The organism is Mycolicibacterium aurum (genome assembly GCF_900637195.1).
Lineage (GTDB): Bacteria > Actinomycetota > Actinomycetes > Mycobacteriales > Mycobacteriaceae > Mycobacterium > Mycobacterium aurum.
Genome location: NZ_LR134356.1, coordinates 229,180 through 344,522, shown reverse-complemented (window position 1 = coordinate 344,522; position 115,343 = coordinate 229,180). Strand labels below are relative to the sequence as shown.

The window sequence follows — 115,343 nt, the reverse complement described above, 5'->3', positions numbered from 1 at the left end:
GCAGCCCCGTCATCGCGACTTCCTGAGCAGGAACGCATCCATGACCCAGCCGTCATGCTCGTGGGCGGCGATCCGCGCCTCGGCGATGTCGGGAAGCACGTCTCGCAGCCGACCGGTGACCAGCCGCTCGCCGTCGGCGCCGAGGTTGGCACCCCACCAGATCGACCAGTCATCGAGACCGGTGAAGTCGAGGCGGTCCGGCGGGGGATTGAGCATCGCGACGATGTTGTCCAACCCGGCGGCGACCGCCTCCTGCAACCGGCGGCCGGTGGTGATGTGCACCGGCCGTCCGACCTCGTGCAGGACGATGCGGTGCCGGGCGGCGAGCAGTTGCGGCGCGCTGATCCCCGCCAGCACGTCGAACTCGAGGTCGACACCCAGACCGCGCACCTTCTCGACGATGCGGATGGTCGAGTCGTACAGGGACGGGTCACCCCAGACCAGGAACGCGGCCGTCCCGCCCCGCGTGCGGAGCACTTCGGCGTACTGGGCCGCTCGGGCGTCGTGCCAATCGGTCACCGCCCCCTCGTATCCTCCCGTGGTCAACGTGGTCGAGCGGTCACGCTGCGGGTCGGGCAGTGCGACCAGTTCGGCCGGACCGCGCGGGCCGGGGTGAGCCTCGACGATGGCGCGACGCACCGCGAGCAGACGGTCGTCGGCGGACTTCTCCGCCGCCATGACGTAGTCGACCGTGCCCAGCGCGGTAGCGACCTCGCCGGTGACGTGCTGCGGGCCCATGCCGACGCCGAGGATCCTGATCCGTACCGGCTCGCCCATGTCAGCGATTGTCCCTGGCGGCGATCAACGGCGGCGGAGCAGCCCCGCGGCGGCCGTCTGGACGACGTCGGTGACCCGCCCGACGATCGTGCTGTCGAGCTTCCAGCACTGCCAGTACAGCGGCACGTCCAGGTGCTGATCGCTGATCGGGACGAAGGACTCGTCGATCAGCTGCGTCGGGTACATGCCCCACCCCAGCCCGGCGTGCACCCCGGCACCGAACCCGGCGGCGGTCGGGATGTAGTGGGTGGGCCGCCGTACCGATCGGCGGAACACCTTGCGCACCAGTTGATCCTGGAGCGCGTCATCGCGGTTCCACGCCAGCGACGGTGCGCGCGCCACGGCGTCGAGGGTGAAGCCGTCGGGCAGATGGCGCTGCACGTAGGCCTCGGTGGCCACCGGCAGGTACCGCATGACCCCGAGCGGCTGCACGCGGCACCCGCTCACCGGCGTCCGTTCGGTGGTCACGGCGCCCATCACCACGCCCTCGCGCAACAGTCGGGCTGAATGGTCCTGATCCTCGATCCGCACGTCGAACAGCACGTCCGGGAGCCGCGCGAAGACGTCGGTGAACCACGTCGCCATCGAGTCGGCGTTGACCGCGAGCGCGATCCGCGGGGCGTCGGCGCTGCCGCCGCGCAGTTCGGCGAGGGCTTCGGACTCCAGCAGGGACGTCTGAGATGCCAGTCGCAGCAACGGCACGCCTGCCGCGGTGGCGACACACGGTTTCTCCCGCAGCACCAGGACCTGGCCCACCCGCTGCTCGAGCGCTTTGATCCGCTGGCTGATGGCCGACGGGGTGACGTGCAGGCGGTCGGCGGCGGCGTCGAAGCTGCCGCACTCGACGACCGCAGCCAGGGCCGCAAGTTGTCCGCCGTCGAGCTGGTCTGACACATCAGCGATGCTAATCCGTGCCGCACGTTCATCAGCGCTGCTGACGCGCCGTGGGCCGGGGCCACTGCGGGTTTTCTTCTAGGCTGAACCGGTGGTGGTCAACGCTCGCGCCGAGGTCAATCCCCTGGTGCGGCCGTTGGACGACCTGCTTCGGCGGCGGATGCTGCTCACCTACTTCGTAATCGTGCTGGTCATGTACGTGCTGGCACTCGTCCAGGCCCTGGCCATCGACACGCCAAGCTCGGACGCGCGCGGCGAGGTGATCGCCCTGGTCGTGACCGCGGTGGGCCTGCTGTTGGCGCTGCCGACGCCACTGGCCGGGTGGCGTTACGCGGTGGCGCTGCTGTGCGTGGGCGCGGCCCCCGTCACCGCCATGCTGTTCCACGAGCGACTGGTCGCCCAGGTCTGGTCTGTCGTGCCCCTGATGTTCGTGGCGATCTTCGTCCGGACCTGGCACACGGCGCAGGCGACCCGCGTCGCGGTGGGTGTGCTGGCGGGCGCGGCTGTGGCGGCGCTGCTGGTGGCCCCGGCCCCGGTGCCAGTGATGTGGCTGGCGCTCTACGTGCTCAGCATCGTCGGTGCCGCCGAGATCTTCGGGCTCAGCAACTCGGCACTGCTCGATGCAGCGTTCCGGGACCCCCTCACGCTGGTGTGGAATCGAGCAGGCACCCGACGGCAGGCGGGCCGGTTACTGGCCCGGGCGCGGCGCCGCCGGCACCAGGTGGCCGTCATCGTCTTCGACATCGACGACTTCAAGGGCGTCAACGACAGGGGCGGTCACGCGGTCGGCGACCGGGTGCTCACCGACGTCGCAAGACGGTGGCGTGAGCAGATCCCGTCATCGGGCGTGATCGGGCGGATCGGGGGCGACGAGTTCGTGGTGATCGTCGGCGATTGCGACGACGGTGCCGCGCGCGAGCTGGCCGACCGGATGTCGGGAAACCTGGCTGTCGACGTCACCTACGGCGCCGCCGCGGGCCGGGCCGACCGGCGGGCCGTCGAGACCCTGTTCGCGGCGGCCGACCGCGACCTCTACACCCGCAAGCGGGCGCGCCGGACCTGATCGTGACCAGAAGCGTTGTTGCGTAACGCTTATCAGATGTCGAGGCCACCGCGCTTGACGAGCTGCTTGACGATGACACCCTTCTGGATCTCGTTGGTCCCCTCACCGACGATCATCAGCGGCGCATCGCGGAAGTAGCGCTCGACGTCGTACTCGGTGGAGTAGCCGTAGCCGCCGTGCACCCGGACGGCGTCCAGTGCGATCTGCATCGCCGCCTCGGAGGCGAAGAGTTTCGCCATCCCTGCCTCCATGTCGCAACGCTCACCGGAATCGAATTTCCGGGCCGCGTCGAGCAGCAACGACCGCGCCGCGTAGAGCTTGGTACCCATGTCGGCGAGCAGGTTGCCGACGGACTGGTGTTCCCAGATGGGCTTCCCGAAGCTCTGACGGTCCTGTGCGTAGCTCAGCGCATCGTCGAACGCCGCACGAGCGACACCTGTTGCGCGGGCAGCGACCTGGAGCCGGCCCACCTCAAGGCCCTTCATCATCTGTGCGAAACCTTGGCCTTCGACACTGCCCAACAGCGCATCGGCGGGGACGCGGCAGTCCGCGAAGTTCAGCTCGCACGCCTCCACACCCTTATAACCCAGTTTGGGCAGGTCTTTGGAGATCGAGAAGCCAGGCACCTTCTCCACCAGCAGGATCGACACGCCGCGGTGCGCGGGCTGCGCCTGCGGATCGGTCTTGCACAGCAGCGCAACCAGATCCGACCGTCGAGCGTTGGAGATCCAGGTCTTGCTGCCGTTGATGACGTACTCGTGCGCGTCGCCGTCGCGGCGGGCCACCGTTCGCATGGCCTGCAGATCGGACCCGCCCCCGGGCTCGGTGAGCGCCATCGTCGCGCGGAGCTCCCCGGTGGCCATGCGTGGGAGGTACTTCTGCTTCTGCTCCTCGGTGCCGAACAGCAGGATGAGCTTCGAGACCACGGTGTGGCCGCCCATCGCGCCGGCCAGGCTCATCCAGCCGCGGGCCAGCTCTTCGGCCACCTGCACGTAGCACGGCATCGACACGGCGCCGAATCCGTACGGTTCGGGGATGGACAGCCCGAAGATGCCCATCTTCTTCATCGCTTCGATGAGCTCTTCGGGATAGGCGTTGGCGTGCTCAAGCTCGCGCACCACCGGCCTGACCTGCTTGTCCACGAACTCGCGAGCAGTCCGGACGATGGCCTCTTCTTCGGCCGCGAGCTTCATGCCTGGGACGATACGCGGGCGGCTGCAGCTAACAGGACAGCAGATTCCAGTAGGCCTGCTCACGTTCGCTGAGCTGGTTGGAGGTAACGGCGCCGAACTCCGCGGCCTCACGCGCGAACGTGTCGGCGGCGTCGGGTAGCGCGTCCGGGCCCTGCAGCCGGAAGCAGCTCGGTGCCAACGGGCCGAAAAGGAGTGCGCGGCGCAGATCCGGCCAGTCGGCCGGCGTCGGCTCGCAGCCGGCGGCTCGGGCGAATGCCAGGGCGACCAGGTTCATCCTGGTTTTCTGCGGCATGCCCCGCCGCGCCCGGTACGCCTGGATCGCCGCCTGCGCGGCGGTGCCGCTCGGCGTCGGCACAATTCCTGCCCACGTGTAGGCCACCCATCTGGCCTGCAACTCCAACGGGACGAAGTAGCCGCCGGACTGGTCCCACATGCCGACGAACGCAAGACCGGGGAGGTCGGGATGGAAGGTGTAGCGGTCGGCGTCGAGGTGCACCTCGTCGATGCCGACCGTCGCCCTGATGTCGTCGCTCAGGAAGGGGATGTCGAGTGCGAAACCGGTGCCGAACAGAATGCCGTCGAAATCCTCACTGCGGCCGTCACCGAACGTGACGGTCCGACCGGACACGGACGTCGGCCAGGAACGGACGGCGATCCTGCCTTCGGCCACCAGCGGGAGATAATGCTGGCTGAGTGTCACGCCCGCGGCGAACAGCGACGGATCGGGAGCCGGTGCGCCGTACTGCTCGGGGCTGCCGCCGGCCTCGACGACGATTTCCCGCAGCTGCCTGTCGACCTCGGCCGGCGCGAGCTCCTCGCTGGCCAGGGCCCCGTACCTGGTGAAGATCCGGTGGTCCGAGGGCACCCCCGCGGCGAATTTGGGCAGTACATAGCGTTGGCGGCGCTGCGTCATGACGACCCGTGCCGCGCCACGTTGGGCCAGCTCCGAGGCGATTTCCAGTGCGCTCACGGCACAGCCCGCGACGAGGACGCGGCTGTTGCGATACTGCTCGGCATCCCTGAAGTGGTAGGCGGCAACCGCTCCCGCCGCTCCGGTGAAGCTGTCGAGACCGGGCATCGCAGCGAGTACCGGTGTGCGGAATCGGCCGCTGGCCACCACCACTTTGTCGAAACGCTCGGCGATCCCGTCGTGTTCGACGACCCACGGTGCGGACGTGTCCGCGTCATCGCGCCACACCTGGGTGACCTTGCTGCGCAGCCGAATTCGGTTGTCCAAGCCGAAAGTCTCGGCATACCGGTTCAGGTACGCGAGGACATCGGAGTTGGCCAGGAAGGTCTCGCCGCCGTCATGTGCGAGGTCACTGAACGCGGTGAGGATCCGGCTGGTGTTCGTGTACATGCCCGGCCACACGCCGCTGGCGCCGGGAAGGCCCGTCCATTGCCCGCCCAGGGTCGCCGCCTGTTCGAACACTGTCGGCTCGAACCCGTGTGCCTGCAACCACCGCGCGGACACCAGGCCCCCCGGCCCCGCACCGATCACCGCCACGCTCTGCGCCACGTGGGCACTGTGCCACGCAATCACCGGCCAGGTGGCCGGTTCGGGATCAGCCGACGGTGGTCGACATGTCGGTGACCGACGCAGCCGGGCTGCCCGCGGGGATCTTCGCCGCGACGAAGTTTGCCGCCTGCTGGGTGAGGCCGGTCTGCACGTACTGGCTGTGCGCCGGGCGGTCATCGCCGGTGGAGCACACCGGGTCGGCACCGTTGCACAGATCGATCGTCTTGGCGCCGTAGAGCGGGCTGAACGCCGTCAGTGACCGGCCGATCTTGTTGGACGGGTTTCCGAAGACAGCGACCGCAACCACATGGTCGGCAACCGTGGACGGCATCGGGCGACCGAAACCGAAGGTGGCGGCGGGATCTGCGGTGATCAGGTCCACCGCCGCGGCGCCCTGTGAGTATCCGCCGATCACGATGCTGGTCGTGGGGCACGAGGCCGCGGTGGCCTGGATGTGTGCGCTGGCGTCATCGGCGCCGACCGGCGCGGACTGCAAAAAGTCGTAGGAGGCAGGGTAATTCACCGCATACGAGCTGACGGTGCGCCCCGGCAACTGGTTCTGCAGATCGTCGACGAACGCCTGACCGACCCGCCCGAGCCCGGCAGGTTCCGCCGTGCCGCGGGCGAACACCACCTCGACATCGGAACAGGACTCGGCGGCTTGCGCATTCGCAGCGCCGGGACCGATCAGGCCGGCGGCCAGAACTCCTCCGGCACCGGCCAACACCAATGCGCGGCGGACGGAATTGCGATCGGACATGGCGTTCTCCTCGGTCGTGGCCGCGCGGTCGGCGACACTTGATGGAATGCCGGGACGTCCGCAGAAATTCCACCCCGAGGTCCACGATCCGATTAATGGTGGCTAGCACCCACCCTCCGCCCGGTTGGCGGGTATGCCGTTTTGTGCGGAGACCGCCGTTGCACGTCGTTCTCGGCGCAGGGCGCCGACTCTGGACGCGACAGAATCCACCTTGCGCAGCGCTCTACTCGACCGTCCTCTGCAACAAAGTGGATGTCGAGACTGGGGTCGAGCTGTGCTATCGGACGCTCTGCCGCAACTCCGCCGCGGCGTCGGACTCGGTGTCATAGACCCGCACGATCGCCTGGTCGCCCTGTTTGAGGAACGTGGACTCGCCCAGCGGGGTGTAGCGCGTAGCGCCGATTCCGATCAGGACGTTCTCCGGGTGACCGCTGGCGACCATCAGGGCGCCCACGTCCTCCAGAGGCGTGTCGGGCGAACCTTTCTGGTTGGCCAGACGCTCGACGATCCAGTCCAGCAGCACCTCGCCGTAGTACGAGTAGCCGATCAGCGGGCTGTCGACGCCGTACTCGTGTTCCTCGCCATCGGAGCGCAGGAAGCAGACCAAGCGCAGTGTCGCGGTCGGGCCGTCGGGGGTGAGGTCACTGATGTCGAAGAACTGTGACGAGACGCCCTTGGACGCGGGGCCCCAATTCTTCTTGTGGCTGATCTTCGGTGCGCCCGGTCTGCGGATCGAGCAGTCGTTGAAGGCCCCGAGGGCGAACGGCTGCAGGGTGACCACGGTGTCGCCGTCCCACACGACCCGGCAGGCCAGCCCCACCTCGGGTTCGATCTGCAGGTTCAGCGGCCCGGAGAACTCCGGGCTCTCGCCCGGCAACACGATCTCGTCGTTCGACAGCGGAAACTCGCCGAGGAACGTGTCGGACCCGGGCGCATACCAGGGGAAGATCCCTTTGGGCGCAGCGCCCTCGCTGGCGACGTTGACGAAATCGACGGCTTCACCTGCCTGTTCGAGGTGTCCTGCGAAGTTGCCCGCGACGCCGAAGCCGAACCAGTTGCGCATCTCGCTCAGGGAGATCTCGATCACGTCCAGCAGCGTACGCGGGTGCCGAGGCACTGCAGACGCTGGACCCGGCGTCCACAAACGGAGTCTTACGGGCGCTCGTGCACGGGTACTCGTCCCGCACGCCGACGGAAGGAACAGTTATGGGCAAGACCAACGACGAGACAGAGCGCCCCGACCCGACGCCCGCAGGCCCGGTCGACCACGGCCGGGACGGGGGTATGGCCACGCGGGAGATAGCGCCCGAGCTGACCGAACCCGATCAGGACTGACAGCCACGCACGGACGCCGCCGGGTCACCAGACCCAGCGGCGCTCGGCACGAGGACAATGAGGATCAGGGGTAGTTGAGGCCACAGGACACCGTGACCATCACCGTGTTGACGGCCTCGCCCTCGGTCATGCTGTCGACGTCACAGTTCTGCAGCATTCCGTCGTCGTTGCCGACCACCTGCACACTCTTGCCTTCAGCCTGCAGCCGTGCCACCTCTTGCGCGGCGTTGGGTCCCGCGCCTGCGGTATCTCCCGGCTGCGGTGCGGGGTCCTCGGGCTCGGCCGCCGCGACGGCAGAGAAGGTCAGTGCTGCTGCGACAGCGGCCGTGCACGTGCCGGCCGTGAGCATGATGCGGTTCATGACACACCTCTCGTGATCTCGGGTTCCGGTGACAGGACGGGTTCACATCCAGGCCTTGCGAACTCGGCTTGTCGTGGCTTCGGAGTTCCCCGTGATCAGGTACTTCTAACCCCTAAGTTTGCGATCGTCGGTGAACACGACGTGAGCTCGGCCGCCTGAAAGGCGGCTGAGCACAGTCGGTTTGACGATCTTGAAAATTTCCCCGCGCTCGCCGGCGCATACGAGAACTGCCCGAGACGAGGACGAGGACCGGCCGCTGACAGCGGGCCGGCCCTCGTCGCACGAGTCTCGGGTCAGGGCTGCTTCTGCCCCGGGATCCCTTCGTAGGCGATATCGCCGGTTTCCAGATTCTTCTTCGTCAGCTCGGACAGGCCGTCGAGGAATTGCTGCCGTTCGGTCACCACATGCTGGATCGCGACGTCGACGTTGTCCTGGGTGATGGCGGGCATGACGTACACCGGCTTGGTGTTGACTTCCTCACCCTTCGCCAGCGCATTGGCCACGGCAAGGCCTGCGGACAGTTCCACAGTGCCGTTCTGCAGCGACGTGCCGATGAACTCGCCGCTCTTGACGGCATTGAGACCGTCCTCGATGCCGTCGATGCCGACGATCGGCACCCCACTGCGGCCCGACTCCTTGAGCGCCTGCAACGCTCCCAGTCCCATGTCGTCGTTCTCGGCGACGACGGCGTCGATCTGATTCCCGAAACCGGAGATCCAGTTCTTCATCTTGTTGACGGCCTCGTCGCGCTTCCAGTTGGCCGTGTCCTTGGCCAGCACCCGGATCTCCGGGTACTTGGCCAGGACCTGTTCGATGCCCTTCGTGCGGTCGATCTCGCCGGACTGACCGAGCGGGCCCTGCAGGATGACGATGTTGCCCCGGCCGCCGAGGCGATCGGCCATCATCTGCATCTCCTGGGCTCCGGCGGCGACGTCGTCGGGCTGTACGCTGCCCGCGACGTCGGGGTTGTTCAACGCCGCGTTCACCGCGATCAGCGGGATGCCCTTCGACTTGGCGGTGGCGACCTGCGGCCCCAGCGAATCCGCCTGGATCGGGACCACGATGATCGCGTCGACACCCTGGTTGACCATCGAGTCGACCTGGTTGGCCTGTGTCGACACATCCAGATTGGCCGAGTTCCAGACCAATTCGATGTTGTTGTCCGCTGCGTAGGCGTCCATGCCTTCTTTGCCCGCGGTGATGAACGAGCTCATGTCATACACCGAGACACCGATTCGGGTGGTGTCGCTGTTGGCGGTCGTGTCGCCCGCTCCGCATGCGGTCAGGCCGAGGCCGAGTGCGCCCACCGAGGCGATCGCCGCGATTCTGGTGGTCAGTCTCATGTGATTCTCTCTTTTCGATTGCAGTGTTTCGACGGTGAAATGCCCTGCGCCGTTGGGTGTTCGGGTGAGATCAGGTTCGCCTCCTGGATGACCACACGTCGACCGCGACCGCGGCGACGATCAACACGCCCTTGATGACGTCCTGCCAGTACGCCGGAACCACCAGGATGTCGAGGCCGTTGTTGAGCGTCATGATCATGAACAGCCCGAGCGTCGTCCCCCAGATACTGCCGCGCCCGCCCATCAGGCTGGCGCCGCCGATCACCACGGCGGCGATCGCGTCCAGTTCGTAACCCTGTCCCAGGTTCGGCGGGCCGGAGATGACGCGCGACGCCAGCATCACGCCGGACAGGCCTGCGAGCAGACCCGAGAACGCGTACACGCTGAACAACACATTCTTGGCGTTGATGCCGGCCAGTTCGGCGGCGTTTCGGTTACCGCCGACGGCGTAGACGCGCATCCCGTAGGAGGTGCGCTTCATGATGATGGCGAGCGCGATGATGCCGATGATCATCAGCAGCACCGGGATCTGGAGGCCCAGGATCTTCGTGTTGGCGATCGAGCCGAATTCGGCGGGCAGGCCGTTGATCGGCGCACCGCCGCCGATGACGTAGGCCACGCCCGAACCGGCGGTCAACGTGCCCAGCGTCGCGATGAACGGCGGGACGTTGATGCGGGACACCAGCACTCCGTTGATGCAGCCGAAGGCCAGTCCCACCGCCATCGCGACCGACACGGTCATCCAGACCTGCCCGGGGTTGGCCTTGGCCGTCGCCGCGCCGGCCATCGCCGACACCGCGATCACGCTGCCCACCGACAGGTCGATCCCGCCCGTGAGGATCACCAGTGTCTGCCCCAGTGCGATCAGCGCGAAGGGGGCGGCCGCCACCAGGATGGTGATGAGGTTGTCGGGTGTGGCGAACCGCGCGCTGCGGTAACTGAAGTAGGCGATCACCAGCAGCACGATGATCACCATCGAGTAGCGCAGCAGGATCCCGGAGAACCATTGCCGTGAGAAGAGTTTCACCGGCTCCCCGGTGATCGGCGATGCCACGGTGGGGGCCTTGGACGGCCCGGGGGGCTGCTGGCCTGCGTCGAGGTCGGTCGTCATGATGTCTCCTGCTTCGTGGTCTTCGGTCCGCCGTCCAGTGCGGTCGCCATGCGGAACACCGACTCCTGCACTTCGGGATGGTCGAGTGCATCGCGGTCCAGTTCGCCGACCAGGGTTCCGCCCCGCATGACGAAGGCCCGGTGTGAAAGGCCGACGATCTCAGGCATGTCCGACGACGCCATCAGTACCGCCATCCCCTGACCCGCGAATTCGGTGACGATGCGGTAGATCTCGCTACGCGCACCGACATCGACACCCCGGGTCGGCTCGTCGAGCAGCAGCACGTTGACGTCACCGGTGAGCCAGCGCGCAAGCACCACCTTCTGCTGGTTGCCGCCTGACAAGGTGCCGACTTCCTGCCCGAGACCGCGGCTGCGCAGCCGCACTGACGACATCACGTCGGATACCGCTTTGGTGCGGGCCTTGCCGCGCAACCAGCCCGCCAGCGAGAAGGACGGCAGCCGCGGCAGGGTCCCGTTGTCCAGCACACTCATCGACAGCACGAGTCCGGACAGTTTCCGGTCCTCGGGCACGATGGCCATGCCGGAGGTGATCGCCGCGCTGGGATGCTGCCGTTTGACGGCCTTGCCCCGCACCGTGATCTGTCCGGCGGTGCTGGCGCGGACGCCGAAGATCGCTTCGAGCAATTCCGTGCGTCCGGCACCGACAAGACCTGCCAGACCGACGATCTCGCCCGCCTTGACCGTGAACGACACCGGCCCGGTCGCACCCTCGACCTGCAGGTCCCTGACCTCGAGTACCGTCTCGTCGCGCGGCGTCGGGCGCTCGGGAAACAGCTGGTCGAGTTCGCGGCCGATCATCGCCGTGACGATCTCGTCGTCGGTGACGTCGGCAATGCCCTTGTCGAGTGTCAGTCCGCCGTCGCGCAGGACCACCACCCGGTCGGCGATGGCCCGGATTTCCGCCATCTTGTGGGTGGTGTACACCATAGCGACGCCGTGCTCGCGCAGGGTGCGTACCACCGTGTAGAGGCCCTCGACCTCCCGCTCGGAGATCGCCGACGTGGGCTCGTCGAGCATGACCACGCGTGCACCCGTACGGGCGGCCTTGACGATCTCGACGATCTGACGCAGTCCGACCGGCAGGCTGCCCATCCGCGCGGACGGGTTGATCTCGATACCGAAGACGGCCAGCGCCTTTCGCGCCTCTTCGACCATCGCCCGCCGGTTCAGGAACGGTCCGACCTTGATCTCCCGTCCGACGAAGAGGTTTTCGTAGACCGTCATGTCGTCGATAGAGGCGAGCTCCTGCGGCACGATGGCCACGCCATGGCGGACGGCGTCCTTGGTGTTGCCCGGCGCCAGCTTGGTGTCGCCGACCGCCACCAGACCGCGGTCGGCGGTGTACTGCCCGCTGATGATCTTCATCAGCGTCGACTTTCCCGCGCCGTTCTCACCCGCCAGCGCGGTGACGGTGCCGGGTTGCAGTTCGAGGTCGATGCCGGTGAGCACCGGGACGCCGCCGAAGCTCTTGTGAATGTCGTTGCACCGCAGCAGCGAAGTGGTGGCGGGAGCGGGGGCGGCGGTCATGTGGGCACCACGATCGACTTGAGGCTGGCCGGATCGGAGTCGCTGTCGAGAGCCTCGCCGATGTGCTCCAGGTCGTAGCGTCCGGTCACCATCCCGTCGAGGTCGACGGCACCGCTGGCGACGAGATGGATTGCCGCAGGCCAGGTGTCGGTGTAGCGGAACACACCGGTGACGGTGATCTCGCGGTTCGCGATGTGGCTTACCGGCAGCGCGTATTCGTCGGCTCCCATACCGACGAGCACGACACGTCCGGCGGGGCCCACGGCTTTGATTCCGCTGACGACGGCAGCGGGCACGCCGGTCGCATCGACGAAGGCGTCCACCGGTTCGATCGTCGCGATGTCGACGACGGCCGGGTCGAGCGCCTCGGTGGCACCGAACTGCAGCGCCTTCTCGCGGCGGTCGGCGACCAGGTCGGTGATGACGATGCGGGACGCGCCGAACGCCCGGGCGGTCTGTGCGCAGATCACGCCGATGGGTCCGGCACCGGCGATGAGGATCGACGTGCCCGGAACGACCTGCGCCTTGCGCATGGTGGCGATCGCCACCGACAGCGGCTCGAGGAGGGCTGCGGCCTCGTCGGAGATCGAGTCGGGTACGGGATGGGCCATGTCGTCGTCGATCAGCACGTACCGGCAGAAGGCGCCGTCGACCGGGGGCGTCGCATAGAACTCGATGTCCGGGCACAGGTTGTAGCGGCCCGCCTTGCACTGGGTGCAACGCCGGCACGGGTGCTGCGGTTCGACCGCGACGCGCTGACCGATCCGGCCCGGGTCCACACCCGCTCCGACCGCGGCGATGCGACCCGACAGTTCGTGCCCGAGAACCATGGGCTCGTGGACCACGAAGTCGCCGATGCGGCCGTGCAGGTAGTAATGCACGTCGGAGCCGCACACGCCGACGGCGGCCACCTCGACGAGGACCTGGCGCTCTCCGGGCGTGGGCACCGGCCGGTCCTCGATCTGCAGGGTCCGCACACCGGTCATGACGCTGGCCCGCATGGTGGTCGGCATGGGTTCGACCGCAGCGGTCATCTGTCTCCCCTTCGTCGGCGCCGCCCCAGCCGCGCTCATGTGCGGCGAATGCCGCTCATCTGATTCGTTGTGATGTGGATCATTCTCTGAGCTATGCTCATGTGTCAAGCGGCTCCGCTCATATGAGCAACTGCCCCGTTGCGTAGGAGGCGTCGTGGGACCAGACGAGTTGTTCCAGCGCGCAGTCATCGCGCGGCGCTACTACCTCGAAGGCCGTACCCGCGTCGAAATCGCCGAGGAGTTCGGGCTGTCCCGCTTCAAGGTGGCACGGATGCTCGAAGAAGCCCTCGAAACCGGGATGGTGAAGATCACGATCCACGATCCGGGGTCGCTCGACGTCGAGCTGTCGACGGCGCTCAAGCGCAAGTACTCACTGCAGCACGCCTATGCGGTTCACGCGGAGTCCACCAATATGGCCGACAAAGTGGAAGCTGTCGCCAAGGCCATGGCCGACCTGCTGCAGTCGATCCTGCGCGACGACGACGTCATCGGCGTCGATTCCGGCAGAACGATGACCCACATCGCGCCCTACCTGGTGTCACTGCCCAAATGCGATGTGGTGCAACTGACGGGTCTGGCCGGTGCGATCACCTACAACGGCGCGGACCTCACCCGGCGCATCAGCGAGATCACCGGCGGCTCCTCCTGGCCCCTGTATGCCCCGCTCGTGGTCTCCGACGCCCGCACTGCCGAAAGCCTGGCCGGCAGCCAACAGATTCAGGAAACCTGCGCACAGCATGCCCACGTCACCTGCGCGCTGGTCTCTGTGGGCGCCTGGGGGCCGGACACGTCCCAGGTCTACCCGTCGATGCCGCCGGCCGAGGCCGCTGCCTTTGACGCCGCCGGGGTCTGTGCCGAGACGTGCGCGCTGCTTCTCGACGCGGACGGCAACAGGGTCGGCGGACTCGACGAACGCCGCATGGGCATCCGCGAAGACACCCTCCGCGCCATTCCGACGGTGGTGGCACTGAGCACGGGCGCGGCGAAGATCGACGCCACCAGGGCGGTGCTGAAATCCGGCCTGATATCGGGTCTGGTGACCGACACCGAGGTGGCAGCCGCGATGCTCACCTGAGACGGCAACCACCCACCGGTGGCCATCCACCCGCCACCGATCATCCGACGAGTACCAGGACGGAGACCGAACATGACATCCAACGCCGAACCGGTTGTGGACCTGAACTTTCCGCTCACCGACAAGGTGGCAATGGTCACCGGAGGCGGATCGGGCATCGGCGCGGCGATCGTCGCGGCGTTCGCGGCCAAGGGCGCCCGGGTGGCCGTGGTCGACCTCGACGCCGAGGCCGCTTCGGCGCGGGCTGCCGAGGCAGGGGCCGACAACCGCGGATTCGCCTGCGACGTGGCAGATCCCGCATCCGTCACCGCGACGGTGGATTCCGTGGTCGCGGCATTCGGCCGCGTCGACATCCTGGTCAACAGCGCTGGTGTCGTGATGCTGGCGCCCGCCGAGGATCTGGAACTCGAGGCCTGGACCAAGACCATCGACATCAATCTCAAGGGCACGTTCCTGGTGTGCCAGGGCGTGGGCAGGCACATGCTCGCGGCCGGCCGCGGCGCGATCGTCAACATGGCCTCACAGGCCGCGTCGGTCGCCCTCGACCAACACGTCGCCTACTGCGCGTCGAAATTCGGCGTGGTGGGCGTGTCGAAGGTACTGGCGGCCGAATGGGGTCCCCGCGGCGTCCGGGTCAACACCATCTCGCCGACCGTGGTGCTCACCGAACTCGGCCGCAAGGCCTGGGACGGGCCGCAGGGCGACGCACTGAAGAAACTGATCCCGATGGGACGGTTCGCTTTTCCCGACGAAATCGCCGCGGCCGCGGTGTATCTCGCTTCCGATGCCGCGGGGATGATCACCGGTGCCGATCTACTGATCGACGGCGGCTACACCATCAAGTGACGCGGGCGGCTGTCAACTCTCACCCGCGGGCCATCACCGCGGACTGGAATCCGGCAACTGCCTCAGCAAAGGAAAGGGACGCACGAGATGCCAGACACGCCTGTCCCATTGGCGCCGTTCCACCTGGCCATCCCCGTTGACGACATCGCCGCAGCCCGGCGCTTCTACGGCAGCGCGCTGGGCCTGGCCGAAGGACGCTCGGACACCAAGTGGATCGACTGGAACCTCTACGGTCACCAACTCGTCACCCACGAAGTCGACACCGAACGCGACACCGCCCGCTCGATCGCCGGCACCAACCCCGTCGACGGCCACGAAGTTCCCGTCCCCCACTTCGGGGTGGTGTTGACCGTGCCCGACTTCCACCAGCTCGCCGGCAAGCTGCGCGAGGCCGACATCGACTTCGTCATCGAGCCCTACGTCCGGTTCGAGGGCGAACCCGGCGAGCAGTGGACGATGTTCTTCACGGACCCGGCAGGCAACGCGTTGGAGTTCAAGGCGTTCGCTGACCTCGATCAACTGTTCGCCAAGTGACGGCGGACCGCAAGGTTCTGGCATCCCAGGAGTTCGTCGACGCCGACTCTGCCGCCTTCACGTCCCAGCTTGGGCTGCACAGGGTCTGGGCCGCCGGGTACATCGCACACACCATGCCGTAGACCCATTCCCGGCGGGTCCGATCAGCTCACGCGTGCGCCGGTCGGCATGGGGAGCGCTGAAGAAGCCGCCGCCATAGAGGTTAGTGGCGTGTGCGTGTTGGCCTGCCCGTCGATCGGCTGCGCATGCGAACCGACGCCGACGGCTTCGTCAGTCGGCGTACACCGCGGGATTTATCGTGGCGAGGCTTTCGAAAGAAGGCTTCGCAATGTAGAAACCTTGAAAAAGGTGGACGCCGATATCTTCGAGGCAACGCAATTCATCCCCCCTTTCCACCCCCTCAGCGATGACCTCCACCCCCAGCTCGCGACTCATCTCAACGATGCTGTTACAGATGGTTCTGCGCGCTTTGTCATAGTCGATGTCTCTGACCAGACCCATATCGAGCTTGATCAAGTCCGGCTGAAAATCCGCCAAAAGACTCAGCCCGGCATAACCGGCTCCGAAATCGTCGATCGCAACGATGAATCCACGCTGCCGATAGTGAGTCAGTATGTCGAGTAGGTGCGTGAGATCTATGATCTGCTCACCCTCGGTGACCTCGAATATGATGCGATCGATCGGAAAGTCGTACGTCTGCGCCGCTTCCAGCGTCGTCCGTATGCACAGTTCTGGGCGGTAGACAGCATTGGGCAGAAAGTTCACATTAAGACGAGTCGAAAGGCCCAATTCGGACGCCATTTTGATCGCCTTCACTCGGCAAGTCTGATCAAAACGGTACAGGTTATGGTCACCGACCTGGGCGAATACTTCTGACGCCGGCTGATTGTCGGCGCCGCGAACCAGGGCCTCATGCGAGTAGACCTGCTTGGCATCCGTGTCGAAAATTGGCTGAAACGCCATGGATATGTCGAAGCCCAAAGCGGCACCGTTTACACAGGCTGAGCAGTTCAGAGCAACATAATCGCTAGGCCTCCCCATACAGAAACCCTACGGGAAACCACCTGAACCAGGTGGCGGCGGGCGGGCAGTTGCCTGAGGTTATTCATCGCTGTTACCGCCGAGCGGGCTGAATTGATTGTTCGACGCGAAGTTTCGCCAACAGCAACGCGCCACACACTGTTGTAGGTTCTCGCTGCGCGTGGCGGAAGTCGATAGCCCTGCCTGCGGCGATGCGAATTTCTCGTTGGAGTGGCGGATACACCTTTCTCATGTTGGTGGCGGACTCTACAACCATGCATATCTGCGGTCGCTCCGACGTAGGCGCGATCCGTTCGAGCATCAACCTCCAGGTTGTTTGCACATGTAGTTCCGCGCCCGTCGGGCTCTGAAGGCAAGGCAGTTGGCATATGACAATGAGTCGTCTGCAAAACCTGACTTTGCCCTGGTCAGGCTTCGAGCGTGGCTGCTTGGGATGCGGGCGATCTCTAGCCTCGCGGAGCCAATTGCCGGCACATTCGCGTAGTGCTCGATGTCAGCGTCCTCCTCGAGCGCGGCGCGTGCTACCTCGGCGGCGCCCTTCAGCATCTGCACGTACCAGGCCTTTTCTGTGCAAAGAGAAGTGGGTTTCACCAGTGGGGGTGCGCGAAGGCCACAGCCTCGTCGAACGGCGGCACCCACGGGCGATCATTGGCGGGGCCGGGTCTGAGATCGACGGGTTGCAGAGTCACGCTGCGCAGATGGAACACAACATCCGCCTCGTCCCGCACCCGTGGATGCCGCACCGTGACATCCAAGGCAATACGCGCACGGAGTTCTGCAGGTATATGCAAGGCGTGGACGTGCCGCACCAAAAGCTTCATTTGGCCAGACAGCTCGGTGAACACAACGCCCTCGAAGGCAACCGACGAACCCCCAGGCAGACGAAGCCGCTCGCTTAGTCGACTCACCCGGCTCTTCCAACTGAGATCACACCCGGCGACACCAACGAGATGACGCAATGGCTTTCCCGCTCAGATCCGCCTCTTGCCGCCAAAACATGGCGTGTGCCATGCTACAGGCGTGCCGTCCTCGTCCGCGTCGTCCCCGGGTGACCGGCTCGTTGGACGTATCGACTGTTGCTGTGGAAGCTCTCGGGCGGCTGGTCAACGGTCGGGTTGCTCCGAGACCCTTCGTGCTGAGACAAGCTGGGGAACAGATTGACTACGCGGGTTACGCACCGTGTCGCCGTGAGGATCGCAGCTCTGGTGCTCGTTGGCGCGATCGCCGCTGTTGCAGTGCTTACCTATTTCTCCTACGCGGGGGCATTCACGCCGACCGCCGCCGTCATCGTGACATCGCCAAGGGCTGGCCTGCTGATGGAACCCGATGCCAAGGTCAAGTACCTCGGCCTCCAAGTGGGCAAGGTGAGTGCTGTCGAGTATGACGGCAACGACGCCCGGCTCACCCTCGCTATCCGCAGCGACCAGATGACCTTCATTCCGTCGAACGCCCTCATTCGGATTGCCAGCAACACGGTCTTTGGTGCGAAAGCTGTCGAATTCATGCCGCCGGACGCCCCATCACCCACGGCTCTGGCGCCGGGGGCGCACCTGCAGGCGGGGTCGGTGTCGGTCGAGGTGAACACCTTGTTTCAAACGCTGGTCAACACTCTGCACAAGATCAACCCAATCGAACTCAATGCAACGTTAACGGCCGTCAGCACGGGTCTGCGCAATAACGGAGATGACCTCGGTGCGACGCTCGCTGGCATCAACACCCTTCTCACACAGATCAATCCGAAGCTGCCAACGCTGCAGAATGACTTCCAGAAGGCCGCCGACGTTGCCAACATCTACGCCGATGCCGCCCCCGACCTCGTTGAGGTACTCGATAACACCCCGGCCCTCAGCGATACTCTCGTCGATTCCCGCGGGGACCTCACCGCAACGCTCCTCGCAGCGGTTGGCTTGGCGGACAACGGATACAACGCGTTAGCGCCCGCAGAGGAGGATCTGGTCAACGCGGTGCAAAGGCTACGGGCCCCACTCAAGGTGCTCGCCGACTATTCACCTGAGTATGGGTGCATCTTCAAGGCGATCGCCACGTTGGACGAGCGGTACGGCCCTAGCCTCGGCGGGACCGTGCCCGGATTGTTTGTCTCAGTGAGCTTCATTCCCGGTTCGGCGCCCTACACGTACCCCGAGAGTCTGCCCATCGTCAACGCCTCGGGCGGCCCGAATTGCCGTGGGCTGCCCGATCTGCCGACTAAGCAGTTCGGTGGGTCGTACTACCACGCGCCGTTCTTGGTTACCGACAACGCCTATGTCCCTTATCAGCCCAACACGGAGTTGCAGTTCGACGCACCCTCAACGTTGCAGTTTCTTTTTAACGGCGCCTATGCCGAACGGGACGACTACTGATGCCAGAACGGCGTACTGGCGTGAAGGTGGCTGTGTTCACCGTGGTGATGGTTCTCATCGCCGCAGTGCTGGTCATTACCTTCGGTAAGTTCAAATTTGGTTCCGGGCATGAGTATCGCGCCGAGTTTGCATCGGTCTCACGCCTCAAGGCCGGCCAAGACGTCCGCATCTCGGGAGTCACCGTCGGCAGCGTAAAGAACATCGCCATTGCCGGCGATCACGTGAACGTGACTTTCGACGTCAATGACCGGTACCAGCTATATACCTCGACGCGTGCCGTCATCCGGTACGAAGACCTCGTCGGCAACCGCTACCTGGAGATCACCGCAGGGCCGGGCGACCTCCGCAAGCTGGCCGCCGGCTCCACCATCCCCCGATCCAATACGCAACCGGCGCTGGACCTCGATGCCTTGCTAGGGGGCCTGCGCCCGGTTCTGAAAGGGCTCGACGGAACTAAGATCAACGAAGTCAGCAATGCCATGATCGAGCTGCTGCAGGGCGATGGTGGACCGCTGGCGGACCTGCTGTCCAGCACAGGGTCGTTTACTCAATCACTGGCAGCACGTGATGAACTCATTGGCGAGGTCATCTCGAATCTCAACACTGTCCTCGGCTCGGTGGACGAGAAGAGTTCGCAGCTGGACACCAGCATCGACCAGTTGCAGAAGCTCGTTACGACGTTGAACCAAGGTCGAGATCCGATCGCGGGTGCGATCGACCCGCTCGCGTCCGCGCAAAGCGACCTAACTGACCTGCTCGCCTCATCGCGCCGTCCCCTTCAAGGGGTGATCGAGAACGTGCGCCCGCTGGCGACCACGTTGGATGACCGCAAGGACGAGGTGAACGCGGTCCTAGACCGCACGCCCACGAACTACGCCCGGCTGGCGTCACTGGGCGCCTACGGATCGTTTTTCAACATCTTCTTCTGCTCCATCCAGTTCAAGCTCAACGGCCCCGCCGGAAGTGACATCCTCATCCCCGCCGCCGCACCCGTCGATCCGACTAAGGGACGCTGTGCCTTCAAGAATTGAATCCGCACCATACGAACGCGACCCCCTGCGCACTGGCATCTTCGGCATCGTGCTGGTGGTCTGCCTGATGCTGGTCTCGTTTGGGTACTCTCAGCTGCCGTTCTGGCCGCAAGGCCGCCACTACGACGCCTACTTCGTCAACGCCGCCGGAATCGTGCCCGGAAATGACGTCCAGATCTTTGGCTACAGCGTGGGGACGGTCAAGACCGTCGAACTGGAGAATCGCACAGCCAAGGTCAGTTTCACCGTCGACAGCGACTTAAAGATCGGCGATCAATCTACGGTCGCCATCAAATCCGACACAGTCCTTGGACAGAAAGCCTTGGAGGTCGCGCCCGCCGGGTCAGGTTCAGTGACAACAATTCCTTTGGGACGCACCACAACCCCGTATTCGCTGAGCACCGCACTACAGGATCTCGGACGCAATGTCGGCGACCTTGACAAGTCTCGGCTTACCGAAGCATTGGGCGTATTAACCGACGCTATGCGCGATGCCACGCCGCAGCTTCGCGGCACCCTCGACGGCGTGACCGCATTGTCGCGCAGCATCAATGACCGCGACGACCAGATCCAACAACTGCTGGCACGCGCCAAAGCCGTGTCCGACGTGCTGGCGCACAGATCAAAGCAGATGAACCAGCTCATCGTGGAAGGCAACCAGCTGTTCGCCGCACTGTCGCAGAAAAGGCGGTCGTTGGGGATCCTGATCGGCGGAATCGACGATCTTGCGCGGCAAATTACAGGCTTCGTCGCCGACAACCGCAAGGAGTTCGGGCCTGCCCTCACCAAGCTGAACCTGGTGCTCGACAACCTCGAGACCCGCCGCGCACAAATCGACGACTCTCTGCGGCGACTTCCGAACTTCGCCAATCAGCTCGGAGAAGTCGTGGGCTCAGGACCAGGCTTCAGCGCCAACGTCTACGGTGTGCCCCCACCACAAATCACCGGAATGGCTTTGGACGCCTACTTCCAGCCCGGCAAGCTACCGGACAGCCTGGCCGACTTCCTCCGGGGAGTCATCGTCGACCGAGCCATCATCAGGCCGAGGTCACCGTGATGACTGCCGATAAATCACACTGGCGCAACCGGATCCGCAACGCCGCCCTCGCCGCCCTGGTACTGATGCTCGGTGCAAGCACCTACATGGTGTGGCCGCGTCCGCACCCATTGCGACTTGAGGCGCTGTTTACCTCGGCGGTCGGGCTCTATCCCGGCGACGAAGTAAAGGTGGCGGGCGTCCCAGTGGGCACCATCACCTCGATCGAACCGTCCGTAACGCACACGTCCGTGAAAATGACCGTCGGCAACAATATTCACATCCCCGCCGATGCCCAAGCGTTGCTCGTCGCACCCAACCTCGTCTCAGCCAGATTCATCGAACTGACCCCGGTATACGCCGACGGTCCGGCGATGACCGATGGCACCGTCATCGATACCGACCGCACAGCGGTGCCGGTGGAATGGGACGACGTCAAAGCGGAACTGACCCAACTCAGTGCCCAATTGGGCCCCCAGCCGGGGTCGCTGCAGGGTCCGCTCACATCATTTGTCAACCAAGCCGCCGATACCTTCGACGGCCAAGGCGAGTCATTCCGCCAAGCAGTGCGAGAACTCTCCCAAACCGCGGGCCGCCTGGGTGATTCGCGCACAGACCTGCTGGGAACAGTCAAGAATCTGCACACCCTCGTCGATGCACTGTCGAACAGCAATGAAGAGATCGTGGCATTCTCCAGCCATATCGCTTCGGTGTCACAGGTGCTCGCCGACAGCTCGACCGACCTCAGCGCGTCGCTGGACACCCTCAACGGCGCGCTGTCCGACATCCGAGGATTCCTCAGGGACAACAACGAAGCACTCATCGGCCAGATCGACAAGCTGACCAACTTCACGACGCTGCTTAACGATCACGGCGAGGATATTGAGCAGATCCTTCACATGGCACCCCATGGCCTGCAAAACTTTTACAACATCTACAACCCGGCGCAAGGGTCGGTGTCGGGCATCCTCACCGTGCCGTCATTTGCGAATCCGGTGCAACTGGTCTGTGGATCGGTGGAAACCGGCGCGACACCGGATTACTACAAACGCGCCGAGATCTGCCGCCAGCGGATGGCACCGGTACTTGACCGCATAACTGCGAACTACCCGCCAATCCTGTTGCGCCCGATCACCAGCATCACCGCCTACAAGGGACAGGTCACCTACGACACTCCAGAGACCGAAGCGAAGTCCCGGACTCCGGTGTCCCAACTGCAATGGCTCCCCGCACCGGGGGTGACACCTCCGTCGGTACCTGCAGACGGAGATCTCACCAGCTTGCTGCTACCAGCCGCTCCGCCACCGGCGGACGGAGGCCCTCCGTCCGCTCCGGCACAGTCCAGCCCTCCGCCTGTCGGCTTCCCGCCGCCTCCCACCGAGCTCAGTCCGCCACCGCCGGGTTTCCTGCCCTCTCCCACCGAGCTCAGCCCGCCACCGCCGGGATTCCCGCCCCCTCCGGCAACGCAGGCTCCTCCCGTCGACACCCATGGAGGTGGCTAGTGCCAACCACACGCTCTCGGCGCAGCGCGGCCAGCCTCACCGTTGTTACCCTGCTCGTCACTGGATGTCAGTTCACGGGCGTGAACTCACTGGACATGCCCGGCACCGTCGGCCACGGCAAAGGATCATTTGTCGTCACAGTGGAACTACCCAACGTGTCGAGCCTTCCCCAAAACTCGCCGGTCAAGGTCGACGACGTGACCGTTGGCAGCGTGTCGGGAGTCGAGGCAATGCAGCGTAGCGACGGCAGCTTCTATGCCGCGGTGAAACTCTCACTGGCCTCGGAGGTCGACCTACCCGCCAATGCAGTAGTACGGGTGGCCCAGACCTCACTGCTGGGATCCCAACATATCGAGCTCGCTACCCCCGACACCACGCCAGCCGTCGGGCATTTGTCCAGCGGTGCAACCATTCCCATTAGCCAAGCTGCAAACTACCCCACCACAGAGGAAGTGCTGTCGTCGCTCGGCATCGTCGTCAGCAAGGGCAATCTCGGCGCGCTGCAGGATATTACCGATGAGCTCTACGCAGCCGTGGTAGGGCGCGCGAGCCAGTTCGACGGGCTCATCCCGCGCTTGGCCGAGCTGGCAGCATCGATTGATCAGCAGACCGACGACATCATTGCCGCAGCCGAAGGACTCGATCGCGTCGCGCGGATTCTCGCCGACGGCAACGACAAACTCGCTCGCGCCCTCGATGCCCTGCCGGGCGCGCTAGGGGTCCTCAATGACAACGCCGACAATGTGGTCAACGCATTCGCGGCGCTCAAACGGTTGTCCGAAGTGGCCGCGCGGCTGCTGTCGCAGACCAAGGCCGACCTCGCAGCAGACCTCAAGGACGCCTACCCCGTAGTGAAGGCGTTCGCCGACAGCGCCGACGACGTGGTCGATTCGTTGCCCTACCTCCCGACCTTTCCCCTACCCGGCGCCTACCTTGACCAGGCCGTGCGGGGAGACTTCCTCAACGCCTTCGTCACGATCGACCTCACCTTGCGCCGCCTTGGGGAGACGGTCTTCACCACGTCGCGGCTGGATCCGAACATGAAGCACCTCAGCGAGGTAGTGAACCCACCGGACTTTCTTACCGGCGCGATGGCGAATCTTTCCGGGCAGGCTGCGGACCCGTTCACGATCCCGCCGCTATCGGGAGCACCCGGCTGATGTTGACCCGTTTGGTGCGCTGGCAGCTCGCGATATTCGCTGTCATCACCGTGATCTCGGTGACGGCGGTCTCGCTGCTCTATCTCAAAGTCCCCGACGCGCTCGGTATCGGCAGTTACGAAGTCTCCGCCAACTTCTCGGCTACCGGTGGTCTGTATCAAAACGCCAATGTGACTTACCGTGGCACCACCATCGGTCGGGTCACTGCGATCGCGTTGTCCCATGACGGCGGTGTGGACGCGACTTTGCGGCTCGACAGTGACACTGCAGTGCCGGAAAGCGTGACCGCGACGGTCAAGAGCGCGTCGGCCATCGGCGAACAATACGTCGAGCTCACCCCGACCTCCGATGCGTCAACACCAACATTGCGCGACGGTTCACGGATCGCCAGGGATCACACTGTATTGAGCCAGGATGTCGCGGGAACGTTGAAGGAGGCCGAAAAGCTCGTCGACTCCCTCAGCAATAGTCGGCTGCAGGACCTGTTGCGCGAAACCTTCAAGGCGTTCGACGGTTCCGGACCAGAACTGGCACGCTTACTCGAATCTTCACGTCTTCTTGTCGACGAAGCCAACTCCCACGCCACTGAGACCACCGCGCTGATTGATCAGGCGGGACCATTCCTGGACGTCCAGATCCGCAGTGGCGACGACATCAAACAACTCGCCGACAGCTTGGCACGCTTCACCACGGACGTGCGCACCGCCGATCCCCAACTACGCACGTTGCTCCGCACCGCACCCGGCGCCGCCGAGCAGGCAGGTGCCACGTTCGCCGGCATCAGTCCGTCCTTTCCCATGCTCGCCGCGAACCTCGCCAACTTCGGCCGCATCGGCGTCATCTACCACAAGTCCATCGAACAAGCGCTGGTCATCTTCCCTGCGCTCACCGCCGCGCTCACGACCATCTCCACCCAGGAGCCCCTCGACGAAGGCGCCAAGACCGACTTCAAGATCAACTTGGGTGACCCCCCGCCATGTTCGGTCGGCTATATGCCGCCCACACAAATCCGGAGCCCTGCCGACGAGACGTTACGTGAAGTGCCGCAGGGGATGTACTGCAAGACTGCCCAGAACGACGCGACCGTCGTTCGGGGCGCCCGCAACTATCCATGCATGGAATTTCCCGGCAAACGCGCGCCTACGGTACAGCTGTGCCGCGACCCCGAAGGCTACGTCCCCCTGGGCAGCAACCCGTGGCGCGGGCCAACGGTTCCTTACGGCACCCCCGTCACTGACCCACGTATGACGCTGCCGCAGAACAAATATCCCTATATTCCCCCCGAGGCCGACTACGACCCCGGGCCGCCTGTGGTCAATTTGCCGCCCGGTGTAGCGCCAGGCCCGGGCCCAGCACTGACGCCGCCGTACCCTCTGCCTGTTCCACCGAATACGCCGGGGCCACAACCCTTTCCGCTGCCCTACCAGGCACCGCCGGACCAGACCCTTCCGCCCTCCGGGCGGCCGCCCGCCAGCCCTCAGCCGCCGGTGCAGCAAAGCCCGCCCGCTCCACCCGCGCTGCCCGCGGAGGCCGCACCGACCGGCAGCGTCCAGCCGCAAGCCGCTGAGTTACCAAGCGCTGCTTACGACGAAAGATCGGGAGCATTCCTCGATCCCCACGGAGGCATCAGCGTCTACGCCGCCGGCGGATCAGAATTTTCCCCTGCGGAGAACTGGGTCGACCTGATGCTTGCTCCACGTTCCTGACAACCGGGATGCTGCGTCGTATCCGCCGCGGAGACGACGTTGCGCGGGTACGGCAGCGCCGCTGATCAGCGGTGGTGGTCGATCAGGTCCGCGATAGCTTTCTGCGCCTCGCCCACGGCAAGGGGGAGTGTTGCGAACATCTCGGCTATCATCATCGCCACCGGGGTCGTCCACAGCAGCATGCCCAATGCAGGGGCGTGCTGCTGATCGCCATCGGCGTCCAACCGTCCGTTCAAACCGACCAGTGCAGCGCCGAGACGTTCGATCTGCCGGTTATCGATTCCGACGCGCAACTGCTTGGTCGCGATGAGAATTTCCAATCCGGCCATCGCCTTCGGGTTTGCAAACGCCTCCCACGTTGCCCGCACGAGTTCATCGGTGCTCATCGCTTGCGCGGGATCAGACAACGTCTCCAGGGATTCCACCAGACGGTCCAAGGCATCTTCGATCACCGCAGTCAACAGGCCGTCGCGGTCGCCGAAGTGATGTTGGATGACACCCCAGCTGACGCCGGCGCGTTCGATGATGTGCCGCGCACTCGCAGCGGAAAAGCCTTCTTCCCGAATGCATCGCACCGTCTCGTCGATCAGCAGTTCTCGGGTGCGGTCCCCGCGCTCTTGCCGCCCAGTCGTCGGACGGTCGGGTCGCCTGCGCGGGGTCACCGCTGTGCGCCGCCAAGCTCACGGTGTTGCGTCATCCCTATCACTTTATGACAAGCCCGCTAGATGCCCACGGTGACCTCAGCAGCGGGTTTTCACCTGCAGCGTCAACACCGCGTTGACCCTTGCCACCAAAACATGGCATATGCCATGCTATGGGTGTGTAGCCGGCTTTCCGCTGCGATCCGCATCCTTCTGCGGCGATCACAGACAGGCCGGTGGACATGGCCTTGAGCGACCTCGTTGCTCGCCGGATGCCCACGCGCTCGCTCCACGGGCGATGCCCTTACCTCAACGGAGGTTTCATGACAGACACCGTTCGCCATGACGACAAGCGGGAGTTGTCGGCGCGGCGTGGATTGTCGTCACTGCAGAAGGCACTGTTCGGTGTCCTGGCTCTGTTCTTCGCGATCAACGCGCTGTTCTGGTTCCTCGAATATCGAGTCGGTGTGTCCCACGCCGTTGCCTCGACGACATGCGTCCTCTTCGTCGTGGGGTGTTTCCTCCTCGCGCTGGCGCTGCCATGGCTGCGATTGCCTGGGCGGCGTGACCACACCAAGGCAGAGCGGTTGGGCGCAATGGTCATTGTCTGGGTGTTCATCGCCCTGATCCCCCGGTTCATCTGGGAGCTGCCGTGGCTGCTGTTCTTCGACCAGATCCGGGAAGGCGTAGAGAGTGGATCATTCTGGACCTACATGTGGTCACCGATCTTGCTCGGGGGTGACGCGCGCTATCTCAACGGCGATCCGCTCATCGTCGTGTTGGAGTGGGTCGCTCTCTTTGTCGGATTCTTCGAGGCCTACGCCCTGGTGCAGTTCTTTCGAAATGGTAAGCGGTTCACCAGCACTCAACTCTCTTTGATCATGGCAGGCATGATCGTCGAAGTGACGTTGCCCGCGGTCTATTTCGGAGTGGAGATCGCCAACAATCTCGAAAGTATGTCGAGTCCGGTGGAGATGTGGGTGAAGTTTGTGGTCATCAATGTCCTGTGGTGCACGATGCCGCTCGTCACCTATTTCTGGGGTGTTCGTAGGTTGACTCGTCAGGATCTCACCGTGAAATTCTAGAGATCTACTGCGATTCGATTGTCAAAAAACTATGGCGCGTAACGCGTTCCGGCGTTCCTGGATCGTTGACGCAAGCGCCCAGGGCCGACCCGGGCCAGCCGTGTTCGGTTGCCTGCGCCGCGACGCCCATCCTGGATCGAGTAGTGCTGCCGAACCGAGCTGCTGCGCCAGATACATGCTGCTGCAACGCGCGGATTAACGGAACGTTGGCTCTCTCGGCATACTCGTCAGACATCGCGACAGAGTTGCTGGTCTCAGCTCGCAGCACTGTGTGTCCCACAGGCAAATAGGAGAGAAGATGTCGGGAACGGTACCGATCACCGGCGGATGTGGACTAGTCGGATCGGCGACCGTCCGACGGTTGGCCGAACTCGGCCGCACCGTCGTCGTCACCGACCTCGAAACACCCACGAACCAGACGGCGGCATCCAGTTAGCGCCGATCACTCCGCGCGGGCCCCGCTTGAGCACGCGGCCGTCGTCATGAGGCACCGCGGGGATCGAGGGTCATACGGGAGGTCGGATATGGCGGTGCCGGCGTGCCCAATGGAATGAAGAATCATCGAAGCGTGCATCTCGCCAGCGGCGCTCGCACTCAAGACTCAAGACATTAGGGCAGTTAATCCATCTGAAGAATATTTAGCTGTACTGTCAGCGACCAGATCCATAGCGTCGGTCGGGTGGAGACCACCTACCTCGTCGTGCTCAGCGGCTTCGCCACCACGATGGCGCTCATCGCCGCGATCGGCGCCCAGAACGCGTTCGTCCTGCGGCAGGGGATCCGCGGCGAACACGTGCTTCCGGTCGTCGCCCTGTGCACGGTCTCGGACCTGGTGCTCATCGCCGCCGGCATCGCCGGCTTCGGCGCCCTGATCGCGGCGCATCCCGACATCGTCACCGTCACCACGTACGGCGGCGCCGCATTCCTCATCGGTTACGGCCTACTCGCCGCCCGCCGGGCTTTCAGACCGGGGGCGCTCACCCCGGCCGACGCGGCCCCGGCCCGCCTGACAGCCGTGCTGGCGACCTGCCTGGCCCTGACCTTCCTCAATCCGCACGTCTATCTGGACACCGTCGTCCTGCTCGGCGCGCTGGCCAACGAGCACGAGGACGGCAAGTGGCTGTTCGGGATCGGCGCGGTGACCGCCAGCGCGGTCTGGTTCACCGGCCTGGGGTTCGGCGCCACCCGGCTCCGCCACCTGTTCGAGTCGCCCCGGACCTGGCGCTTCCTCGACGCGGGGATCGCGGCGATGATGATCGGGCTGGGCGTCTCGTTGATCGTCTTCTGACCGAGGCCAGCTGCACTCCGCCGAAAAGTATCGCCATGTAACGCGAGGCATTAGCCTCAGCGATGTGACTGTCGTGCACCTTGTCAAGATCGCCGCGTTCAACGCACTGCTGGGCGGCGCCGCCCTGGCTGCCGCGACCCAGGCCGGTGCTCAGCCGGTCCCCGTCGATCCCGCGCTGCCCCCGGCTCCGCCTGTAGCCGGAGCGCCGGCATGGGCACCAGTTGCGCCTGCAGCCCCGGCACCGCCGGCCGCTCCGGTGTTCACCTACATTCCGGCCGGCGAAGCCGGTGCCGGCGCCCCAGGCGCCCCCGCCGCACCGGCCGGCCCTGTCGCGCCGCCCGCACCGCCGACAACCCAGCCCTACGTCGCCCCGGTGCCGAACGCGAACTTCGGCAACACCGGCCAGCTCGACTTCCTGCGCGACCTGTGGAACATGCGCAACAACCCCGAGTTCATGCAGACCGTCGGACCCGGGCAGATGGACCCGGCCACCTGGGTACCGCCGACTCCCTACGGCGACCCCGCCGCGGCACCTCCGCCCCCCGCGCCCGGCTCGCCGCCGCTTCCGGTGTCGGCGCCGCCCCCGATCTGGCCCCCGGTTCCGGTCCCGGCACCGGCTCCTTAGCCCTCTTCGGTTCTCGCTGATCGCAATCGGCGACGCCGCGCAAGACGCCGCCTACGTTCCGAAGCCATGCCGGATCAGCATGGCTCTCCACAGCCGGACACTCCGCCCCGAACCCTCAACGAGGACTGGCTCGCCGTCATCGTCGGTCTGACCCTGCTCGCCCTCGTCCTGCTGGGCGCCATCCCGGGCAGCGTCGTCCCGTGACCGAACAGGCGTCGGAGACCACCGACCGAACACAACGCGCGGGAATCGGATTCGCCGTCGCCGGCGTCCTCGTCGTCCTCTTGCTGGGCGCTGTGACGCGATTCCTGGAGCAGCAGGTACCCAAGTGGGCCGACGGAACCGCGGTCGAGGGGATCGCCAAGGCGATCGAATTCCCGGTCTACGCAATCGCATTGGGTCTGCTCGGCAACTTCGTACTGTCCAAGCTGGCACTGCGCGACGCGTTCGCCGCGGGGTTCCGTACCGAATTCTTCATCAAGACCGGCCTGGTACTGCTCGGCGCGTCGATCAACCTCAAGCTGCTCGTCACCGCGGCCGGGCCGGCGATCATCCAGGCGTTGCTGCTGATCACCATTGTCTTCGGCTTCACCTGGTGGTTCGGCGGCAAGTTGGGGATCGAGGACAAACTGCGCGCACTGCTGGCGTCCGCCGTGTCGATCTGCGGCGTCAGCGCGGCGATCGCCGCCGCGGGCGCGGTACAGGCCAAGCGTGAACAGCTCGCCTACGCCGCGTCGCTGGTGATCGTGTTCGCTCTGCCGTCGATCTTCCTTCTGCCGTGGCTGGCAGGGCTGTTGGGCCTGCCGGACGCCGTGGCCGGCGCCTGGATCGGCGGCAACATCGATACGACCGCCGCCGTGGCCGCGGCCGGTGCGCTCGCCGGCGAAGACGCGCTGCAGATCGCGACCATCGTGAAGACCACCCAGAACGCGCTGATCGGCGTGGTCGCGATCGCGCTGACCGCCTACTTCGCCCTGAAGGTGGAGCGGCGAAGTGGCGCCGATGCCCGGCCGACGCTAGGGCAGTTCTGGGAGCGCTTCCCGAAGTTCGTGCTCGGCTTCATCGCCGCGTCCATCATCGGCACTCTGTATCTGCAGTGGGGCGGGGACAAAGCGACCATCACCACGGTCAACGACCTGCGCACCTGGTTCCTGATCTTCGCGTTCGTCGCGATCGGCCTGGAGTTCTCACTCAAGGGGCTGCGCGACGCCGGGTGGCGGCCCGTCGCGGTGTTTGCCTCGGCCACCGTCGTGAACATCGTCGTTGCCCTCGGCCTGGCCCTCGTATTGTTCGGCAACTTCGAGGTGAGCTAGCTACAGTCGCGGTGTGCCCCTGACGTGGTCCCGGCGCAGGTTCCTCGGAATGAGCGCCGCCTCGGCGGCGTTGCTGACCGCGTGCGCTACTGACAAGCCCGGCGCCGTCGCCTCCGACGGCTCGGTGACCGTCACCCACGCTTTCGGCGAGACAAAGATCCCCAAGCCGCCCACCCGGGTCGTCAGCGCGGGCCTCACCAGTGCCGACGATCTGCTGGCACTCGGCGTCGTCCCGATCGCGGTGACCGACTGGTTCGGTGCCGAACCCTTCGGCGTATGGCCGTGGGCGCAACCGCGGCTGAACGGCACCCAGCCCGTCGTCCTGACCCTGGCCGACGGCGTCCAGGTCGACCAGATCGCCGCGCTGACACCCGACCTGATCGTCGCCACCGACGCCGGACTCGACCGGGACACTTACGACCGGCTGTCCGCCGTCGCGCCGACGATCGCGCAGACCGCAGGCGACCCGTTCTTCGAGCCGTGGCGCGACCGGGCCGGCGCCATCGGCCAGGCGGTGTTCCGCCACGACGACATGCAGAAACTCATCGCCGACGTCGACGCGAAGTTCACCGGGGTGAAGGACAGCACCCCTCAGTTCGCCGACAAGAAGGCGCTGCTGCTCGCCGGCACCCTGTTCCGCGACAGTGCGCAGATCAACGGGCCGCCGTGGCGCCACGAGTTCCTGACCCAGATGGGGCTCACGGCGATCGAGCCGGGCGACGCCCTGATCCCCCGCGACCGGATGGCCGGCATCCTCGACGACGCCGACGTGGTGATCTGGACCACCGAGAGCGACGAGGAGCAGGCCGCGCTGCTGGCCGACCCCACCATCGCCGGCCTCCGCGCCACCAGGGAAGAGCGCCACGTGTTCACCGGAAAGGAACTCGCCGGAGCCATCGCCTACGCGTCGACGCTGTCCTATCCGGTGCTGGCGGACCGACTGCCGCAGATGCTGAGCAGGGCGCTGTCCTGATCTAATGGGCCGGTGACAGACCAGCTCGACGACCACGACCCGCACGTATCGTTCGCCCGGGTGGGTTCGTCCTACTATCCGGTCCTCGTCGCGGTCTTCACCGCACTGGTGATCATCTCCAACCTCACCGCCACCAAGGGCGTCGAGTTCGGGCCCATCATCACCGACGGCGGCTTCATCGTGTTCCCGCTGACCTACGTGATCGGCGACGTGCTCTCCGAGGTCTACGGCTTCAAGGCGGCCCGACGCGCCATCTTCACCGGCTTCGCGATGAACATCCTTGCCGCCCTTGCCCTCTGGGTCACGATCTATCTACCTGCCGCGGACTTCTACGAGAACCAGGAACACTTCGAGAACATCGCCCACTCCTACACCGGGCTGATCATCGCCGGGCTGGCCGGCTTCATCGTCGGGCAGACCCTGAACGCCTGGTCGTTGGTCCTGATCAAGGAGCGCACCAAGGAGAAGCACCTGTGGGCGCGGCTCGTCGGGTCGACGTTCATCGGCCAGCTCGGTGACACCATCGTGTTCTGCGCGATCGCGGCGAGCGTCATCGGCATCACCTCCTTCGGCGACTTCGTCACGTACACCGCACAGGGCTGGCTGTACAAGACCGCCATCGAAGTCGTCCTGCTGCCGATCACCTACCGCGTGATCGCCTACATCAAACGCCGGGAACCGACGTATCAACCGGTGGGCGTCTGAGCCGCGATCGCATACCTTGAGCCATCGCTAAGGGCGCTCTGGCAAGGCTCAGAGAGGTTCACCCGAGGGGGCGCTTTCAAAGCTACCCGGCGGTAGCTTTGACCGATGAGCGTGACTGCGGATGCGATTGCAAGCGTGCGTACCGAGGGCGCACGCAGGATTCTGGACTACGGCGACCGGGCGCTGCTCCTCGAGTTCGACAGCAGCGCAGAGGTGCTGGCGTGGACTGCGGCCGTGCGTGAAGCAGATCTGCCCGGTGTGGTGGACATCGTTCCGGCGGCCAGAACAATCCTGGTGGCGGTGGCCGAGACGCGGCTGCAGGCGCCGACCCGGCTGCGGCTGGACCGGATGAAGTTGACCGAGAAGGCCGTCGCCGCTTCGGCAGCGCCGGGCGACGGCGCCGCCGATGTCACCCTCGACGTCGTCTACGACGGCGAGGACCTCGAGGAGGTGGCGCGGCTCACCGGGCTCAGTCCCGACGACGTCGTGGCCGCGCACACCGGGACGCTGTGGCGCGTCGGATTCAGCGGCTTCGCACCGGGTTTCGCCTACCTGATCGGCGGCGACGAGCGTCTGGCGGTGCCCCGGCGATCCGAGCCGAGAACCAAGGTGCCCGTCGGTTCCGTGGGGCTCGCCGGCGAGTTCAGCGGCGTCTACCCGAGGGAGTCCCCCGGCGGTTGGCAGCTGATCGGCCGCACCTCCGCGGTGCTGTGGGACATCGACCGGGACGACCCGGCGCTGCTCGCCCCCGGCCTGTGGGTGCAGTTTCGGGCGGTCGAATCATGAGCACCGTCACGCTGGAGGTCCTGCAGACCGGCCCGCTCGCGCTCGTCGAAGACCTCGGCAGGCCCGGCTTGTCCCATATCGGGGTCACCCGCTCGGGAGCTGCCGACCGCCGCGCCCACACACTGGCCAACCGTCTGGTCGCCAACCCGGATGACCGCGCGACCGTGGAGATCACCCTCGGCGGGTTCACCGCGAAGGTGCACGGAGGCAACGGCGAAGGGGTCGCGATCGCGGTGACCGGCGCCGACGCCGATCCCGCCGTCAACGGTATTCCGTTCGGCACCAACAGCATTCACTACGCACACGACGGCGAGGTGATCTCCCTCGGGTCGCCCAGGTCAGGGTTGCGCTCGTATCTCGCGGTGCGCGGCGGCATCGATGTCGAGCCGGTCCTGGGGTCCCGCAGCTACGACGCGATGTCGGCGATCGGGCCGCACCCGCTGCGCCGCGGCGACGTGTTGCCGGTCGGAGCCCACACCGACGACTTCCCCGAGTTGGACCAGGCGCCGGTGGCGGCCATCGTCGACGATGCCCTCGATCTCACCGTGGTGCCCGGACCGCGCGACGACTGGTTCGTCGATCCCGACGTGCTGGTGCGCACCAACTGGCAGGTCACCAATCACAGTGACCGAGTGGGCGTGCGGCTGGTCGGAATGCCGCTGGAATACCGCCACCCCGACCGTCAGCTGCCCAGCGAGGGCGCCACCCTCGGTGCGATCCAGGTTCCGCCGAACGGCTTCCCGGTGATCCTCGGTCCGGACCATCCGGTGACCGGCGGCTACCCGGTGATCGGCGTGGTCACCGACGCCGACATCGACACGATCGCCCAAGCACGCCCGGGGCAGACGGTTCGGTTGCACTGGTCGCGGCCGAGGCGGCCGTTCGAGGGCTGACGGTGCGGCCGGATCGCTGGTAGAACCACAGGTGTGCGTGCACGCCTGGTCCACACCTCCGATCTCGACGACGAGACCCGCGAGGACGCCCGCCGGATGGTCGTCGAGGCCTTCGGCGGGGACTTCTCCGACGACGACTGGGAGCACGCCCTCGGCGGCATGCACGCGCTCATCTGTCAGCGCGGAGACGTGCTCGGGCACGCCGCCGTCGTCCAGCGTCGCCTCCTGTACGACGGCACCGCACTGCGCTGCGGCTACGTCGAAGGTGTCGCCGTCCGGGAGGACCACCGCGGTCAGGGGCTGGGCGGTGTGTTGATGGACGCCGTCGAGCAGGTGGTGCGCGGCGGCTATCACCTGGGTGCGCTGGGATCCAGTGAGCTCGGTGAGCCGCTGTACACCGGCCGGGGCTGGATCCGGTGGCAGGGGCCGACGTCGGTGCTGGCCCCCGGCGGCATCACGCCGACCCCGGAGGACGACGGCGGGGTGTACGTGCTGCCCGGCGCGCTGCCCGCGTCGGTCGTCCTCGACCCTGCCGCCCCGCTGACCTGCGATTGGCGCGACGGCGACGTGTGGTGAGCCGATCTCACAACGGAAGCCCAGGCGCGGTGAACGGAAGTTCATCGCGTGACCGGGCGCGACACAGTCGCGCAACGGTCGCTTAATGACCCCGAAACATGACGTGAATAGACAGTGGGCATGAGTGAGCTGGACTTGGCGCCGCTCACCGGATTCCGGGTTGCGGTCACCTCCGCACGGCGCGCTGACGAATTGAGCGCCCTGCTGCGTCGTCGCGGGGCGACGGTGTGCAGCGCCGCGGCCATCGACATGGTGCCGCTGCCCGATGACGACGAGCTGCGCCAGCGCACCCAGTCGCTGATCGACAGCCCACCGGACATCGTCATCGCCACCACCGGCATCGGCTTCCGCGGGTGGATCGCCGCGGCGGACGGCTGGGGTATGGCCAACGACCTCACTGCGGCGCTGAGCAAGGCCCGCATCGTCTCCCGCGGGCCGAAGGCGACCGGTGCGCTGCGCGCAGGCGGCCTGCCCGAGGAGTGGTCGCCGGAGTCGGAGTCCTCCCGCGAGGTGCTGGAGTACCTCGTCGACGGCGGGATCGCCGGCACCCGGATCGCTGTGCAACTGCACGGCGCCACCGCCGACTGGGATCCCTTCCCCGAGTTCCTCGACGAATTGCGCTCCGCCGGAGCCGAAGTGGTCCCCATCCGGGTGTACCGCTGGCATTCCGCACCACGCAACGGCGACTTCGATCAGCTGGTCGCAGGCATCGCGGAGGAGAAGTTCGACGCGGTCAGCTTCACCTCGGCGCCCGCGGTGGCGTCGGTGCTGCTGCGGGCCAAGGAGATGGGCATCGAGGCCGAGGTGCTGTCGGCGCTGCGCACCAACGTCCACGCGATGTGCGTGGGGCCCGTCACCGCCCGTCCCCTGGTGCGGCTCGGCGTGCCGACGTCGGCGCCGGAACGGATGCGGCTGGGTGCGCTGGCCCGCCACATCACCGATGAGCTTCCGCTGCTGCAGTCCCGCACCGTCCGGGTGGCCGGCCACCTGCTGGAGATTCGCGGCACGTGCGTGCTGGTCGACGGCGCCGTGAAGGCGATGTCGCCCGCGGCGATGGCCACCATTCGCGCCCTCGCCCTGCATCCGGGCGCCGTCGTCTCCCGAACCGATCTGCTGCGCGCGCTGCCGGGCAGCGGTACCGACACCCATGCCGTCGAGACGGCGGTGCTACGGCTGCGGACCGCGCTCGGCGACAAGAAGATGGTGGCCACCGTGGTCAAGCGGGGTTACCGGTTGCCCGTCGACGACGCATCCGCCTCGTGAGCCTGCTCCTGGTCGCGCACGGCACCCGCAAGCAACGCGGGGTGTCGCTGATCGGCGATCTCGCCGCGCAGGTGTCGTCGGTGCTGGACCGTCCGGTACGCGTCGCATTCGTCGACGTCCTCGGCCCGACACCCGCCGAACTGCTCGGCGCGACCCCGGACCGGGCCACCGTGCTGGTGCCGGCATTCCTGGCTCGCGGCTATCACGTCACCCACGACATTCCCGCGCATGTGGCGGCCAGCGGGCATTCCGATGTCACCGTCACCCGCGCGTTGGGTCCCGATCCGCAGCTGGTGCGGGTGCTCGTCGACCGATTGATCGAATCCGGTTGGCGGCCCGATGATTCGGTGATCCTCGCCGCGGCAGGAACATCCGACCCCGAGGCGATGCGTGACCTGCACACGACGGCGACGTGGCTGTCGGCCACCCTCGGGTCTCGCGTGGAACTGGCGTTCGCCGCCACCGGCGAGCCCCGGGTGGCCGATGCCGTCGCCGCGCTGCGCGGACGGGGCGCACGCGTGGTGGTGGCGTCATACCTGCTGTCCGAAGGCCTCTTCCAGGACCGCTTGCGTGACAGCGGCGCGGACCTGGTGACCGCACCGCTGGGCACCCACCCCGGTGTCACCCGGTTGATCGCCAGCCGGTTTCAGCGCGCGTGTGCACGGTTGGCGCCGTGGCAGCCGCTGGCGGAGTCAGGGATGCGGCGTCACTGACGGTGGCAGCGCGGCCACCAGCGGGGTGTCCGCGCCGACCCGGCCCAGCTGGAGCGCACCACCCGGGTCACCGAGCGGGGTGTCGCGGCCAGGCAGCGTCAGCTCGAAGAAATCGGCGTTGTCCTGCAGGAACGCCAACTCCTCGTCCGGCAGGTCGGTCTCGTAATAGATGGCGTCCACCCGGCATGCGATGCGGCAGGCTCCGCAGTCCACGCACTCGTTGGGGTTGATGTACATCGCGCGATCGCCCTCGTAGATGCAGTCGGCCGGGCATTCCTGCACACAGGACTTGTCGACGATGTCCACACACGCGGAACCGATCACGTAGGTCATACCGTCGACGGTAGAAAGCTTTCCCCCGCCAGACAGGGGCCGAAAGTCCCTAATCTGTCCGCCGAACTGAGGTTCCCGGTTGTGAATGTCACCGTCAGCACAGCCGGGAATCCCAGTTCGGCGAATCAGGAGCCGACCTGGACGTCGCCGCCGGGGGTGATCCGGGTGGCGTACACCGGCAGGGAGTGCGCGGGGTCGTCCAGGCAGCTGCCGTCGTCGAGGGCGAACGCCTGTTTCTTGATCGGCGACTGCACGGTCACCCGGCCGGCCCGGTCGCCGACGATGCCCCGCGACATCACCGCCGCCCCGGAAAACGGGTCGACGTTGCCGACGGCATGCACAGTTCCGTCGTCGAGGCGGAACAGTGCGGCTTGGGCGCCGTCGGGCAGCAGCACCCCCACCCCGCGATTGGGGATCAGGAAGTCATAGGGGCAGGCCGTCGTCCAGACCTGGGTGTCGTTGAGCACCGTCATTGCGGGCTACCTTCCTACCTTCGGCATGCCGATCGCGACCGGCGTCGCGGGGACCTTGCGACCGCCGTTCTCGGTGAACGTGACGGTCGGATCGGGGACATCGGGTGCGTTGACGAACGAGACGAACCGCGACAGCTTGTCGGGGTCGTCCAGCACGCCCTTCCACTCGCAGGCGTAGCCGTCGACGTGGCGTTCGACCGCTGCCTCGAACTCCTCGGCCAGCCCCAGCGAGTCCTCACAGATCACCTCGCGCAGATGCTCGACGCCCCGCTCCTCCACCCACGGCGCGGTGCGCTGGAGCCGATCGGCGGTGCGGATGTAGAACATCAGGAAGCGGTCGATGTAGCGCACCAACGTCTCGTCGTCCAGATCGCCGGCGAGCAGTTCAGCGTGCCGCGGCGTCATCCCGCCGTTGCCGCCGATGTAGAGGTTCCACCCCGTTTCGGTCGCGATGACGCCGACGTCCTTGCCGCGGGCCTCGGCGCATTCGCGGGCACACCCGGAGACCCCCATCTTGATCTTGTGCGGGGAGCGCAGTCCGCGGTAGCGCAGTTCGAGGTTGATGGCCATCTGCACCGAATCCTGCTGGCCGTAGCGGCACCAGTCGCTGCCCACACAGCTCTTGACCGTGCGCAACGACTTTCCGTAGGCCTGACCGGATTCCATGCCGCCCTCGACCAGGCGGCGCCAGATCTCAGGCAGCTGATCAACTCTGGCGCCGAACATGTCGATGCGCTGTCCGCCGGTGATCTTGGTGTACAGCCCGAAATCTCGGGCGATCTCCCCGATCAGGATCAGATGTTCGGGGGTGATGTCGCCGCCGGGAACCCGCGGCACCACCGAGTAGCTACCGTTGCGCTGGATGTTGGCCAGGAAGTGGTCGTTGGAGTCCTGCAGCGAGGCCTGCTCACCGTCGAGGATGTGCTCGGAGCTCGTCGAGGCCAGGATCGAGGCGACCACGGGTTTGCAGATATCACAACCTCTTCCGCTGCCGAACCGCTCGATGAGACCCGAGAAGGTGCGGATCGACGTGGCGCCGACAATCTCGAACAGTTCAGCCCGCGAGTGAGAGAAGTGCTCGCACAGGGCCTTTGACTGCTCGACGCCTTCGGCCTCGAGGAGCTGCTTGAGCAGCGGTACACACGAGCCGCACGACGTACCCGCCTTGGTGCAGCTCTTCAAGGCGGGTACGTCCGCGCAGCCGCAGGCGATCGCGTCGGTGAGATCACCCTTGGTGACGTTGTTGCACGAGCAGATCTGGGCCGCGGCGGGCAGGGCTCCGACGCCCAGTTGTGCTGCGCTGGAACCTGCTCCGGACGGCGCGATCATCGCCATCGGGTCACCCGGCAGCATCTCGCCGACCATCGGCCGCAGCAGGCCGTACGCCGACGCGTCGCCGACCAGGATGCCGCCGAGCAGCGTCTTCGCGTCGTCGGAGAGCACGAGCTTGGCGTACGTCTGGTTGACCGCGTCGTTGAGCACAACCTCCAGGCAGTCCGCAGTGGTGCCCATCGCGTCGCCGAAGCTGGCCACGTCGACGCCGAGCAACTTCAGCTTGGTCGACATGTCGGCTTCGGGGAACTCGGCCGCACCGCCCACCAGGCGGTCCGCCACCACCTCGGCACTGGTGTACCCGGGCCCCACCAGGCCGTAGCAGCGTCCCTCGATGGCAGCGACCTCACCGATCGCATAGATGCTGGGATCGCTTGTCACACAGGACAGATCGGTGAGTACCCCGCCCCGCTCAGCAATCGTGAGTCCGGCGTCGCGGGCCAGCTCGTCGCGCGGGCGGACACCCGCGGCGAACACGACGACGCCGGCATCGATGCACGTGCCGTCGCTCAGCGTCACCCGCATCGAGTTGTCCTCCGCGGACCGCTTCAGGGGCCGGTTGCGTTGCGCCGGTGCGATCGATTCGGTGCCGACATCGGTGTGCACCGTGATGCCCAGCTCGCCGATCATCCGGCCCAGCAGGGTGCCGCCCGCCTCGTCGAGCTGCTGCGCCATCAGCCGCGGGGACCTCTCCACGACATGCGCAGTCAAACCGAATCCACGCAGCGCGTTGGCTGCTTCCAAGCCCAGGAGGCCGCCGCCGATGACGACACCGACCGCCGCGCGGCCCTTCTCGCGGGCACCGAGGGCATCGGCGCGGATCGCGTCGAGGTCATCGAGGGTTCGGTAGACGTGGCAGGACGGCAGGTCGCGCCCTGGCACCGGCGGCACGAAGGCCGACGACCCCGTCGCCAGCACCAACGCGTCGTATTCGATCACCGCGCCGTCGTCGGTGGTCACCGACTTGGCCGCCCGGTCTATCGCGACTACCCGGCACCCGAGCCGGACGTCCACCAGATCGTCACCGAGGTAGTCGTTGCCGGGCAGCGCAAGACGGGATCGGTCCCAGTGGTCGGTGTATCCGGTGAGTCCCACGCGGTCGTAGGCCGCGTCGCGTTCTTCGGCCAGCACGGTGACGCGCCACCGGCCGTCGCCGTCTCGGGAACGCAGGGCTTCGACGAAGCGGTGACCGACCATGCCGTGGCCGACGACCACGACGTGCGAAATTGACGCCATGCGATCACCGTAGGAACGCCATATTGCTGTTGTGTCGCCCCGTGTGAAGGACCCATCACGGTGTGCTCACCAGCCCCGAGGGCCACGTGTGAGCCTGTTCGCCGACACGAGTCGCAACGCGTGACCCGCTGCACCCAGGCCGCCTCGCCGGGGGCCTGGGGGTTACCAGACCCCGATTGGCTATTGCACCACGCAACGAGTCCTGATCTGGCCAAGGGCGAGCATCCGCTGTCGGCATGCGGGGCGGCGTGTGGGTGCACCGCCTGTGTCACGAGCGCGGCAGTTGTGGAGCGCTCGCGAAGCACAGCGGAGGCAACCGGGTGGAGTTCGGATAGATCGCGGCTTCTCCGGGTATGCCAAAGCTGTTCAGTGAACAGTTGTACGCCGGGAACCAGCCGCCAACCGATCGGAGCAGACATGGCCGACTACACCACGATCGTCGTAGGAACCGACGGTTCGGACACCTCGATGCGGGCGGTGGACAAAGCGGCGGCCCTTGCCGCCGACTCCGGCGCACGGCTGATCGTCGCCTCCGCGTACACCAGCCAGCGGCGCGATCCCGCTGCGCCCGATCCGGATCAACCGGGAGGCGAGGGCTACCGCACCGTCGGCGACGCCCCCGCATACGACCTGCTGCACGACGCGGCGGCCCGGGCCAGACAGGCCGGTGCGCGCGACGTCGTCGAACGCGCAGTCGAGGGTGTCCCGGCGGACGCGCTCGTCGCCCTCGCCGAGGAGGTCGAGGCCGATCTCCTGGTTGTCGGCAGCGTCGGGATGAACTCGATGGTGGGCCGGCTGGTGGGGTCGGTGCCCCGCCTCGTCAAGCGCCACGCCACCACCGAGGTTCTGGTCGTCGACACCACGGACTGATCACGCCCAGCGGGCCAGAATCTCCTTCGATCGCTCGGCCAGCGCTGCCTGCCAGAACGGTCCGAAGCTGATCCGCGCCACCCCGAGCGGCCCGTAGGAGGCCGGGTCGGCCTTGTCGGGCGGCGCAATCGCGTTGACCGGCAGCGGGAGTTCCGAGGTCAACCGGCGCATGACCTCCGGCGGATGGACGCCGACCGGGTAGAGCACGTCGGCGCCCGCGTCGGCCGCCAGCGTGAGCCGCGCGATCGCGCGGTCCACCCGATCGGATTCGTCGCCGTCCTGGCGAAGGAACAGATCCGTGCGCGCGTTGACGACCACCCGCACCCCTGCCGCGTCGGCCGCCGCACGCAACGCACCGACCAGCTCGGCGTGCTCCTCCGCCGACCGCAGCCGGCCGCCCTCGCTGTGCACGGTGTCCTCGATGTTCAACCCGACCGCCCCCACCGACAGCAGACCCTCGATCAGCCGCGCGGGGTCCTCGGCATATCCGGATTCGATGTCGACCGACAGCGGCACGTCCACCGCAGCGGTGATCTGGGCGACGCGGGTGAGCAGGTCGTCGAACGACATGCCCTCGTTGTCGGCCTTCCCGACCGAGTCGGCCACCGGGTGACTGCCCACGGTCAGCGCCTCGAACCCGGCGTCCACGGCCAGATTCGCCGACCACGCGTCCCACACCGTCGGCAGGATCACCGGGTTGCCGGGTTGGTGCAGCGCCAGCAGCGCGTCCGCGCGAGCCTTCAGTTCGTCGTCAGCCATGGACTTCCCTGCTCCTTAAAGTGATTTGTCTCACGCCTTGCTGGGGTGATTTAGCTACCATCGGTTGCGTACTGTGATCCATGACACCCTTCAGCCCAAGGAGGTCGCTTGTCCAGCACCAGCACCACCGAACTCGCCCAGCTTCACGATCTGATCGGAAGCCTCCGGCGATGCGTGACATCGCTGGCGTCGCGATACGGGGACAGCCCTGCCACCCGCCGCATCGTCAACGACGCCGAACGCATTCTCAACGATATCGATCGTCTCGACATCGATGCGGAGGAGCTGGAACTGGCCCGCGGCGTCAGCCGGCACCATCACGTCGCCGAGAGGATCGCGATTCCGGACACCCAGTACGACACCGATTTCTGGCGCGGTGTCGACGACGAGGGTCTCGGCGGCACCCGCTGAGTGTCTGTGCCGCCAGCGGCGGTACACGCTCGGGGGGACATAACTTCATCGAAAGGTAAATGTGAGCGCACCCACCGCCGACCGCAAAGCGACCGGCGTCTTCTCGGCTGGCCGTGCCCAGATATCGCAGCGCACGCTTCGCACTGATAACTGGCTGAAGTCGCCGATCGTCACGGATCTCGGTTTCGCCGCGTTCATCATCTACGCGACGGTGCGGGCGTTCATGCAGAACAACTACTACGTCGCCGAGTACGGCTACCTCACGCCGTTCTACTCGCCGTGCGTGAGCACCGGATGTGTGCCGGAGGCAAGCCACTTCGGCCAGTTCCTGCCCGACGTGTGGTGGCTGCCCTACGCCGCACTGTCGCTGCCGTTCCTCCTGCTGTTCCGGCTGACCTGCTACTACTACCGCGGCGCCTACTACCGCTCGGTCTGGCAGTCGCCGACCGCCTGCGCGGTGGCCGAACCGCACAAGACCTACACCGGCGAGACCAAGTTCCCGCTGATCATCCAGAACACGCACCGGTACTTCTTCTACATCGCGGCCATCATCTCGGTGATCAACACCTACGACGCGATCATCGCGTTCCATAAGCCCGACGGCGGGTTCGGCTTCGGTTTGGGCAACCTCATTCTCGTCATCAACGTCATCCTGCTGTGGACGTACACGATCTCCTGCCACTCCTGCCGCCACGTCGCGGGTGGGCGTCTGAAGCACTTCTCCAAGCATCCCGTCCGGTACTGGATGTGGACCCAGATCAGCAAGCTCAACGTCCGGCACAAGCAGTACGCCTGGATCACGCTGGGCACGCTGATGCTGACCGACTTCTACGTGATGCTCGTCGCCAGCGGAACCATTTCCGACTTGCGGTTCATCGGCTGAAGCACCATGGCCGACAAGATCATTCGTAACTGACTATCGATAAGACGAGCGAGGATTGATGGCTTCGGAGGAAGCTCAGATAGAGCGGCACGAGTACGACGTCGTCGTGATCGGCGCCGGCGGGGCCGGGCTGCGCGCGGTGATCGAGGCGCGGGAGCGCGGTCTGCGCGTCGCCGTGGTGACCAAGTCACTGTTCGGCAAGGCCCACACCGTGATGGCCGAGGGCGGCTGCGCGGCCGCCATGCGCAACGTCAACACCAAGGACTCGTGGCAGGTGCACTTCGGTGACACCATGCGCGGCGGCAAGTTCCTGAACAACTGGCGGATGGCCGAGCTTCACGCTCAAGAGGCCCCCGACCGGGTGTGGGAGCTGGAGACCTACGGGGCGCTGTTCGACCGCACCAAGGACGGCCGCATCAGCCAGCGCAACTTCGGTGGGCACACCTATCCGCGGCTGGCGCACGTCGGCGACCGCACCGGCCTGGAGATCATCCGCACGCTGCAGCAGAAGATCGTGTCGCTGCAGCAGGAGGACAAGAGGGAGCTGGGCGACTACGACGCCCGCATCCGGGTGTTCCACGAATGCTCGATCACGGATCTCATCCTGGACGAGGGAGCCGACGGCACCAAGCGCGTCGCGGGAGCCTTCGGTTACTACCGGGAGACCGGCAAGTTCGTGCTGTTCGAGGCACCGGCAGTCGTGCTCGCCACCGGCGGTATCGGCAAGTCCTTCAAGGTCTCGTCGAATTCGTGGGAGTACACCGGCGACGGCCACGCGCTGGCGCTGCGTGCCGGTTCGGGCCTGATCAACATGGAGTTCATCCAGTTCCACCCGACCGGCATGGTCTGGCCGCTCTCGGTCAAGGGCATCCTCGTCACCGAGGGTGTGCGCGGCGACGGTGGAGTGCTGAAGAACTCCGAGGGCAAGCGGTTCATGTTCGACTACATCCCCGACGTCTTCAAGGGGCAGTACGCCGAGACCGAGGAAGAAGCCGACCAGTGGCTCAAGGACAACGACTCCGCGCGCCGCACCCCTGATCTGCTCCCCCGCGACGAGGTGGCCCGCGCCATCAACGAAGAGGTGAAGGCCGGCCGCGGCACCCCGCATGGCGGCGTCTACCTCGACATCGCGTCGCGCATGCCGGCCGAGGAGATCAAGCGCCGGCTGCCGTCGATGTACCACCAGTTCATCGAGCTGGCCGAGGTCGACATCACCAAGGACGAGATGGAGGTCGGCCCCACCTGTCATTACGTGATGGGCGGCATCGAGGTCGATCCCGACAGTGGCGGCGCCGCCACCCCGGGTCTGTTCGCCGCGGGCGAGTGCTCTGGCGGCATGCACGGCAGCAACCGGCTCGGCGGCAACTCGCTGTCGGACCTCCTGGTGTTCGGCCGACGCGCCGGGCTCGGCGCGTCGGAGTACGTGCGGGCGCTGTCGGATCGGCCGAAAGTCACCGACGACCACCTCACGGCGGCCACGGAGCTGGCGCTGATTCCGTTCGAGCCGAAAGAGAATCCGGAGAACCCGTACACGCTGCACGCCGAACTGCAGCAGGCGATGAACGACCTCGCCGGCATCATCCGCAAGGAAGAGGAGCTCCGTGAGGTCCTCGACAAGATCGACGAGCTCAAGCAGCGCTACCTGAACGTCACCGTCGAGGGCGGGCGCATCTTCAACCCGGGCTGGCACCTGGCCATCGACATGCGCAACATGCTGCTGGTCAGCGAGTGTGTGGCCAAGGCGGCGCTGCAGCGCACCGAGAGCCGCGGCGGTCACACCCGCGACGACTACCCGAAGATGGACGCCCAGTGGCGCAACACCCTGCTGGTGTGCCGCACCGTCAACGACGGCGCCGGTACCGAGGCCATCGCGCCGGAGGTGACGGTCACCCCTGAGCAACAGCCGGTGATGCGGCCCGACCTGCTGGCCACATTCGAGTTGTCCGAGCTCGAGAAGTACTACACCGACGACCAATTGGCCGAGCACCCGGACCGGAAGGGCTGAACATGGCTGCCTATGACGCGAAACTACGGGTTTGGCGCGGCGACGACAGCGGCGGTGAGCTGAAGGACTACACCGTCGAGGTCAACGACGGCGAGGTGGTGCTCGACATCATCCACCGCCTGCAGGCCACCCAGGCCGGCGATCTGGCCGTGCGCTGGAACTGCAAGGCCGGCAAGTGCGGATCCTGCTCCGCGGAGATCAACGGTCGGCCCCGGCTGCTGTGCATGACGCGGATGTCGACCTTCGGCGAGGACGAAGTCGTCACGGTGACGCCGATGCGGACCTTCCCGGTGATGCGCGACCTGGTCACCGACGTCTCCTTCAACTACGAGAAGGCCAGGGAGATCCCGTCGTTCACGCCTCCCAAGGACCTGCAGCCCGGTGAGTACCGGATGGCGCAGGAAGACGTGAACCGGTCCCAGGAGTTCCGCAAGTGCATCGAGTGCTTCCTGTGCCAGAACGTGTGCCACGTCAACCGTGACCACGAGGAGAACAAGCTGGCGTTCTCCGGCCCACGCTTTCTCATGCGTCAGGCCGAGCTCGACATGCACCCGCTGGACACCCACGGGCACCGGGCGGAGCAGGCGCAGGAGGAGAACGGCCTGGGCTACTGCAACATCACCAAGTGCTGCACCGAGGTCTGTCCGGAACACATCAAGATCACCGACAACGCGTTGATCCCGATGAAGGAGCGCGCCGCCGACCGGAAGTACGACCCGGTGGTGTGGCTGGGTAACAAGCTGTTCCGGAGGCACTGAGCGCGGCGAGCGTCCACAATGAGCGCATGACTCAGCCGGTGGAGGAAGACACCTCGCGCGCGGTGGTCCGATCCGCGGCGACGGAGAACAGCTACGCCGTCGCGGGTTCCATCCAGACGACCGACAGTGCGGTGGTCGCCGGCTCGATCGCGACCAACGGAAGCGCCGTCGTCGCAGGTTCCGTCGCGACGGCGGGCAGCGCAGGGGTGGTGGGATCGATCGCGACCGCGGGCAGCGCGGCGGTCGCGCGGTCGATCGCGACGGCGGGCAGCGCGGCGGTCGCGGGCTCGATCGCCACCGCGGGCAGTGCCGCGATCGCCGGGTGCATCCTCGCGGTGCTGTGCATCGTCTGCAAGGGCTGTCTGGCGTGTCTGGGCTGCATCGACTGCACCCGGTGCAAAGCCTGCATCGGCTGTGTGAGTTGCGACGACTGCATCGGCTGCATCGGATGCGTGAACTGCTCGGGGCTGCGCAACGCGGTGGGCCTGCGCAACGTGCACGCCGCCTGACTCAGGCCGGGGCCAGGTTGCGGCCGGTCAGCGGACTGGAGTAGACGACGTTCGTCGTGATCGACCCCCGCGTGGCGATCCTGCCGGTGAGTCGCTCGAGGTCGGTCATCGACCGGGCCAGAACCTTGATGATGAAGCAGTCGTCACCGGTGACGTGGTGAGCCTCGACGATCTCGGGTGTCACGTCCAGCAGGTCGTGCAGAGGCTTGTAGTTGCCCGACGGATAGGCCAGCCGGACGAACGCCGTGATCGAGTAGCCCAGCGCGGCGGCCGACACCGTGGCGGTGTATCCGGTGATCACACCCGAGTCGACGAGGCGGCGCAGCCGGTCGGCTGTGGCGCTCGGTGACAGCGACACCGCGCGCGCCAGGTCGGCGGTGCTCATCCGGCCGTCGCGCTGAAGCGCCTGCAGCAGCGCTTCATCGGTGCGATCGAGGGCGATCCGTTGATTGTCCGGCACATCGCCGATGATCCCACCTAGATTCGACCGCATGCCGAACACGACTGGACTGCTGCTGAACCCGAACACCTTCGATCCGCAGCATCTCGATCCGGAATCCCGCCGCCAGTTGCGTGCCCTGATCGACTGGTTCGAGGCACGCGGTAAGGCGCGTCTGCTCCGCGACGATCTGGAAGCGACCTGGGTGAGCGACTTCCTGGACTTCGTCAAGAAGGAGCGGCTGTTCGCCACCTTCCTCACCCCGTCGGAGTTCGCCGGCGGCGACGCGAACAAACGCTGGGACACCTCGCGCAACGCCGTGCTCAGCGAGATCCTCGGGTTCTACGGGCTCTCCTACTGGTACGCCGAACAGGTCACGATCCTCGGGCTCGGACCGATCTGGCAGAGCGACAACGTCAAAGCCAAGGAAAAGGCCGCCGCGCAGCTCGAGGCCGGCGGCGTGATGGCCTTCGGACTGTCCGAACGCGAGCACGGCGCCGACATCTACAACACCGATCTGCTGCTGACGCCCGCGTCTGACGACGATGAGGGCGTGGTGTTCCGCGCCAACGGCGAGAAGTACTACATCGGCAACGGCAACGTCGCAGGAATGGTGTCGGTGTTCTCGCGTCGCACCGGCGCAGGCAGCACCGGCGGTCCGGACGACTACGTGTGGTTCGTCGCCGACAGCGGCCACGAGAACTACGAGCTGATCGGCAACGTCGTGCACGGCCAGATGTACGTCAGCAACTTCGCGCTCCACGACTACCCGGTGTATGAGGAGGACATCCTCGCGACCGGCCCCGAGGCGTTCTCGGCCGCGCTCAACACCGTCAACGTCGGCAAGTTCAATCTGTGCAGCGGCTCGATCGGCATGTGCGAGCACGCGTTCTACGAGGCGATCACCCACGCGAACAACCGGATCCTCTATGGCAACCCGGTCACCGACTTCCGCCACGTCCGCGCCAGCTTCGTCGACGCCTACGCGCGCCTGGTCGCGATGAAGCTGTTCAGCGACCGCGCCATCGACTACTTCCGCAGCGCGAGCCTGCAGGACCGGCGCTACCTGTTGTTCAACCCGGTGACCAAGGCGAAGGTCACCTCCGAAGGCGAGAAGGTCGTCACGTTGCTGTGGGACGTGCTCGCCGCCAAGGGATTCGAGAAGAACACCTATTTCTGTGAGGTCAAGGGGCTCATCGGGGCGCTGCCCCGGCTGGAGGGCACCGTCCACGTGAACGTGGCCCAGATCCTCAAGTTCATGCCGAACTACATGTTCAACCCGGCGGACTACCCGCAGATCGGCACCCGGAACGACCCGGCCGACGACGTCTTCTTCTGGTCGCAGGGACCGGCCCGCGGCGCCTCGAAGGTGCAGTTCGCCGACTGGGCTCCGGTGTACGCCCGGCACTCCGACGTGCCGAACGTCGCCCGGTTCTTCGAACAGGCCACGGCGCTGCGGGAGTTGCTGACCACCGCCGCGCCCGATGCCGACCAGCAGGCCGACCTCGACTTCGCGCTGGTCGTCGGTCACCTCTTCACGCTGGTCGTGTACGGGCAGCTGATCCTCGAGCAGGCGGAGCTGACCGGGCTCGACCGCGATCTCGTCGACCAGATCTTCGATGTGCAGATCCGCGACTTCTCCGAACATGCCGTCGCGCTGCACGGGAAACCGAGCTCCACGCCCGCGCAACAGGAGTGGGCGTTGGCGGCGGTGCGCAAGCCGGTGCCGGACCGAGCCCGATTCGACCGGGTGTGGCAGCAGGTCCGTGACTACGACGGCGCCTACGAGATGCAGCCGTAGCCGACCGTGGATCCGCCGGTGCATCGTCGGGAACTCCGTCGATACACCGGCACCGACCGACGATCACCGGAGGACACCACTTCCGTCGGCCGCGACACCACGCTTCGATAAGAGCATGATCGACGCCCGCGCCTACTTCGCCGCCAAACTCACCTACGAGATCGACGCGTCCGACCTGGCCGCGGCGCGCGCTGCCGGACGCGCACCGATCGTGGTCGACACCCGGTCCGGCGCCGCCTGGGATCAGGGGCACCTCCCCGGTGCGCTGCACCTTCCCGGCGGCGAGCTCGCCGAGCGTGCCGGCGCCGAGCTGCCGGACCTGGACGCCGACATCGTCGTCTACTGCTGGGGGCCGGGCTGCAACGGCGCCAGCAAGGCGGCATGCACGCTCAGCGAGATGGGGTACCGCCGAGTCAGGGAACTCATCGGTGGTTTCGAATACTGGGCCAGGCAAGGACTGTCGACCGTGAGTGCACACGGACGGGCCCGTCGCGACGCCGACGATCTCACCGCAGTAGGGGACTAGCGACAGGTCTCAGGCGTACGCTTGGGCCAGCAGCCAATCACCGAAGAAAGGCAGCATTCATGTCGCTTCGAGAGACCAGAAGCATCAACGACATTCGCACGGCGATCCGTGAACTGAGTGCCCGCGCCGACCTAGCTCGCAGGGAGGGCCGCAGCGCGGACGCCTCCGAGTTGGACCAGCGCATCAGCAACTACCGCGAAGAACTCAGCACCCGGCCCTGACCGCGGCGCCGAGGCGTCGAATCAGGCGCCGAGCCTGCGGAACGTGCTGCGGTGGAAGACAATCGGTGCGACATCCGGGTGGACGGTGATACCGCTGACCCGCAGCACGACGATGACGTGATCCCCGGCCGGGATCGACTGCTCGATACTGCTCTCCAGCCACACGCTGGTGCCGTGGATGAACACGGCGCCGCGGTCCGTCGACGCCGTCTCCAGGCCCGCGAACCGGTCGCCGGTCTTTGCGGCCAGCGTGCGCGCGGCCTCGTCGTGGGATTCGCCCAGCACACTGATCCCCAGGTACGGCAGATCCTTGAGTCGCGGCCAGGTGGTCGAGCTGTTCTGGACGCAGAACGACACCAGCGGCGGATCGAGGGACACCGGCACGAACGTGCTGGCCGCGAGGCCGACGCGGACGCCATCCACCTCTGCGGCGATCGCGATGACACCGGTGGGGAAGTGCCCGAACGCCTCGCGCAGGGACGACGGATCGAGTTCGATCGCCGCATCTCGGTCGGAATCTGTACCAGCCATCCGCGCCATCATCCCACGTACCCTTCAGCGGCGGCCACGGTCGGGTGGGCACGCAACAGCGGCGCGGCACTGGGGGCGATCACCACGCCATCATGACCCTGGATCACCGATCCGGCCAGCATTCGGATCGGCGTGCGCACAAGCCCGATACCATCGACTCCTCATGTGGATCCCGCTCCTGGTGATGGCCGTCGCGGTCAGCCTGGAGCCGTTTCGGGTCGGCATGACCGTTCTGATGATCAACCGCCCCCGCCCGGCACTGCAGTTGCTTGCTTTTCTCGCAGGCGGTTTCGTGATGGGCACGGCGGTGGGCGTCGTGGTGTTGTTCGTCCTTCGGCCCGCGCTGGGCTCGGCGCACTTCACTCTGCCCCGGGTGCAGATCGCGGTCGGCGCGGTGGTGCTGATCAACGCCGCGCTCGTCGCTGCGGGTGTGCTGGGGGGCCGGGGCGAGCCGTCCGCGGACCCGGCCGAACGCCGCTTCGGGCGAGTGATCGTCCGGGCACGTCAGCTACTCAGCGGGCGTTCCCTGTGGACGGCGGGTGTCGCGGGATTCGGCATCGCGCTGCCCTCGATCGACTACCTCGCCGCGCTGGCGCTCATCGTGGCCTCCGGCGCCGCGGCAGGCACCCAGTTCGGGGCCTTGATGGTGTTCAACGTGGTGGCGTTCGCCCTCGTCGAGATCCCGCTGCTGGCCTTCCTGGTGGCCCCGGACCGCACCCGCGCGACGCTGTCCGCGCTGTACGGCTGGATCCGGGCGAAGGGCCGGTTCGGCGTGGCCGTGATGCTGGCCGTGGTCGGCTGCATGCTGCTGGCCGTGGGGTGGGCCAGTCTGTGACGGCTACGGCGGGTTGTTGAGGACGTACTGCAGGCCGGAGAGAAGCTGCGACACCGGATCGGCGTCGCCGCCGAACGCGGCCTGCGTCGCCGGCGCGGTGACCTCGGCGGGGTCGTAGCCGTTCACCGGATCCACGGTGACGGGCGCGGTCGACGGGTCGTCGTTGCGGGAGTAGCCGGCGTCGACATAGGGCATCAGCACCTTGTCGAGCTCGATCAGGGTCTCCTGCGGCACGCCGAGGTACTTGAACGGCAGGACCAGAGGCAGGTGCTCCTCCGGAATCATGAACGTCGTCGTCTTCGCGCCTCGAGAGTTGACGGTGGTCCTGATGTTGCGCGGTGGCACCATGCTCGGTTCGGTGAACGCGACGGCGGTGTGACCGGTGGCGAGGCCGACGATCGCGTTGGCGACCGAGAGCCAGTTGTCGGGTCGGTCCGGCCAGTCGGCGATGCTGTCGTAGGCGGAGATGAACTGGTAGGTGTCGTACTGGCTTTCCACCGGCGCCGGGATGCGGTAGTCGAGCGACGGGACGACGCTGCCGACGGGGAAGTTCTGGGTCAGGAAACTCTCGCCGAACGCATGCCGGGCCACCGGATCGCCGTAGGTGGCGAAGCTCAGCTCGTTCGGTGGCGGGGCGGCGGGGTCGTAGGCGAGTTTCGCCTGGACGTCGTTGAGCACCATCGCACCCTCGGACAGCCCGATCGCGGTGCCTCGCCCACCCGCACGAATCGCGTTGATGGTGTTGGGCGTGCCGATGTCGACGGATTCACCGACGCTGGGGCCGTCGATTCCGAGGCCGGGGAAGGAATCGTCGAGTCGTCCGATGCCCGGGAACAGCCGCTCCAGCGTGTGGCCCTGCACCTGACCGGCCGGGTAGTCGACGATCTGGCGGTCCAGTCCGGGGAACCAGTCCGCGCCCGTGCGCATGATGTATTCGTCGTAGGGAATGCCGAGAACGTGGGCGCCGCCCAGTGCGTACGCCCGCCCCGGAGTGCCGAGGGGAGGCGGCCCGTCGGCGGCGGCGCCGGGCGCGGGGGGGACGGTCGTCTCATCCGCCGTCGCGATCCCGAGGCCGAAACACCCTGTGGCCCCGATGGTTACCAGGGCGGTGACCGATGCGAACTGTCTCCGCATGCCCATCCCCGCCCCTCGCCTACGCGTCCGCCTGTGCACCCGACCCTACCCTCACTCGCCGAGCGGACTCAGGCGTCCAGCCGGGTGAATTGATCGTGCCGGTACTGCTCGACGCAGGCGGCGCGCCGGATCTTGCCGCTCGTCGTCGTCGGAATCGACCCGGGCGGCACCAGCACCAGGTCCCCCACGTTGACGCCGTGCGCATTGGAGATCGCGGAGGTGACGTCGCTCTTGATCTCGGTGAGCCACTGCACCGCGTCGCCGCCGGCATCGGAGTTCAGATCGGCGCGCTTCTTCACCTCGATCACGGTCACCAGGTTCTCGGTGCTGTTCACGGGCACCGATATCGCCGCGACGCGGCCGCGGGTGATCTCGGCGACGGTGGCCTCGATGTCCTCGGGGTGGTGGTTGCGGCCCCGGATGATCAGCAGATCCTTGATGCGTCCGACGACGAAAAACTCGCCGGCGGACGTGAAGCCCAGATCACCGGTCCGCAGCCACGGCCCCTCCGGCGTGCCCGCCGCCGCGTCGGCGAGCACTGCGCCGAAGCAGCCCTGCTCGTCAGCTGGTCTGCTCCAGTAGCCGGACGCGACGTTGTCGCCGTGCACCCAGATCTCGCCGACGACGTCCGGCGGGCATTCCCGGCGGGTGTCGACGTCGACGATCCGCACCAGCGGCGACTTCGGCAGTTCGTACCTCACCAGCGCCGAACTGGTTCGCGACGATCCCCGCTGGGCACGGCCCGCAGATAGTTCGTCGACATCGAATCGGACCGCGCCCCACGAGTCACCAGGCGAATCACTCCAGGTGCCACTGCTGACGAAGACCGTCGCCTCGGCCAGTCCGTAGCACGGACGCAGCATGTGGTCGCGGAAATTGAAGTGCGCGAAGCGATCTGCGAAGCGTTCCAGGGTGGCCGGGTCGACGCGCTCGGCGCCGTTGATGATGCCGCGCACCCCGCCCAGATCGAGCCCGGCGAGATCGCTGTCCTTGGTCTTGCGGGCCGCCAGGTCGAAAGCGAAGTTCGGCGCCCCCGAGAAGGCATTCGGATTCTCGGCCAGCGCGCGCACCCACCTGGCCGGCTTCTCCAGGAAGGCGACCGGGCTCGTCAGCTCGGCGGGGAAGCCGCCGAGAATGGGCGCGCAGACCCCGAGCACCAACCCCATGTCGTGGTAGAAGGGCAGCCACGACACCAGCGTGAGATCTGTCGACGACGCCACGTTCGCGCCCTTGAACAGGCTGCTCATCAACTGCTCGAAGTTCACCTGCAGGTTGCGGTGCGAGATCATGACGCCGGTCGGCAGGCGCGTCGAGCCCGAGCTGTACTGCAGGTACGCCGTGGCCGGAAACTCGGCGGCCGCAAACGCGGGCTGATCCTCGCCGTCGAGGCTCAGCAGGTCGATCTCGATTATCTTCGGCGCCGTGTCCATCCGCGACTGGTCGACGTAGTCGCCGACCTCCGTCGCCACCGCGGACGTGGTGAGAACGACCGCGGGCGTGGTGTCGGCGAAGACGGCGCCCACCCGGTCGTGGCTGGAACCGCGATGCGGCAACGGAAGGGGGACCGCGATGAGCCCGGCCTGCATGGACCCCAGGAACGCCAGGATGTACTCCAGGCCCTGGGGCGCCAGGATCACCGCCCTGTCTCCTGCCGACGCGTGCAGGCTGAGCTCACGGGCCAGGTTTATGGTGCGGCGGGACAGCTGCGCCCACGTGAGAGTCTGCGCGACGCCCGCCGGATTGTGGTGGTAGTCGGTGAACGTGAACGCCACCTCGCCGGGCCGCAGGCTCGCGCGCCCGTGCAGCATCGACAGGATCGATGACTGGGGGATGGTTGTCGGCGTCAATGCACGTCCGTAGTAGTTCGGCGTCGGCTCGGAGTACTCGCCGTCCTGGCAACTGTGTGGCTACCGGCCCGACCCGCTCCGTTCCGTAGTTTCACATAGATCATGTGTCCGCGCTAACTCCGCCGGCGCTGGATGCCGCCGCCGGTGGACGCGACTCCGCCCGCGGGTCGCTCACCCGCGAAGGCCACCAGTTGGCGCGTCCGACCAGCGCCGCGATGGCGGGCACCGTGATCGTGCGGACCACGAACGTGTCCAGCAGGATCCCCACCCCGATCACGAAGCCGCCCTGGATCACGATGCCGATGCTGGAGAACAGCAGACCGGCCATCGACGCGGCAAAGATCAGACCCGCCGCGGTGATCACGCCTCCGGTCGACCCCAGGGTGCGGATGATCCCGTACCGGATGCTGCGGGGAGACTCGTCGCGCATTCGCGAGACGAACAGCATGTTGTAGTCGGCGCCCACCGCCACCAGCACCACGAAGGCCAGTGGCGGCACACTCCAGTGCAGTTCCTGGCCGAGGAGGAACTGGAACGTGACCACCCCGATGCCGATCGCCGCGAAGTACGAGAGCACCACCGACCCCACGAGGTAGATGGGTGCGACGATCGAGCGCAGCAGCACCGTCAACGTGAGCAGGACGACGATCAGCGTCGCGATGATGATGAAACGGATGTCGCGCTCGTAGTAGTCGCGGGTGTCGCGCAGCGCCGCGGGGAAGCCACCCATCGAGATCGTGGCTTCGGCCAGGGTGGTGTTGGGCTGCGCTCCGCGGGCGATGTCACTGATCGTGTTGACCTGATCCATCGCCTCCGGGCTGAACGGGTTGAGCTTGGTCTGCACCAGGTACCGGACCGAGTGGCCATCCGGTGAGATGAACGCCTCCGCCGCCTTCTGGAACTCCACGGCGTTGAGCACCTGGGCCGGGATGTTGAACCCCGCCATGGTCGACCCGGCCGCGTCCTGGCGCATCGTCAACAGGAACTGCGAGGCCTCGGTGAGTCCGTCGGCGATCACTTTGACCTGCTCGACCAGCTGGTCCACTCCCCCGGCCACCTGCCGGCTTCCGTCGGCCAGTCGGTTGGCGCCCTGCCGCAGATCGCGCAGGCCGGCCTGCGCGCCGCCCGGCGTATCGAGCCCCATGGCGGAGATGGCCTTGGTCAGCGTGGCGAACGCCGTGTTGAGCTGATTCACCGTCGAGGTGAGGCTCTGCCTGTCGTCGACCCCCTGCAGCTGCCCGGCCAGCCGGTTGATCTCGTCGAGGCCGCCTTCGCTGCGCGCCTTGGTCAACCGCTCGAACTGGCTGCGGGTCTCGACGCAAGACGGATTGGCGTCGCACACGTGGTTGCCCTGCAGCGCCGTCAGGACGGGGCCGATCCAGGCGAACATGTCCCTGACGGCGCGGAAGTTCACGCCCATGGACAGGCCGAGCTTGTTGACGCTGTCGACCAGCTTGGCTGCTGTCGCCACGTCGCGTACCAGCGTCTCACCGCCGTAATCGGTCCGCACCGAGGAGAACGTGTCGATCAGACCCTGAAGGCTGGGCGCGATCTGGTTGACCTGCGCGCGCACGTCACCGAGGCTGTCGGCGAGCGTGTCGGCGCCGGCCGTCAGCGTGTCGAGGTCATCGGTCCGCTCCCCGATCTGCGCCGAACCATCGGCGAGCCGGTCACCGACGATGCCGGCCTGAAAGGTCGCACGGAACTCGGGCGGCACCTCGCCGAGGGGCCGGGTGATGCCGCTGACCAGGGACACATCCGGCAGCTGGGCGATCCGGGAGGCCATCTGCTCCAGATCCGCCAGTGCCTGCGGTGAGCGCAGGTCGCGCGGGGACTGCACGAGGATGTACTGCGGGATGGACTGGCTGATCGGGAAGTGGCGCTCCAGCGCGACGTATCCGACCGAACTGGGCGCCGACGCCGACACCGCCTTGCGGTCGTCGTAGTTGAAGCGTGCAAAGCCTGCCGCGCCGGCCAACAGGATCAGCACGAGCACGCTGGCGACCAGGTGGGGCACCGGCCTGCGCACGATGCGGATACCGGAGCGTCTCCAGAACCTGGCGGTCAGCTCGCGTCTCGGTTTGACCCAGCCGCGCGGTCCGACGAGCACCAGGATCGCGGGCAGCAGGGTCACCCCGGCCAGATAGGCGACGCCGATGCCGATCCCGGCCGACACCCCGACGGTGCTGAACACCCCCATCTTGGCGAAGCTCATGACCAGGAACGTGATGCCCACCGTGAGGGCGGACGCGGTGATGACCTTGCCGATCGACATCATCGCCGCCTTGACGGCGTCGTCGTAGCCGGCTCCCGACCGCAGATAGTCGTGGTATCGGCTGATCAGGAAGACGGCGTAGTCCGTTCCCGCACCCGCCAGGATCGCGCTCAGGAAGACGATGGACTGATTCGAGACGCCCGCCCCGGTCAGGTGCGAGTACGCGGCGACCAACCCCTGCGCGATGAGCACCGACGATCCGATGGTCACCAGCGGCAGCAGCATCGTGACGATGCTGCGGTAGACCAGCAGCAGCACCGCGAGGACCAGAACGGCGATGGCGAGCTCGATGGGCAGCCGATCCTGTTCACCGGCGACGGTGAGGTCGGCGACCGTGGCGGCCGGACCCGTCAGGTACACATCCAGCGCCCCGTCGGATCCGTGTGCCGCGATGCTGTGTTCGACGACGTCACTCACCCGGTTGAACGAGTCGAACGCCCGCGGCGTGCCGAGCTCACCTTCGAGGCTGACCGGCAGGACCCAGGTGGTCTTGTCCTCGCTGGTCAGGAATTGGCGGAGCTGCGGGGTGCTGATGAAGTCCTGCACCGACACCACGTCGGTGACGTCGTCGCGCAGCGCGTCCACGAGTTGGCGGTAGGTGACCTCGTCCTGGGGACGCAGTCCGTCCTCGTTGATCAGCGCGATCAGCAGCAGGTCGTCGTTGCCCGATTCCTGGAACGCCTCGGCCATCTTGCGTGCCGAGACGCTCGACGGCGCATCCTCGGGCAGGATCACCAGCGGATGCTTCTCCGCCATCTCGCCCAGGGAGGGGAACGACAGCGGTAGGGCGATGGCCAGCGCCACCCACACCCCGATCACTGCCAGGGGCCAGCGCACCACGAAGTCTGCTAGCCGTCGCATGTCGCCCTCACCCCCACACCACCAGCGCCGCAGCCAACCGCGGCAGCGGGATGGTCGCGGGGTGGTTGTCGCCGGCGGTGTGCTTCACGCTACGCGACGCGTCCCCAGTGCCCGCTGTCAGCGACCGGCACACACACCGACTTCATCGCCTGCATATAGCGCGTGACCGATTTCTTCGCGACCGGATTGTCGGGATGCATTATCGCCATCACGGTGCCCTCGCCGTATCGAAATATGTAGATGGTCAGCTGATAGGAGAATCGTCCGTCGGGGTAGATGCCGATGTTGTTCGCGAGTCCCAATTCACCCGCGGCCAGAATCGCGTTCAGCGGGGCCGCGCCGCCGTGCAGGAAGTTCGAGACCGGGAAATTCGGTCTCGGCCATTCCAGCCATGGCGCCAACTCCAGCACGCGGTAATACGGCACTTTGGCCATGTTCAGACCCGAATCGAACGACGCCTGCGCGGCTCCCGCCGCCTCTCCGAACGACGCCGCGCCGATGGGAACCGTGATGGGGATCAAGCCGGTGAACCAGCCCTGTGTCATGAAATTGTCGGTGCCGGACCGCGAATCCCTGGGCGTGAGGCCGTAATACGTCAGGGCGCCGGTCAATTCATGCTCGACCTGGGCCAGGCAGGCGAAGAGGCCGCCGACAAAGCGCGCTCCGGCGGTCGTGCACGCCGATTCGAAGCGCTCGGTCTGCGGGGTGTCCATCAGGACTTCGGAGGTCATGGTGCTCGTGGTCGACTCGCGCGGGTTGCCCAGCGGAAGCGGGAACTCCGGAAAACCGTTGCTGTTCTCTTCGGCGAAGTCGATCCAGGCCTGCACCCCGGGCGAGTCCACGGTCAGCGCCGATGTGTGTTCACGCTCCCGGACGCAGAACTCGTCGAAGCTGCCCGCGTCGGGCAGCGTGAGAGCCTCACCGCCTCCACTCAACGCCGAGTACATGCCGTTGGCTTCCATCATCGTGGTGCCGATCAACGTGGCGTCGCCGTGCACGTGGTCCATCGCGGCGAAGAACGCGAAGTGATCGTCGTTCTGGATGATCCCGAAGGTGAAGCAGCCCCACTCCAGCGGACTCGGTATCGCCACCACGTGGGCGTGGATCTCGTCGACCGTCATGTGGCCGTGATCGATCGGCACGAATTCGATGTCGGCGGGGTCGGTGAGCGTGCGCCGGACGAACTCACCGTCGCCGGTCTGTTCGAACCAGCTCCGAAATGTGTCGTGCCGGCGCAGATACGTGTTGACCGCGTGGTCCATCGCCGCGATGTCGCAGGTGCCTGCCACCTCGCAGCTGGCGATGATCTGCCGGGAGAACGTCAGTCCGGCGGCGGTCCGCCGGCTGTAGTTGCGAAGGTGTTGACCCTGCATGTAGCTGATCGGAACCGTGCTGACCGGCGCCTGGAGCGCCTTTTCCCGAGCCGCGGGCGTCGGGTGCCATGACGTGACCGAGCCGGCGTCCAGCGACCATTCCTCAAGCGCGCCAACCGTGATCTTCCCGATGCGCAATGCTGGATCCTCCCCGGCTCCGCCCGGGCTGCCGGCTGGTTCCGGCATGCCCACTGGCGGGGATCAACATACCCTCGGTGCAAGGGCGGTCGGCTCGGCTCGGGGCTTAACCGTGGCTGCGACGCTGCGCATTCGCCACGTCAAACGTGCAATAGTGGCCGACGACGCTTGATCTTGGCGCAGGGGGAGTACAGCAAACATGACATCGGTCGACGGTCTGAACGAGCCGACCCCTCGTTTCGCCATCGTCGGGTACGCGGCACGTTTTCCGGGTGCCTCGGACGCCGACGAGTTCTGGGACCTGCTGCGCGAGGGGCGCGACGCCATCTCCGAGGTGCCCGGCGACCGCTGGGACGTCGACGAGTTCTTCGACCCGGAACCGGGCACGCCCGGCAAGGTCGTGACTCGTCGCGCGGGGTTCGTCGACGACGTCACCGGGTTCGATGCACCGTTCTTCGGAATGTCGACCCGCGAGGTCAGGATGATGGACCCGCAGCATCGGCTGCTGCTGGAGACCGCCTGGCGCGCGGTGGAGCATTCAGGGACCGCACCGTCGGCGCTGGCGGGCACGAACACCGGGGTGTTCGTGGGTCTGGCCACCCACGACTACCTGGGCATGGCTTCCGATGAGCTCACCTACCCCGAGATCGAGGCCTACATGGCCATCGGGACGTCCAACGCTGCGGCGGCCGGACGTATCAGCTACCGATTGGGGTTGCAGGGCCCCGCGGTGGCCGTCGACACCGCGTGCAGCTCCTCGCTGGTGGCCATCCATCAGGCGTGTCAGGCGCTGCAGTTGGGCGAGTGCGACCTGGCGCTGGCCGGCGGGGCGAACGTCCTGCTGACCCCGGCCACCATGATCACGTTCTCCAACGCGCAGATGCTCGCGCCCGACGGCAAGTGCAAGACGTTCGACGCGGCCGCGGACGGCTACGTGCGGGGCGAGGGCTGCGGCGTCATCGTCGTCAAACGGCTCGAGGACGCGATCCGCGACGGTGACCGGATCCGGGCCGTGATCCGCGGCAGCGCGATCAACCAGGACGGCGCCTCCGGCGGTTTGACGGTGCCCAACGGCGTTGCTCAGCAACGGGTGATCGGCGACGCGCTTCACCGCGCCGGCCTGCGACCCAGCGATGTCGGATACTTGGAGGCGCACGGCACCGGAACTTCGCTGGGGGATCCGATCGAGGCCCAGGCCGCGGGCGCGGCGTACGGGCCCGGACGCGACGCAGGCCGGCCCCTGTTGATCGGCTCGGCCAAGACCAACATCGGGCACCTGGAAGCGGCCGCGGGCATCGCGGGCGTCATCAAAGTGGTGCTGTCGCTGGAACACCAGGCACTTCCCAAGCACCTCCACTTCGAGAATCCATCGCCGCACATCCCGTGGGATCGGCTTCCTGTGCAGATCGTGACGGAGACCATCCCGTGGGAGCGCTCCGACCGTCCCCGGATCGCGGGCGTCAGTTCGTTCGGCTTCGCCGGCACCAACGCCCACGTCCTCGTGGAGGAAGCGCCTCTGCAGGCACCGGTTGCGGATGTCGCCGCGGCAGTGGGCGGACGTTTCAGCGTTCTGCCGGTCTCGGCACGGACGCCGTCGGCCCTGGTGCACCTGGCCGACCAGTACCGCAGCTGGCTCACAGCGCACCCCGAAGCCAGCCTGGCGGACGTGTGCTCCACCGCGGGAGTGGGTCGCGCACACCTGGAGCAGCGCGCCGCGCTGGTGGTCGACACCCCGGAGTCGGCCATCGAACTCCTCGGCGCACTCGCCGACGACCGCCCGGCGCCCGGCGTGGTGCGCGGCGAGTCGCACGACATCCCGAAGACAGCATGGTTGTTCACCGGTCAGGGCAGCCAGTACCCGGGCATGGCCCGCGAGTTGTACGACACCGAGCCGGTGTTCGCCGAGACGGTCGACCGGTGCGCGGACGTGGTCGCCGATGTTCTCGAAAAGCCGCTACTGGACGTCATTTTCGACGTCGACAGTCCCGGCGGCGACGAGGCACTGCGGCTGACCTCCTACGCGCAGCCCGCGCTGTTCGCGGTGGAGATGGGCTTGGCGCGGCTGTGGCAGTCGTGGGGATTCGAGCCCGACGTGGTGCTCGGCCACAGCGTCGGTCAGTACGCGGCGGCATGCGTCGCGGGAGTGTTCAGCCTGGAGGACGGCGCGCTGCTGATGGCCCACCGCGGCCGCCTGTTCGCCAGCCTGCCCGCCGGGGGCCGCATGGTTGCGGTGTCCACCGCAGCCGAGCGGGTGGAGAGCCTCACCGACGACTTCCCCAGCCTGTCGGTCGCCGCCTACAACGGGGCGAACACCGTATTGTCCGGTCCCACAGCAGATCTGGAGAAGGCAGTCGCCGGTCTGGCCGCCGACGGCGTTCGGTGTGACTGGCTCGACACCAGCCACGCCTTCCACTCGGCGCTGCTCGACCCGATCCTCGACGAGTTCGAGTCCTACGCCAGCCGATTCACCTTCGCTGCACCACAACGGATCCTGATCGACAACCGGACCGGTGACGCGCTGGGACGGAGCGTGAAACTGGACGCGCCCTACTGGCGCAGGCACGCGCGCCAGCCGGTCGAGTTCGCCAAGAGCGTGCGCACCCTGGCCGGCCTGAACTGCAAGGTACTGCTGGAAATCGGCCCACAGCCCGTCCTCACCGCCGCGGCACTGAAGGCCTGGCCGGACCCGTCCACCGCGCCCCGGGCGATCGCCTCGATGCGCCGCACCACCGCCGACCACCGCCAGATCATCGAGGCGGTGGCAGATGCGTACGTGTTGGGCCACCTGCCCCGATTCGACGCGCTCCGCCAGGCGAATGCACGCACGCTCGATCTGCCGACCTACCCGTTCGAGCATCGCCAGTACTGGTTCAACGACAGCAGCGCCGCAGGAGCGCCGAAGCAGGTCACCGGGCCGCGCACCGAGGCGATGCGCCTCCTCGAGGACGGCCGGATCGAGGAACTCGCCGTGCTCCTCGACGGCGCCGACGGCGACCGCCAGACGGTGGACGTCCTGAACAAGCTTGCCGCGCAACACAACCAGCAGAGGACCACGCAGTCGATCGCCGACGACCGCTACGAGTTCCACTGGGAGAAGTCCCCCGCGCTCACCAGCGGTGCCGACGCCGGATCCGGGTGGATCCTCATCGGCGACGACCCCGATGCGGTGGCCCCGCTGGTCGAGGAGTTGACCGGCCGCGGGCACCGGCATCGGCTCGTCGGACTTCCGATGTCCGACGCCGACGAAGCGCAGCTCGCGGACGAGTTGCGCACTGCGGCAGCGGATGATCCACAGCTGCGCGTCGTGCATGTCGCGGCCCTCGGCTCCGACACCACGCCGTCGATGCGGTCGCTGCTGCGGATGCAGCACCGCATCCTGGGCGGCACGCGGCGGCTTCTCCGCGCCGCGGCCGCAGCCGAGTTGCGCAATTCGGTCTGGGTGGTGACCCGGGGCGCACAACGAGCCACCGACACGGATTCCGTGTCACCGGAACAGAGCTGCCTGTGGGGATTCGGTCGAGCCGCGGCCCTTGAGCTGCCCTTCGTGTGGGGCGGACTGGCGGACGTGGCGAGCGGGAGCGCCGATGAATGGACGGAGTTCGTCAACCGGATCACCGCGCCCGACTCGACCGTCAGGGAAGACCAGCTCGCGCTGCGCGGTGACGCGGTCTACGTTCCGCGACTGGTCCGGCGCGCCACCCAGCCCAGTGCTGCACCGCTATACCTGCGCGACGACGCCACGTATCTGGTGACCGGTGGGCTGGGCTCGATCGGCCTCGAGATCGCCGGCTACCTGGCCTCGCACGGCGCCCGCCATCTGGTGCTGACGAGCCGTCGCGCCCCCGGCGACGCCGCGCAACAGCGCATCGACGCACTGGGCGCGCAGCACGGCTGCGAGGTCCGGGTCGTCACCGCCGACGTGGCCGACGCGCACGCCGTCGCGCGCCTGTTGGCGGTCGTGCGGGCCGAGCTACCTCCGCTGGCCGGAATCGTGCACGCCGCGGGTGAGATCGGCACCACCCCGCTGAGCACTCTGGACGACGCAGAAGTGGACCGCGTCTTCGCCGGAAAGGTCTGGGGTGCCTGGCATCTGAGTGAAGCCGCGCTGGACACGTCAGCCGGCACGCTCGACTTCTTCCTGTGCACCTCGTCGATCGCCTCGGTGTGGGGCGGATTCGGCCAGACGGCCTACGGCGCGGCCAATGCCTTTCTCGACGGGCTGGCATGGCGGCTGCGCGAGCAGGGAATTCCCGGCATCAGTGTCGGCTTCGGGCCGTGGTCGGCGGGCATGGCCGACGCGGAGTCGCGCGCCAGGTTGGAGAAGCGCGGGGTCCGGACACTGTCACCCGCCGACGCGCTGGCAGGGCTTGCCGACGTCGTCGCGGCGGGGGCCGACCGGGGACCGGCGCACGGCGTCGTCGCCCGGATCGACTGGAGCCGCTTCCTGCCGCTGTATCAGCAGGCGGGACGGCGCGCATTCCTGACCGAGTTGGAGCGGGAGGTGCCCGACGCGGCGCTTCCCGCGGTGTCGCCGTCCGGCACAACCCCGCTCGTGGAGCGGCTCACCACTGCACCGGTGCAGCAACGCAGGAAGCTCCTGACCGATTACCTGCGGGACACGGTGGCCACCGTGACCCGGGTCGACGTCGCGGAGATCCGCGAGGACGCCGGCTTCTTCGACCTCGGCATGGATTCGCTGATGGCCGTGGAGTTGCGGCGCCACATAGAGAACGGTGTCGGCGCCGAGATACCGGTGACCCTGGCCATGGATCACCCCCGGGTGTCCGACGTCGCCGACTATCTGCTCGGCGAGGTGCTCGGGCTCAGCGAGCAGACCTCCGACACCTCCGGCCTGCGGCTGGCCACCGCGGTGACGACCCGCACAGACGAACCGATCGCGATCGTCGCGGTGTCGTGCCGCTTCCCCGGTGCGTCCAGCCCGGAAGCCTTCTGGGACGTGCTGGCCGGCGGCGTCGACGCGATCCGGGAAGTCCCGGAAGACCGGTACGACATCGACGAGTTCTACGACCCGGATCCCGATGCTCCCGGCAAGACCTACACCCGCTCCGGCGGATTCCTGGACGGCATAGACGGATTCGATCCGGAATTCTTCGGCATCTCCCCGCGCGAAGCCGTCTGGATCGAACCGCAGCAGCGCCTGATGCTCGAAACGGTGTGGGAGGGAATCGAACGGGCCGGGTACGCGCCGTCGGCCCTGCGCGGCAGCCGGACCGGCGTCTTCGTCGGGGTCGCCGCCAACGAGTACGCCCACCTGCTGTCGGCCGAACCGATCGACAAGATCGCACCGCACTTCATCACCGGTAATGCGCTGAACGCGATCTCGGGCCGCGTCGCCTTCGCGCTCGGTCTCGAGGGCCCGGCGGTGGCGGTGGACACCGCGTGCAGCTCGGCACTGGTGGCCGTGCACCAGGCCTGCCAGGCCCTGCGCTCCGGCGACGCCGACCTGGCGTTGGCCGGCGGCGTCAACGCCCTGCTCAGCCCGGTGACGGTGGTCGCCGCCTCCCGCGCCCGGATGCTGTCCGCGGACGGGCGGTGCAAGACCTTCGACGCGTCCGCCGACGGCTACGTGCGCAGTGAAGGGTGCGGCATCCTGGTGCTCAAGCGGCTCAGCGACGCGGTACGCGACGGCGACCAGGTCCGCGCCGTCATCCCCAGCAGCGCGGTCAACCAGGACGGCGCATCCAGCGGTCTGACCGTGCCCAATGGTGGAGCGCAACAACGACTTATCGCAACCGTGCTGGCGCGCGCCGGCCTGTCGGGCGGCGAGGTCGACTACCTCGAGGCGCACGGGACGGGAACCCCGCTCGGTGACCCGATCGAGGTCCAGGCGGCCGCTGCCGCCTACGGCGGGTCGCGCGCGGCGGACCGTCCGCTGCTGATGGGATCGGTGAAGACCAACATCGGTCACACCGAGTCCGCCTCCGGGGCAGCGGGTTTGATCAAGGTCGTGCTGGCGCTGCAGCACGGGCTGCTGCCGAAGAGCCTGCACTTCGATACTCCGTCGCCCCATATCCCCTGGGATTCCCTACCGGTCAAGGTCGTGGACGAGGCGATGCCGTGGCAGGCCAACGGCAGGCCTCGGCGCGCGGGTGTGAGTTCCTTCGGGTTCACCGGCACCAACGCGCATGTGCTGATCGAGGAGGCGCCGCCGCAGCCGCCCCTGACCGAGGACGCCGGCTCGACCACCCCCACCACGGAGCCGGACACCGGCGACCGGTCGGTGGACGTGCTTGCGCTGTCGGCGCGCTCGCCGGAAGCGCTGACGGCTCTGGCCCGGCGCTACGAGACGTGGTTGGCTGCCCACCCGGATGCCGACCTGGCCGAGGTGTGCCTGACGGCCGGCACGGGCCGTTCCCACTTCGACCACCGGGCCGCGCTCGTCGTGGAATCGGTGCAGGGGGCCCGCGAGGCCCTCGCCGACCTCACCGAGAACCGGCTGCGCACCGGCATCGTCCGCGGTGAGCACACCCACCACCCCACGACGGCGTGGTTGTTCACCGGTCAGGGCAGCCAGTATCCCGGCATGGCCCGTGAACTGTTCGACAGTGAACCGGTGTTCGCCGAGACCGTGACCCGGTGCGCCGAGGCGGTCGCCGACATACTTCCCCGACCGCTGCTGGAGGTGCTGTTCGCCACCGATCGCGCGGCCGGCGACCGGGAATCGCTGCGGCACACGTCGTTCGCCCAGCCCGCACTTTTCGCCATCGAGATGGGCCTGGCGCGGCTGTGGCAGTCGTGGGGTATCGAACCCGACGTGGTGCTCGGGCACAGCGTCGGCCAGTATGCCGCGGCCTGCGTGGCCGGGGTGTTCAGCCTCGAAGACGGGGCGCGGCTGATGGCTCAGCGTGGGCGGTTGTTCGGCAGCCTGCCCGACGGCGGGCGCATGGTGGCGGTGTTCACCGACGCCAAGAACGTCGAGGAGGTCGCCGCCGAGTTCCCCCGGGTGTCCGTCGGCGCCTACAACGGACCCAACACCGTGCTCTCGGGCCCGGGTGAGGATCTGGAACAGATCGTCGACAGATTCGGTGACGACGGAATCCGATGCACCTGGTTGCAGACCAGCCACGCCTTCCACTCCGAACTGCTGGATCCGGTGCTCGATGAGTTCGAATCCTTTGCAGCACAACTGCACTACGCCGTTCCGACACTGCCGCTGGTCTGCAACCGCACCGGCGCGGTGCTGACGGCGCAGACCCCGCTCGATGCCCAGTACTGGCGGCGGCACTCCCGCCAGCCGGTGCAGTTCGCCGAAAGTGTCCGCACCGTCGCCGCATTGGGGTGCTCGGTGCTGGTGGAGATCGGCCCGCAACCGGTGCTGACCGGCGCCGCGGTGCAGGTCTGGCCGGAACACCTGGCACCGCCGCGGGCGATCGTGTCGCTGCGGAAAGGCGTCGCGGACCGGCGCCAGATCGCCGACGCGCTGGCGGCCGCCTACGTCGGTGGCCACCTCCCCGACTTCGCCGCACTGCATCGGCCCTCGACCCGCAGGCTGGAGCTGCCGACCTACCCGTTCCAGCGCAGGCGCTTCTGGCCGAAGACCGCAGGCATCACCGCCGAAGGCGGTGTGGGTCCCGCGACGTCGGGAATCCTCGGCAGCGCCAAGGACCTCGCTTCCGGCGACTCCGTCTACACCAGCAGGTTGTCCGTCAAATCGCAGCCGTGGCTGTCCGACCACGTCATCTACGGCACCGTCGTCGTCCCAGGGGCCACGTACGCCGCGATGGCGCTCGCCGCCGTCGGCACCCCGGCGCGGGCGAAGGAAGTCTTCTTCTACGAGCCGATCATCCTGCCCGAGAAGGCCTCTCGCGAGGTTCAGCTGACGCTGCATCCGCTCGATGACGGCAGCGGATCCACGTTCACCGTGCACAGTCGCCCGTACGGCGACCGCTCCGCCGACTGGTCACTCAACGCCGAAGGCACCGTACTCAGCGGTGCCGACGCCGAGGAACCGGAGTCCGGGCCGTCCGGGCCGTCCAGGACATCCATGCCGACCGCCCCATCCGACCCGGTCGACGAGGCGATCGAGCGGTTGACCCGCATGCGTCCGCAGGAACTGTTCGAGACCTTCGCCGACATGGAGCTGGCATGGGGCCCGACCTGGTCCGGTTCCCTGAAGTCGCTGTGGCTCGGCGAGGGCGAAGCGATCGGCGACATCGTCGTCGGCGAGGAGCTGGCCGAACAGCTGGGCACCGAGCCGATGCACCCGGTGCTGATGGACCTGTGCACCGGCGTCGCCTTCCCCGCGTTCCCAGCCCTGCTGGCCGCCGAACAGGGCGTGAGTGATCTGTTCCTGCCGCTGCGCTACGGGCAGGTGACGCTGCGGGAGAAGATGCCGCGACGGTTCTACTGCCGCGCGACATGGCACACGAACGCCCTCGACGGCGAGACCCAGGTGTTCGACCTCGATTTCGTCGACCGCGACGGGCGCGCGCTGGGCGGGATCCGGGAGTTCACGGTCAAGCGTGCGCCGCGCGAGGCACTCCTGCGCGGACTCGGCGGCGACGCCACCAGATTGCTCTACAGCCTCGGCTGGCATGAGGTCCCGTCGCTGCCCGACGACGCAGCGGCGGTGGCCGCAGGCACCTGGCTGATCGCCGGGTTCGACGAACTGGCCGCAACCGTGCCCGGCTGCATACCGTTCGATCGAGCCACGGATCCGACGCCGCTGGGAGAGCTGTTGGGGCAGGCGCACGAGCGCGGCCTGCCGTTCTCCGGGGTGGTCTGGCGCGCGGCGGGCCGCAGGCCCGACGAGTCGACCGCCGATGCCGCCGCGCGCCTCGAGTCCGAGATCGCCCACCTGCTCAGCGCCGTGCACTGCGTGCAGCGCGGCGACCTCAAGCTGCCGGGCGGGCTGTGGATCGTCACCGAGAAGGCCGTGGCCACCGAGTCCGGCGAGCCGGTCGACCCCGTCCAGGCCGCGCTGTGGGGATTCGGCCGCACCACCATCAACGAAGAACCGGCGCTGCGCTGCAAACTGGTCGACTGCGACGGATCGCCGGAGGCCGTCCGGGCGCTGGCCACCCTGTTGGCCACCTCTGTCGACGAGCCGGAACTTGCTCTGCGACAAGGAAAGCTACTGGCATCCCGGCTGGTCCCGTGGGCGCGCACCGGTCACCTCACGGTGCCCCGCGGAGGGGACTTCGTGCTGGCACCCACCGAGCGCGGCGCGATCGACAACCTGCGATTGACCGAGGCGGACGTGGCTGCGCCAGGTGCGGGTTATGTGCAAGTCCGGGTGGAGGCTGCGGGCCTCAACTTCCGGGACGTCCTCAACGTTCTCGGCCTGTACCCGGGCGATCCCGGCCCGATCGGCGGCGACTTCGCCGGCGTCGTCACCCAAGTGGGCGAGGGCGTCACCGGGCTCGAGGTGGGCCGGCGCGTCTACGGCTCCATGCAGGGCGCGTTCGCCAGCCGGTTCAACGTGCCCGCCGAGTTCCTGGCACCGATCCCCGACGGGGTGAGCGCGGTGGAGGCGGCGACCATTCCCGCTGCCGCCCTGACCGTGCGGCTGTCGTTCGACTGGGCCCAGCTCAAGCCGGGCGACAAGGTGCTCATCCACGCCGCCAGCGGCGGCGTGGGCCTGGCGGCGGTCCAGATGGCCCAGCAGTTCGGTGCCGAGGTGTTCGCGACGGCCAGCACCTTCAAGCGCGCGACCCTGCGCGGGCTCGGCGTGAAGTACGTCTACGACTCGCGGACAACGGATTTCGCCGACCAGATCCTGGCCGACACCGACGGTGCCGGCGTGGACGTGGTGCTCAACAGCCTGACCGGCGAGGGGTTCATCGAGGCGACGCTGAAGGCCACCGCCCAGAACGGCCGGTTCGCCGAGATCGCCAAGCGCGACATCTGGTCGACGGAGCAGATGGCCGAGGCCCGCCCGGACATCGACTACGAGATCGTGGCACTGGACACGGTGATGTTCACCGAACCCGAGCGCATTCGCGAATTGCTCACCGAGGTGTCGGAAGGCCTGGCCAAACGCGAGTGGACACCGCTGCCTGCCGAGATCTACCCGTTGACCGAAGCCAGGGCTGCGTTCCGGCGGATGCAGCAGGCGCGCCACATCGGCAAGATCGTGGTGCAGATTCCGAATCCGCTGCAGCCGCGGGCGGATCGGAGTTACCTGATCACCGGCGGGCTCGGGGCGATCGGTCTGCACACGGCGGCGTACCTGGCTCAGCTCGGTGCCGGCGACATCGTGTTGACCAGTCGCCGCGCCGCTGACGCGGACACCCAGCAGACGATCGACGACATCACCGAACGCTTCAAGTGCCGCATCCACGTCTTCGCCGCCGATGTCGGCGACGAACCCCAGGTCATGACACTGCTGGACCGGATCCGTGCCGAGTTGCCCCCGCTGGCCGGGGTGGCGCACTTCGCGGGGGTGCTCGACGACGCACTGCTGTCCCAGCAGAGCCTGGATCGATTCCGTATGACATTGGCTTCCAAGGCTTTCGGCGCCTACCATCTGGACCGCTGGACCGCGGACGACGATCTGGACTTTTTCATCGTGTCCTCGTCGGTGTCGAGCCTGTTCGGTTCGCCCGGCCAGGCCAACTACTCCACCGCCAATGCGCTGCTCGACGGCCTGGTCGCACACCGCAGGGCGAAGGGCCTCCCCGCCACCGGCGTCAACTTCGGGCCGTGGGCCCAGGGCGGCATGGCCTCGTCGGAGGCCGCGGTCGCGAATATCAGCGCCCAGGGGCTGATTCCGCTGGAGCCCTCCGCCGCGCTTGCCGCCCTCGCCGAGTTGGTAGCCAACGGGACCGGCCAGGCCGCCGTCATCAAGGCCAATTGGCAGCGCGCCGCCAAGGTGCTCGGTAGCTCCCGCCCACCGATCCTCGACCTCGTGCTGCCCAGCGCAGCGGGAGAGGTGGTGGGCGACAGTGAGTTGCTCCGGCAGCTGCAGGAGATCCCCGTCCCGCAGCGGGCCGGGTTCGTCACCGAATTCCTGCAACGCGAGGTGCAGAACTTCCTGCGGCTCGCGTCGCCGCCCGCAGCCACCAGCCGGTTCCTGGACCTGGGCACCGATTCGCTGATGGCGATCGAACTGCGAAACCGCCTGCACAGCCAGTTCGGTGGCGCGTTCACGATCAACGCGACAGCCGTGTTCGACTACCCGACCATCGGCGGTCTCGCCGAATACCTGGTCGGCCAGCTGCCGGACGCCGAACCGTCGGGCGCGCCAGAACCGGGGGCAGTCGAACCGGAAGCGACGCCGCAGGACGCCACCGCGGATTGACCCCACGGGCCGGCGGGGTGCCGTGGTCGTCACCGAATGACCACAATCGCCCTGCCGGGTAGGCCGATTCGCTCCGGTACCCTCCCGACCATGGTGACCCAATCGAGCGCGCGCCCTCGATCGTTGACGGCGCTGGCCGTCTCTGTCGCCGCGGTCGTCGTCGCCGCGGCCCTGGGCGGACTGGCGAGCGGCAGTGCCGCCGATGACTACGCGCGCCTCGAGCAACCCGGATTCGCGCCCCCGTCGTGGGTCTTCGGGCCGGCCTGGACTGCGCTGTACACGATGATGGCGATCGCCGCCTGGCTGGTGTGGCGCAGCGGAGCCTGGTCGCAGACCCGTCCCGCGTTGACGCTGTACGCGATTCAGTTGGTGCTCAACGCCGCGTGGACCCCGCTGTTCTTCGGGCTGGGCTGGCGGGGCATCGCGCTCGCCGAGCTCAGCGTGCTGCTGGTCGTCCTCGTGGCAACGGTGGTCATGTTCTGGCGCCGCAGCCGGGTCGCAGGCGCGCTGCTGGTGCCCTACCTGGCGTGGTCGGTGTTCGCATGGTGCCTGAACCTTGCGGTCTGGCAGCTCAACTCATAGGGAGAGACAGATGACGAAATCGGTGTTCATCACCGGCGCCGCGACGGGCATCGGCCGGGCCACCGCGCTGCTGTTCGCCCAACGGGGCTACCTCGTGGGTGCCTACGACATCGACGAGGCCGGGCTGCAGGTGCTGCGCAGTGACATCGCCGCCGTCGGCGGCCGCAGCGTCGTCGGGCACCTCGACGTCACCGACGCCGATGAGGTGGCGCAACGGCTCGGCGAGTTCCACGAGGCCGCGGGCGGCAGGCTGGACGTGCTCGTCAACAACGCCGGGCTGCTGAACGCCGGGCGCTTCGAGGACATCCCGCTCACCGTGCACCACCGCGAGATCGAGGTGAACGTCAAGGGCGTCGTCAACGGACTGCATGCCGCGTTCCCGTTCCTGAAGTCGACACCGGGCGCCGTCGTCGTCAACCTCGCCTCGGCGTCGGCGATCTACGGCCAGGCCGAGCTCGCGAACTACAGCGCCACCAAGTTCTTCGTCCGTGCCATCACCGAGGCGCTCAACCTGGAGTGGGGCCGGTACGGCATCCGCGTCATCGACATGTGGCCGCTGTATGTGAACACCGCGATGACCCGCGACGTCAAGACCGGCACCACCGACTCCCTGGGCATTCGCCTGACGGCTCAGGACATCGCCGAGAACATCGTCGCCGCTGTCGACCCTGCCCTGCCCCGCAAGGTGCTGCAGCAGGTGCACTTCCCGGTGGGGGTGCAGGCCAAGGCGCTCGCGGCAGGCGCCCGGTTCTCGCCGGCGTGGCTCACCCGGCTGGTCAACAAGCGCCTCGCCGGGCACTAGTCAGCCCAGCGGCCGGCTTCCACCTCAGGCGGCAGCATCGAGCGCAACGGCACCTGCAGTCCGTCGTAGATGCCCGGCTTCTGCTCGGCGAGCCAGGTGAGAGCCCCGAGCAGCCGGTTGGCGGCGGTGGTGTTGCCGCCGTCGGCGCGGGTTCCGCCGGGCAGGTCGGCTCGGGTCGTGATGGTGAGTTGCGGGTCGCCGTCAACAATCACGCGGTGGTCGCCGACGCCCTGGTCGGGCTGCGGCCAATGCGGCGCGCAGGTCGGATGAATCCGGGTGATGTGCTCGATGACGACGCGGCGCTTGCCGCCGGACCACCCGATCACCTTGAGGAAGAAGGCGCCCTGGGTGCCCTTCTCGAACGGCCCCATCACGGTGTCGACGGTCTCCTCGAGGGGGAGCCGCTCGACCTCCTCGGTGATCTCGTCGATCTCGATGCCCAGGCCGCGCCCGATGAGCCGGATGTTGCCGCCCCACACCATCGTGGGGATGGAGGGCAGCAGCATCATCGGCGTCTCCGACATCGCACCGCCGAAGCCACAGGACACCTTGACCGCGAACGGTTGGTTGTACGTGGAGTAGTCGAAGATCTCCTGGCAGGTGATGGTGTTGATGCGGGTGCACAGGCTCGCGGCCGTCACGGCGAGCGCGTCGTTGCCCCAGCCCGGGTCGACGCCGCTGACCAGCAACGTGGCGTTGCCCTCCTCGGCGGCGGCGGTGAGCCGGTCGACCCACTCCGGCGGCGCGGACGCGGGGTCGTACAGCGAGTACAGCGACGGGGTCACCACGTGCTTGCCCGCGCGCAGGCACCGCTCGATGTCCGCGATCGCCTCCTCGGGCCGGATGTCACCGGACGCCATGTAGGCGACGGCGTCGCAGTCCTGCAGTGCCGCGTCGACGTCGGTGGTTGCGGTGACACCGGTGTCGGAGTCAAGCCCGGCGAACGCCGCGGCGTCCCGACCGGCTTTGTCCTCGGAGGAGGTGATGACACCCGCCAGACGCAGGCCCGGAAACGCCGTCACCGACCGGATCGCGGTGGACCCCATATTGCCTGTTCCCCACACTGCAACCCCGATTGCCGTCTGCATGACAGCCACCCTAACGGTCCAAAAGTGACCATCATCACAGGGTCGGAAAATCCCAGCTCAGAGCCTATTTATCGCCGCAAAAAAGGCCCCACCCAACCACCCGGTTGGCCATTGCGCCGGAATTGCCCACACTGACCTTGCGTTGAAGTTACCGGGCGGTATAGTAACTCGCAGTTACTGGTGGGTAACTTAGCCAAAAGTACCCAACCGCATGTGGCGTTCTCATCGAGGAGGAATTGTGGGCCACTACAAGAGCAATGTTCGCGACCAGGTATTCAACCTGTTCGAGGTTCTCGGATTGGACAAGGCACTCGGCCAGGGTTCGTTCGCGGACATCGATGCCGACACCGCCGTCGAGATGTTGGGCGAGATCGCCCGGCTGGCCGAAGGTCCGATCGCGGAGTCGTTCGCCGAAGGCGACCGCAACCCGCCCGTCTTCGACCCCGCGACGCACAGCGTGAAGCTGCCCGAGGCCTTCAAGAAGTCGGTCCGCGCCGTCATCGACGGCGGCTGGGACAAGCTGACCATCAGCGAGGAGCTCGGCGGCACCCCGATGCCCAGCGCCCTCTCCTGGGCGCTGCAGGAGCACATCCTGGGCGCCAACCCGGCGGTCTACATGTACGCGATGGGTGCCGGATTCGCCGGCATCTTCCACAACCTCGGCACCGAGGAACAGAAGAAGTGGGCCGTACTGGCCGCCGAACGCGGCTGGGGCTCCACCATGGTGCTCACCGAACCGGACGCCGGTTCCGACGTGGGCGCCGGCCGCACCAAGGCCGTCCAGCAGGCCGACGGAACCTGGCACATCGACGGCGTGAAGCGCTTCATCACCTCGGCCGACTCCGATGACCTGTTCGAGAACATCATGCATCTCGTCCTGGCCCGCCCCGAGGGCGCCGGACCGGGAACCAAGGGACTGTCGCTGTTCTTCGTGCCGAAGTTCCTCTTCGATCCCGAGACCGGCGAGCCCGGCGAGCGTAACGGTGTGTTCGTCACCAACGTCGAGCACAAGATGGGCCTCAAGATCTCCACCACGTGTGAGCTCTCGCTGGGCCAGCACGGCGTCCCGGCCAAGGGCTGGCTCGTCGGCGAGGTCCACGACGGCATCGCCCAGATGTTCGACGTCATCGAGCAGGCGCGAATGATGGTGGGCACCAAGGCGATCGCCACGTTGTCCACCGGTTACCTGAACGCACTGGCCTACGCCAAGGACCGCATCCAGGGCGCCGACCTGACCCAGATGACGGACAAGACCGCGCCGCGCGTGAGCATCACGCATCACCCCGACGTGCGCCGCTCGCTGATGACCCAGAAGGCCTACGCCGAGGGACTGCGCGCGCTGTACCTGTACACCGCGACGCATCAGAACGCCGAGGTGGCCCAGGCGCTGCACGGCATCGACGCCGACCTGGCAGTGCGGGTCAACGACCTGCTGCTGCCGATCGTCAAGGGCGTCGGCTCCGAGCAGGCCTACGCCAAGCTGACCGAGAGCCTGCAGACCTTCGGTGGCTCCGGCTTCCTGCAGGACTACCCGATCGAGCAGTACATCCGGGACGCCAAGATCGACAGCCTCTACGAGGGCACCACGGCCATCCAGGCGCAGGACTTCTTCTTCCGCAAGATCGTCCGCGACAAGGGTGTGGCGCTGGCCCACGTGGCCGGCCAGATCGAGCAGTTCGTCAAGAGCGAGACCGGCAACGGCCGCCTGAAGACCGAGCGTGCTCTGCTGGCCACCGCGCTGGAGGACGTCCAGGGCATGGCGGCCAGCCTGACCGGTTATCTGATGGCGTCGCAGGAGGATCCGAGCAGCATCTACAAGGTGGGCCTCGGTTCCGTGCGCTTCCTGATGAGCGTCGGCGACCTGGTGCTGGGCTGGCTGCTGCAGCAGCAGGCCGCGGTGGCGATCGAGAAGCTCGACGCCGGCGTCAGTGCCGGTATGTCAGCCGACGACCGGGCCTTCTACGAGGGCAAGATCGCGGTGGCCTCGTTCTTCGCGAAGAACTTCCTGCCGCTGCTCACCAGCACCCGCACCATCGTGGAGAACCTCGACAACGAGGTCATGGAACTGGACGAAGCAGCCTTCTAGACTGCTTCACCCGCGAGACGCCCCCGGACTCTTCCCGGGGGCGTCTTGCGTTGCAGCACTCAATATTCGGCTCGTCATTGCTCCCGGTTCTTCGCGATGACGACCGCGCCGCACGCAAGGAAAGCCAGCGCGGCCGCCCCCAGCAGGTAGCGGGGCCAACCCAACGTGTCTGCGGCGTAGGACCCGAAGAAGGCGGCTCCGGCCGCCAGCGCCATCGCCGAGTGCAGCCGCGTCCTGCGTCGCCGCGTCGCGAGGTTGGCATCGCGGGGAGCGAACACCGCGTAGGCGGCCAGACCCACGAATGCCACGAAGGTCAGCAGCTGGACGACATTCAGGACTGTCATGAGCACATGTCTATCAGGATGTCGAGCCGTGGCTGCACGCTGCGCAACGGCAGCCACCCCGAAACATGTTGACTACCAAGGCAGCCGAGCGCGTTGGCGGCCCTGCGGCCGGCGGTGGATGTAGCCACACCCAGACATAAGGGCGGGTTCGGGAGGACATTGGGCGCGTCGCATTAGTCTCGCGCGGCCGACTTTCATCCCTCGTCGACTCTTTGGATCTGTCACTCCCGAACCCGTCGTGTGACCGATATTACGCCCGGCCGGATGCCGAATCCAGAGGCAATTTCTAGCTTTCTGACGCCCGCAGGAGCGCTCTGGTGCGGGCACGTCCCTCGGCAGAGGTGTCGAACGCGGCGCCCACGAATTCGTCGACACCGGCGGCTCGAAGTTCGGCCAGGCGATCGCGCACCGTCGCTTCGTCACCGATGATCGCCGCGTCCTCAGGGCCGGCGTACCCCTCGCGGTCCAGCATCGCGCGGTACGACGGCAGGGTGCCGTACATCGCGAACTGCTCGGCGGCCTGCCTGCGTGCGGCGTCGACGTCGTCGGTCACCGCCACCGGCAGTGACGCGACCACCCGCACCGCATCTTCCGGGCGGCCGGCGTCGGCCGCCGCCTGCCGCAGTGTCGGGCCGACGTGGTCGTGCAGTGTTGTGGGTCCGGTCATCCAGGTGCAGGTGCCCGACGTGCGCCGGCCCGCCAGCCGCAGCATCTGCGGGCCCAGGGCCGCGATGTACACGTCGGGACGCGGCGCACCCTGGATCATCAGCGCGCCTCTGGTGGTCACTGTCTCCCCGGAGGCGTCGGCGGGCTCCCCGGCCAGCAGCGGCAGCAGCCCGTCGAGGAACTCGTTGAGGCGCCGCACCGGCTTGTCCCACGGGATGCCCCACATGCCTTCGGTCACGGCGGCGTGCGTCATGCCGAGGCCCAGGATGAACCGGCCCCCCGAGGCGAGGCTGACGGTCAGCGCGCGCTGCGCCATCTGCATCGGGTGCTGATTCTGGATCGGGACGACGGCGCTGGCCACCTCGATGGTGTCCACCTCGCGCAGCGCGACCGCGAGGACGGTGAGTAGGTCCGGCTCGTACGGAAGCTGGCTCATCCACACCCTGGCGAAGCCCTCGTCGCGCAACTCGGCGAGGTAGGCGATGGTGCTGTCGATGGGGGAACCGCCAAGGGCGTTGATCTGTCCGAACATGCTGATCTGCATGCGGAGAATGTATCGCTGAAACCAAAGAGCCCCGTGTTGCCGTCGGGTCGGGGGGTCAGACGGCAACACGGAGCTATCAGGTCTATCGACGTCCTACCGGCGGGCGTTACAGCGATCCGGAAGTTTCTCGCCGACAATTTCCGTGGCGGACATTACGGCGATGGGGACGGATCGCAGACACGACGAAATCCACCTTGTGCAGCGGTCTTCTCGCACTGTGCCTGCACAAGGTGGATTTCGCCCGTGATCGGTCGCGGTGGGATCAGGCTTCGAGGATGGCCGTCACGCCCTGCCCGCCCGCGGCGCAGACCGAGATCAGTCCGCGGACCGGCTGGCCCGTCTCGGCTTTCTTCGCGGCGAGCTGCTTGGCCAGTTGGGCGACGATGCGCCCGCCGGTGGCCGCGAACGGGTGCCCTGCCGCCAGCGACGAGCCGTTGACGTTGAGCTTCGACCGATCGATGCTGCCCAGGGCTGCGTCGAGCCCGAGGCGCTCCTTGCAGTACTCGTCGGACTCCCACGCCGCGAGCGTGGCAAGCACCACCGAGGCGAAGGCCTCGTGGATCTCGTAGTAGTCGAAGTCCTGCAGCGTCAGGCCGTTACGGGCCAGCAGCCGCGGCACGGCGTACGTGGGCGCCATCAGCAGGCCATCGCGGCCATTGACGTAGTCCACCGCCGCGGTCTCCCCGTCGACGAAGTAGGCCAGCACTGGGATCGAGTGCTCGGCGGCCCACTCCTCCGACGACAGCAGCGCCACCGACGCGCCGTCGGTGAGCGGGGTGGAGTTACCCGCCGTCATGGTCGCGTCGCCGTTGCGCACGCCGAACACCGGCTTGAGCTTGGCCAGCTTCTCCGGCGACGAATCGGGGCGCAGATTGTTGTCACGGTAGAGACCCAGGAAGGGGCTCACCAGGTCGTCGAAGAACCCGCGGTCGTAGGCGGCCGCCATGTTCCGGTGGCTGGCCGCGGCCAACTCGTCCTGGTCGGTGCGCTTGACGCCCATCTCCTTGGCCGTGATCGCGGCGTGCTCACCCATCGACATGCCGGTGCGGGGCTCGCTGTTGACCGGGATCTCGACGCCCAGCGAGGCGGGCAGCTTGCCGACGAGCTTCAGCCGGTCGACGTTCGACTTCGCGCGCCGCAGCCCGAGCAGTACCTTCCGGAAATCGTCGCCGAACGCGATGGGGGCATCCGAGGCGGTGTCCACGCCGCCGGCGGCGGCGACCTCGTAGCGGCCCAGCGCGATGCCGTCCGCCGCGGCGATCGCCGACTGGAGCCCGGTGCCGCACGCCTGCTGTAGATCGAAGGCGGGGGTGTACGACGACAGCGAACTGCCCAGCACACACTCCCGCATCAGGTTGAAGTCGCGGCTGTGCTTGAGCACCGCACCGCCGATCACCGCGTCGAGCTTCTCGCCCGCCAGGTTGAAGCGGTCGGCCAGTCCGTCGAGCACCGCGGTGAACATGTCCTGGTTCGAGGCCTGCGCGTAGGCGCCGTCGGAGCGCGCGAACGGGATCCGGTTGCCGCCGAGGATCGCTACCCGTCGGGTTGTCGTGGTGTCAGCCATGTGTGCCTCCCGGCGTCGCGAGGTTCGTTGAGGTGGTGGGGGTCATACTACCCACGGTTCTTACTCTGGAGTAAGTTCGGTGATGGACGCGACAGTTCGGGTACCCCCGTGCGGTCGATGTAGAACTTTCCCGATCATCAGCAGCACTTTCGAAAGGGCAGCGCCGTGGCTTCCGACCTTCTCTCCCAAGTCGTCAACTCCGGGCCGGGGTCGTTCCTGGCCAAGCAACTCGGCGTACCGCAGCCTGAACCGCTGCGCCGGTACAAGCAGGGGGAGCCGCCGCTGGCCGGATCCCTGCTGATCGGCGGCGAGGGCCGCGTGGTGGAACCGCTGCGCGCCGCATTGGCCGACGACTACGACGTCGTCGCCAACAACCTCGGCGGCCGCTGGGCCGACTCGTTCGGTGGACTGGTGTACGACGCGACCGGCATCACCGAGCCCGAGGGGCTCAAGGGGCTCTACGAGTTCTTCACCCCGCTGCTGCGCAACCTGGGGCACTCCGGGCGCGTCGTCGTCATCGGCACGACGCCCGAGGAGACCGGCAGCGTTCACGAGCGGACGGTGCAACGCGCCCTCGAGGGCTTCACCCGGTCGCTGGGCAAGGAGCTGCGCAACGGCGCGACGGCGGCGCTGGTGTACCTGTCGGCCGACGCCAAGCCGGCGGCCACCGGGCTGGAGTCGACACTGCGGTTCCTGCTGTCGGGTAAATCTGCCTACGTCGACGGCCAGGTGTTCCATGTCGGCGCCGCGGACGCCACCCCGCCCGCCGATTGGGACGAGCCGCTCGCAGGCAAGGTCGCGGTCGTGACAGGTGCGGCGCGCGGCATCGGTGCGACGATCGCCGAGGTGTTCGCCCGCGACGGCGCGAAGGTCATCGCCGTCGACGTCGAGGGTGCCGCCGAGGCTTTGGCCGACACCGCGACGAGGGTCGGCGGCACCGCGCTGACGCTGGACGTGACCGCCGCGGACGCCGTTGACCGGATCTCCGAGCACGTCCGCGAGCATTACGAGGGCACGCTCGACATCCTGGTCAACAACGCGGGCATCACCCGCGACAAGCTGCTGGCCAACATGGACGAGTCCCGCTGGGACTCCGTCATCGCCGTGAATCTGCTTGCGCCGCTTCGCCTCGCCGAGGGCCTGGTGGGCAACGGCCTCATCGGCGACGGCGGACGGATCATCGGGCTGTCGTCGATGGCGGGCATCGCGGGCAACCGCGGGCAGACCAACTACGCCGCCACCAAGGCCGGCATGATCGGGCTCACCGACGCGTTGGCGCCGGAGTTCGGCGAGAAGAACATCACCATCAACGCGGTCGCGCCGGGCTTCATCGAGACCAAGATGACCGACGCGATCCCGCTGGCCACCCGCGAGGTCGGCAGGCGGCTGAACTCCCTGTTCCAGGGCGGCCAGCCCGTCGATGTCGCCGAGGCCATCGCCTACTTCGCCAGCCCGGGCTCGAATGCCGTCACCGGCAACACCATTCGGGTGTGCGGCCAAGCCATGCTGGGGGCCTAGACATGGCCGAGCAGCCTTCTGGCCTCAAGAACCTGGCGCTCGCCGCCGTCGGCGCACTGCTGTTCGTGCCGCGCAGCGAGACTCTGCCCACCCGGACCTTGACCGTCGAGGACCTGCGCATCGACCCGGTCAACGTCGCCGAGTACGCAAACGTCACCGGCCTGCGCTTCGACAACACGGTGCCGCTGACCTACCCCTTCGCGCTCACGTTCCCGACGGTGATGTCGCTGATCACCGGGTTCGACTTCCCCTTCGCCGCACTGGGTTCGGTCCACCTGGAGAACCACATCACCCAGTACCGGCCGATTTCCGCCACCGACACCGTGTCGGCGTCCGTGCGTGCCGAGAACATGCGGGAGCACCGCCGGGGACTGCTCGTCGACATCCTCACCGACGTCAGGGTGGGTAACGAGCTGGCGTGGCAGCAGGTGACGACGTTCCTGCACCAGCAGCGGACCAGCCTGTCCGGCGAACCCAAGGCACCGCCGCAGAAGCAGCCCAAACTGCCGCCGCCCAACGCAATCCTGCGGATCACGCCCAGTCAGATCAAGCACTATGCGTCGGTCGGCGGAGACCACAACCCGATCCACACCAACTCGATCGCCGCCAGGCTGTTCGGCTTCCCCACCGTCATCGCGCACGGAATGTTCAGCGCTGCAGCGGTATTGGCCAACGTCGAGGGTCAGCTGCCGGACGCGGTGAAGTACTCGGTGCGGTTCGCCAAACCGGTGGTGCTGCCCGCGCGCGCCGGCCTGTACGTGGACCGCACCGCCGACGGCTGGGACCTGACGCTGCGGCATCTGACGAAGGGCTATCCACACCTCACGGGCACTGTGCGGCCCGTGTGAGCTAGCTCGAGATGGCCGCGGTGGCGTCGACGTCCACCGTCGACGGCGCGCCTTTGAGGCCGAGCCAGAACAGGTTGATCATCAGCTCCGACGCCTCGTCGACGTCGGCGTCGCCCGTGCTCACCCGCGACGCGATCGCCTCGCCGGCGCCCACCAGCGCGACCGCCATCATGTCGAAATCGGTGTCGGGCTCCGGGAAACGGGTGCCCGACCGCAACAGGCGCCCGACGAGCTCGATGATCCGTTCCCGGCCCTCCCGGACCGTGTGGGCGAAGGCCTGTGAGCTGGTGGCCTGCGTATAGAGCACCATCCACGATGCCCGGTGGGCGTCGATGTACTTCAGGAACGCCAGCACCGCGGTCCGCAGCAGTTCCTTCGGCGGCGCATCGAAGTCGATGTTGCTGTTCACCTCGTCGACGAACCGGGTCAGTTCCCGGTTGAGGCAGGCGCCGAAGAGCTCTTCCTTCGAGCCGTAGTACAGGTAGAGCATCGGCTTGCTGATCTGCGCCTCGGCGGCGATCGCATCCATCGACGTCTCGTGGTAGCCGTTGACCGAGAAGATCTCGACGGCCGCATCGAGCATCTGTTGCTCACGGACAGCACGCGGCAACCGTTTGGTTCCACCTGCCATCGTGCGCCTCTCCTGACCGATATCCGACACGTTCCCCACCACAGGGTAAGCAACTGTCGGCAGATCAGCCCCCGCAGCGCGGTGACGGGCCCTTGGTCGCGACGATTCGCATCACCGAGGCGTCCACCCCGGACATCGTCAACTCGCCGGCGGCGACGGCGCTCTCGAGCCCGTCGAGCACCGCGGGAACCTCTGCCGTGGTCAGCCACAACGCCACGTCGGCGCCGGCCTGCAATGCGCGCAGCACCGCGTCGGCGGGCCCGAACCGGTCCGAGATCGCCTGCATGCCCGACAGGTCGTCGGTGTACACCGGCCCTCCGAAGGGGGGGCCGCCGTAGTCGCCGGAGCGCAGCAGCGCGTACGCGGCCGGGCTGAGGCTGGCAGGTTCACTGCCGGTCAGGCCGGGCACCTGCATGTGGCCCACCATGACACCGACGGGTCCCTGCGTGGTCAGCGTCCGGTACGGGACCAGATCGCCGCCCTGCAGCGCCTCGAGCGGCGGGGTGGTGACGGCACCGGCGTGCGAGTCGCCCGAGGCGTTGCCGTGCCCCGGGAAATGCTTGAGGACCGGCAGCAGGCCGGCGTCGCGCAGCCCGCGGGCGTACGCGCCGGCGTAGTCGGTGACCGTGGCCGGGTCGGCGCCGAACGAGCGGTCGCCGATGACGGAGTCATCGGGGGCATCGGTCACGTCGACGACGGGGGCGAAGTCGACGGTGATGCCACGGGCCCGCATCTTCTGGCCGCGGTCGAGGGCGATCGCGTAGACCTGCTCGGGAGTGTTGGTCTCGGCGAGGACGCGCGGCGACGGCTGCGAGCCGATCACGCCGGACAGTCGGGAGACCCGGCCGCCCTCCTCGTCCACGCTCACCGCGAGGGGCAGCGGGCCGGCGTTGGCCGCGATGTCGGGCAGGGACCCGTCGGACAGCATCGACAGGTCGGTCCAGCTGCCGATCATGATGCCGCCGACGTGATGGTTCTCGGCCACGGCGCGGGCGTCCGCCGCGCCGGTGACGCCGACCATGAGCAGCTGGGCGAGTTTGTCGCGGGTGGACATGGCCGCGACCACCGCGGCGGGGTCACCGCAGACCGGAGCGGCCGGCGGGGGTGCGGCGGGCGCACCCGGCATCGGTCCGGCCGCCATCGGACGGATCGCGTCGGTCGGTGCGGGCGGCTCGGGCGCGGCGGTCGCGGTACAGCCCACCACCAGAAGCGCCGACGCCGCCAGCACCCCGATCAGGGCACTGGGGAACATCCGTGGCTCGGCCATGCGTCCCGACCCTAACGGCAATAGCAGGCTCGATCTATGTCGCCATCGTCATCCCAGCTGAGCCGGGGTGGCTGAGCGCGTGCCGCGACCAAATATTCTTACCGGCGACACACGACGAACAGGAGCGGCGATGACCAGCCCCGAGCATCGGGACAAGAAGACCGTGATGGTCATCGCCTTCGACGGGTCGCCGACCGCGCGCCGCGCCGTGACCTACGCCGGCCGGTTCCTGACCGCCGATCGCGCTGTGGTGCTGACGGTGTGGTCGCCGATGGATCGGGGTCCCGAGCCGGGCTCCTACGACTTCGACCTCGACGGGCCGCCCGACCCGACCCCCGACGACGAGGTCGACATCGCGCTGGCAGAGGCGCAGCGCATCAACGACGAGGGCCTGGAACTGGCGCTGACCGCGGGTCTGCGTGCCGAGCCGATGCGCCGGGCCGCGACGTACACGGTGTGGCAGACCATCATCGATGCCGCCGACGAACTGGATGCCGATCTGATCGTCACCGGCACCCGCGCCACCACCGGTTTCCGGTCGTTACTGCAGTCCAGCGTCGCCGACCACGTGCTGCGCCGGGGTCACCGCCCAGTGCTGATCGTGCCGCCAGGGCCCTGACCGGCCCCGTGCTAGGTTGGCCGCATGGATCGGTTTCTCGTGCCCGCAGCCGCCAGTATCGTCGTCGGCCTGCTGCTCGGCGCGGCTGCCGTGTTCGGTGTGACGCTGATGGTGCAGCAGGACACGAAGCCTCCGCTGCAAGCGGGCGATCCGGCGTCGTCGGTGCTCAACAGGGTCGAGTACGGCGACCGGACGTAGTTCGATACCCAGTTCGCCGATCCAGCCGCTGTCGCGGCGCTGGCTGTGGGTGGTCGCCGCGGCGGCTCTGGTCCTGACGTTCGCCCAGTCACCCGGCCAGATCTCCCCCGACACCAAGCTCGATCTCACCGCCAATCCCCTGCGTTTCCTCGCGCGCGCGTTCCACCTGTGGAATAGCGAGTTGCCGTTCGGCCAGGCGCAGAATCAGGCCTACGGCTACCTCTTCCCGCACGGCACGTTCTTCCTGGCCGGTGACGTCCTGGGGCTCCCCGGCTGGGTGACGCAGCGGCTGTGGTGGGCAGTGCTGCTCGTGGTCGGGTTCTGGGGCGTGGTCCGGGTCGCCGAAGTGCTCGGCATCGGCAGCACGACCTCGCGGGTGCTCGGCGCCGTCGCCTTCGCGTTGTCGCCGCGGGTGCTGACGACGCTCGGCGCGATCTCGTCGGAGACGCTGCCGATGATGCTCGCGCCGTGGGTGCTGCTCCCGGTCATCGTCGCGCTGCGGGGGGACCCGCGCGTGCGGACACTTGCCGCCCGCTCGGCGCTGGCGATCGCGCTGATGGGCGCGGTCAATGCCGTGGCGACGCTGACCGCGTGCCTGTGCGCGGCCGTGTGGCTGGCCTGTCACCGCCCGACCCGGGTGTGGTGGCGCTTCGTGGCGTGGTGGGTGCCGTGTGTCGCGCTGGCGGTGGCGTGGTGGGTGATCGCGCTGCTGCACCTCGGACGCATCAGCCCACCGTTCCTGGATTTCATCGAGTCCTCTGGTGTGACCACGCAGTGGATGTCGCTGACCGAGATGCTGCGGGGCACCGGGGCGTGGACGCCGTACGTGGCGCCGACGGCGACCGCGGGTGCGCCGCTGGTGACCGGATCGGTGGCGGTGCTGGCGACGACTCTGGTGGCCGCCGGCGGCCTTGCCGGTCTCGCGCTGGCCGGGATGCCTGCCCGGGGGCGGTTGATCACCATGCTGTTGGCGGGCGTGGTGCTGTTGGCAGCAGGCTATTCGGGCGGCCTCGGGTCACCGGTCGCCCACTACGTGCAGGTCTTCCTGGACGCGGACGGCACCCCGCTGCGCAACCTGCACAAGCTGGAACCGCTGCTGCGGCTGCCGCTCGCACTCGGCCTGGCGCATCTGCTGGGCCGGATACCGTTGCCCGGCAGCGCACCGCGACCCGTGTGGCGTAACGCGTTCGCGCACCCGGAGAACGACAAGCGGGTCGCGGTCGGGATCGTGCTGCTCGCCGCACTGACCGCGGCGACCGCACTGGCGTGGACCGGGCGGCTCGCCCCGTCGGGCACGTTCGACGCGATCCCGCAGTACTGGCACGACACCGCGAAGTGGCTGGACGACAACAACTCCGGCGGCCGGGTGCTCGTCGCGCCGGGGGCACCCTTCGCCACCCAGGTGTGGGGCAACAGCCACGACGAACCACTGCAGGTGCTCGGCGACAGTGCGTGGGGGGTGCGCGATTCCATCCCGCTCACCCCACCGGAGACGATCCGGGCGCTGGACTCGGTGCAACGCCTGTTCGCCGCGGGAAGGCCGTCCGAAGGGCTCGCCGAAACCCTTGTCCAGCAAGGTATCTCATACGTCGTGGTGCGCAACGATCTGGACCCCGACACGTCGCGATCGGCCCGTCCCATCCTCGTGCATCGCGCGATCGACGGCTCGCCCGGGCTCACCAGGGTCGCCGAGTTCGGTGAGCCGGTGGGTCCCGGCACGCTGGCCGGATTCGTGACCGACAGCGGGCTGCGGCCCCGGTACCCCGCGGTGGAGATCTACCGCGTGGACGGCGCAGCTCCGGCCGGAAAGGGCGTTCTGACACCGTATGCCGTCGACGCCGGCACCATGGCGCGCGTGGACGGCGGACCCGAATCGCTGCTGCGGCTCAATGAACGTCGCGCGCTCGCCGGCCGGCCGCCGCTGGGGCCCATGCTCCTGACCCAGGACGCGCTGCGCGCAGGGCTGCCCGCGCCGCTCGTCACAGTCACCGATACCCCGACGGCACGCGAAACCGATTACGGCAGAGTCGACGACCATTCGTCGGCGATCCGTGCGCCGGGCGATGCACGCAACACGTTCAACCGGGTGCCCGACTATCCCTCCACCGGTGCCGATCTCGTGTACGGGCAATGGGACGGTGGCCGGGTCTCGGTGTCGAGCGCCTCGTCGGATTCGACCGCGCTGCCCAACGTGTCGCCGTCGTCGGGCCCCGCCGCGGCGATCGACGGGGACGCCTCCACGAGCTGGGTGTCCAACGCGTTGCAGACCGCCGTCGGTCAGTGGCTTCAGGTCGACCTCGACCGTCCCGTCACCAACGCCACTCTCACGATCACCCCGAGTGCCACCGCGGTCGGTGCGCAGGTCCGCCGCCTCGAGGTGTCGACCGTCAACGGCACCAGCACCGTCCGGTTCGACGAGCCCGGCACACCGCTGACCGTCGCCCTGCCCTACGGCGAGTCGCCGTGGGTGCGGATCACCGCGACGGGAACCGACGACAACTCTCCCGGTGTGCAATTCGGCATCACCGACATCAGCCTGACCCAGTACGACGCCAACGGGTTCGCCAACCCGGTGAACCTGCGCCACACCGTCGACGTCCCTGCTCCGCCTCCGGGTTCTGCGGTCGCCCAGTGGGATCTCGGTTCGGAACTGCTGGGCCGCGCCGGGTGCGCCGAGAGCCCCTCCGGCACCCGGTGTTCGGCGGCCATGGCGCTCGCCTCGGAGGAGCCGGTGAACCTGAGCAGAACCCTGACGGTGCCCGAGCCGACGCCGGTGACACCGACGGTCTGGGTGCGCGCCCGTCAGGGACCCAATCTCGCCGACCTCATCGCTGCTCCAGGGGCGACGAGAGCGGTCGGCGACGCCGATCCGATCGACGTGCTGGGCTCCGCGTACGCCGCCACCGACGGCGACCCCGACACGGCGTGGACGGCGCCACAGCGGTCGGTACAGCCACGCAAGCCGCCCGTGCTGGAGCTCAGGCTGCCGCGACCGACCGGCGTCGCGGCGATCCGGGTGACGCCCAGTTCATCTGTGCTGCCGGCACATCCGACGATGATCGCCGTCGATCTCGGCGACGGGCCCCAGGTGCGCCGCATGGACGAAGGCACCCAGACCTTCGCGCTGCACCCCCGAACCACCGATTCGATCAGGGTGTGGCTTCTGGACTGGGATGACGTCATCGACCGCACGTCCCTCGGTTTCGACCAGCTCAAGCCGCCGGGACTGGCCGAGATCGTCGCGCTCGACGGACGCGGCGCACCGATCGGCGCCGCCGACGCCGACGCCAACCGCGCCCGTGGCATCAGCCTGCCCTGCGGACGGGGACCGGTCATCGGCGTCGCCGGGGAGTTCGTGCAGACCTCGGTGACCACCACGGTGGGCGACCTGCTCGACGGGCGGCCGGTACCGGCTCGCCCGTGTCGCACCGAGCCCATCGCCCTGCCTGCCGGCCAACAGGAATTGCTGATCAGCCCCGGCCCCGCGCTGATCGTCGACGGCGTGCAGCTCGCGACGCCGCGGGCGCGCGAGATCGTCCCGGCGACAACGTCACCCGTGGCCGTCGAGCAGTGGAGCAACGACCACCGTGAGGTGTCACTCGGTCCGTCCGAGGCGGCCCGCATCCTGGTGGTGCCCGAAAGCTCCAGCCCAGGATGGGTGGCCCGCGACGACGCCGGTGTGACGCTGGCGCCCGTCACCGTCAACGGTTGGCAGCAGGGCTGGGTGGTGCCCGCCGGAACCCAGGGAACCGTCACGCTGGACTTCGCGTCCAATGCCACCTACCGGGCCGGGCTGATCGGCGGTCTCGCGGTGCTACCGCTGCTGTTGCTGCTGGCCTTCGTGCCGATGCGGCGGCCAGGGCCGCCGGCCCCCGCCGCACGGCCGTGGCACCCGCGTCCACTCGTGATCGGAGCGGCGACAGCTGTTGCGGCAGGCGTCATCTCGGGTCTCGTCGGAGTACTCGCGGCGGGCGCCGCGGTGGGCGCGCGCTACCTGCTGCGCCGACGGCACCGACTGCGCGACGGGCTGACCGTCGGCACCGCCGCGTTCGGGCTGATCCTCGCAGGCGCGGCGCTGAGCCAGAACCCGTGGCGTTCAGTCGACGGATACGTGGGCCACTCGGCGGGTGTGCAGTTCCTGGCGCTGTTGTCGGTGGTGGCCGTGGCGGTGTCGACGATGACGTTCACCGATTCGGACCGGCACAGCGCGAGTGACAGCGAAGATGGCTGACATGACAGCACCCGTTCCGCCCATCGGCACGCAGGTTTCGGAGCTGGCCGCGCAGGCACCTGACGCACCCGCCGCAACATGCGATGGCGTCACCGTGACCCGGGCGGAACTGGACGCGACCACCAACCGGCTGGCCCGGAAATTCGCGTCCGCGGGCGTCGGCGTCGGCGACTACGTCACGATCGTGCTGCCCAACTCGCTGGAGTGGGTGTATTCGGTGGTGGCCTGCTGGAAGCTCGGCGCGGTCCCGCAGCCGCTGTCGGCGCGCCTGCCGGACGCCGAACTGGCCGCCCTGCTCGAGCTCCGCCGGCCGGCGATCCTCGTCGGGCGGCAGGACCCGACCGGCGTCACCCTCGACGTGACCGCTGACGCGACCACTGTTGCCGCCGATTTCTCCGATGCGCCACTGCCGGAGGCGGTGTCGCCGGTGTGGAAGTCGATGGCCTCTGGCGGGAGTACCGGCCGGCCCAAGCTGATCGAGGCGGGCAACGACAGCCGGGTGCCCGCCGCGATCGGCGCACCGCTGGGTGCGCAGCCTGGAGACGTCAACCTCATCTCGGTGCCGCTGAGCCACAACACGGGTTTCACCACATTCGCCATCGGACTGCTGCAGGGCCATCACCTGGTGGTGATGCCCCGCTTCGAACCCGCGGAGTTCCTGCGGCTGGTCACCGAGCACAAGGTCACGTTCCTGGCGACGGTGCCGACGATCATGCAGCGCCTGCTACCCGTCTACCGCGCCCACCCGGACGCCTACGACCTGTCGTCGATCCGCCGGTTCTGGCACTTGGCGTCGCCGTGTCCGCCCGCGGTCAAGCAGGCGTGGATCGACATCGTGGGTCCCGAGGCGGTGTGGGAGCTGTACGGCGGCACGGAGTTACAGGCGCTGACATTCATCTCCGGCACCCAGTGGCTGGACCACCCCGGCTCGGTCGGTGTCGTCGTCGCCGGCGAGATGAGGGTGCTCGACGACGACGGCAACGACTGCCCGCCCGGAGTCCCCGGCGAGATCTACATGAGACCCGCGCCGGGCAGCAGACCCACGTACCGCTACATCGGCAGCGACGCGAAGTCCCGTGACGGCTGGGATTCCCTCGGCGACCTCGGGTATTTCGACGAGGACGGCTACCTCTACCTCAACGACCGCAGGGTCGACATGTTCACCGTCGGCGGGCGCAACGTGTATCCCGCCGAGATCGAGTCGGCGCTGGCCGAGCATCCGCACGTGCTGTCGAGCCTCGCGGTCGGCCTGCCCGACGACGACCTCGGGCAGGTGCCGCACGCGATCGTGCAATCTGCACCGGGATCGGCCGCCGAGTTGGACGAAGCGGGGGTGATCGCATTCCTTTCCGAGCGCATCGCGTCCCACAAGGTGCCCCGCACGGTCGAATTCACCGACCGTCCGTTGCGCGACGACGCCGGCAAGGCGCGCCGCTCGGCCGTCCGCGACGAGGTCATCGCGCGACGGCAGGCTCGATCTCTGCAGTGACCGATGAGTCCAGCGGCGTCGGATCGTGGCGTCGTTCCCAGCGCCGCAACGCGTTCCGGCACGGCGACTCGACCAGCGCGTAGCTGACCGCGGCGATCGCGAAACCGAACAGCACCGTCAACACCAGCACGATGGTGAAGTGTCCGTTGAACGCGAACGCCCCGATCACCGGGAACACCATCGCCAGCGCAGCGAGGTGCCACACGAACAGGCCGTAGGACCAGCGCCCCAACGTCACCATCGTCGGGCTGCCCAGGATCCGGTGCGACGTGTCGAGGCGGTCCAGCACCAGCGGGGCGAGCAGCGCGCCCGCCACGATCGCCCCCATCGCGGTCTTCAGCGTCACCTGCCCGATCGTTCCGGGGTGCAGGCCTTCCCGGCCCGCCAGCGGCGACGCCGCCACCAGGAAGGCCGCCGCGGCGATCATCGCCATCACCAGCCGTCGCCGCGCCAGGCGGTGCGCCCAGCCGACCGGGCTGACCGTGAGCTCGGCCAGCACCATCCCGGCGGCGAACCACGAGAAGAACGCCGGCGGCCAGTTCCACAGGTTGTGGCCGGACGCCGGGTCGAACGGGATGTACGCCCAGAAAAGGCTCGCCACGGCGGTCCCGATGATCACCGGTATGCGGGCACCGACGGGCAGCCGCCGGGCCAGCAGGGCCAGCAGCGGCAGCGCCAGATAGAAGCTCATCTCCACCGACAGGCTCCACATCTGCGTCAGACCGGCGGTCAGCGTCAGCGGCACGTAGATCTGGGTCAGCGTCAGGTTCGCCAGCCACACCGTGAAGTCGGCGTTCACCTCGGGCAGCAGCGACATGATCACCACCACCGCGACCAGGTAGCCGGGCATGATGCGCACGATGCGCGACCGCAGATAGTGGCCCGTCGCGGGACGTGGCCGCAGCCCCCGGGCCGCGGCGGCATGGCCCCGCCACAGCAGGAAGCCCGACAGCGCGAAGAAGACCGCCACCGCGAGGTCGAAGCGGCCGAGGATGCGTCCCACGGCGCCGCCGCTCTGGCCGGTCTGGAACGCGACGTGGGTGACGACGACACCGATGGCCGCACAGGCGCGCAAGCCCTCGACTGCGGGCAGGAACCCGCGGGTCCCGCCCACGGTGTCCTCGGTGCTCCCGTCCGCCACCGGCGCTGCGCCTACCGTCACAGCTGAACAGTCTGCCCCCGGGTGTGTGCAGCGGGGTGAACCACCGGGGTAAACGGGTAGCCACGAGCTGCCGGCGAACGCCTCGTAGTAAGCGACGGCCTTAAGCTGTGCTGTTAGGGTCGAACAGGCTTTTGGGCGTCTGGCTGGGCGCCGCCACCGCCACACTCCGTGGCGGCGCGCGAAGGGAGACACGGTATTGAACCGCGCAGTTGCGCTGAGGATCGCCGCGTGCGGCATCATGGGCCTCGGAGCTGCCCTGCTCATCGCAGCCCTGCTCTTGTCCACCTACACCCAGGGCAAGATCGCCAAGATTCCCCTCAACATCGACGCGACCCTCGTCAGCGAGGGCACCGGAACCGCGTTCGACCCGGCGTCGCTCCTGGGCGAACGGTTCGTCATCAACGAAGACGTGCCGGTGGTCCAGCAGCAGCAGATGACGGTGGAGTCCCCGTCGAACGCCGACGTGGTGACGCTGCAGGTCGGCACCACGCTGAAGCGCTCCGATCAGCAGCAGGACAACGGCCTGCTGCTGGCGATGGTCGACACCGTCACCGTCAACCGGCAGTCCGCGATGGCCGTGTCCAGCGAGACCAACCCGGGCGGCTCGGTGCAGAAGCCGCGGGCGATCGAGGACGAGAATCCGCCGACCAGCATCGCGCTGCCGCACGAAGGCCTGGCCTACCGGTTCCCGTTCGACACCGAGAAGAAGACGTATCCGTTCTTCGATCCGATCGCGCAGAAGCCCTACGACGCCAACTACTCGGGCGAAGAGGACGTCAACGGGCTGACCGCCTACAAGTTCACCCAGAACATCGGCTTCGACGCCGACGGGGAACTCGTCGAGCCGGTGAAGTTCGCTTCCCTCTACGACGACGACGCCGACAGCCAGGCGACCGCCACCGCGCGGCTGTGGGGTATCGAGGGCGATCCCGAAGAGCCCATCACGATGACGCGCTACTACGCCGCGCAGCGGACCTTCTGGGTCGACCCCGTCTCCGGGACGATCGTCAAGCAGACCGACCGCGGCTACCAGTACTACGCCCGCGAGGCACTCAAGCCCGAGGTGACGTTCGTCGACTACACGGTGACCACCAACGAGGAGACCGTCGAGTCGCAGGTCGCCGTGGCCCAGGACGAGCGTGACCGGGTGGCGCTGTGGGGCCGCATCCTGCCGATCACGTTCACCGCACTGGGACTCGTGTTGCTCGTCGGCGGTGCGCTGCTCGGGACGTTCAGCCTGCGGGCGGAGTCACTGCTGATCGATCCGGGCCTCGACGACACCGGCGGCCGGTTCTACGGCAAGCGTGGCGACGAGGGCGAACCGGTGCCGGGCGCCGAGGCGATGACCGAGAAACTCCCCGCCCAGCGGCCGACGGATCTGCCGCCGGACCGACCGGTCTGATCGCTCCGTTCTCCGCGCCGCTGCGGCGCTCGCTGGTTGCGCCCGGCTACGCACTCGCGTTGACCGTCGCGGTGACCGCGCCGCTTCTGGCGCCCGGCTACCTGCTGCTGCGCGACGCGGTGTCCACGCCGCGCTCGTACCTGTCGGATGCCGCGCTGGGGTTGTCCCAGGCGGCGCCGCGAGCACTGCCGCAGGACTTCGCCGTCGCGCTCGCGTCGTCGGTGATAGACGGCGGGATCGTGGTCAAGGGTCTGCTCATCGTCGGGCTGTGGCTGGCCGGGTGGGGCGCCGCGCGACTGGCCGCCGCCGTGGTGCCCGATGCCGGGATCGCCGGTCAGTGCGTGGCCGTCACGATCGCGATCTGGAATCCGTATGTGGCAGAGCGGCTTCTGCAGGGGCACTGGAGTCTGCTGGTGGGCTACGGATGCCTGCCGTGGGTGGCGGTCACGGTTCTTTCCCTGCGTGCGCCGGCGCCGGGGGCACCTCCCGCCCTCGGCACAATCGCGGCTCTGGTGTTCTGGCTGGCGTTCGCGGGGTTGACCCCAACGGGGTTGATGCTCGCGGCGACGATCGGGCTGGCGTGCGCGGCGGCCCCAGGGGACGGCATGCGCAGGCGGTGGTGTGCGGCCGTGACGTTGACCGCGTCGGTGACGGCGGCGTTACCGTGGCTCGTCGCCTCCGCGGTGGCCGGGGGCTGGGCGGCGTCAGGAGATCCCGGCCCCGGGGTGACGGCCTTCGCCGCACGCGCCGAACCGGGCCTCGGCACCGTCGGCAGCCTCGCCAGTCTGGGCGGCATCTGGAATGCCGATGCAGTACCTGCCTCGCGGACAACGCTTTTCGCGGTGGTGTCGGCGGCGGTGTTGCTGTCGATCGTGGCGGTGGGCATTCCGACGCTGCTGCGCCGCGGCGTCGTACCGCTGCTCGTGGTGGCAACGGCCGCTGTGGTCGTGCCCGCCCTGATGGCGACGGGCCCTGGCCTGGCCGCAGTGGAGTCGGTAACCGGCGCGTTCCCGGGACTGGGGGTGATCCGCGACGGGCAGAAGTGGGTGGCGCTCGCGATGCCCGCCTACGCGCTGGCGGGCGCCTGCGCCGTGGTCACCCTGCGGCCACGCGTACCGGCGCTGGCCACCGCAGTGGTGTGCTGCGCCGCGGTCATCGCCACGCTGCCCGACCTGACGTGGGGTGTCGGTGGCCGGGTGTCACCCGTGCGCTATCCCGAGGGCTGGGCGGCGGCGGCCGCGGTCATCAATGCCGACCCGGCCCCGGTGGCCGTGCTGCCCGTCGACAGCATGCGGCACTTCCCTTGGGCCGGTGACGCGCCGGTGCTCGACCCGCTGCCGCGCTGGGTGCGCGCCGACGTGCTGAGCACCGGCGACCTCACGATCGCGGGAAAGACCGTCCCGGGCGAGGGCACCCGCGCACGCGAGGTCCAGCAGATGCTGATCTCCGGCGCGGGCGCTGACGAGCTGGCCGCGGCGGGAGTGGGGTGGGTGATGACAGAGGGCGCGTCCAGCGAGCTCCCGCTCCCCGTGGCCTACCGCGACGCCGACATCGCCGTGTACGCCGTGGGTGGTGACACGGCCGGCTCACCGCACCGGGCCGTCATGCTCGCGGCGCACGCGGTGTGGCTGGTCCAGCTGATCGCGGGTCTGGCGGCAATGCTGTTGGTGCGCCTGCGATCACGCCACGCACACCGTCGGCACCAGCACGTAGACCGGCCACAACCCGGCAACCAGTAGGTAAGCCGCCATCCCGCCACCGGCGGGCAGCAGGGTCTGCAGCAGGTCCTCGAGAGGGCGGATCTTGTCGGCGTGGAAGAAAGCCCACCCCACCCCGACGGTGACGTACGGAATCGCCAGCCACAGGTGGAGTTCCAGCACATCGGCGACGGACAGCCGACGGCGCAGGACGCTGCGGGTGGCGGTTCGGATGTCAGGCATTGCCCGCCCTCAGACCAGTTGCCGGTGCCGACGGACACGGCGACGCACGTCGGCGAGCAGCACGTGACTGCCACCCTGACGGATGAACCCGGGCAGGAAGCGGTTGACGAGCGCCACCGTCAGGAACAGCCGCTCGAACACCCGCTGCCGCGCACTGCCCCACGTCAGGCCGAGGGCGTCGCGGAACACCGGCGCCAGAAACCCTGCGGTGAGGAATGTCAGCAGTGGCCGAAACGGCAGCGCCAGGACGGGAGAGATCATCCGCAGGTCGACGAGGTCGGTGAGGTAGGACCGCACCACGTCGTCCATCGTCACCAGCTCGCAGGCGCTGTCCCAATAGTCGTCGAACGCCGCCCGGGTGGGCGGCCACTGGTCGGCCGTGACCTGGAGCGTCGTGCCGAGCGTCCAGCTCGACAGGTAGAACTGTTCGGACTGCTCCGGCGTCATCTCGCCGCGCAGCAGTTGATAGGTGTCTTCCAGCCCGACGAACAGGCATGCCGCCACCCACATCTGCAGCTCGCGGTCGAAGGCGTTGTAGCGCACCGGGCTGGACGGACCCGACTTCACATGCCGGTGCGCCTCGTTGACGGCGTCCCGGAACGCGGCCCTGTCGTCGTCACTGCCCATAACCGCGACCGCCAGGTACTGGAATGTGGTGCGGGCCCGCTTCCACGGGTGCTTCATCAGGTTCCCGGACTCGACCTTGCTCTCCGCCACACCGTGCCCGACGCCGGGACGCGACAGTTGCATGACGACGTTGGCCGCACCGGCGGCGAACGACCAGAAGTCCATCGCGTCGGCCACCGTCACCGGCTCGTCGCTCCAGCGGGCGGTGCGACGGGTGACGCGAATCCTGTTGCCGGTCATGGCATGCAGACGTCGGCGAACAAGAGCATCGGCCAGAACATCACGGAGGCGACGAACGCCACCGCCTTCTGCAGTCCGTCCGCCTGGGCCATGTGGTCAGGCGTGAACACCGCCAGCAACACTCCGACCACGCCGTAGGGCGCCCCGAGCAGGATCGCGGCGCCGATCCACTCGGCGAGGGTCATCTCATAGCTCATGATTCGCCGCGCGACGCTGAGCATGAGCGCTATGTTAATGATCATTCTCGATCCTGTCCGCTGTTTCCCCACCGTGCCGAGGTTGGCGGTTCAGCCCATCGACCGACGGGCGCGGGACTAATGTGCGGCGCGGGAGGTGCCATGGCCACGCCATCGTCCACGGACGCGATCAGCATCGGCGGTGTCGATCTCGCCGATCCCGACACCTATCTGCACGGCATGCCCTACGAGGCGTTCCGCCGGCTCCGGGAGCAGGCTCCCGTCGCCTGGCACCCCTACGGTGACCAGCCGGGATTCTGGGCATTGACCGGTCACGACCAGATCCTGGCCGTCTCCCGGGACAGCCAGACATGGTCGTCGCAGGCCACCGGTGTCTTCGTGGACGTCCCGGCGCCGGAGGATTCCTATCAGCTGGCCCTGATGATGCTGACGATGGATCCGCCGAGGCACACCGCGTTACGGGCGCTGGTGAGTCGCGGCTTCACCCCGAGACACGTGGCGCGGCTGAATCGGAATGCCGCAGAGATCGCAAGCGCCATCCTCGACGACGTGCTGGACCGCGGGGAGTGCGAATTCGTCGGCGACGTCGCCGGCGCGCTGCCGTCGTACATGATCGCCGAGCTGCTCGGCATCCCGCTCGACGACGGCCGCCGGCTCTATGCACTGACCGAGATCATGAACACGCGTCCATTGCACGACCCCGAGCTGCTGCAGGCGCAACTGCAGCTGTTCGAGTACGCGGGCGAACTCGCGGTCACCAAGCGTGCGTCGCCCGGCGACGACATCGCCACGGCCCTGCTGCACGCCGAGGTGGACGGCGAACGGCTGACCGACCTCGAGTTCAACCTGTTCTTCATGCTGCTGCTCAACGCCGGCGGCGACACCACCCGAAACCTGGTTGCCGCGGGGACTCTCGCGCTTATCGAACATCCCGGTGAATGGGCGCGCCTGGTCTGCGACCCGTCACTGATGCCCACCGCCATCGAGGAGATGTTGCGCTGGACCAGCCCGGTGACGATGTTCACCCGGACCGCCACGCGCGACACCGAGCTGCGCGGAACGCCCATTCGCGAAGGTGAACGGGTGGCGATGTTCTACCCGTCGGCCAACCGGGACGCCGCGCGCTTCCCCGACCCAGAACGTTTCGATATCGGCCGAACACCCAACCCCCACTTGGCATTCGGCGGTGGCGGCACGCACTTCTGCCTCGGAGCCAGCCTCGCCCGCGTCGAGGCGAACGCCATCTTCAGCGAGATGGTCACCCGCATGCGCGACATCGAGCTGGCCGGTCCGGTGGAGCGGATGCGCTCGGTGCTGATCAACGGCGTGCACGCGATGCCGGTCCGATTCACCCCCGCATCGGTACCGGCGACTAGATGACGCCGCTGGTCCGGCGTCCCTCGCGGACCGCGCCCAGCACCGCGCGCATCGCATCGGCACTCTGCTGCCAGGAGAATTCGCCGCTGCGCAGCTGCGCCTTGACGCCCAGCTGTTCCCGCAACACCGAGTCGGTCAGCACCCGCGCCAACTGGTCGACCATCTCGTCGAAGTGGTCGACCAGGATGCCGGTGACCCCGTCGACCACCGAATCGGTCAGGCCACCCGAGGAGCGGTAGCCGATGGTGGGCACGCCGTGCTGGGCGGCCTCGACGACCGACAGACCCCACCCCTCCTTGCGGGACGGCAGGACGTGGACCCAGCTGCGTTGCAGTACAGCGTGTTTGGTGGCGTCGTCGACGTGTCCGTGAAAGGTGACCGAGTCGGAGATCCCCAGCCGTGCCGCGTGGTCGACGAGTTGCTGCGACCACCAGCCGTCCCCGAGGACATCCAGGTGCACGCCGGGGATGCGGGTGCGTAGGCGCGCGATGGCATCGAGGGCGTCCTCGATCTGCTTGTGCGGCACCAGCCGGGACAGCACCACGACCCGCGGCGTTGCGGAGCGGGGCTCGCTCAGGGTGTGCTCGGGCGCGGCGTCGACCCCGTTGCGCACGATCGCGACCCGGTCGGGGTGCACGCCGAGGATCGCGAGGTCGCGGGCCGACGGCAGGGACACCGTGACGTACTGGTTGCCGCGGTGCAGCCGCGGCGACAGCCGGGACTCGACGAACCATCCGATGCGGCTCATCACCCGCCCGGCGACGGGCCACTGCTCCCGGTGGCAGTGGTGCACCAGCACGACGGTCCGTCTGCCGTGCACCAGCCGGGACAGGAAGGGCAACCCGTTCTGGGTGTCGACCACGATGTCGGGACGGACGCGGCGCAACGGCCCCAGGCCGATCTTCGCCGCGGCCATCGCCAGCCCCGCCCACACGTACACCGTGTAGGCGCCGCCGCGGCGCTGGACCGTGACGCCGTCGACGACCTCGGTACGCGCTGCGCCGGGATACCGCGCGGTACGCAGCGTGACCCGGGTGCCTGCATCGGCGAGTTGGGCCCCGATGCGCTGCAGGTAGGCCTCGCTGCCCCCGCCCTGGGGGTGCCCCGTGTCGCGCCAGCACAAGAGCAGCACGGAGCGAACCGGGGAGGGCTCCGGCGGGCTGGGATCAGACATCAGCTGCCAGCCTAACCGCCCTGCGTAGGGTGTCCGCGTGGTCGCTACCGATCTGTTCGCCCGGCGCGCGACGCTGTCGCGGTCGCTGCGGCTGCTGTCGGCGTTCCGCTTCGAGCAGAGCGACCCCGACCGCTTCTACGGCGCGCTGGCCGCCGACACCGTCGCGATGGTCGGCGACCTGTGGACGTCGGTGACCGGCAGCGCACCGGAGAGGGCGACGCTGGTGGACGTCGGCGGTGGGCCCGGATACTTCGCCTCCGCGTTCACCGACGCCGGAGTGCGTTACGTCGGGGTCGAACCCGACCCCCGGGAGATGCACGCGGCCGCCCCGCGCACCCATCGCGCCGCCGGATCCTTCGTCCGCGCCTCGGGCACCGCCCTGCCGTTCGCCGATGCCAGCGTCGACATCTGCCTGTCGTCGAACGTCGCCGAGCACGTCGCCCAGCCCTGGCGCCTCGGCGACGAGATGCTGCGCGTGACCCGTCCCGGCGGTCTGGTCGTGCTGTCCTACACCGTGTGGCTGGGCCCGTTCGGCGGGCACGAGATGGGCCTGACGCACTACCTCGGTGGCCGCCGGGCAGCCGAGAGATACACCCGCAAACACGGCCACCGACCGAAGAATGACTACGGATCGTCGTTGTTCGCCGTCCATGCGCGCGACGGCCTCGCGTGGGCCGCGGGCACCGGCGCGATGGTCGCCGCATTTCCCCGCTACCACCCTCGATGGGCCTGGGGACTGACGAAAGTGCCCGGCCTGAGGGAATTCGCGGTGAGCAATCTGGTGGTCGTCCTTCGTCCGTCCTGATCCGAGGACTGCAACAGGTTCTCGTTTCTGTCTACTGTCGGTAATGTGACGCCTATGACACAGAGCACCGCGTTCAAGACCGAGTGGGACAAGCTGTTCATCGGCGGCAAGTGGGTCGAGCCGGCCACCTCGGATGTGATCGAGGTGCACTCCCCCGCCACCGGTGAGCTGGTGGGCAAGGTTCCGCTGGCGTCGGCCGCCGACGTCGACGCCGCCTGCGCGGCCGCCCGCAAGGCCTTCGACGAAGGCCCGTGGCCGCACCTGAGCCCGGCCGAGCGCGCCGAGGTCCTCGGCCGCGCGGTCAAGATCATGGAGGAGCGCGCCGACGAGCTGAAGTTCCTGCTGGCCGCCGAGACCGGCCAGCCGCCGACGATCGTCGACATGATGCAGTACGGCGCCGCGATGTCGTCGTTCAACTACTTCGTCGGTGCCGCGGACAAGTTCACCTGGCAGGACATCCGTGACGGGGTGTACGGCCAGACGCTGGTGGTCAAGGAGCCGATCGGCGTCGTCGGCGCCGTCACCGCATGGAACGTGCCGTTCTTCCTGGCCGCCAACAAGCTCGGCCCCGCGCTGCTCGCCGGCTGCACCGTCGTGCTCAAGCCGGCCGCGGAGACCCCGCTGTCCGTCTTCGCGATGGCCGAGGCGTTCGCCGAGGCCGGCCTGCCCGAGGGCGTGCTGTCGATCGTCCCCGGCGGCCCCGAGACCGGCCGGGCGCTGACCGCCAACCCCGAGCTGGACAAGTTCACCTTCACCGGAAGCTCCGGGGTGGGCAAGGAGATCGGCAAGCTCGCGGCCGAGAAGCTCAAGCCGTGCACGCTCGAACTCGGCGGCAAGTCGGCGGCCATCATCCTCGAAGACGCCGACCTGGACTCCACGCTGCCGATGCTGGTGTTCTCCGGCCTGATGAACTGCGGCCAGGCGTGTGTGGGGCAGACCCGCATCCTGGCACCCCGGTCGCGCTACGACGAGGTCGTGGAAAAGTTGTCCGCCGCCGTCGCCGCGATGCCGGTCGGCCTGCCCGATGACGCCGCGGCGATGATCGGACCGCTGATCTCGGAGAAGCAGCGCGAGCGCGTCGAGGGCTACATCAAGAAGGGCGTCGAAGAAGGCGCCCGCGTCGTCACCGGCGGTGGCCGTCCCGAAGGCCTGGACAGCGGCTGGTTCGTCCAGCCGACGGTGTTCGCCGACGTCGACAACTCGATGACCATCGCCCAGGAGGAGATCTTCGGGCCCGTGCTCGCGGTCATCGCCTACGAGGACGAGGACGACGCGGTGCGCATCGCCAACGACTCGGTCTACGGCCTGGCCGGCAGCGTCTACACCTCCGACAACGACAAGGCGCTGCAGATCGCCCGCAAGATCCGCACCGGCACCTATGCGGTGAACATGTACGCGTTCGATCCCGGCGCACCGTTCGGCGGCTACAAGAACTCGGGCATCGGCCGCGAGAACGGCCCCGAGGGTATCGAGGCGTACACCGAGGCGAAGAGCATCCTGCTGCCGTTCGGATACACCCCGGCCACCTGAGCCGGCGAACCAACAACGAGTGCACGGTTTCTGACGAATTCCGGCTTTGGCTTCTAGGGGTGTTTGCAACAGTTCCTAGTTAGGGGCTGTGATGCGTCCGTCTCCGGTGAGGTCTGTTGTTGATGAGTTTTGGCGGCTGATAGGTCAGGGTTTGTCGCCGCGGGAAGCCGGTGTGGCTGTCGGCGTGTCTGCTAGTGCTGGGCACGGTTGGTTTGCTGCCGTGGGTGGCGTGAAACCACACCAGGTGCGACCAGGGCCGCGCCGGCGACCGCGGTTGAGTTTTGAAGAACGCGAAGAGATCGCGTTAGGGGTGGCCGCCGGGGATCCAGTACGTGACATCGCGCGGCGGCTGGGACGAGCGCCGTCGACGATCTCGCGGGAGATCAAGAACAACAGCGTGATCGGCCGCAATCACTACCGGCCGCAGTATCGATTCGGTGCCCCGTGGCGTGGTGGACCAGAACGGAAGCCGCGCTACCGGGCCACGGTGGCACAGTCGAAAAGCCAACGCCGGGCGCGTCGACCCAAGACGGGTGTGCTGGCCGGCAGCGACCGACTGCGCACCGAGGTACAGACTCGGTTAGAAGAGTTCCACAGCCCCGCTCAGATCGCCGCCGGGCTGCGGCGCGATTTTCCCGACGATCCGGAGATGTGGGTGTCTGCCGAAACCATCTACAAGGCCCTTTACCTGCAGGGCAGGGGCGGTTTACGTCGTGAGTTGCACACCTGCCTGCGCACCGGGCGGGCGTTGCGCACACCGCGTCGGCGCAGCGGTGAGCGCCGCGGTCGTATCCCGAACATGATCAACATCAGCGAGCGCCCGCCCGAGGTGGCCGATCGTGCCGTGCCTGGGCATTGGGAGGGCGATCTCATCATGGGCAGCACCAAGTCCGGATCTGCCATCGGCACTCTGGTGGAACGCACGACACGCTTCACGATGCTGCTGCATCTGCCTCATGGCCACGGTGCTGAAGCGGTCCAGGAGGCGATCGTGGCCAAAATGGCGACGCTGCCCCAGATCTTGCGTCAAACGCTAACTTGGGACCAGGGCAAGGAGATGTCTAACCACATCCAGATCGCCGCAGCGACCGAGCTCGATATCTACTTCTGCGACCCGCACTCGCCCTGGCAGCGCGGAACCAACGAGAACACCAATGGACTATTGCGTCAGTGGTTTGCCAAAGGCACTGACTTATCGGTGTTTCCGGCCGACTATCTCGACGTCGTGGCATCCAAACTCAACCGGCGGCCCCGCCAGACGCTGGGCTGGAAAACACCCGCCGAAGCCCTCGACGAACTACTGTCCAACCCGTTCAACCCACCCACTGTTGCAACCACCGCTTGAGACCGCCGATCGATTTCCGTCAGAAATCGTGCACTCGGCACGTCAGGTGGTCAGCGGGAACGAATGATGCTCATGGGCAATCAGCCAGCTGTCGCCGACCTTGCGCAGGCCCATGCTGATCCGTAGCCGATTGTCGGGATCGGCCGCCAGCTCCTCCCGCGTCCCGCATCGCAGCAGACCATAGGCGAACGCGACCGTGTCGCCTGCAATCACGTCCAGCTCGACCAACTCGAAAACGGCGCCACCGGCGATGAAGTCGAAGAAGTCGGGCCAGGACGCGCGGTAGGTCCCGATGCCGCGCACACCGTCGTGGGGCGGCGGGACGTCGAACATCACGACGTCGTCGGTGTGGGCGGCGACCACGCCGTCGAGATCCTGGGACCGGATGGCTTCGACCCACCGCTCGATGGTGCGGCGGATCTGTTTCTGGTCATCAGTCATGGCAATGGTGACCACCGCCGCCGACAGAATTCATCGCCGTCGAGTCAGAACGCCTCGACGGCGACATCCATGACCGCGAGGTCCACGGCGGCGAGCACGGCGCGCTGCGCGGTCAGTCGTGGCAGCACATTGCGTGCGAAGAACTTCCCGGTGGCGACCTTGCCGCTGTAGAACGCGCGGTCACGCTCGCTGACCTCGCCGGCAAGCGCGGCCTGGGCAATCTCGGCCTGCTGCAACAACAACCACCCCAGCAGCAGGTCACCCACCGCGAGCAGGAACGGCACCGATTCCAGGCCGAGGCGGTAGAGCTCGCGCGGATTCTGCTGGGAGTCGACCAGGAACTTCGTCATCGCCGCGACCATCTCCTGCACGTCGGCGACCGCGGTGGCCAGCAGCGCCCGCTCGGTGGCCAGTTCCGCGCCGGCCGACCCGTCGTCCAGGAACTGCCGGATCTGGGTCACCACATGCAGCAGCGCCCCGCCCTGGTCCCTGGCGATCTTGCGGAAGAAGAAGTCCTGCGCCTGGATGGCGGTGGTGCCCTCGTACAGCGAGTCGATCTTGGCGTCCCGGATGTACTGCTCGATCGGATAGTCCTGCAGGAAGCCTGAACCACCAAGCGTCTGAAGCGATTCCGTCAGACACTGATAGGCGCGTTCGGAGCCGACGCCCTTGACGATGGGTAACAGCAGATCGTTGACGCGGTCGGCCATAGCGGCGTCGGCGCCGGAGACGATCTCCGCGGCAACCGGGTCCTGATGGGCCGCGGTGTAGAGGTACAGCGCACGCAGTCCCTCGGCGTAGGCCTTCTGCGTGAGCAGCGCGCGACGCACGTCGGGGTGGTGGATGATCGTCACGCGCGGTGCGGCCTTGTCCGTCATCTGCGTCATGTCGGCGCCCTGCACCCGGGTCTTCGCGTAGTCCAGCGCGTTGAGATACCCGGTCGACAGCGTCGCGATCGCCTTGGTGCCCACCATCATCCGGGCATACTCGATGACCCGGAACATCTGTGCGATGCCCTGGTGGGTGTCGTTGACCAGCCATCCCACCGCGGGCACCCCGTGCTGGCCGAACGTCAGCTCGCAGGTCGCCGACGCCTTCAGCCCCATCTTGTGCTCAAGGCCGGTCACGAATGCGCCGTTGCGCTCCCCCAGTTCACCGGTCTGCGGATCGAAGTGGAACTTCGGCACGATGAACAGCGACAGGCCTTTGGTCCCTGGCCCCGCGCCCTCCGGGCGGGCCAGCACCATGTGCACGATGTTCTCGAACAGGTCGTCCGCGTCGCCGTTGGTGATGAACCGCTTGACCCCGTCGATGTGCCAGGTGCCGTCGGGCTGCGGGACGGCCTTGGTGCGACCGGCGCCGACATCCGACCCAGCGTCAGGCTCGGTGAGCACCATCGTCGCGCCCCAGTTGCGCTCGACCATCAGCGACGCCCAGTGCCGTTGTTCGTCGTTGCCGATGGCGTTGACGATGTCGGCCATCTTGGGTCCGCCCGAGTACAGGAACGCCGCCGGTTGCGCGCCGAGGGCCAGCTCGTTGATCGCCCATTCCAGCGTCGAGGGGGCAGGGACCCCGCCGATATCCTCGGCCATGCCGACGCGGAACCATTCGCCGTCGTGCCAGGCACGGTACGCCCGCTTGAACGGTTCCGGAATGCTGACGACGTGGGTCGCCGGGTCGAAAGTCGGCGGTGTGCGGTCGGTTTCGGCGAATGCCTCGGCGAGCGGACCCTCGGCCAGTTTGGCCGCTTCCCGGATCATCTCCCGTACCGATGGGGCGTCGAGATCACCGAATTCACCTGTTGCCAGGACCTTCTCCAGGGCAAGCACCTCGAAGAGGTTGAACTCCAGATCGCGGATGTTGCTCTTGTAGTGCCCCATGCTGCGCCTCCGCTTCGGTTCCCGCGTGTTGCGGGTTTGCTGCACAGAGTACGACCCCGGGTGCGGCGCCGTCAGGCCCGTCGCCAATGCGCGCAGACGAAATCGGCGTTGACCGCCGCGGTCAGCAGCGTCCACTCCGACCGCATCGGCAGCACCCGGGATCCGGCACCGAGCGTGCACGGGGCGTAGGCGACGATCATCTCGTCGATCAGGCCCGCGGCCGCGAACTGCGCGGCCAGGTCGCCGCCGCCGACCACCCAGACGTTCTTTCCCGCCGCTGCGGTCACCAGCCTCGGGTGCAGTTCGGCGACATCGCCGGCGAACGTCTGCACGTCGTGTCCGTCGGCGACGATCTCGGGCCGATGGGTGACCACCCAGGACGGCTGCGAGTACATGAATTCGCCGGGATGGTTGGTCAGGATCCACTGGTAGGTGTCGGCGCCCATCACGATCGAGCCGACGGTCTCCATGAACGGCTCGATGGCGAAGGGCCCGTCGGCATCGATGTCGCGTGAGGTCAGCCAGTCCAGGCTGCCGTTCTCGTCGACGATGTATCCGTCCATGCTGGACGCGGTGTAGTAGATGGTGGCCATGTCAGTTCCCTCTCATCCAGTCCAGCGGGTCTCCGCGCCGGGTCGTGACGCCGTGTCGGGCCAACATGTCGCGGGCGATTTCCCGACGGTGCGCGGAGTAGGTCAGGACATGCGCGACGATGCCGTACAGCTGGAACGACTCCGGTGGATCGCACAGCGCGTCGATCACGGTGTCACCGAGCCGGCCGGCGGCCGAGTACTCGGAAACCATTGCGCACCAACGTGTGGCGATGACGGCATGATGGGCTGCCAGCGCGGCGGGGTCGGTGAACTCCGGTTGCGTGGAGGTGCGGGGCGGGAAATCCTGCCCCTCGATCGTCGCCAGCCAGACCTCCTTGCTCCACACGATCGCGCCGAGCACGGCGCCCACACTGGGTTCGGGTCCGTCCCACTCCAGCACCGTCTGCCCGGGCGCGAGTTCGTCCACCCACTGCTGGGCGGTCAGCGTCGCGGCCTGGGCCAGCAGGTGCGTGGTGTCGTCCACGTCGTGGACGATCATGAGCTGCGCTATGTCGGGAGCGTCGCGGCCGGTCGCTGCGCCCGCTTCGCTGTCGAGCCACAGCGACTGCGGCGGATGAAAGTGCAGACCGTTGGGGGCTGGCAGCCGGAAACCCACCTCGGCCGCCTGGGAGGGCGGCAGCCCGTACGAGCGCCGGAACGCCCGGGAGAACACCTCGGCCGATGACCACCCTTCGTCAGCGGCCACCGCCGACACCGGCTCGCCGCTCTGTAGCCGCCAGGCAGCGCGCTCCAGCATGACCCGTCGCCGCAGTGCGGCAGGCGATTCACCGGTCAGCCGACGGACCTCGCGGGAGAAGTGGAACTCCGAGGCGTAGCTGCTGCGCGCCATGTCGCCGACGTCGGTGTTGGCTGCGTCGGTGACTGCGTCGAGAAGCTCGCGGAGCCTGTCGCGTTTGGTCGGATCACCCACGGTCTCCGAGTATCGTCGGCGGCCGCGGCGACGGACATGACTTTTCCTGCTCTCTACCTGTCGAGCACCTGGCCGACGCGGGTCTCCAGGTCGGCGCGGTCGCCGAGGTCTGCGATGTTGATGCCGAACCGGTCGCCGAGCACGTCGACCACCTCGGCGGCGGTGTCCAGGCGCGTCTTCTCGGAGCCGCCGGCGCGGTGCACGGCGAGGTGGCGGCCCCGCAGGTTCCACCGCGCGTCGTCGGTCACCAGCGCCGCGGTCAGTCCCGTGACGAAACCTGACCGCGGATGCGTCGAGACGTACCAGCTTCCGACCTCCAGATCGACCCGGGGCCGCGGCGTAAGGCTGAGCAGGTACAGCGGCTGCCACACGCCGCGGATCTCGGCCTGCAGTTCGCAGCCCTCGGCATGATCGAGCAACCGGTACGGCTCGTGGCGGGTCGGCTGCACGGGCCCGGTCGCCAACCGGATCGGCGATGTCAGCGTCTGTCCCCCGAATCCGACGTCGACGAGGTAGGGACCGTCTCCATCGGGCAGCGTCACCGACAGCACCTGATGTGTCTGCGCCGGCAACGCGTCGCTCTCGTGCATCCAGACCACCCGGCCGGCGAGGCGCTGCACCCCGAACCCCATTTCGTCGAGCACGTAGCCGAGCAGACCGTTGTGTTCGTAGCAGTAGCCGCCGCGGCGACGGTCGATGAGCTTGTCCGCGAGCGCATCCGCCGAGAGGTCGGCGACCGGGACTCCGGTCAGCGGGTCGAGGTTCTCGAACGGGATGGACCGGTTGTGGGCGGCGACAAGGGAACACAGGGTGTCGTGCGTCGGCGCGACACCGCCGGTGTGACCGATTCGGGAGACGTACGCGTCGGACAGACTGGCCATGGCCCTCATGGTGCTTCCTCAACAGCGGTTGGGGTCAAGTGTGCCGTGACAGCACTATGGCGGAATCCCCCGACCGGGTTCCGCCATAGTGCCGTTGAACCTACAGCGCTCGGACCCGCGTTCGTCGGGTTTCGGGGCGCTTGTCGGACTACCTGCTAACTGCAGTCTTCGCCCGCGCGGGACTGCACCCCGGCGCCGTCGCGTTGACCGGTTCATGACACACACAGAACACATCACCGCGCTGGTCACCGGCGCCAATCGTGGGCTCGGCCGCAAGTTCGCCGAGGAACTCGTGGGACGCGGCGCGAAGGTCTATGCCGGAGCACGCAGGCCCGAAACCGTCGACATTCCCGGGGTGATCCCGATTCAGCTCGACATCACCGATCCCGAGTCCGTGCGCCGGGCCGCCGAGGAGGCCGGCGACGTCAACGTCGTCGTCAACAATGCGGGGGTCTCAACGCGGGCAGGACTGCTCGACGGGTCGATGGAGGACATCCGCCTGGAGATGGAGACCCACTACTTCGGGACGCTGGGCGTCACGCGCGCGTTCGCCCCGATCATCGAGCGCAACGTCAGCGAGAAGGGGGGCGTCGGCGCCATTCTCAACGTCCTGTCCGTGCTGTCGTGGACGCATCCGCCGACCAGCGGCGCCTACTCGGCGGCGAAGGCGGCGGGTTGGGCGATGACCGATGCGGTGCGTTCCGAGCTGGCTCCCCGCGGCATCCACGTGGCCGCGCTGCACGTCGGGTACATGGACACCGACATGGTCAGCTACATCCCGGCGGAGCAGAAGAGCGATCCGGGTGCCATCGCGAAGCTGGCACTGGACGGCCTGTTCGCCGGTGAGCCGGAGATCCTCGGCGACGACCTGACGCGCACCGTTAAGGCACACCTGTCGGGTCCAGCCCGGTAATCAAGATCAATGTTGCGATCCGATCGTCGCTCTTGACGGCCCCCGTGCCGGTGCTGGATGGTTCGGGCACGTGATGCTCGCCATAGCTTTGTCGACGCCCGTGAGCAGCGGGTAGACTAGCAAAACTAGAACACGTTCCAGTCCGACGACGAAGTCTTCCAAGGGGGCCGCCGTGAGCGCGACCGACATCGAGACGTCCGAGATAACCAAGTGGGACCCCGTCCTCACCGAACGGGTGATGGGCCTGCTCAAGCCGTTCCTGAAGGGATGGCACCGCGCCGAGGTGCGCGGTCTGGAGAACTTCCCGGTGGGCGGCGCCCTCGTGGTGTCCAACCACTCCGGCGGACTGTTTCCCATGGATGTGCCCGTTTTCGCAAGCGGATTCTACGAGAAGTTCGGCTTCGACCGTCCCGTCTACACCCTCAGCCACGACATGCTCATGGTCGGCCCGACAGGGGCGTTCTTCAAGAAGACCGGCTTCATCCCGGCCAGCCACCGCAACGCCGACGAAGCGCTGCGTTCCGGCGGTGTCGTCGTCGTTTTCCCCGGTGGCGACTACGACGTCTACCGTCCGACACTGGCGGCAAACAAGATCGACTTCGGCGGACGCACCGGGTACGTCAAGGCGGCGATCAACGCCGGCGTCCCGATCGTGCCCACGGTCGGAATCGGCGGTCAGGAGAGCCAGCTGTTCCTGAGTCGCGGCACCGACGTCGCCAAGGCGCTGGGACCGGTCGCCCGGCTGTTCCGGACCAAGATCGTCCCGGTGTCGTTCGGGTTCCCGTTCGGCCTGTCCGTCGTCCTTCCGCTCAACGTGCCGCTGCCCGCCAAGATCACCATGAAGGCGCTGGAGCCGATCAACATCGTCGAGGAATTCGGCGAGGACCCCGACATCGACGAGGTCGATGCTCACGTGCGGCGAGTGATGCAGCGGGCACTCGAAGAACTCGCCCAGGAGCGCCGCCTACCGGTGCTGGGCTGACACATGGGGATCACCGACCCGGTCAACAGCGCACTCGGCCTGCTTTCGACGATGGTGCGCGCGGGCATCATCGCACCGCTGCGCCCCGACAAGTACGTGCGCATCGTCAGTGCGATGCAGCGCGAGAACATGGCGATCACCTCGGGCTTCGCCGCAGCCGCGCAACGCTGCCCGGACCGCGCCGGCCTCGTCGACGAGCGCGGAATCCTGACCTGGCGCCAGATCGACCGCCGCGCCGACGCACTGGCGGCCGCACTGCAGGCACTGCCCGGCGGGCAACCCGAGGTCATCGGTCTGATGGCGCGCAACCATCGCGGGTTCGTCGACGCCCTCATCGCGGCGAACCGCATCGGCGCCGACGTGCTGCTGCTGAACACCTCGTTCGCCGGACCGGCGCTGGCCGAGGTGCTTGAGCGCGAGGGCAGTCAAGACGGTCGAACCAGGTCGGTTGCGGTCGTCTACGACGAAGAGTTCACCGAGACCGTGGACCGCGCGGTCGCCGACAGGCCCGAGACCACCCGCATCATCGCGTGGACCGACAACCCGGACCATCCGCAGCTCACGGTCGAAGGCCTGATCGCCGAGCACGGCGGGCAGGAACCGCAGCGCGCCACCACGAAGAGCCGGACCATCCTGCTGACCTCGGGCACGACCGGAACCCCCAAGGGCGCCGCCCATTCCGGCGGTGACCCGAGCGTGCTCAAGGCCATCCTGGACCGCACCCCGTGGCGGGCCGAACAGCCCGTCGTCATCGTTGCGCCGATGTTCCATGCCTGGGGGTTCTCCCAGTTGGCGTTCGCGGCGTCGATGTCGTGCACGATCATCACCCGCCGCAAGTTCGACCCAGAGGCCACCCTGGAGCTGGTCGACAAGCACCGGGCCACCGGGCTGTGTGTCGTGCCGGTGATGTTCGACCGCATCATGGACCTGCCCGAGGAGGTCCTCGACAGGTACAGCGGGCGTTCGCTGCGCTTTGCCTCGGCCTCGGGTTCGCGGATGCGCCCCGACGTGGTCATCAAGTTCATGGACCGCTTCGGGGACGTCATCTACAACAACTACAACGCCACCGAGGCCGGCATGATTGCCACCGCGACCCCGCGTGATCTGCGTGCCGCGCCGGACACCGCGGGCACACCGGCCGAGGGCACCGAGATCCGGATTCTCGACTCCGACTTCCGCGAGGTCCCCACGGGCGAGGTCGGAAGCATCTACGTGCGCAACTCGACACAGTTCGACGGCTACACCTCCGGCACCACGAAAGACTTCCACGAGGGGTTCATGTCCTCGGGCGACGTCGGCTACGTCGACGTCGTCGGTCGGCTGTTCGTGGTGGGCCGCGACGACGAGATGATCGTCTCCGGCGGCGAGAACGTCTATCCGATCGAGGTCGAGAAGACGCTGGCCACCCATCCCGACGTCGCCGAGGCCACCGTGCTGGGCGTGGATGACGAGAAATACGGGCAGCGACTCGTTGCATTCGTGGTTTTGAACGACGGCGCTGCGGCTACCCCGGAGTCGCTGAAACAGCACGTGCGCGACAACCTTGCGAATTACAAAGTGCCCAGGGAGATCACGGTGCTCGACGAGCTACCACGCAGTATCACCGGAAAGATCTCCCGTAAGGATCTGCAGGACCGTCTCAAAGATGCCTAAGCGCCGACCGCTACTGCGCGCCGCTGTCGAGTTGGCCAACGCCGCCAACGGTGTCCGGCCACTCGCGCGCGATGGCTACCCCACGATCCCGGTGTTCGCATTCGGGTGGCCCACCTCCGAGATGGCCCCGCTGTACATGACGGGCTCGATGCTCGATGCGCTACGGCGTGGCATCCGGGGAGACTTCCGTGGCGGGCGCGGCCGAATCGCGTTGCTGCTCACCACCGTGTCCTGGGGTCTGCTCTATCTCATCCAGCGCCGGAACATCGCGTCCCAGCCACACTTCGAGAACCCGCTGCGCGAGGCACTCGGTGACGACTATCAGGCGATCGCGGCCAAGGCGCAGTCGCGACGGCGGCGCATCACCGGCGTGTTCCCCAACGAGGTCATCCGCCGCCGCTACGTCGAGAAGGCGGGCACTGTCCAGTACGGCCCGCATCGCGCGGTCAACCAGGCTGACATCTGGCGTCGGCCCGACCTGCCCCGCGACGGCAAAGCGCCTGTGTTGCTTCAGGTTCCCGGCGGCGCATGGTCGATCGGCATGCGCAAGCCGCAGAGTTATCCGATGATGAGCCACCTGGCCGACCACGGCTGGATCTGTGTGTCGATCGACTACCGGGTCAGCCCGCGCAACACCTGGCCGGACCACATCGTCGACGTCAAGCGCGCGCTGGCGTGGATCAAGGAACACATCGCCGAGTACGGCGGTGACCCGGACTTCGTCGCGATCTCGGGCGGCTCGGCGGGCGGGCACCTGTCTGCGCTGGCCGCGTTGACCGCCAACGATCCGCAGTACCAGCCGGGTTTCGAGGATGCCGACACCTCGGTGGTGGCCGCTGTTCCGATCTACGGCCGCTACGACTGGGTGTCCGGAAAAGGCAGCGGACGGCGGGAATTCATCGCATTCCTGCAGAAGTTCGTGGTCAAGAAGCCGATCGTGCAGAACCGCCAGGTGTACGTCGACGCCTCACCCACCTATCGCATGCGTGCCGACGCGCCACCGTTCTTCGTACTGCATGGGCAGGACGACTCGATCATCCCGGTGTCCGAGGGCCGCGAGTTCGCGGCGGCGTTGCAGCAGGTCTCGACGTCACCGGTGGTGTACGCCGAGATCCCGCACGCGCAGCACGCTTTCGACTTCTACTACGGCTCGCCGCGAGCGCACTACACGGCGCAGGCCGTCGAGGAGTTCCTGTCCTGGGTGATGGCCAAGCGCAACGTCGAGCCGGTGGAGTCCGCCGCCGGCTGAGCGAGACGCCGGTCGACTACCGGTATTCCGGGTTGTCGTACCCGAAATCGCAACCGGCTTCCCATTCCGAGCGCTGATTCCCGTACGCGGGGAATCCGCCTGCGCTCCTGAGCATCTTGGCCATGTGCATCAGGTTGTAGGTCAGGAACGTCGTATTGCGATTGACGAAGTCGTTCTCCGGACCACCGGATCCTTCGTCCAGATACGACGGACCCGGACCCGCCTCACCCATCCAACCCGCATCCGCCTGCGGCGGCACCGTGTACCCGATGTGCTGGAGGCTGTAGAGGATGCTCATCGCGCAGTGCTTGACACCGTCTTCGTTTCCGGTGAGCAGACACCCACCGACGCGGCCGTAGTACGCGTACTGCCCCTTGTCGTTGAGGACACCGGAGTAGCCGTAGAGCCGCTCGATCACCTGGCGCATCACCGAGCTGTTGTCGCCCAGCCACACCGGGCCCGCCAGGACCAGGATGTCGGCCGCGAGGACCCGCTGCAGAAGGGCGGGCCATTCGTCGGTAGCCCAGCCGTACTCCGTCATATCCGGCCGGACCCCGACCGCGATGTCGTGATCGACGGCCCGGATCTGATCGACCTCGACACCGTTCTTGCGCATCAGCGCGACACTGCGGTCCACCAGTCCCTGCGTATTGCTCAACTCCGGCGATCGCTTCAACGTGCAGTTGATGTACATGGCCTTGAGCCCGGTGAAATCAGGGGCTGGGGGTGGCGTGGTCATCGGCGACTCCTTGTCCGGCGGCGTTGGTTCACGTGTGCGGCATCAACGCTAGCGAAGCCACCGATTTACCCAGCTCAAACGCCACCGCGGTGCGGACGAGCCGAACACCCCGACACACCGCCTACGGCGCCATCGCCGTGTCGACGGTCGTCAACTCGGTGGAAAGCCCTGCGGCGCGCCGGATCTCGACGAAGTCCTCGACCATCGCCGCAGTGAGTTCGTGCGGGTCGTCGACGGTCTTGCCGTCGGAGAGCACCGAGATGTTGATCTGGTCGACGTAGCTCCACACGGTGATGTTGAGCCCGCTGCCCGTGGTGAGCGGCCCCACCGAGTAGATCTCGGTCACCAGTGCACCGCCGACGCGGGCGCGCTCGCGGGGGCCCGGCACGTTGGAGATGGGCAGGTTCATCACCTTGTTCTGGCCGTCCTTGTTGGACAGCCAACGGAACATCGCTTCGGCAGGCGCGGGCGGGAAGTACGCCGACCATCGGCTGACCAGCTCGGGGCCGAGCAGGTTGTTGCTCTCCTTGCCGGCTGCGGCTGCGTCGTGCGCGGCACGGACGCGCTCCAGCGGGTCCTCCAGCTCCACGGGGATGCTGACGAGCACACCGGTGAAGTAGTTACCCGAGATCCGGTCCTTGGAGAAGTCGAAACTCACCGGCACCGACGCCAGCAGCGGGTGATCAGCGTGACCGTCGTAGCGCAGCAACAGTTTTCGTAGCGCGCCCGCCGACATCGCGAGGATCATGTCGTTGATGGTGACGCCCAGATGCTTGCCGGTCTGCTTGACGTCATCCAGTGCCAGCGTGGTAGTGGCGAACTTGCGCGTGGCGTCGATCTGGTGGTTCATGAACGACGGCGGCGGGGTGAACGGCCTCGTCAGCTCGGGTGAGAGTTTGTGGGGGCTGCGCTGCACCCGCCGTACACCTTGGGCGGTGTACTTCACCACCGACGGGAACTTCGCGATCTGGCGCAGGTGATCGGTGAACGCCGAGCGCACCAGCTCACCCTTCGCGGGCGCGGGATCGGTTGCGTAGGAGTCGCGGTCGGCCTGCGGGCTGTCCTGCAGATCCATCCCGCGGGCCAGCAGGTTCGCCGAGGCCACCCCGTCGGCGAGCGCGTGGTGGATCTTGCCGAGCACCGCGATCCTGCCACCGGCCAGGCCCTCGATCAGGTACATCTCCCACAGCGGACGGCTGCGGTCCAGTGGCGTGCTGGCGATCCGCCCGACGGCTTCGTCCAGTTGGCGCCGCCCGCCGGGCTCGTCGACCCGGCACGACCGGACGTGATAGTCCAGGTCCACTTCGGCGTTCTCCCGCCACATGGGGTGGTGGAATTTGAACGGGATGTCGACCAGCTCGTAGCGGAAGGGCTCCAGCTTGTAGAGCCGGCTGTGGATGACCTTGCGGAGTTCCTCCACGCCGAAGCTAGCCCCGCCGAGGCCGTCGAGTTCGATCACCGCCAGCTTGAGCGTGTGCATATGGACGTTGGGGGTTTCGCTGTACAGGAGCACAGCGTCCCAGCCACGAAGCCTTTTCACCGCGCCACCTTCTTAGGACCGGAGGTGACTATATAACCTCTTTGGCCCCGATGAGGCTTCTGTTTCGGTGAATATGGTTGAGAAACAAGCCGATTGCCGTCGACGCCGAACCAGTGCGGGCGCCGTCGGTCATGTCGAAGCCGTGACCTGCACCGGGAAGTTCGACATAGCTGACCACCGAGCGGGACACCTCCTTCAGACGGTCCACAAAGCTTCGCGCCTGCGCCACCGGGATGACGCTGTCGCCGGTACCGTGCACCACCAGGAACGGCGGCGCCTCGGCGTGCACCCGCGCAATCGGCGAGGCCTTGCGGAACACGTCCGGATGCTTGGCGATCTTGCGCCGGACGACCACGCGCTCGAGGAAATCGACGAACCGGACGCGCTCGACCGTGGACTTGTCCTCCCAGTCGTAGCGACCGTAGATCCCGACCACCGCGTCGACCGAGGTGTCGGAACCCTCCGGCAGGTCTCCCTGCAGTTCGGGGTCGTTGGCGGTCAGACCGGCCAGCGCGGCGAGGTGGCCGCCGGCCGATGTGCCCGCGATCGCCACGAAGTTACGGTCGCCGCCGAACTTGTCGACGTTGGCGCGGGCCCAGGCGATGGCGGTCTTGACATCGGTGATGTGGGCGGGCCACGGGTTGTGCGGCGCCACCCGGTAGTCGATGGACAGGCACACCCAGCCCTTCTCGGCCAGGTGCGACATCAACGCGTAGCCCTGAAGCAGGCGGCTGCCGTGCACCCACGCGCCACCCGGAATGAAGAGGAGTACCGGCGCCGACCCGGCGGGCAGATCGTCACGACGCCAGACGTCCATCAGCTGGGTGGGTCGCGGGCCGTACCGCACCGAGGTGCGGTGCACGTGACGGCGGTGTTCACGCGCCTTCCAGAACGGCGGGGTGCGCTCGGCCTGTGGCCACTCGATCTCGAGGTCTTTGGCCGAGACGACACCGCGCAGAGCGGCCTCGGAGACGGCGTTGGTGCTCTCTCGTTCTTGGCGTTTGATCTCGGCGGCGCCGGGATCCTTCGGTGTGAACAGCGAGCGGGCGGTCGCGGTCACCATGTCCGGGGCGTGCCGGGCGCCCCAGATACCCGCGGCGGTCAGCGCACCGAGTGGCTCGAGGTGCTTGCCGATCACCGGAAGCGACGCCGACGCCACGCTCAGCGCCAACAGGTGGTCGGACGGCCCGGCTTTCAGCAACCACTGGAGGCGAGTCGTGAAGGTGGGCCCGGGGTACCGGATGTCCGGCCGTTCCGTCATGGCGCGAGCGTACCCGCAAGCCGATATCCCAAACGGACAATCTGGATGAAGTTGTCTACTCCGTTCGAAAGTGACGTCACATTGTGACCCCTGTCACAAATACTGCACGGTGAGCCCGTCGCGATACCGTCAATTGACAACCGTCAACTCGATGAAGAGGCCTTCCTGGTGAGCAAGACAGCGCATACGTCCGCACTGGCCATCACAGAGGACCATCAGGACCTCGCCGAGGCCACCTCCGGCCAGCTTGAGCGGCTCCAGGCGTTGACCCAAGCCCGGGCGACGCTGTCCGGAGGCTCCACCCACCCGGCCGACATCTGGTCGGCCGCAACCGAACTCGGCTGGACCGGGCTGGCCGTCGCCGAAGCGTACGGCGGCTCGGGCTTCGGTCTGGCGGAACTGTCGGTCGTGGTCGAATGCCTCGGCCGCCGGCTGAGTCCCGGGCCGTTCCTGTCCAGCGTCTCGGCCGCCGTCGTGATCGATCGCTGCGCGCCCGATTCGGTTCGGGCAGAACTGCTTCCGGGTCTCGCCGGCGGCGAGACGGTGGCCGCCCTCGGCGTGTCGGGAACGGTCACCGTCGACCCGGACGGTCGGGCGAGCGGGCAGAGCCCCGCCGTGTTGGGCGCGCCGGACGCCGGCCTGCTTGCGCTGGTCAGCGGCGAGGATGTGCTGCTCGTCGACGCCGCCGCCGAGGGCGTCTCCGTCGCCGCGCTGGACGGTCTGGACACCACGCGCAGCATCGGCTCCGTCACTCTGACCGGTGTCTCCATCCCCGCCGACCGGGTTCTGCGGGGAGCGGCCCGCAACGCCAGGACGGTGTTCCGGATCCTTGCCGCGGCCGAGGCGGTCGGTGTCAGCTGGGCGGCGCTGGACATGGCAGTCGACTACGCCAAGGTGCGCGAACAGTTCGGGCGGACGATCGGCACGTTCCAGGCCGTCAAACACCATGCCGCCAACATGCTGGTGAACGCCGAGGTCGCGACGGCGGCAACCTGGGACGCGGCCCGCGCCGACGACCTCGACAGCGCGTGGTTCCCCGCCGCGGTGGCGGCGGCGCTGGCGATCCGCGCCCAGGTGTTCAATGCGCAGAACAACATTCAACTGCACGGCGGGATCGGCTACACGTGGGAGCACGACGCCCACCTCTACCTGCGCCGGGCCCGCACGCTGGCCGCGCTGATGGCCGACGGCGTCGACCCACTGCTCGACGTCGTCGAGGGCCAGCGCAGCGGCCGAGCCCGGGGCGCGTCGTTCACACTGCCGCCGGAATCCGAGGCCTACCGCAGCCAGGCCCGCGAGGCCGCCGCGGAAGTACGCTCGCTGCCCGCCGACCGGCAACGCGACTATCTGGTCGATTCGGGGTATCTGGTGCCGCACTGGCCGAAACCGTGGGGCCGGGGCGCGGACGTGCTCGAACAGCTCGTCATCGAGGAGGAGTTCGGCTCGGCGGGGGAGGACGGGGAATCGGCACCGGTCGAGCGTCCCGACATGGGAATCACCGGGTGGGTGGCATTGACGATCGCCCAGGCCGGAACCGACGACCAGCGTGAGCGCTGGGTGGAACCCGTGCTGCGCGGCCAGGTCATGTGGTGCCAGCTGTTCTCCGAACCGGGGGCCGGCTCGGACGCGGCCGCGGTGCGCACCTCGGCCAAGAAGGTCGACGGCGGGTGGCGGATCACCGGGCAGAAGGTGTGGACGAGCCTGGCGCACATGTGCCAGTGGGGGCTGGCCACCGTGCGCACCGATCCCGACGCCGCCAAGCACGCGGGCGTGACCATGATGGCGATCGACATGAACGCCGAAGGCGTGACGGTCAACCCGCTGCGCGGCATCACCGGCGACTCGCATTTCAACGAGGTGTTCTTCGACGACGTGTTCGTGCCCGACGACGACGTGGTGGGCGATGTGAACAAGGGGTGGCTGGTCGCCCGGGCGACACTGGGCAACGAGCGCGTCTCCATCGGCGGCGGCTCCGGTGCGCCCACCGGCACCACCCCGGACCACCTGATCACGCTGCTCGACAGCTCACCGACGGGCGCGATGTACGTCCGGCGCGCGGGTGAGGTCATCGCCGAAATCCACACCCTGCGGCTGCTGAACCTGCGCCGGGCCACCCGCGCCATCGCCGGTGCCGAGCCGGGCCCCGAGGGAAACGTGACGAAACTGCTGGTCGCCGAGTCGGGCCAGCATCTCACCGAGCTGGCCTTCGAGCTGGCCGGCACCGCCGCCGTGGTGGGACAGACACCGCAGCTCACGCTCAGCTACCTGGGCAATCGGGCGATGACGATCGCCGGGGGAACCTCGGAGATCACCCGCAACACGATCGCCGAGCGGATCCTGGGGTTGCCGCGCGATCCGCTGCTTCGCTGACGGGCGGCGTTGTCGCACACGCATACTGATCGGGTGCCCCATCGCATCGACTTTCATCCCGAGCTGCGCCGTAGTGCCAAGCTGCTGCCCCGGCAGATCATCACCCCGGCGACCCTGCCGTTCATCCGGAGAGCGTCCCGGCTGATGTGGCGTAAGGCCCCGTCCGACGCCGAGGTCCTCACCCTGTCCTCCGGGGTGACGGTTCGACTGTTCCGCCCCTCGGCCCCGGCGAGCAGCCCCGGACCCGCGCTGCTGTGGATCCACGGGGGCGGGTACGTCATCGGCCAGGCGGCCCAGGACGACGTGCTCTGCCGCCGCTACGCCGACACACTCGGCGCGACCGTCGTATCCGTCGACTACCGTCTGGCACCCGAGCACCCCTACCCGGCCCCGGTCGACGACTGCTACGCGGCGCTGGCATGGCTGACGACTCTCCCGTCCGTGGACCCCGCGCGGGTGGCGATCGGGGGCGCCAGCGCCGGCGGCGGACTTGCCGCGGCGCTGGCACTGACGGCCCGTGACCGAGGCGAGATCCCGCTCGCAGCACAACTTCTGGTGTATCCGATGATCGACGACCGCACCGTCGAGCGCACCGGGCTGGACAATCCCGGGCACCGGCTGTGGAACCAGTCCAGCAACAGGTTCGGCTGGCGTGCGTATCTCGGTGGCGCCGATCCCGAGGTTGCGGTGCCCGCGCGTCGCGACGACCTTGCCGGGCTCCCTCCGGCA

Annotated in this window: 99 protein-coding genes and 1 pseudogene (2 of these 100 only partly in view); 57 read left to right on the top strand and 43 right to left on the bottom strand. The window is 67.6% G+C overall.

The genetic code is table 11. The features are described from left to right. The 3 genes in view from EL337_RS01630 to EL337_RS01620 are tightly spaced (at most 24 nt apart) and all read right to left on the bottom strand, a layout consistent with a single transcriptional unit that may run on beyond the window. Positions 1-13: the 5' end (the start) of a cobyric acid synthase gene (locus EL337_RS01630; protein ID WP_048632514.1), read on the bottom strand. The gene continues 1,478 nt to the left of window position 1, outside the view; the window shows 13 of its 1,491 coding nt (coding positions 1-13); it begins with the start codon at positions 11-13; its stop codon lies off the left edge, out of view. Next, a complete protein-coding gene (cobF, locus tag EL337_RS01625) occupies positions 10-777 on the bottom strand; it encodes a precorrin-6A synthase (deacetylating) (RefSeq protein WP_048632515.1) in 768 nt (255 codons plus the stop codon). Before cobF ends, EL337_RS01630 begins: the two co-directional genes overlap by 4 nt. Positions 778-801: 24 nt before the next feature. After that, on the bottom strand, positions 802-1,671 hold the full coding sequence (locus EL337_RS01620; RefSeq protein WP_048632516.1) for a LysR family transcriptional regulator ArgP: 870 nt from the start codon (positions 1,669-1,671) through the stop codon (positions 802-804). Between the two features lie 91 nt (positions 1,672-1,762). On the opposite strand from EL337_RS01620, the gene EL337_RS01615 reads away from it, so the two are divergent. Next, positions 1,763-2,734, top strand: a complete 972-nt coding sequence (locus EL337_RS01615) for a GGDEF domain-containing protein (protein WP_232786797.1) — start codon at positions 1,763-1,765, stop codon at positions 2,732-2,734. A gap of 32 nt (positions 2,735-2,766) precedes the next feature. On the opposite strand, the gene EL337_RS01610 is transcribed toward EL337_RS01615, so the two are convergent. The 4 genes from EL337_RS01610 to EL337_RS01595 form a co-directional block, all read right to left on the bottom strand. Beyond that, positions 2,767-3,927 (bottom strand): acyl-CoA dehydrogenase family protein, encoded by a 1,161-nt coding sequence (locus EL337_RS01610; RefSeq protein ID WP_048632517.1) that lies wholly within the window; start codon positions 3,925-3,927, stop codon positions 2,767-2,769. A gap of 28 nt (positions 3,928-3,955) precedes the next feature. Beyond that, positions 3,956-5,446, bottom strand: a complete 1,491-nt coding sequence (locus EL337_RS01605) for a flavin-containing monooxygenase (protein WP_048632633.1) — start codon at positions 5,444-5,446, stop codon at positions 3,956-3,958. A 46-nt stretch (positions 5,447-5,492) separates the two neighbouring features. After that, complete coding sequence (locus EL337_RS01600; protein ID WP_048632518.1) at positions 5,493-6,206, bottom strand: cutinase family protein; 714 nt, start codon at positions 6,204-6,206, stop codon at positions 5,493-5,495. A 277-nt stretch (positions 6,207-6,483) separates the two neighbouring features. Continuing rightward, on the bottom strand, positions 6,484-7,293 hold the full coding sequence (locus EL337_RS01595; RefSeq protein ID WP_048632634.1) for a DUF5718 family protein: 810 nt from the start codon (positions 7,291-7,293) through the stop codon (positions 6,484-6,486). 119 nt (positions 7,294-7,412) lie between these two features. Here EL337_RS01595 and EL337_RS29155 point away from each other — a divergent pair, with 119 nt between their 5' ends. Continuing rightward, positions 7,413-7,541, top strand: coding sequence for a hypothetical protein (locus EL337_RS29155; protein ID WP_264035372.1), 129 nt, complete (start codon positions 7,413-7,415; stop codon positions 7,539-7,541). Positions 7,542-7,605: 64 nt separating this feature from the next. Here EL337_RS29155 and EL337_RS01590 read toward each other — a convergent pair whose 3' ends face one another. From EL337_RS01590 to EL337_RS01570, 5 genes are all read right to left on the bottom strand, one after another. After that, complete coding sequence (locus EL337_RS01590; protein ID WP_048632519.1) at positions 7,606-7,902, bottom strand: hypothetical protein; 297 nt, start codon at positions 7,900-7,902, stop codon at positions 7,606-7,608. 293 nt (positions 7,903-8,195) lie between these two features. Then, positions 8,196-9,245: a substrate-binding domain-containing protein gene (locus tag EL337_RS01585; protein ID WP_048632520.1), complete on the bottom strand. Its 1,050-nt coding sequence runs from the start codon at positions 9,243-9,245 to the stop codon at positions 8,196-8,198. Positions 9,246-9,315: 70 nt separating this feature from the next. After that, entirely contained in the window at positions 9,316-10,356 is a 1,041-nt protein-coding gene (locus tag EL337_RS01580; protein WP_048632521.1) for an ABC transporter permease, read from the bottom strand. Further along, entirely contained in the window at positions 10,353-11,906 is a 1,554-nt protein-coding gene (locus tag EL337_RS01575) for a sugar ABC transporter ATP-binding protein (RefSeq protein ID WP_048632522.1), read from the bottom strand. Before EL337_RS01575 ends, EL337_RS01580 begins: the two co-directional genes overlap by 4 nt. Further along, positions 11,903-12,940, bottom strand: coding sequence for an NAD(P)-dependent alcohol dehydrogenase (locus tag EL337_RS01570; RefSeq protein WP_048632523.1), 1,038 nt, complete (start codon positions 12,938-12,940; stop codon positions 11,903-11,905). The genes EL337_RS01575 and EL337_RS01570 overlap by 4 nt, the downstream gene beginning before the upstream one ends. A 154-nt stretch (positions 12,941-13,094) precedes the next feature. Here EL337_RS01570 and EL337_RS01565 point away from each other — a divergent pair, with 154 nt between their 5' ends. From EL337_RS01565 to EL337_RS29150, 4 genes are all read left to right on the top strand, one after another. After that, complete coding sequence (locus EL337_RS01565) at positions 13,095-14,015, top strand: sugar-binding transcriptional regulator (protein ID WP_048632524.1); 921 nt, start codon at positions 13,095-13,097, stop codon at positions 14,013-14,015. Between the two features lie 72 nt (positions 14,016-14,087). Beyond that, positions 14,088-14,861 carry an SDR family oxidoreductase gene (locus EL337_RS01560; RefSeq protein WP_048632525.1) on the top strand — a complete coding sequence of 258 codons (774 nt, stop codon included), beginning with the start codon at positions 14,088-14,090 and terminating at the stop codon, positions 14,859-14,861. Positions 14,862-14,948: 87 nt separating this feature from the next. Continuing rightward, entirely contained in the window at positions 14,949-15,395 is a 447-nt protein-coding gene (locus tag EL337_RS01555; RefSeq protein WP_048632526.1) for a VOC family protein, read from the top strand. After that, positions 15,392-15,517, top strand: a complete 126-nt coding sequence (locus EL337_RS29150; RefSeq protein WP_264035371.1) for a hypothetical protein — start codon at positions 15,392-15,394, stop codon at positions 15,515-15,517. The genes EL337_RS01555 and EL337_RS29150 overlap by 4 nt, the downstream gene beginning before the upstream one ends. Before the next feature lie 148 nt (positions 15,518-15,665). Here EL337_RS29150 and EL337_RS01550 read toward each other — a convergent pair whose 3' ends face one another. Continuing rightward, complete coding sequence (locus tag EL337_RS01550; protein WP_197724167.1) at positions 15,666-16,376, bottom strand: EAL domain-containing protein; 711 nt, start codon at positions 16,374-16,376, stop codon at positions 15,666-15,668. Between the two features lie 1,247 nt (positions 16,377-17,623). On the opposite strand from EL337_RS01550, the gene EL337_RS01540 reads away from it, so the two are divergent. From EL337_RS01540 to EL337_RS01515, 6 genes are read left to right on the top strand one after another with little or no spacing between them, the layout of a single operon-like run. Then, positions 17,624-18,796, top strand: coding sequence for an MCE family protein (locus tag EL337_RS01540; RefSeq protein ID WP_306316164.1), 1,173 nt, complete (start codon positions 17,624-17,626; stop codon positions 18,794-18,796). Then, on the top strand, positions 18,796-19,827 hold the full coding sequence (locus EL337_RS01535; RefSeq protein ID WP_048632530.1) for an MCE family protein: 1,032 nt from the start codon (positions 18,796-18,798) through the stop codon (positions 19,825-19,827). The genes EL337_RS01540 and EL337_RS01535 overlap by 1 nt, the downstream gene beginning before the upstream one ends. Beyond that, complete coding sequence (locus EL337_RS01530) at positions 19,811-20,884, top strand: MCE family protein (RefSeq protein ID WP_083443076.1); 1,074 nt, start codon at positions 19,811-19,813, stop codon at positions 20,882-20,884. Before EL337_RS01535 ends, EL337_RS01530 begins: the two co-directional genes overlap by 17 nt. Beyond that, a complete protein-coding gene (locus EL337_RS01525; protein WP_048632531.1) occupies positions 20,884-22,365 on the top strand; it encodes an MCE family protein in 1,482 nt (493 codons plus the stop codon). The genes EL337_RS01530 and EL337_RS01525 overlap by 1 nt, the downstream gene beginning before the upstream one ends. Then, positions 22,365-23,525 carry an MCE family protein gene (locus EL337_RS01520; RefSeq protein WP_048632532.1) on the top strand — a complete coding sequence of 387 codons (1,161 nt, stop codon included), beginning with the start codon at positions 22,365-22,367 and terminating at the stop codon, positions 23,523-23,525. Before EL337_RS01525 ends, EL337_RS01520 begins: the two co-directional genes overlap by 1 nt. After that, on the top strand, positions 23,525-25,231 hold the full coding sequence (locus EL337_RS01515) for an MCE family protein (RefSeq protein ID WP_048632533.1): 1,707 nt from the start codon (positions 23,525-23,527) through the stop codon (positions 25,229-25,231). Before EL337_RS01520 ends, EL337_RS01515 begins: the two co-directional genes overlap by 1 nt. A 65-nt stretch (positions 25,232-25,296) precedes the next feature. Here the strand turns inward: EL337_RS01515 and EL337_RS01510 are convergent, their stop codons facing one another. Further along, positions 25,297-25,893 (bottom strand): TetR/AcrR family transcriptional regulator, encoded by a 597-nt coding sequence (locus EL337_RS01510; protein WP_048632534.1) that lies wholly within the window; start codon positions 25,891-25,893, stop codon positions 25,297-25,299. Between the two features lie 302 nt (positions 25,894-26,195). Here EL337_RS01510 and EL337_RS01505 point away from each other — a divergent pair, with 302 nt between their 5' ends. The 13 genes and pseudogenes from EL337_RS01505 (at position 26,196) to EL337_RS01450 (ending at position 36,092) form a co-directional block, all read left to right on the top strand. Next, positions 26,196-26,957, top strand: coding sequence for a membrane protein (locus EL337_RS01505; protein WP_048632535.1), 762 nt, complete (start codon positions 26,196-26,198; stop codon positions 26,955-26,957). A 298-nt stretch (positions 26,958-27,255) separates the two neighbouring features. Beyond that, positions 27,256-27,384, top strand: a pseudogene (locus EL337_RS01500) (NAD-dependent epimerase/dehydratase family protein); the annotation flags it as partial. A gap of 297 nt (positions 27,385-27,681) precedes the next feature. After that, the gene (gene lysE, locus EL337_RS01495; RefSeq protein WP_109860117.1) at positions 27,682-28,245 is read left to right on the top strand and encodes an L-lysine exporter; all 564 of its coding nucleotides are present in this window, start codon (positions 27,682-27,684) and stop codon (positions 28,243-28,245) included. A gap of 64 nt (positions 28,246-28,309) precedes the next feature. Beyond that, entirely contained in the window at positions 28,310-28,870 is a 561-nt protein-coding gene (locus EL337_RS29145; RefSeq protein WP_264035369.1) for a hypothetical protein, read from the top strand. Positions 28,871-28,936: 66 nt separating this feature from the next. Next, entirely contained in the window at positions 28,937-29,074 is a 138-nt protein-coding gene (locus EL337_RS28665; protein ID WP_170216905.1) for a hypothetical protein, read from the top strand. Then, positions 29,071-30,183 (top strand): YeiH family protein, encoded by a 1,113-nt coding sequence (locus EL337_RS01485; protein ID WP_048632537.1) that lies wholly within the window; start codon positions 29,071-29,073, stop codon positions 30,181-30,183. Before EL337_RS28665 ends, EL337_RS01485 begins: the two co-directional genes overlap by 4 nt. Positions 30,184-30,196: 13 nt before the next feature. Continuing rightward, positions 30,197-31,156, top strand: a complete 960-nt coding sequence (locus EL337_RS01480) for an ABC transporter substrate-binding protein (RefSeq protein WP_109860109.1) — start codon at positions 30,197-30,199, stop codon at positions 31,154-31,156. A gap of 12 nt (positions 31,157-31,168) precedes the next feature. Next, entirely contained in the window at positions 31,169-31,861 is a 693-nt protein-coding gene (locus EL337_RS01475; protein WP_048632539.1) for a queuosine precursor transporter, read from the top strand. 105 nt (positions 31,862-31,966) lie between these two features. After that, entirely contained in the window at positions 31,967-32,647 is a 681-nt protein-coding gene (locus EL337_RS01470; RefSeq protein ID WP_048632540.1) for a 5-oxoprolinase subunit B family protein, read from the top strand. Continuing rightward, positions 32,644-33,540: a 5-oxoprolinase/urea amidolyase family protein gene (locus EL337_RS01465; protein WP_048632541.1), complete on the top strand. Its 897-nt coding sequence runs from the start codon at positions 32,644-32,646 to the stop codon at positions 33,538-33,540. The genes EL337_RS01470 and EL337_RS01465 overlap by 4 nt, the downstream gene beginning before the upstream one ends. Positions 33,541-33,552: 12 nt before the next feature. Next, entirely contained in the window at positions 33,553-34,116 is a 564-nt protein-coding gene (locus EL337_RS01460) for a GNAT family N-acetyltransferase (protein ID WP_232786802.1), read from the top strand. 120 nt (positions 34,117-34,236) lie between these two features. After that, positions 34,237-35,379: a uroporphyrinogen-III synthase gene (locus tag EL337_RS01455; RefSeq protein ID WP_048632543.1), complete on the top strand. Its 1,143-nt coding sequence runs from the start codon at positions 34,237-34,239 to the stop codon at positions 35,377-35,379. Beyond that, a complete protein-coding gene (locus EL337_RS01450; protein ID WP_048632544.1) occupies positions 35,376-36,092 on the top strand; it encodes a sirohydrochlorin chelatase in 717 nt (238 codons plus the stop codon). Before EL337_RS01455 ends, EL337_RS01450 begins: the two co-directional genes overlap by 4 nt. On the opposite strand, the gene fdxA is transcribed toward EL337_RS01450, so the two are convergent. The 3 genes from fdxA to nirB form a co-directional block, all read right to left on the bottom strand. After that, positions 36,072-36,425, bottom strand: a complete 354-nt coding sequence (fdxA, locus tag EL337_RS01445; RefSeq protein ID WP_048632545.1) for a ferredoxin — start codon at positions 36,423-36,425, stop codon at positions 36,072-36,074. The two genes, EL337_RS01450 and fdxA, sit on opposite strands and share 21 nt — an antisense overlap. A 125-nt stretch (positions 36,426-36,550) precedes the next feature. After that, complete coding sequence (gene nirD / locus EL337_RS01440; RefSeq protein ID WP_048632546.1) at positions 36,551-36,898, bottom strand: nitrite reductase small subunit NirD; 348 nt, start codon at positions 36,896-36,898, stop codon at positions 36,551-36,553. Positions 36,899-36,904: 6 nt separating this feature from the next. Further along, complete coding sequence (gene nirB / locus EL337_RS01435) at positions 36,905-39,466, bottom strand: nitrite reductase large subunit NirB (protein WP_048632547.1); 2,562 nt, start codon at positions 39,464-39,466, stop codon at positions 36,905-36,907. 417 nt (positions 39,467-39,883) lie between these two features. On the opposite strand from nirB, the gene EL337_RS01430 reads away from it, so the two are divergent. Then, positions 39,884-40,336: a universal stress protein gene (locus tag EL337_RS01430; protein WP_048632548.1), complete on the top strand. Its 453-nt coding sequence runs from the start codon at positions 39,884-39,886 to the stop codon at positions 40,334-40,336. Here the strand turns inward: EL337_RS01430 and EL337_RS01425 are convergent, their stop codons facing one another. Continuing rightward, positions 40,337-41,095 carry an isocitrate lyase/PEP mutase family protein gene (locus tag EL337_RS01425; protein WP_048632549.1) on the bottom strand — a complete coding sequence of 253 codons (759 nt, stop codon included), beginning with the start codon at positions 41,093-41,095 and terminating at the stop codon, positions 40,337-40,339. A 108-nt stretch (positions 41,096-41,203) separates the two neighbouring features. On the opposite strand from EL337_RS01425, the gene EL337_RS01420 reads away from it, so the two are divergent. The 5 genes from EL337_RS01420 (at position 41,204) to EL337_RS01400 (ending at position 45,661) form a co-directional block, all read left to right on the top strand. Then, positions 41,204-41,506 carry an Rv0250c family protein gene (locus EL337_RS01420; RefSeq protein WP_048632550.1) on the top strand — a complete coding sequence of 101 codons (303 nt, stop codon included), beginning with the start codon at positions 41,204-41,206 and terminating at the stop codon, positions 41,504-41,506. Between the two features lie 61 nt (positions 41,507-41,567). Next, positions 41,568-42,389, top strand: coding sequence for a succinate dehydrogenase subunit SdhC (locus EL337_RS01415; RefSeq protein ID WP_048632551.1), 822 nt, complete (start codon positions 41,568-41,570; stop codon positions 42,387-42,389). Positions 42,390-42,447: 58 nt separating this feature from the next. Continuing rightward, entirely contained in the window at positions 42,448-44,394 is a 1,947-nt protein-coding gene (locus EL337_RS01410) for a fumarate reductase/succinate dehydrogenase flavoprotein subunit (RefSeq protein ID WP_048632552.1), read from the top strand. A 2-nt stretch (positions 44,395-44,396) separates the two neighbouring features. Next, complete coding sequence (locus tag EL337_RS01405) at positions 44,397-45,152, top strand: succinate dehydrogenase/fumarate reductase iron-sulfur subunit (RefSeq protein ID WP_048632553.1); 756 nt, start codon at positions 44,397-44,399, stop codon at positions 45,150-45,152. 26 nt (positions 45,153-45,178) lie between these two features. Next, a complete protein-coding gene (locus tag EL337_RS01400; RefSeq protein ID WP_048632554.1) occupies positions 45,179-45,661 on the top strand; it encodes a hypothetical protein in 483 nt (160 codons plus the stop codon). Between the two features lies 1 nt (position 45,662). Here the strand turns inward: EL337_RS01400 and EL337_RS01395 are convergent, their stop codons facing one another. Further along, entirely contained in the window at positions 45,663-46,154 is a 492-nt protein-coding gene (locus tag EL337_RS01395) for an Lrp/AsnC family transcriptional regulator (protein ID WP_197724166.1), read from the bottom strand. Between EL337_RS01395 and EL337_RS01390 the strand changes: the two genes are divergently transcribed. From EL337_RS01390 to EL337_RS28660, 3 genes are all read left to right on the top strand, one after another. Continuing rightward, positions 46,153-47,901 carry an acyl-CoA dehydrogenase family protein gene (locus EL337_RS01390; RefSeq protein ID WP_048632555.1) on the top strand — a complete coding sequence of 583 codons (1,749 nt, stop codon included), beginning with the start codon at positions 46,153-46,155 and terminating at the stop codon, positions 47,899-47,901. The two genes, EL337_RS01395 and EL337_RS01390, sit on opposite strands and share 2 nt — an antisense overlap. 115 nt (positions 47,902-48,016) lie before the next feature. Next, a complete protein-coding gene (locus EL337_RS01385; protein ID WP_048632556.1) occupies positions 48,017-48,427 on the top strand; it encodes a rhodanese-like domain-containing protein in 411 nt (136 codons plus the stop codon). Positions 48,428-48,486: 59 nt separating this feature from the next. Continuing rightward, positions 48,487-48,648 carry a hypothetical protein gene (locus EL337_RS28660; protein ID WP_170216904.1) on the top strand — a complete coding sequence of 54 codons (162 nt, stop codon included), beginning with the start codon at positions 48,487-48,489 and terminating at the stop codon, positions 48,646-48,648. A gap of 21 nt (positions 48,649-48,669) precedes the next feature. Here the strand turns inward: EL337_RS28660 and EL337_RS01380 are convergent, their stop codons facing one another. After that, complete coding sequence (locus EL337_RS01380; protein WP_370737159.1) at positions 48,670-49,188, bottom strand: flavin reductase family protein; 519 nt, start codon at positions 49,186-49,188, stop codon at positions 48,670-48,672. A gap of 154 nt (positions 49,189-49,342) precedes the next feature. Here EL337_RS01380 and EL337_RS01375 point away from each other — a divergent pair, with 154 nt between their 5' ends. Next, positions 49,343-50,014, top strand: coding sequence for a GAP family protein (locus EL337_RS01375; protein ID WP_048632557.1), 672 nt, complete (start codon positions 49,343-49,345; stop codon positions 50,012-50,014). Positions 50,015-50,017: 3 nt separating this feature from the next. Here EL337_RS01375 and pe read toward each other — a convergent pair whose 3' ends face one another. From pe to EL337_RS01355, 4 genes are all read right to left on the bottom strand, one after another. Beyond that, positions 50,018-51,148, bottom strand: coding sequence for an acyltransferase PE (gene pe, locus EL337_RS01370; protein WP_048632639.1), 1,131 nt, complete (start codon positions 51,146-51,148; stop codon positions 50,018-50,020). Positions 51,149-51,216: 68 nt separating this feature from the next. Further along, complete coding sequence (locus EL337_RS01365) at positions 51,217-52,980, bottom strand: AMP-binding protein (RefSeq protein WP_197724242.1); 1,764 nt, start codon at positions 52,978-52,980, stop codon at positions 51,217-51,219. Positions 52,981-53,095: 115 nt separating this feature from the next. After that, positions 53,096-56,131 (bottom strand): MMPL/RND family transporter, encoded by a 3,036-nt coding sequence (locus EL337_RS01360; protein WP_048632559.1) that lies wholly within the window; start codon positions 56,129-56,131, stop codon positions 53,096-53,098. Positions 56,132-56,220: 89 nt separating this feature from the next. Next, complete coding sequence (locus EL337_RS01355) at positions 56,221-57,642, bottom strand: condensation domain-containing protein (RefSeq protein WP_048632640.1); 1,422 nt, start codon at positions 57,640-57,642, stop codon at positions 56,221-56,223. Between the two features lie 199 nt (positions 57,643-57,841). Between EL337_RS01355 and EL337_RS01350 the strand changes: the two genes are divergently transcribed. The 3 genes from EL337_RS01350 (at position 57,842) to EL337_RS01340 (ending at position 70,289) form a co-directional block, all read left to right on the top strand. Next, positions 57,842-68,905: a type I polyketide synthase gene (locus EL337_RS01350; RefSeq protein WP_048632560.1), complete on the top strand. Its 11,064-nt coding sequence runs from the start codon at positions 57,842-57,844 to the stop codon at positions 68,903-68,905. Positions 68,906-68,995: 90 nt separating this feature from the next. Continuing rightward, positions 68,996-69,487 (top strand): TspO/MBR family protein, encoded by a 492-nt coding sequence (locus tag EL337_RS01345; protein ID WP_048632561.1) that lies wholly within the window; start codon positions 68,996-68,998, stop codon positions 69,485-69,487. 10 nt (positions 69,488-69,497) lie between these two features. Further along, positions 69,498-70,289 carry an SDR family oxidoreductase gene (locus EL337_RS01340; protein WP_048632562.1) on the top strand — a complete coding sequence of 264 codons (792 nt, stop codon included), beginning with the start codon at positions 69,498-69,500 and terminating at the stop codon, positions 70,287-70,289. Here EL337_RS01340 and EL337_RS01335 read toward each other — a convergent pair. Next, a complete protein-coding gene (locus EL337_RS01335) occupies positions 70,286-71,335 on the bottom strand; it encodes an NAD(P)H-dependent amine dehydrogenase family protein (RefSeq protein ID WP_232786803.1) in 1,050 nt (349 codons plus the stop codon). The genes EL337_RS01340 and EL337_RS01335 overlap by 4 nt on opposite strands. 280 nt (positions 71,336-71,615) lie before the next feature. Between EL337_RS01335 and EL337_RS01330 the strand changes: the two genes are divergently transcribed. After that, positions 71,616-73,463 (top strand): acyl-CoA dehydrogenase, encoded by a 1,848-nt coding sequence (locus EL337_RS01330; protein ID WP_048632564.1) that lies wholly within the window; start codon positions 71,616-71,618, stop codon positions 73,461-73,463. A 74-nt stretch (positions 73,464-73,537) separates the two neighbouring features. On the opposite strand, the gene EL337_RS01325 is transcribed toward EL337_RS01330, so the two are convergent. The 3 genes from EL337_RS01325 to EL337_RS01315 form a co-directional block, all read right to left on the bottom strand. Then, positions 73,538-73,807, bottom strand: coding sequence for a hypothetical protein (locus tag EL337_RS01325; protein ID WP_048632565.1), 270 nt, complete (start codon positions 73,805-73,807; stop codon positions 73,538-73,540). A gap of 286 nt (positions 73,808-74,093) precedes the next feature. After that, positions 74,094-75,017 carry a TIGR03564 family F420-dependent LLM class oxidoreductase gene (locus tag EL337_RS01320; protein WP_048632566.1) on the bottom strand — a complete coding sequence of 308 codons (924 nt, stop codon included), beginning with the start codon at positions 75,015-75,017 and terminating at the stop codon, positions 74,094-74,096. Between the two features lie 262 nt (positions 75,018-75,279). Then, entirely contained in the window at positions 75,280-76,581 is a 1,302-nt protein-coding gene (locus tag EL337_RS01315) for an acetyl-CoA C-acetyltransferase (RefSeq protein WP_048632567.1), read from the bottom strand. A gap of 165 nt (positions 76,582-76,746) precedes the next feature. On the opposite strand from EL337_RS01315, the gene EL337_RS01310 reads away from it, so the two are divergent. Both EL337_RS01310 and EL337_RS01305 read left to right on the top strand, forming a co-directional pair. Next, positions 76,747-78,099, top strand: a complete 1,353-nt coding sequence (locus tag EL337_RS01310; RefSeq protein WP_048632568.1) for a 3-oxoacyl-ACP reductase — start codon at positions 76,747-76,749, stop codon at positions 78,097-78,099. Positions 78,100-78,101: 2 nt separating this feature from the next. Then, positions 78,102-78,947, top strand: coding sequence for a MaoC/PaaZ C-terminal domain-containing protein (locus tag EL337_RS01305; RefSeq protein ID WP_048632569.1), 846 nt, complete (start codon positions 78,102-78,104; stop codon positions 78,945-78,947). 1 nt (position 78,948) lies between these two features. Here the strand turns inward: EL337_RS01305 and EL337_RS01300 are convergent, their stop codons facing one another. Together EL337_RS01300 and EL337_RS01295 are read right to left on the bottom strand one after the other, a co-directional pair. Beyond that, positions 78,949-79,578, bottom strand: coding sequence for a TetR/AcrR family transcriptional regulator (locus EL337_RS01300; protein WP_048632641.1), 630 nt, complete (start codon positions 79,576-79,578; stop codon positions 78,949-78,951). A gap of 64 nt (positions 79,579-79,642) precedes the next feature. Further along, a complete protein-coding gene (locus EL337_RS01295; protein ID WP_048632570.1) occupies positions 79,643-80,845 on the bottom strand; it encodes a glycoside hydrolase family 3 N-terminal domain-containing protein in 1,203 nt (400 codons plus the stop codon). Positions 80,846-80,975: 130 nt separating this feature from the next. Between EL337_RS01295 and EL337_RS01290 the strand changes: the two genes are divergently transcribed. The 4 genes from EL337_RS01290 to EL337_RS01275 are packed head-to-tail and all read left to right on the top strand — an operon-like array spanning position 80,976 to position 87,382. Next, positions 80,976-81,464, top strand: coding sequence for a universal stress protein (locus tag EL337_RS01290; RefSeq protein ID WP_048632571.1), 489 nt, complete (start codon positions 80,976-80,978; stop codon positions 81,462-81,464). 24 nt (positions 81,465-81,488) lie between these two features. Further along, entirely contained in the window at positions 81,489-81,662 is a 174-nt protein-coding gene (locus tag EL337_RS01285) for a DUF2613 domain-containing protein (protein ID WP_003933939.1), read from the top strand. A gap of 19 nt (positions 81,663-81,681) precedes the next feature. Beyond that, on the top strand, positions 81,682-85,893 hold the full coding sequence (locus EL337_RS01280; protein WP_197724241.1) for an alpha-(1->3)-arabinofuranosyltransferase: 4,212 nt from the start codon (positions 81,682-81,684) through the stop codon (positions 85,891-85,893). Between the two features lies 1 nt (position 85,894). Further along, the gene (locus tag EL337_RS01275) at positions 85,895-87,382 is read left to right on the top strand and encodes an AMP-binding protein (RefSeq protein WP_109860118.1); all 1,488 of its coding nucleotides are present in this window, start codon (positions 85,895-85,897) and stop codon (positions 87,380-87,382) included. Here the strand turns inward: EL337_RS01275 and EL337_RS01270 are convergent. Next, a complete protein-coding gene (locus tag EL337_RS01270; RefSeq protein WP_048632574.1) occupies positions 87,348-88,544 on the bottom strand; it encodes an acyltransferase family protein in 1,197 nt (398 codons plus the stop codon). The two genes, EL337_RS01275 and EL337_RS01270, sit on opposite strands and share 35 nt — an antisense overlap. A 196-nt stretch (positions 88,545-88,740) precedes the next feature. On the opposite strand from EL337_RS01270, the gene EL337_RS01265 reads away from it, so the two are divergent. Further along, positions 88,741-89,946, top strand: a complete 1,206-nt coding sequence (locus tag EL337_RS01265) for a cell envelope lipid trafficking protein PgfA (RefSeq protein WP_048632575.1) — start codon at positions 88,741-88,743, stop codon at positions 89,944-89,946. Beyond that, positions 89,943-91,685 (top strand): MmpA family trehalose lipid delivery protein, encoded by a 1,743-nt coding sequence (locus tag EL337_RS01260; RefSeq protein WP_370737160.1) that lies wholly within the window; start codon positions 89,943-89,945, stop codon positions 91,683-91,685. The genes EL337_RS01265 and EL337_RS01260 overlap by 4 nt, the downstream gene beginning before the upstream one ends. On the opposite strand, the gene EL337_RS01255 is transcribed toward EL337_RS01260, so the two are convergent. Genes EL337_RS01255 through EL337_RS01245 form a run of 3 tightly spaced genes read right to left on the bottom strand, consistent with a single transcriptional unit; the run spans position 91,626 to position 92,974 of the window. Then, positions 91,626-91,886, bottom strand: coding sequence for a hypothetical protein (locus tag EL337_RS01255; protein WP_048632577.1), 261 nt, complete (start codon positions 91,884-91,886; stop codon positions 91,626-91,628). The two genes, EL337_RS01260 and EL337_RS01255, sit on opposite strands and share 60 nt — an antisense overlap. A 9-nt stretch (positions 91,887-91,895) precedes the next feature. After that, positions 91,896-92,753, bottom strand: a complete 858-nt coding sequence (locus tag EL337_RS01250; protein ID WP_048632578.1) for an oxygenase MpaB family protein — start codon at positions 92,751-92,753, stop codon at positions 91,896-91,898. Then, entirely contained in the window at positions 92,750-92,974 is a 225-nt protein-coding gene (locus EL337_RS01245; RefSeq protein ID WP_048632579.1) for a hypothetical protein, read from the bottom strand. The genes EL337_RS01250 and EL337_RS01245 overlap by 4 nt, the downstream gene beginning before the upstream one ends. 117 nt (positions 92,975-93,091) lie before the next feature. Between EL337_RS01245 and EL337_RS01240 the strand changes: the two genes are divergently transcribed. Beyond that, on the top strand, positions 93,092-94,330 hold the full coding sequence (locus EL337_RS01240; RefSeq protein ID WP_048632580.1) for a cytochrome P450: 1,239 nt from the start codon (positions 93,092-93,094) through the stop codon (positions 94,328-94,330). On the opposite strand, the gene EL337_RS01235 is transcribed toward EL337_RS01240, so the two are convergent. Then, positions 94,323-95,501, bottom strand: a complete 1,179-nt coding sequence (locus EL337_RS01235) for a glycosyltransferase family 4 protein (protein ID WP_048632581.1) — start codon at positions 95,499-95,501, stop codon at positions 94,323-94,325. The two genes, EL337_RS01240 and EL337_RS01235, sit on opposite strands and share 8 nt — an antisense overlap. Before the next feature lie 37 nt (positions 95,502-95,538). On the opposite strand from EL337_RS01235, the gene EL337_RS01230 reads away from it, so the two are divergent. From EL337_RS01230 to EL337_RS01220, 3 genes are all read left to right on the top strand, one after another. Further along, entirely contained in the window at positions 95,539-96,306 is a 768-nt protein-coding gene (locus tag EL337_RS01230; RefSeq protein WP_048632582.1) for a class I SAM-dependent methyltransferase, read from the top strand. Between the two features lie 54 nt (positions 96,307-96,360). Further along, entirely contained in the window at positions 96,361-97,836 is a 1,476-nt protein-coding gene (locus EL337_RS01225; RefSeq protein WP_048632583.1) for an aldehyde dehydrogenase, read from the top strand. Positions 97,837-97,927: 91 nt separating this feature from the next. Further along, positions 97,928-99,181: an IS30 family transposase gene (locus EL337_RS01220; protein ID WP_048632584.1), complete on the top strand. Its 1,254-nt coding sequence runs from the start codon at positions 97,928-97,930 to the stop codon at positions 99,179-99,181. Between the two features lie 42 nt (positions 99,182-99,223). On the opposite strand, the gene EL337_RS01215 is transcribed toward EL337_RS01220, so the two are convergent. From EL337_RS01215 to EL337_RS01195, 5 genes are all read right to left on the bottom strand, one after another. Next, complete coding sequence (locus tag EL337_RS01215) at positions 99,224-99,622, bottom strand: YybH family protein (RefSeq protein ID WP_048632642.1); 399 nt, start codon at positions 99,620-99,622, stop codon at positions 99,224-99,226. 44 nt (positions 99,623-99,666) lie between these two features. Next, positions 99,667-101,502: an acyl-CoA dehydrogenase gene (locus EL337_RS01210; protein ID WP_048632585.1), complete on the bottom strand. Its 1,836-nt coding sequence runs from the start codon at positions 101,500-101,502 to the stop codon at positions 99,667-99,669. Between the two features lie 71 nt (positions 101,503-101,573). After that, positions 101,574-102,095 carry a dihydrofolate reductase family protein gene (locus EL337_RS01205; protein WP_048632586.1) on the bottom strand — a complete coding sequence of 174 codons (522 nt, stop codon included), beginning with the start codon at positions 102,093-102,095 and terminating at the stop codon, positions 101,574-101,576. Position 102,096: 1 nt separating this feature from the next. After that, the gene (locus tag EL337_RS01200) at positions 102,097-103,026 is read right to left on the bottom strand and encodes a helix-turn-helix domain-containing protein (protein WP_048632587.1); all 930 of its coding nucleotides are present in this window, start codon (positions 103,024-103,026) and stop codon (positions 102,097-102,099) included. Between the two features lie 53 nt (positions 103,027-103,079). Continuing rightward, on the bottom strand, positions 103,080-103,907 hold the full coding sequence (locus tag EL337_RS01195; protein WP_048632588.1) for an arylamine N-acetyltransferase family protein: 828 nt from the start codon (positions 103,905-103,907) through the stop codon (positions 103,080-103,082). 214 nt (positions 103,908-104,121) lie between these two features. On the opposite strand from EL337_RS01195, the gene EL337_RS01190 reads away from it, so the two are divergent. From EL337_RS01190 to EL337_RS01175, 4 genes are all read left to right on the top strand, one after another. Continuing rightward, positions 104,122-104,820, top strand: a complete 699-nt coding sequence (locus tag EL337_RS01190) for an SDR family oxidoreductase (protein ID WP_048632589.1) — start codon at positions 104,122-104,124, stop codon at positions 104,818-104,820. Between the two features lie 172 nt (positions 104,821-104,992). Further along, complete coding sequence (locus tag EL337_RS01185) at positions 104,993-105,802, top strand: 1-acyl-sn-glycerol-3-phosphate acyltransferase (RefSeq protein WP_048632590.1); 810 nt, start codon at positions 104,993-104,995, stop codon at positions 105,800-105,802. A gap of 3 nt (positions 105,803-105,805) precedes the next feature. Then, positions 105,806-107,455: an acyl-CoA ligase FadD12 gene (gene fadD12 / locus EL337_RS01180; RefSeq protein WP_048632591.1), complete on the top strand. Its 1,650-nt coding sequence runs from the start codon at positions 105,806-105,808 to the stop codon at positions 107,453-107,455. Continuing rightward, complete coding sequence (locus EL337_RS01175; protein ID WP_048632592.1) at positions 107,448-108,704, top strand: alpha/beta hydrolase; 1,257 nt, start codon at positions 107,448-107,450, stop codon at positions 108,702-108,704. The genes fadD12 and EL337_RS01175 overlap by 8 nt, the downstream gene beginning before the upstream one ends. 16 nt (positions 108,705-108,720) lie before the next feature. Here EL337_RS01175 and EL337_RS01170 read toward each other — a convergent pair whose 3' ends face one another. The 3 genes from EL337_RS01170 to EL337_RS01160 all read right to left on the bottom strand — a co-directional run bounded on the left by EL337_RS01170 (position 108,721) and on the right by EL337_RS01160 (position 112,244). Continuing rightward, a complete protein-coding gene (locus tag EL337_RS01170) occupies positions 108,721-109,443 on the bottom strand; it encodes a flavodoxin family protein (RefSeq protein WP_048632593.1) in 723 nt (240 codons plus the stop codon). A gap of 121 nt (positions 109,444-109,564) precedes the next feature. Next, a complete protein-coding gene (locus tag EL337_RS01165) occupies positions 109,565-110,983 on the bottom strand; it encodes a WS/DGAT/MGAT family O-acyltransferase (protein ID WP_048632594.1) in 1,419 nt (472 codons plus the stop codon). A 28-nt stretch (positions 110,984-111,011) separates the two neighbouring features. Continuing rightward, positions 111,012-112,244 carry an alpha/beta hydrolase gene (locus EL337_RS01160; protein ID WP_048632595.1) on the bottom strand — a complete coding sequence of 411 codons (1,233 nt, stop codon included), beginning with the start codon at positions 112,242-112,244 and terminating at the stop codon, positions 111,012-111,014. Between the two features lie 168 nt (positions 112,245-112,412). Between EL337_RS01160 and EL337_RS01155 the strand changes: the two genes are divergently transcribed. Both EL337_RS01155 and EL337_RS01150 read left to right on the top strand, forming a co-directional pair. Beyond that, positions 112,413-114,614, top strand: a complete 2,202-nt coding sequence (locus EL337_RS01155) for an acyl-CoA dehydrogenase family protein (RefSeq protein ID WP_048632596.1) — start codon at positions 112,413-112,415, stop codon at positions 114,612-114,614. A gap of 33 nt (positions 114,615-114,647) precedes the next feature. Next, a protein-coding gene (locus EL337_RS01150) for an alpha/beta hydrolase (protein WP_048632597.1) crosses the window boundary here: on the top strand, positions 114,648-115,343 show its 5' portion. The gene runs 213 nt beyond the window's last position; only the first 696 of its 909 coding nucleotides appear in the window; it begins with the start codon at positions 114,648-114,650; its stop codon lies beyond the right edge, outside the window.

Coding starts and splice junctions, on each gene's coding strand:
- EL337_RS01395 (WP_197724166.1), bottom strand. CDS start 46,154: ATGCGGTCGAATCTAGGTGGGATCATCGGCGATGTGCCGGACAATCAA.
- EL337_RS01505 (WP_048632535.1), top strand. CDS start 26,196: ATGACAGACACCGTTCGCCATGACGACAAGCGGGAGTTGTCGGCGCGG.
- EL337_RS01535 (WP_048632530.1), top strand. CDS start 18,796: ATGCCAGAACGGCGTACTGGCGTGAAGGTGGCTGTGTTCACCGTGGTG.
- EL337_RS01195 (WP_048632588.1), bottom strand. CDS start 103,907: ATGGCCAGTCTGTCCGACGCGTACGTCTCCCGAATCGGTCACACCGGC.
- EL337_RS01245 (WP_048632579.1), bottom strand. CDS start 92,974: ATGCTCAGCGTCGCGCGGCGAATCATGAGCTATGAGATGACCCTCGCC.
- EL337_RS01590 (WP_048632519.1), bottom strand. CDS start 7,902: ATGAACCGCATCATGCTCACGGCCGGCACGTGCACGGCCGCTGTCGCA.
- cobF (WP_048632515.1), bottom strand. CDS start 777: ATGGGCGAGCCGGTACGGATCAGGATCCTCGGCGTCGGCATGGGCCCG.
- EL337_RS28665 (WP_170216905.1), top strand. CDS start 28,937: ATGCCGGATCAGCATGGCTCTCCACAGCCGGACACTCCGCCCCGAACC.
- EL337_RS01385 (WP_048632556.1), top strand. CDS start 48,017: ATGATCGACGCCCGCGCCTACTTCGCCGCCAAACTCACCTACGAGATC.
- EL337_RS01570 (WP_048632523.1), bottom strand. CDS start 12,940: ATGACCGCTGCGGTCGAACCCATGCCGACCACCATGCGGGCCAGCGTC.
- EL337_RS01400 (WP_048632554.1), top strand. CDS start 45,179: ATGACTCAGCCGGTGGAGGAAGACACCTCGCGCGCGGTGGTCCGATCC.
- EL337_RS01250 (WP_048632578.1), bottom strand. CDS start 92,753: ATGACCGGCAACAGGATTCGCGTCACCCGTCGCACCGCCCGCTGGAGC.
- EL337_RS01315 (WP_048632567.1), bottom strand. CDS start 76,581: ATGGCTGACACCACGACAACCCGACGGGTAGCGATCCTCGGCGGCAAC.
- EL337_RS01255 (WP_048632577.1), bottom strand. CDS start 91,886: ATGCCTGACATCCGAACCGCCACCCGCAGCGTCCTGCGCCGTCGGCTG.
- EL337_RS01190 (WP_048632589.1), top strand. CDS start 104,122: ATGACACACACAGAACACATCACCGCGCTGGTCACCGGCGCCAATCGT.
- EL337_RS01390 (WP_048632555.1), top strand. CDS start 46,153: ATGCCGAACACGACTGGACTGCTGCTGAACCCGAACACCTTCGATCCG.
- EL337_RS01220 (WP_048632584.1), top strand. CDS start 97,928: ATGCGTCCGTCTCCGGTGAGGTCTGTTGTTGATGAGTTTTGGCGGCTG.
- nirB (WP_048632547.1), bottom strand. CDS start 39,466: ATGGCGTCAATTTCGCACGTCGTGGTCGTCGGCCACGGCATGGTCGGT.
- EL337_RS01240 (WP_048632580.1), top strand. CDS start 93,092: ATGGCCACGCCATCGTCCACGGACGCGATCAGCATCGGCGGTGTCGAT.
- EL337_RS01350 (WP_048632560.1), top strand. CDS start 57,842: ATGACATCGGTCGACGGTCTGAACGAGCCGACCCCTCGTTTCGCCATC.
- EL337_RS01320 (WP_048632566.1), bottom strand. CDS start 75,017: ATGCAGATCAGCATGTTCGGACAGATCAACGCCCTTGGCGGTTCCCCC.
- EL337_RS28660 (WP_170216904.1), top strand. CDS start 48,487: ATGTCGCTTCGAGAGACCAGAAGCATCAACGACATTCGCACGGCGATC.
- EL337_RS01375 (WP_048632557.1), top strand. CDS start 49,343: ATGTGGATCCCGCTCCTGGTGATGGCCGTCGCGGTCAGCCTGGAGCCG.
- EL337_RS01410 (WP_048632552.1), top strand. CDS start 42,448: ATGGCTTCGGAGGAAGCTCAGATAGAGCGGCACGAGTACGACGTCGTC.
- EL337_RS01600 (WP_048632518.1), bottom strand. CDS start 6,206: ATGTCCGATCGCAATTCCGTCCGCCGCGCATTGGTGTTGGCCGGTGCC.
- EL337_RS01160 (WP_048632595.1), bottom strand. CDS start 112,244: ATGACGGAACGGCCGGACATCCGGTACCCCGGGCCCACCTTCACGACT.
- lysE (WP_109860117.1), top strand. CDS start 27,682: ATGGCGCTCATCGCCGCGATCGGCGCCCAGAACGCGTTCGTCCTGCGG.
- EL337_RS01215 (WP_048632642.1), bottom strand. CDS start 99,622: ATGACTGATGACCAGAAACAGATCCGCCGCACCATCGAGCGGTGGGTC.
- EL337_RS01575 (WP_048632522.1), bottom strand. CDS start 11,906: ATGACCGCCGCCCCCGCTCCCGCCACCACTTCGCTGCTGCGGTGCAAC.
- EL337_RS01380 (WP_370737159.1), bottom strand. CDS start 49,188: ATGGCGCGGATGGCTGGTACAGATTCCGACCGAGATGCGGCGATCGAA.
- EL337_RS01290 (WP_048632571.1), top strand. CDS start 80,976: ATGACCAGCCCCGAGCATCGGGACAAGAAGACCGTGATGGTCATCGCC.
- EL337_RS01340 (WP_048632562.1), top strand. CDS start 69,498: ATGACGAAATCGGTGTTCATCACCGGCGCCGCGACGGGCATCGGCCGG.
- EL337_RS01300 (WP_048632641.1), bottom strand. CDS start 79,578: ATGGCAGGTGGAACCAAACGGTTGCCGCGTGCTGTCCGTGAGCAACAG.
- EL337_RS01465 (WP_048632541.1), top strand. CDS start 32,644: ATGAGCACCGTCACGCTGGAGGTCCTGCAGACCGGCCCGCTCGCGCTC.
- EL337_RS01210 (WP_048632585.1), bottom strand. CDS start 101,502: ATGGGGCACTACAAGAGCAACATCCGCGATCTGGAGTTCAACCTCTTC.
- EL337_RS01430 (WP_048632548.1), top strand. CDS start 39,884: ATGGCCGACTACACCACGATCGTCGTAGGAACCGACGGTTCGGACACC.
- EL337_RS01305 (WP_048632569.1), top strand. CDS start 78,102: ATGGCCGAGCAGCCTTCTGGCCTCAAGAACCTGGCGCTCGCCGCCGTC.
- EL337_RS01360 (WP_048632559.1), bottom strand. CDS start 56,131: ATGCGACGGCTAGCAGACTTCGTGGTGCGCTGGCCCCTGGCAGTGATC.
- EL337_RS01585 (WP_048632520.1), bottom strand. CDS start 9,245: ATGAGACTGACCACCAGAATCGCGGCGATCGCCTCGGTGGGCGCACTC.
- EL337_RS01275 (WP_109860118.1), top strand. CDS start 85,895: ATGACAGCACCCGTTCCGCCCATCGGCACGCAGGTTTCGGAGCTGGCC.
- EL337_RS01610 (WP_048632517.1), bottom strand. CDS start 3,927: ATGAAGCTCGCGGCCGAAGAAGAGGCCATCGTCCGGACTGCTCGCGAG.
- EL337_RS01170 (WP_048632593.1), bottom strand. CDS start 109,443: ATGACCACGCCACCCCCAGCCCCTGATTTCACCGGGCTCAAGGCCATG.
- EL337_RS01555 (WP_048632526.1), top strand. CDS start 14,949: ATGCCAGACACGCCTGTCCCATTGGCGCCGTTCCACCTGGCCATCCCC.
- EL337_RS01205 (WP_048632586.1), bottom strand. CDS start 102,095: ATGGCCACCATCTACTACACCGCGTCCAGCATGGACGGATACATCGTC.
- fadD12 (WP_048632591.1), top strand. CDS start 105,806: ATGGGGATCACCGACCCGGTCAACAGCGCACTCGGCCTGCTTTCGACG.
- EL337_RS01580 (WP_048632521.1), bottom strand. CDS start 10,356: ATGACGACCGACCTCGACGCAGGCCAGCAGCCCCCCGGGCCGTCCAAG.
- EL337_RS01560 (WP_048632525.1), top strand. CDS start 14,088: ATGACATCCAACGCCGAACCGGTTGTGGACCTGAACTTTCCGCTCACC.
- EL337_RS29155 (WP_264035372.1), top strand. CDS start 7,413: ATGGGCAAGACCAACGACGAGACAGAGCGCCCCGACCCGACGCCCGCA.
- fdxA (WP_048632545.1), bottom strand. CDS start 36,425: ATGACCTACGTGATCGGTTCCGCGTGTGTGGACATCGTCGACAAGTCC.
- EL337_RS01235 (WP_048632581.1), bottom strand. CDS start 95,501: ATGTCTGATCCCAGCCCGCCGGAGCCCTCCCCGGTTCGCTCCGTGCTG.
- EL337_RS01325 (WP_048632565.1), bottom strand. CDS start 73,807: ATGACAGTCCTGAATGTCGTCCAGCTGCTGACCTTCGTGGCATTCGTG.
- EL337_RS01455 (WP_048632543.1), top strand. CDS start 34,237: ATGAGTGAGCTGGACTTGGCGCCGCTCACCGGATTCCGGGTTGCGGTC.
- EL337_RS01295 (WP_048632570.1), bottom strand. CDS start 80,845: ATGGCCGAGCCACGGATGTTCCCCAGTGCCCTGATCGGGGTGCTGGCG.
- pe (WP_048632639.1), bottom strand. CDS start 51,148: ATGCGGAGACAGTTCGCATCGGTCACCGCCCTGGTAACCATCGGGGCC.
- EL337_RS01405 (WP_048632553.1), top strand. CDS start 44,397: ATGGCTGCCTATGACGCGAAACTACGGGTTTGGCGCGGCGACGACAGC.
- nirD (WP_048632546.1), bottom strand. CDS start 36,898: ATGACGGTGCTCAACGACACCCAGGTCTGGACGACGGCCTGCCCCTAT.
- EL337_RS01425 (WP_048632549.1), bottom strand. CDS start 41,095: ATGGCTGACGACGAACTGAAGGCTCGCGCGGACGCGCTGCTGGCGCTG.
- EL337_RS01285 (WP_003933939.1), top strand. CDS start 81,489: ATGGATCGGTTTCTCGTGCCCGCAGCCGCCAGTATCGTCGTCGGCCTG.
- EL337_RS01225 (WP_048632583.1), top strand. CDS start 96,361: ATGACACAGAGCACCGCGTTCAAGACCGAGTGGGACAAGCTGTTCATC.
- EL337_RS01175 (WP_048632592.1), top strand. CDS start 107,448: ATGCCTAAGCGCCGACCGCTACTGCGCGCCGCTGTCGAGTTGGCCAAC.
- EL337_RS01335 (WP_232786803.1), bottom strand. CDS start 71,335: ATGGGGTCCACCGCGATCCGGTCGGTGACGGCGTTTCCGGGCCTGCGT.
- EL337_RS01515 (WP_048632533.1), top strand. CDS start 23,525: ATGTTGACCCGTTTGGTGCGCTGGCAGCTCGCGATATTCGCTGTCATC.
- EL337_RS01345 (WP_048632561.1), top strand. CDS start 68,996: ATGGTGACCCAATCGAGCGCGCGCCCTCGATCGTTGACGGCGCTGGCC.
- EL337_RS01470 (WP_048632540.1), top strand. CDS start 31,967: ATGAGCGTGACTGCGGATGCGATTGCAAGCGTGCGTACCGAGGGCGCA.
- EL337_RS01525 (WP_048632531.1), top strand. CDS start 20,884: ATGACTGCCGATAAATCACACTGGCGCAACCGGATCCGCAACGCCGCC.